At 70.0% G+C, this 97650-nt stretch carries 87 protein-coding genes and 1 pseudogene (1 of these 88 cut by a window edge); 49 read left to right on the top strand and 39 right to left on the bottom strand.

Annotated elements, in window-relative coordinates; genetic code table 11:
• The 3 genes and pseudogenes from J7U37_RS02660 to J7U37_RS02650 form a co-directional block, all read left to right on the top strand.
• Nucleotides 1-112: pseudogene (locus J7U37_RS02660) on the top strand (IS630 family transposase); the annotation flags it as partial.
• Nucleotides 113-513: 401 nt separating this feature from the next.
• Nucleotides 514-1374, top strand: coding sequence for an alpha/beta hydrolase (locus J7U37_RS02655; RefSeq protein ID WP_247634730.1), 861 nt, complete (start codon nucleotides 514-516; stop codon nucleotides 1372-1374).
• A 99-nt stretch (nucleotides 1375-1473) separates the two neighbouring features.
• Nucleotides 1474-2184, top strand: coding sequence for a hypothetical protein (locus J7U37_RS02650; RefSeq protein ID WP_244476799.1), 711 nt, complete (start codon nucleotides 1474-1476; stop codon nucleotides 2182-2184).
• A gap of 45 nt (nucleotides 2185-2229) precedes the next feature.
• On the opposite strand, the gene J7U37_RS02645 is transcribed toward J7U37_RS02650, so the two are convergent.
• Nucleotides 2230-2517: a hypothetical protein gene (locus J7U37_RS02645; protein WP_056182738.1), complete on the bottom strand. Its 288-nt coding sequence runs from the start codon at nucleotides 2515-2517 to the stop codon at nucleotides 2230-2232.
• 258 nt (nucleotides 2518-2775) lie between these two features.
• On the opposite strand from J7U37_RS02645, the gene J7U37_RS02640 reads away from it, so the two are divergent.
• Nucleotides 2776-3798: a hypothetical protein gene (locus tag J7U37_RS02640; RefSeq protein WP_247634729.1), complete on the top strand. Its 1023-nt coding sequence runs from the start codon at nucleotides 2776-2778 to the stop codon at nucleotides 3796-3798.
• 22 nt (nucleotides 3799-3820) lie between these two features.
• Here the strand turns inward: J7U37_RS02640 and J7U37_RS02635 are convergent, their stop codons facing one another.
• Both J7U37_RS02635 and J7U37_RS02630 read right to left on the bottom strand, forming a co-directional pair.
• Nucleotides 3821-4636: an oxidoreductase gene (locus J7U37_RS02635; RefSeq protein ID WP_247634728.1), complete on the bottom strand. Its 816-nt coding sequence runs from the start codon at nucleotides 4634-4636 to the stop codon at nucleotides 3821-3823.
• A 153-nt stretch (nucleotides 4637-4789) separates the two neighbouring features.
• The gene (locus tag J7U37_RS02630; protein WP_247634727.1) at nucleotides 4790-7798 is read right to left on the bottom strand and encodes an FAD-binding and (Fe-S)-binding domain-containing protein; all 3009 of its coding nucleotides are present in this window, start codon (nucleotides 7796-7798) and stop codon (nucleotides 4790-4792) included.
• A gap of 227 nt (nucleotides 7799-8025) precedes the next feature.
• Here J7U37_RS02630 and J7U37_RS02625 point away from each other — a divergent pair, with 227 nt between their 5' ends.
• Entirely contained in the window at nucleotides 8026-9072 is a 1047-nt protein-coding gene (locus J7U37_RS02625) for a threonine aldolase family protein (RefSeq protein ID WP_247634726.1), read from the top strand.
• Between the two features lie 306 nt (nucleotides 9073-9378).
• On the opposite strand, the gene J7U37_RS02620 is transcribed toward J7U37_RS02625, so the two are convergent.
• Nucleotides 9379-10122 (bottom strand): GntR family transcriptional regulator, encoded by a 744-nt coding sequence (locus J7U37_RS02620; protein ID WP_056480296.1) that lies wholly within the window; start codon nucleotides 10120-10122, stop codon nucleotides 9379-9381.
• Nucleotides 10123-10393: 271 nt separating this feature from the next.
• Between J7U37_RS02620 and J7U37_RS02615 the strand changes: the two genes are divergently transcribed.
• The 5 genes from J7U37_RS02615 (at nucleotide 10394) to J7U37_RS02595 (ending at nucleotide 16008) form a co-directional block, all read left to right on the top strand.
• Nucleotides 10394-11569 carry an aminotransferase class V-fold PLP-dependent enzyme gene (locus tag J7U37_RS02615; protein ID WP_247634725.1) on the top strand — a complete coding sequence of 392 codons (1176 nt, stop codon included), beginning with the start codon at nucleotides 10394-10396 and terminating at the stop codon, nucleotides 11567-11569.
• A gap of 275 nt (nucleotides 11570-11844) precedes the next feature.
• Entirely contained in the window at nucleotides 11845-13167 is a 1323-nt protein-coding gene (locus tag J7U37_RS02610) for an MFS transporter (RefSeq protein WP_056480287.1), read from the top strand.
• A gap of 281 nt (nucleotides 13168-13448) precedes the next feature.
• The gene (locus tag J7U37_RS02605) at nucleotides 13449-14678 is read left to right on the top strand and encodes a CoA transferase (protein WP_056182717.1); all 1230 of its coding nucleotides are present in this window, start codon (nucleotides 13449-13451) and stop codon (nucleotides 14676-14678) included.
• Nucleotides 14675-15460 (top strand): enoyl-CoA hydratase, encoded by a 786-nt coding sequence (locus J7U37_RS02600; RefSeq protein ID WP_056182714.1) that lies wholly within the window; start codon nucleotides 14675-14677, stop codon nucleotides 15458-15460. Before J7U37_RS02605 ends, J7U37_RS02600 begins: the two co-directional genes overlap by 4 nt.
• Before the next feature lie 17 nt (nucleotides 15461-15477).
• Nucleotides 15478-16008, top strand: a complete 531-nt coding sequence (locus tag J7U37_RS02595; protein ID WP_247634724.1) for a gamma carbonic anhydrase family protein — start codon at nucleotides 15478-15480, stop codon at nucleotides 16006-16008.
• Between the two features lie 44 nt (nucleotides 16009-16052).
• Here the strand turns inward: J7U37_RS02595 and J7U37_RS02590 are convergent, their stop codons facing one another.
• The 8 genes from J7U37_RS02590 to J7U37_RS02555 form a co-directional block, all read right to left on the bottom strand.
• Nucleotides 16053-17447, bottom strand: coding sequence for a hypothetical protein (locus J7U37_RS02590; RefSeq protein ID WP_247634723.1), 1395 nt, complete (start codon nucleotides 17445-17447; stop codon nucleotides 16053-16055).
• 213 nt (nucleotides 17448-17660) lie between these two features.
• On the bottom strand, nucleotides 17661-18002 hold the full coding sequence (mnhG, locus tag J7U37_RS02585; RefSeq protein WP_056182705.1) for a monovalent cation/H(+) antiporter subunit G: 342 nt from the start codon (nucleotides 18000-18002) through the stop codon (nucleotides 17661-17663).
• A complete protein-coding gene (locus J7U37_RS02580) occupies nucleotides 17999-18283 on the bottom strand; it encodes a K+/H+ antiporter subunit F (RefSeq protein ID WP_056182702.1) in 285 nt (94 codons plus the stop codon). The genes mnhG and J7U37_RS02580 overlap by 4 nt, the downstream gene beginning before the upstream one ends.
• A gap of 13 nt (nucleotides 18284-18296) precedes the next feature.
• Nucleotides 18297-18785, bottom strand: coding sequence for a Na+/H+ antiporter subunit E (locus tag J7U37_RS02575; protein ID WP_056480272.1), 489 nt, complete (start codon nucleotides 18783-18785; stop codon nucleotides 18297-18299).
• Nucleotides 18782-20383: a monovalent cation/H+ antiporter subunit D gene (locus J7U37_RS02570; protein ID WP_247634722.1), complete on the bottom strand. Its 1602-nt coding sequence runs from the start codon at nucleotides 20381-20383 to the stop codon at nucleotides 18782-18784. Before J7U37_RS02570 ends, J7U37_RS02575 begins: the two co-directional genes overlap by 4 nt.
• The gene (locus J7U37_RS02565; protein ID WP_247634721.1) at nucleotides 20380-20778 is read right to left on the bottom strand and encodes a Na+/H+ antiporter subunit C; all 399 of its coding nucleotides are present in this window, start codon (nucleotides 20776-20778) and stop codon (nucleotides 20380-20382) included. Before J7U37_RS02565 ends, J7U37_RS02570 begins: the two co-directional genes overlap by 4 nt.
• The gene (locus J7U37_RS02560; protein WP_247634720.1) at nucleotides 20778-23708 is read right to left on the bottom strand and encodes a monovalent cation/H+ antiporter subunit A; all 2931 of its coding nucleotides are present in this window, start codon (nucleotides 23706-23708) and stop codon (nucleotides 20778-20780) included. Before J7U37_RS02560 ends, J7U37_RS02565 begins: the two co-directional genes overlap by 1 nt.
• Before the next feature lie 649 nt (nucleotides 23709-24357).
• Nucleotides 24358-24624, bottom strand: coding sequence for a hypothetical protein (locus tag J7U37_RS02555; protein WP_056182971.1), 267 nt, complete (start codon nucleotides 24622-24624; stop codon nucleotides 24358-24360).
• Nucleotides 24625-25166: 542 nt separating this feature from the next.
• On the opposite strand from J7U37_RS02555, the gene J7U37_RS02550 reads away from it, so the two are divergent.
• Nucleotides 25167-26030 (top strand): transporter, encoded by an 864-nt coding sequence (locus J7U37_RS02550; RefSeq protein ID WP_056180119.1) that lies wholly within the window; start codon nucleotides 25167-25169, stop codon nucleotides 26028-26030.
• Between the two features lie 31 nt (nucleotides 26031-26061).
• Here the strand turns inward: J7U37_RS02550 and J7U37_RS02545 are convergent, their stop codons facing one another.
• Entirely contained in the window at nucleotides 26062-27372 is a 1311-nt protein-coding gene (locus J7U37_RS02545; protein WP_056180120.1) for an EAL domain-containing protein, read from the bottom strand.
• 161 nt (nucleotides 27373-27533) lie between these two features.
• On the opposite strand from J7U37_RS02545, the gene J7U37_RS02540 reads away from it, so the two are divergent.
• Complete coding sequence (locus J7U37_RS02540) at nucleotides 27534-29708, top strand: adenylate/guanylate cyclase domain-containing protein (protein WP_247634719.1); 2175 nt, start codon at nucleotides 27534-27536, stop codon at nucleotides 29706-29708.
• Between the two features lie 21 nt (nucleotides 29709-29729).
• On the opposite strand, the gene J7U37_RS02535 is transcribed toward J7U37_RS02540, so the two are convergent.
• The 3 genes from J7U37_RS02535 to pyk all read right to left on the bottom strand — a co-directional run bounded on the left by J7U37_RS02535 (nucleotide 29730) and on the right by pyk (nucleotide 32671).
• Nucleotides 29730-30128, bottom strand: coding sequence for a DUF3307 domain-containing protein (locus J7U37_RS02535; RefSeq protein ID WP_247634718.1), 399 nt, complete (start codon nucleotides 30126-30128; stop codon nucleotides 29730-29732).
• A gap of 113 nt (nucleotides 30129-30241) precedes the next feature.
• On the bottom strand, nucleotides 30242-30931 hold the full coding sequence (locus tag J7U37_RS02530) for a FecR family protein (protein ID WP_156376102.1): 690 nt from the start codon (nucleotides 30929-30931) through the stop codon (nucleotides 30242-30244).
• Nucleotides 30932-31249: 318 nt separating this feature from the next.
• Complete coding sequence (gene pyk / locus J7U37_RS02525) at nucleotides 31250-32671, bottom strand: pyruvate kinase (RefSeq protein WP_247634717.1); 1422 nt, start codon at nucleotides 32669-32671, stop codon at nucleotides 31250-31252.
• A gap of 479 nt (nucleotides 32672-33150) precedes the next feature.
• Here pyk and J7U37_RS02520 point away from each other — a divergent pair, with 479 nt between their 5' ends.
• Nucleotides 33151-34170, top strand: coding sequence for a PAS domain-containing protein (locus J7U37_RS02520; protein WP_056180134.1), 1020 nt, complete (start codon nucleotides 33151-33153; stop codon nucleotides 34168-34170).
• 45 nt (nucleotides 34171-34215) lie between these two features.
• On the opposite strand, the gene J7U37_RS02515 is transcribed toward J7U37_RS02520, so the two are convergent.
• A complete protein-coding gene (locus tag J7U37_RS02515; protein WP_247634716.1) occupies nucleotides 34216-35634 on the bottom strand; it encodes a phosphatase PAP2 family protein in 1419 nt (472 codons plus the stop codon).
• Nucleotides 35635-36098: 464 nt separating this feature from the next.
• On the opposite strand from J7U37_RS02515, the gene J7U37_RS02510 reads away from it, so the two are divergent.
• A complete protein-coding gene (locus J7U37_RS02510; protein WP_056182971.1) occupies nucleotides 36099-36365 on the top strand; it encodes a hypothetical protein in 267 nt (88 codons plus the stop codon).
• A gap of 215 nt (nucleotides 36366-36580) precedes the next feature.
• Here the strand turns inward: J7U37_RS02510 and J7U37_RS02505 are convergent, their stop codons facing one another.
• A complete protein-coding gene (locus J7U37_RS02505) occupies nucleotides 36581-37198 on the bottom strand; it encodes a DUF938 domain-containing protein (protein WP_247634715.1) in 618 nt (205 codons plus the stop codon).
• Between the two features lie 212 nt (nucleotides 37199-37410).
• On the opposite strand from J7U37_RS02505, the gene J7U37_RS02500 reads away from it, so the two are divergent.
• The 3 genes from J7U37_RS02500 to J7U37_RS02490 all read left to right on the top strand — a co-directional run bounded on the left by J7U37_RS02500 (nucleotide 37411) and on the right by J7U37_RS02490 (nucleotide 40586).
• Nucleotides 37411-38547 carry an S-(hydroxymethyl)glutathione dehydrogenase/class III alcohol dehydrogenase gene (locus tag J7U37_RS02500; RefSeq protein ID WP_056180501.1) on the top strand — a complete coding sequence of 379 codons (1137 nt, stop codon included), beginning with the start codon at nucleotides 37411-37413 and terminating at the stop codon, nucleotides 38545-38547.
• Between the two features lie 119 nt (nucleotides 38548-38666).
• Nucleotides 38667-39500: an S-formylglutathione hydrolase gene (fghA, locus tag J7U37_RS02495; RefSeq protein WP_247634714.1), complete on the top strand. Its 834-nt coding sequence runs from the start codon at nucleotides 38667-38669 to the stop codon at nucleotides 39498-39500.
• A 156-nt stretch (nucleotides 39501-39656) separates the two neighbouring features.
• On the top strand, nucleotides 39657-40586 hold the full coding sequence (locus J7U37_RS02490; RefSeq protein ID WP_156375933.1) for an AEC family transporter: 930 nt from the start codon (nucleotides 39657-39659) through the stop codon (nucleotides 40584-40586).
• Between the two features lie 7 nt (nucleotides 40587-40593).
• Here the strand turns inward: J7U37_RS02490 and J7U37_RS02485 are convergent, their stop codons facing one another.
• On the bottom strand, nucleotides 40594-41850 hold the full coding sequence (locus J7U37_RS02485) for a D-amino acid dehydrogenase (RefSeq protein ID WP_247634713.1): 1257 nt from the start codon (nucleotides 41848-41850) through the stop codon (nucleotides 40594-40596).
• 225 nt (nucleotides 41851-42075) lie between these two features.
• Between J7U37_RS02485 and J7U37_RS02480 the strand changes: the two genes are divergently transcribed.
• The 4 genes from J7U37_RS02480 to J7U37_RS02465 all read left to right on the top strand — a co-directional run bounded on the left by J7U37_RS02480 (nucleotide 42076) and on the right by J7U37_RS02465 (nucleotide 44641).
• Nucleotides 42076-42516: an Lrp/AsnC family transcriptional regulator gene (locus tag J7U37_RS02480; protein WP_247634712.1), complete on the top strand. Its 441-nt coding sequence runs from the start codon at nucleotides 42076-42078 to the stop codon at nucleotides 42514-42516.
• 98 nt (nucleotides 42517-42614) lie between these two features.
• Nucleotides 42615-43271 carry a DUF47 domain-containing protein gene (locus tag J7U37_RS02475; protein WP_247634711.1) on the top strand — a complete coding sequence of 219 codons (657 nt, stop codon included), beginning with the start codon at nucleotides 42615-42617 and terminating at the stop codon, nucleotides 43269-43271.
• A gap of 8 nt (nucleotides 43272-43279) precedes the next feature.
• Entirely contained in the window at nucleotides 43280-44290 is a 1011-nt protein-coding gene (locus J7U37_RS02470; protein ID WP_056180155.1) for an inorganic phosphate transporter, read from the top strand.
• A gap of 54 nt (nucleotides 44291-44344) precedes the next feature.
• Nucleotides 44345-44641, top strand: coding sequence for a hypothetical protein (locus J7U37_RS02465; protein ID WP_056180158.1), 297 nt, complete (start codon nucleotides 44345-44347; stop codon nucleotides 44639-44641).
• A gap of 15 nt (nucleotides 44642-44656) precedes the next feature.
• On the opposite strand, the gene J7U37_RS02460 is transcribed toward J7U37_RS02465, so the two are convergent.
• A complete protein-coding gene (locus J7U37_RS02460) occupies nucleotides 44657-45121 on the bottom strand; it encodes a hypothetical protein (protein ID WP_247634710.1) in 465 nt (154 codons plus the stop codon).
• 547 nt (nucleotides 45122-45668) lie between these two features.
• Between J7U37_RS02460 and paoA the strand changes: the two genes are divergently transcribed.
• The 4 genes from paoA to J7U37_RS02440 all read left to right on the top strand — a co-directional run bounded on the left by paoA (nucleotide 45669) and on the right by J7U37_RS02440 (nucleotide 49911).
• Nucleotides 45669-46295, top strand: a complete 627-nt coding sequence (gene paoA / locus J7U37_RS02455; RefSeq protein WP_247634739.1) for an aldehyde dehydrogenase iron-sulfur subunit PaoA — start codon at nucleotides 45669-45671, stop codon at nucleotides 46293-46295.
• Nucleotides 46292-47242: a xanthine dehydrogenase family protein subunit M gene (locus J7U37_RS02450; RefSeq protein WP_056480011.1), complete on the top strand. Its 951-nt coding sequence runs from the start codon at nucleotides 46292-46294 to the stop codon at nucleotides 47240-47242. The genes paoA and J7U37_RS02450 overlap by 4 nt, the downstream gene beginning before the upstream one ends.
• A gap of 4 nt (nucleotides 47243-47246) precedes the next feature.
• A complete protein-coding gene (paoC, locus tag J7U37_RS02445; protein ID WP_247634709.1) occupies nucleotides 47247-49466 on the top strand; it encodes an aldehyde oxidoreductase molybdenum-binding subunit PaoC in 2220 nt (739 codons plus the stop codon).
• A gap of 211 nt (nucleotides 49467-49677) precedes the next feature.
• Nucleotides 49678-49911 carry a hypothetical protein gene (locus J7U37_RS02440; RefSeq protein ID WP_247634708.1) on the top strand — a complete coding sequence of 78 codons (234 nt, stop codon included), beginning with the start codon at nucleotides 49678-49680 and terminating at the stop codon, nucleotides 49909-49911.
• A gap of 89 nt (nucleotides 49912-50000) precedes the next feature.
• On the opposite strand, the gene lpdA is transcribed toward J7U37_RS02440, so the two are convergent.
• The 6 genes from lpdA to J7U37_RS02410 form a co-directional block, all read right to left on the bottom strand.
• A complete protein-coding gene (gene lpdA / locus J7U37_RS02435) occupies nucleotides 50001-51440 on the bottom strand; it encodes a dihydrolipoyl dehydrogenase (protein ID WP_247634707.1) in 1440 nt (479 codons plus the stop codon).
• Nucleotides 51441-51526: 86 nt separating this feature from the next.
• Nucleotides 51527-52963: a pyruvate dehydrogenase complex dihydrolipoamide acetyltransferase gene (locus tag J7U37_RS02430; RefSeq protein WP_247634706.1), complete on the bottom strand. Its 1437-nt coding sequence runs from the start codon at nucleotides 52961-52963 to the stop codon at nucleotides 51527-51529.
• Nucleotides 52964-53019: 56 nt separating this feature from the next.
• Nucleotides 53020-53301, bottom strand: coding sequence for a DUF5076 domain-containing protein (locus J7U37_RS02425; protein ID WP_056180508.1), 282 nt, complete (start codon nucleotides 53299-53301; stop codon nucleotides 53020-53022).
• Between the two features lie 59 nt (nucleotides 53302-53360).
• The gene (locus J7U37_RS02420) at nucleotides 53361-54803 is read right to left on the bottom strand and encodes a pyruvate dehydrogenase complex E1 component subunit beta (protein WP_056180512.1); all 1443 of its coding nucleotides are present in this window, start codon (nucleotides 54801-54803) and stop codon (nucleotides 53361-53363) included.
• A gap of 100 nt (nucleotides 54804-54903) precedes the next feature.
• On the bottom strand, nucleotides 54904-56010 hold the full coding sequence (pdhA, locus tag J7U37_RS02415; RefSeq protein ID WP_056180180.1) for a pyruvate dehydrogenase (acetyl-transferring) E1 component subunit alpha: 1107 nt from the start codon (nucleotides 56008-56010) through the stop codon (nucleotides 54904-54906).
• Nucleotides 56011-56156: 146 nt separating this feature from the next.
• Nucleotides 56157-56468, bottom strand: coding sequence for a septum formation initiator family protein (locus J7U37_RS02410; RefSeq protein ID WP_055953008.1), 312 nt, complete (start codon nucleotides 56466-56468; stop codon nucleotides 56157-56159).
• Nucleotides 56469-56663: 195 nt separating this feature from the next.
• Here J7U37_RS02410 and J7U37_RS02405 point away from each other — a divergent pair, with 195 nt between their 5' ends.
• The gene (locus J7U37_RS02405) at nucleotides 56664-57551 is read left to right on the top strand and encodes a LysR family transcriptional regulator (RefSeq protein ID WP_244476787.1); all 888 of its coding nucleotides are present in this window, start codon (nucleotides 56664-56666) and stop codon (nucleotides 57549-57551) included.
• 106 nt (nucleotides 57552-57657) lie between these two features.
• Nucleotides 57658-58110, top strand: a complete 453-nt coding sequence (mntR, locus tag J7U37_RS02400; protein WP_056180515.1) for a manganese-binding transcriptional regulator MntR — start codon at nucleotides 57658-57660, stop codon at nucleotides 58108-58110.
• A 40-nt stretch (nucleotides 58111-58150) separates the two neighbouring features.
• Here mntR and J7U37_RS02395 read toward each other — a convergent pair whose 3' ends face one another.
• From J7U37_RS02395 to J7U37_RS02385, 3 genes are read right to left on the bottom strand one after another with little or no spacing between them, the layout of a single operon-like run.
• Nucleotides 58151-59068 (bottom strand): transglutaminase family protein, encoded by a 918-nt coding sequence (locus J7U37_RS02395; protein WP_247634705.1) that lies wholly within the window; start codon nucleotides 59066-59068, stop codon nucleotides 58151-58153.
• Complete coding sequence (locus J7U37_RS02390) at nucleotides 59065-61584, bottom strand: circularly permuted type 2 ATP-grasp protein (RefSeq protein ID WP_056479992.1); 2520 nt, start codon at nucleotides 61582-61584, stop codon at nucleotides 59065-59067. Before J7U37_RS02390 ends, J7U37_RS02395 begins: the two co-directional genes overlap by 4 nt.
• Entirely contained in the window at nucleotides 61581-64865 is a 3285-nt protein-coding gene (locus tag J7U37_RS02385; RefSeq protein ID WP_247634704.1) for a transglutaminase family protein, read from the bottom strand. Before J7U37_RS02385 ends, J7U37_RS02390 begins: the two co-directional genes overlap by 4 nt.
• A gap of 472 nt (nucleotides 64866-65337) precedes the next feature.
• Between J7U37_RS02385 and J7U37_RS02380 the strand changes: the two genes are divergently transcribed.
• Nucleotides 65338-66486 (top strand): putative zinc-binding peptidase, encoded by a 1149-nt coding sequence (locus J7U37_RS02380; protein WP_056180195.1) that lies wholly within the window; start codon nucleotides 65338-65340, stop codon nucleotides 66484-66486.
• Nucleotides 66487-66514: 28 nt separating this feature from the next.
• On the opposite strand, the gene J7U37_RS02375 is transcribed toward J7U37_RS02380, so the two are convergent.
• The 5 genes from J7U37_RS02375 to J7U37_RS02360 form a co-directional block, all read right to left on the bottom strand.
• Nucleotides 66515-66910 (bottom strand): acyl-CoA thioesterase, encoded by a 396-nt coding sequence (locus tag J7U37_RS02375; protein WP_056180198.1) that lies wholly within the window; start codon nucleotides 66908-66910, stop codon nucleotides 66515-66517.
• Between the two features lie 169 nt (nucleotides 66911-67079).
• Complete coding sequence (locus tag J7U37_RS25060; protein WP_282103519.1) at nucleotides 67080-67211, bottom strand: hypothetical protein; 132 nt, start codon at nucleotides 67209-67211, stop codon at nucleotides 67080-67082.
• Between the two features lie 185 nt (nucleotides 67212-67396).
• Complete coding sequence (locus J7U37_RS02370; RefSeq protein WP_056180201.1) at nucleotides 67397-67693, bottom strand: hypothetical protein; 297 nt, start codon at nucleotides 67691-67693, stop codon at nucleotides 67397-67399.
• 163 nt (nucleotides 67694-67856) lie between these two features.
• Nucleotides 67857-68042, bottom strand: a complete 186-nt coding sequence (locus tag J7U37_RS02365) for a DUF1508 domain-containing protein (RefSeq protein WP_056180205.1) — start codon at nucleotides 68040-68042, stop codon at nucleotides 67857-67859.
• A 255-nt stretch (nucleotides 68043-68297) separates the two neighbouring features.
• Entirely contained in the window at nucleotides 68298-69797 is a 1500-nt protein-coding gene (locus J7U37_RS02360) for a DEAD/DEAH box helicase (protein WP_056180208.1), read from the bottom strand.
• A 444-nt stretch (nucleotides 69798-70241) separates the two neighbouring features.
• On the opposite strand from J7U37_RS02360, the gene J7U37_RS02355 reads away from it, so the two are divergent.
• Together J7U37_RS02355 and J7U37_RS02350 are read left to right on the top strand one after the other, a co-directional pair.
• Nucleotides 70242-71672: an oligosaccharide flippase family protein gene (locus J7U37_RS02355; protein WP_247634703.1), complete on the top strand. Its 1431-nt coding sequence runs from the start codon at nucleotides 70242-70244 to the stop codon at nucleotides 71670-71672.
• Nucleotides 71669-72859, top strand: a complete 1191-nt coding sequence (locus J7U37_RS02350; RefSeq protein ID WP_247634702.1) for a GNAT family N-acetyltransferase — start codon at nucleotides 71669-71671, stop codon at nucleotides 72857-72859. Before J7U37_RS02355 ends, J7U37_RS02350 begins: the two co-directional genes overlap by 4 nt.
• 8 nt (nucleotides 72860-72867) lie before the next feature.
• Here the strand turns inward: J7U37_RS02350 and J7U37_RS02345 are convergent, their stop codons facing one another.
• The 4 genes from J7U37_RS02345 to J7U37_RS02330 form a co-directional block, all read right to left on the bottom strand.
• Nucleotides 72868-73719, bottom strand: a complete 852-nt coding sequence (locus J7U37_RS02345) for a prephenate dehydrogenase/arogenate dehydrogenase family protein (protein ID WP_247634701.1) — start codon at nucleotides 73717-73719, stop codon at nucleotides 72868-72870.
• Nucleotides 73720-73920: 201 nt separating this feature from the next.
• Nucleotides 73921-74304, bottom strand: a complete 384-nt coding sequence (locus J7U37_RS02340) for a hypothetical protein (protein WP_247634700.1) — start codon at nucleotides 74302-74304, stop codon at nucleotides 73921-73923.
• A 16-nt stretch (nucleotides 74305-74320) separates the two neighbouring features.
• Entirely contained in the window at nucleotides 74321-74575 is a 255-nt protein-coding gene (locus J7U37_RS02335; protein WP_056180219.1) for a hypothetical protein, read from the bottom strand.
• Nucleotides 74576-74710: 135 nt separating this feature from the next.
• Nucleotides 74711-75016: a hypothetical protein gene (locus J7U37_RS02330; protein ID WP_247634699.1), complete on the bottom strand. Its 306-nt coding sequence runs from the start codon at nucleotides 75014-75016 to the stop codon at nucleotides 74711-74713.
• A 205-nt stretch (nucleotides 75017-75221) separates the two neighbouring features.
• On the opposite strand from J7U37_RS02330, the gene sseA reads away from it, so the two are divergent.
• Together sseA and J7U37_RS02320 are read left to right on the top strand one after the other, a co-directional pair.
• Nucleotides 75222-76070, top strand: coding sequence for a 3-mercaptopyruvate sulfurtransferase (gene sseA, locus J7U37_RS02325; protein WP_247634698.1), 849 nt, complete (start codon nucleotides 75222-75224; stop codon nucleotides 76068-76070).
• Between the two features lie 10 nt (nucleotides 76071-76080).
• Entirely contained in the window at nucleotides 76081-76935 is an 855-nt protein-coding gene (locus J7U37_RS02320) for an urease accessory protein UreD (RefSeq protein ID WP_247634697.1), read from the top strand.
• 7 nt (nucleotides 76936-76942) lie between these two features.
• Here the strand turns inward: J7U37_RS02320 and nikR are convergent, their stop codons facing one another.
• Nucleotides 76943-77440, bottom strand: a complete 498-nt coding sequence (gene nikR, locus J7U37_RS02315) for a nickel-responsive transcriptional regulator NikR (protein ID WP_056180230.1) — start codon at nucleotides 77438-77440, stop codon at nucleotides 76943-76945.
• Between the two features lie 105 nt (nucleotides 77441-77545).
• Between nikR and J7U37_RS02310 the strand changes: the two genes are divergently transcribed.
• The 17 genes from J7U37_RS02310 to J7U37_RS02230 form a co-directional block, all read left to right on the top strand.
• Nucleotides 77546-78559, top strand: a complete 1014-nt coding sequence (locus J7U37_RS02310) for an ABC transporter substrate-binding protein (RefSeq protein WP_056180233.1) — start codon at nucleotides 77546-77548, stop codon at nucleotides 78557-78559.
• A gap of 89 nt (nucleotides 78560-78648) precedes the next feature.
• On the top strand, nucleotides 78649-79632 hold the full coding sequence (locus J7U37_RS02305) for an ABC transporter permease (protein WP_156375952.1): 984 nt from the start codon (nucleotides 78649-78651) through the stop codon (nucleotides 79630-79632).
• Nucleotides 79632-80567, top strand: a complete 936-nt coding sequence (locus J7U37_RS02300) for an ABC transporter ATP-binding protein (protein WP_247634738.1) — start codon at nucleotides 79632-79634, stop codon at nucleotides 80565-80567. Before J7U37_RS02305 ends, J7U37_RS02300 begins: the two co-directional genes overlap by 1 nt.
• Nucleotides 80567-81370 (top strand): creatininase family protein, encoded by an 804-nt coding sequence (locus J7U37_RS02295; RefSeq protein ID WP_247634695.1) that lies wholly within the window; start codon nucleotides 80567-80569, stop codon nucleotides 81368-81370. The genes J7U37_RS02300 and J7U37_RS02295 overlap by 1 nt, the downstream gene beginning before the upstream one ends.
• Nucleotides 81354-82727, top strand: a complete 1374-nt coding sequence (glnT, locus tag J7U37_RS02290) for a type III glutamate--ammonia ligase (RefSeq protein ID WP_247634694.1) — start codon at nucleotides 81354-81356, stop codon at nucleotides 82725-82727. Before J7U37_RS02295 ends, glnT begins: the two co-directional genes overlap by 17 nt.
• 103 nt (nucleotides 82728-82830) lie before the next feature.
• Nucleotides 82831-83637 carry an urea amidolyase associated protein UAAP1 gene (locus J7U37_RS02285; protein ID WP_247634693.1) on the top strand — a complete coding sequence of 269 codons (807 nt, stop codon included), beginning with the start codon at nucleotides 82831-82833 and terminating at the stop codon, nucleotides 83635-83637.
• Nucleotides 83638-83649: 12 nt separating this feature from the next.
• Nucleotides 83650-84285 (top strand): urea amidolyase associated protein UAAP2, encoded by a 636-nt coding sequence (locus J7U37_RS02280; protein WP_247634692.1) that lies wholly within the window; start codon nucleotides 83650-83652, stop codon nucleotides 84283-84285.
• The gene (uca, locus tag J7U37_RS02275) at nucleotides 84285-87827 is read left to right on the top strand and encodes an urea carboxylase (protein ID WP_247634691.1); all 3543 of its coding nucleotides are present in this window, start codon (nucleotides 84285-84287) and stop codon (nucleotides 87825-87827) included. Before J7U37_RS02280 ends, uca begins: the two co-directional genes overlap by 1 nt.
• A gap of 4 nt (nucleotides 87828-87831) precedes the next feature.
• Nucleotides 87832-89649: an allophanate hydrolase gene (gene atzF, locus J7U37_RS02270; RefSeq protein ID WP_247634690.1), complete on the top strand. Its 1818-nt coding sequence runs from the start codon at nucleotides 87832-87834 to the stop codon at nucleotides 89647-89649.
• A 119-nt stretch (nucleotides 89650-89768) separates the two neighbouring features.
• The gene (locus J7U37_RS02265; protein WP_247634689.1) at nucleotides 89769-91994 is read left to right on the top strand and encodes a glycosyltransferase family 2 protein; all 2226 of its coding nucleotides are present in this window, start codon (nucleotides 89769-89771) and stop codon (nucleotides 91992-91994) included.
• 118 nt (nucleotides 91995-92112) lie between these two features.
• Entirely contained in the window at nucleotides 92113-93432 is a 1320-nt protein-coding gene (locus J7U37_RS02260; protein ID WP_247634737.1) for an SLC13 family permease, read from the top strand.
• 167 nt (nucleotides 93433-93599) lie between these two features.
• A complete protein-coding gene (gene sdhC, locus J7U37_RS02255; RefSeq protein WP_247634688.1) occupies nucleotides 93600-94001 on the top strand; it encodes a succinate dehydrogenase, cytochrome b556 subunit in 402 nt (133 codons plus the stop codon).
• 12 nt (nucleotides 94002-94013) lie between these two features.
• Nucleotides 94014-94427, top strand: a complete 414-nt coding sequence (sdhD, locus tag J7U37_RS02250; RefSeq protein ID WP_247634687.1) for a succinate dehydrogenase, hydrophobic membrane anchor protein — start codon at nucleotides 94014-94016, stop codon at nucleotides 94425-94427.
• 47 nt (nucleotides 94428-94474) lie between these two features.
• Nucleotides 94475-96301 (top strand): succinate dehydrogenase flavoprotein subunit, encoded by a 1827-nt coding sequence (sdhA, locus tag J7U37_RS02245; RefSeq protein WP_056479928.1) that lies wholly within the window; start codon nucleotides 94475-94477, stop codon nucleotides 96299-96301.
• A gap of 25 nt (nucleotides 96302-96326) precedes the next feature.
• The gene (locus J7U37_RS02240) at nucleotides 96327-96572 is read left to right on the top strand and encodes a hypothetical protein (protein ID WP_247634686.1); all 246 of its coding nucleotides are present in this window, start codon (nucleotides 96327-96329) and stop codon (nucleotides 96570-96572) included.
• Nucleotides 96569-97411, top strand: coding sequence for a type II toxin-antitoxin system VapC family toxin (locus J7U37_RS25255; RefSeq protein ID WP_247634685.1), 843 nt, complete (start codon nucleotides 96569-96571; stop codon nucleotides 97409-97411). Before J7U37_RS02240 ends, J7U37_RS25255 begins: the two co-directional genes overlap by 4 nt.
• A protein-coding gene (locus J7U37_RS02230) for a succinate dehydrogenase iron-sulfur subunit (protein ID WP_056180281.1) crosses the window boundary here: on the top strand, nucleotides 97411-97650 show its beginning. It continues 564 nt past the right edge of the window; only the first 240 of its 804 coding nucleotides appear in the window; it begins with the start codon at nucleotides 97411-97413; its stop codon lies beyond the right edge, outside the window. The genes J7U37_RS25255 and J7U37_RS02230 overlap by 1 nt, the downstream gene beginning before the upstream one ends.

Below are 97650 nucleotides of genomic sequence, written 5' to 3'. Positions count from 1 at the left end.
GGCCGAGCGCACGGTCGATCGGCTCTGGACTGTCGTCGGCAATCTGCTCGACGCCTTCACCCCAACCGAGTGCGCAAACTACTTCGCTGCCGCCGGTTACGATCCGGAGTAGGTGGAAACCGCTCTAAGACCGGGGACAGGCCCGACGGTTGGGGCGGCCGGTAGGTCGGCCGCGCGGATTCCTCGAGGTCCTGCTGGCTGGATGGAAGCTTCGGACGTCCAAAGGGTATCGGCATCGGGCGGGGCAGGAGGCTGGTGTTTCACGGCTGACCCGAGTTTCAACCGCATCAGCCGGCAGCATGATCCCCTGACGGGAATTCGGCCTCGGCCGGGCCGGCTTTGCGACGAGCCCCCGGTTCATGGGCGAGCCCCATTTCGCCAGGAGCGAGGGGAGTTCGACAGGCGCGAGGGGAGAAAAAGCCGTCCGGGCGGCGTTGGCGTCTCGTAGGCGAGGGATGCGCCGAGTGGCCGGCGTTCCCCTCGCTTCTCCCTGACCCGAGGAGAGACGGCACCATGGCGCCGCGTGATCCGGATCTAAGCTTCTTGACCCTGCCCGACGTCACGCTGCAGGTCGCCACGGCCGGCCCTCGGGATGGAACGCCGACGATCCTTCTCCATGGGTTTCCCGAGGCTTGGTTCGGCTGGCGCAATCAGATCAACGCCTTGGCAGCGTCAGGATTGCGCATCATCGTCCCCGATCAACGCGGATACAATCGGAGCAGCAAGCCTCGGCTTCTCTCGGCCTATCACCTCGACCGGCTCGCCGACGATGTCCTGGCGCTGGCGGACCATTTCGGCGCCGAGCAGGTTCAGGTGGTCGGGCACGATTGGGGCGGGATCGTCGCCTGGTGGCTCGCCGCCCGTAACCCCGAGCGCATCCGTCGCCTCGTCATCCTGAACGCGCCCCATCCCGACGTGATCGGGGCCTATACGCGTCGACACCCAATCCAGGCACTCCGATCCTCGTACGTCGCCGCTTTCCAGATCCCTCGATTGCCGGAGGCAGCTCTTCGTGCGGGAAACTTCCGTGCCCTACGCCAGACCTTGCGCCTGACGAGCCGGCCCGGAACCTTCACCGAAGCGGATCTCGAACGCTATGCCGAGGCCTGGACACAGCGCGGTGCGCCGACGGGCATGCTGAACTGGTATCGGGCATTGCGCCTGAAGCGCCGGACGCAGGACGGGCCGATCGGCGTGCCGACACACATCCTCTGGGGCCGGAAGGATTTCGCCCTCTCGCCCGGCCTTGCCACGGAGAGTTTGGCCCGTTGCACGCAGGGCCAGCTCACCTGGTTTCCCGAGGCGACGCACTGGCTGCACCATGAGGCGATCGACGCCGTCAACGTGGCGCTCCGCGAATTCCTGACGCGCTGATCCGCCCGGTGTAGGCCCGCAATCCGGTTGACCTTCGGGTGGGATTCGGATGAGGCCCGTGCGAGCGCGGCCCGATGCCTGCGCGGACGGAGTTCAGCGTTGATCCCCTCGCCTCCCTGGGTCTCCATCGACACCAGCGCCATTCCGGGCACCAAGGCCCGGCTGACCCTTCTGCAACAGGGCGATGCCTACTCGATCCAGGTCGGGGATGCGGAGCTGATGACCAATCTGGATCGTCGCTCGGAACAGGCGCTCGCCACGATCGCCTGCGAGCGGCTCCGGGATCGCCCTGCCCCGCGCGTCCTCATCGGTGGACTCGGCATGGGCTTCACCCTTCGGGCGGCGCTCGCCGCGCTTGGACCGGAGGCGTGCATCGTCGTCGCCGAACTCATTCCCGCGGTGGTGACCTGGGCACGTGGCCCCCTCGCCCACCTCTTCGCGGGCAGCCTCGACGATCCCCGCGTCACGATCGTGGAGGAGGATGTGAACCGATTGATCCAGTCAGGACCGGAGCAGTTCGACGCCATCCTGCTGGATGTCGACAATGGCCCCTCGGGGATGACCCGGCGGGAGAATGACCGCCTGTATGATGCCTGGGGTCTCAAGCGAGCCCATTACGCCCTGCGGAAGGGCGGCATCCTGGGAGTCTGGTCGGGCAAGCCGGATCGTCGCTTCAAGGCGCGCCTGCGCCTGCATGGATACGGGGTCGACGAGGTCCGGGTTCATGCCAAAGAGGGCAACGACGGGCCTCGTCACGTTCTCTGGATGGCGACGCGGCCCGAGGCGCCTCTGACCTTCGCGGCACCCTGACCCTGGGTCGGCCCGGCCTTCGATGAGGGCCGAGCCGACGTCGCATCAGTAGCTGTAGTTGCGACGCGGACCGGAGGCGGGCTGGCCGTAGCCCGTGCCGCGTGGCTCGACCCGCGAACCGTAATCGATCTCCCGCTGACGCCGCGCCTGACGGTTCGCCAGATAGCGACCGCCGAGGCAACCCGCGACCGCACCGACGACGCCGCGCTCGGCGAGGTAGTGCCCGGCGATCCCGCCGATGATGGCGCCCTTGATGCACCCCTTGGCTTCCGCCGCCCCGACGCTGCCGAAGGTGAGAAGGGCGAGGGCCGACGCTGTCGCAATGATCCGCATGGTGAAACTCCTGGCTGCTGTGTCGAAGAAACAGCCTTGCCCCTGCGCCGTTCCCCGGGTCGATACGGCAGCGCGCGCGGGAATCCGGGCCTCTCTCCGCGGGGAGCGACGGCTGTGATGCTGCGGGGTTAATCCCGGAAAATTCACATTTCCTGCATCTGTGTCCAGGCGGCCGCATGCAAGATAAGCCGAAGCGTATCTAAGGTGCCGGCAGTTGCCGGACCGTCATCGGGTTGAGCGACGCCATGGGGTTTCTCAATGATGACATCGCGTTACACGCGTCCGGTCGGGGTTTTGCTCGGGCTGATTGCGGCGGTCTTGGCCAACGTCTCCGCGCATGCCGTCCAGGCTTCCGGGACTGCGGAGCGAGCGGGGTCGAAGCCTTCGGGCGCGTCTCCGAAAACCGATGGCACGGCCAAGACCGGAGCGGATTCCGGTGCTGGCGACGACAAAGCCGCGAAGGAGGTCGATACCGAACATCTGTTCGGCTTCACCGAGGGCGCCGATACGGGCGAGAAGGGCGAGCAGGAGGTTGTGGTCGATACGGTGTCCCGGCTGGGCAAGCGGCCGGCCGGTCCCGGCCGAGGCCGCTACCGCGTTCTCGACACCAAGCTCGGCTATCAGTTCGATCCGATGGACAAGTTGAGCATCGAGATCGGAGCCTTCGGCAACCTTCGAAACGTCCGCAACATTACCGACCTCGACGACAAGTCCTACGGCACCTTCGATGGCATATCCGTCGAAGTGAAATATCAGTTTCTCAAGAGCAGCAAGGAGCAGCCCCTCGGCCTCGCCCTCGAAGTGAGGCCCCGGTTTGCCCGCGTGCTACCGATCGAGGGCAACGGAGCCGACATCTTCGACCTCGAGAGCGTGCTGCAACTCGATGTTCAGGTGGTGCCGGACAAACTCTGGTACGGCAGCAACATCAGCTTCGAGCCGGCGGCCGGGCGCCAGCGCGGCGTCGGGGCATCCGGCTATCGCTCGTCCACCTTCCTCTGGTCGAACGCCCTCGTGGCGCGGGTCGGGGACAGCACCTATCTGGGGCCGGAAGTCCGTTACCTGCGGGGCTATAACGGCACGTTTCTCAACGACTTGGAGAGCCAGGCGGTCTTCGTCGGCCCGGCCCTCCATCACCGCTTCACCGAGAAGACCTGGTTCACCTTGGCCTATGCCGGACAGGTCTGGGGCCGGGACAGGGATTCGACCCTGGCCGGTCGCGGCCTGGGCCTGAACCAGTTCGAGCGGCACAACCTTCGGGTTAAATTCGGCATGGAATTCTAGATCCCGCGGCGGCGTCCGGCGCTCAGTTCGGCAGACCCATCTGCTTGCGCAGGCTCTTGTCGAAGAGGTGGGCCGGCGCGAAGCGGCGGAGCAGGCTCACCTGGCGGGCGACCTTTCCGGCGGTGTAGCGGCGGCGGGGCACGGCTGCGGCGGCGGCCTCCACCACTCTTCGGGCGACGACCTCCGGGGCGTCGGCGGTCGCCATCACGGTCCGCAGCATCGTGTCCGCACCGGCGCGGGCCTCTGCGTAGATGCTCAGTTGTGCATCGGGCACGACCAGGTTCTGGTCGAAGGACGTCCGGGTATAGGCGGGTTCCACCAGGACGACGCGGATGCCCTGGCCACGGATCTCATGGTCGATGGATTCCGAATAGCCTTCCAACGCATGCTTACTCGCGGCGTAGAGCGCCATGTAGGGCGCCGGTACCAAGCCGAGGACGGAACTGATGTTGACGATGCGGCCGCTCTTCTTGGCGCGCATGGTCGGCAGGACCGCCCGAATGGTGCGGATGACGCCGAACAGATTGACGTCGAAGAGCGTCTGCGCCTGCGCGACCGAGGATTCCTCGGCGCCACCGCTGATGCCGTAGCCGGCATTGTTGACGAGGAGATCGATCCGGCCGGTCTCGTCCAGGACGGTGCGGACCATGGCGGCCACGGAGGCTTCGTCGGTGATGTCGCAGGTGAGCAGGGTGCCGGCATCTCCCAGGGCGCCGCCGGGCCGCCGGCTCGTCCCGAACACCCGATAGCCGGCGGCCTGCAGGGCCCGAACGGTGGCGAGGCCGATGCCCGAGGAGGCTCCGGTGACGATGGCGGTCTTCTGGATGGCTTGGCCCATGGCGCTCTCCTGGCAGGGCCGACCTGCCGGCCCGTCCCCTTATAGATGACGTATGTAATGTAAAACGGCAAGCGGAGCCGCGTGCTGCGCCGCACGTCTGCGCCCGTTCAGGCCCTCGTCGGCTGAGTCTCCGTCGCGTCTCCGTCGCGCGCTTCAGGGTGAAATCGCGGGATTGCAGACCCGTGTATTCCCCGAGGGTCGCGTCGAGGTCGCGCGGGCTTCGTCGAGGACGCGGGCCACATGACGCGCGTCTCGGCCGAGACCGTCGTGGATCTGGTGCCGGCAGCTGGTTCCGTCCGCGACGACGAGATCGTCGGGACCGGCGGCCCGGAGGGCCGGGAACAGCGACAGCTCGGCCATGGCCAGGGACACGTCGATGGTGTCGGCTCCGTACCCGAAGGCACCCGCCATGCCGCAGCAGCTCGACTCGATCACCCGGACGTCGAGGCCCGGCACCGCTCGCAGCACGGACTCGACGGCGCCCATCGCGCCGAAGGCCTTCTGGTGGCAATGGCCGTGGAGATGGGCGACCCGGCCGCCCTGATCGGCGAGGGGCAGGTCGATCCGGCCGGCCTGGAGGTCGGCGGCCAGCAGCTCCTCGAACAGCAGGCTGGCCCGTCCGAGTTCGGCCGCCTCGGGTCCGGGCAGGAGCGAGGCGAACTCGTCCCGGAAGGTGAGCAGGCAGGACGGTTCGAGGCCGACGATCCGGGCGCCGGCCCGGACATAGGGCAGCAGCGCCGTGAGCGTCCGCCGCGCCTCGGCCCGGGCCCGGTCGGTCTGGCCGGAGGCGAGGTAGGTCCGGCCGCAGCAGAGCGGGCGGCGTCCGCGATGCGGGAAGACCCGATGCAGGCGATAGCCGGCGGCGAGCAGCACCCGCTCGGCGGCCTCCAGGTTCTCGCGCTCGAAGGCCCGGTTGAAGGTGTCGCCGAACAGGACGATGTCGCGAAAATCGCCGGTGACGTCGGAGGGATGGGCGGGCTCGCCCGATTCGCGCCAGGGCCGGCGCCATTGCGGCAGCGTCCGGCGCGCCGAGAGGCCGACCAGCCGCTCGGACAGGCGGGCCAGGGCCGGCAGGCGGTCCCGCAGGTTGAGAAGCGGGGCCAGCCGGGCGGCCGTGCTGGCGTAGAGCGGCAGCGCCGCCACCAGGCGCTCCTTGAGGGGCAGGCCGTGCCGGGCATGGTAATGGTGCAGGAACTCGATCTTCATCTTGGCCATGTCGACGCCGGTCGGGCACTCGCGCCGGCAGGCCTTGCAGGAGACGCAGAGGTCCAGGGTCCGCTTCATCTCCGGACCGGTGAAGGCGTCCGGTCCGAGCTGGCCCGAGATGGCGAGCCGCAGGGAATTGGCCCGGCCCCGGGTCAGGTGCTGCTCCTCCTTGGTGACGCGGTAGGACGGGCACATGGCGCCGCCGGCGAGCTTCCGGCAGGTGCCGTTGCTGTTGCACATCTCGACGGCGGGGCCGAAGCCGCCCCAGTCGGACCAGTCGAGGGCCGGCACGGTCGGCTCGGTCACGGCGTAGCCCGGCTGGAAGCGCATCAGCGACCGGTCGTCCATGCGCAGCGGCCGGACGATCTTGCCGGGGTTGAGGCGGTTGTCCGGGTCGAATCCGTCCTTCACCGCCTCGAAGGCGCGGGTCAGGCGTGCCCCGAACATCGGCTCGATGTACTCCGAGCGCGAGATGCCGTCGCCGTGCTCGCCGGAATAGGAGCCCTTGAAGCGCCGGACCGCGGCGCTGGCCTCCTCGGCGATGGAGCGCATCTTGGCGACGTCGCCGCCCTGCTTCATGTCGAGGATCGGGCGGACATGCAGGCAGCCCACCGAGGCGTGGGCGTACCAGGTGCCGCGGGTGCTGTGCCGGGTGAACACCTCGGTGACGGCGTCGGTATAGTCGGCCAGGTGCTCCAGGGGCACCGCGCAATCCTCGATGAAGGAGACCGGCTTGGCGTCGCCCTTCATCGACATCATGATGTTGAGGCAGGCCTCGCGCACCTCCCAGACGGATCTCTGCCGGACCGGTTCGGGCACCTCCACCACGGCGCCGGTGAAGCCATGGTCGCTCATGCAGGCGTCGAGGCGCTTCAGGTCGGCCAGGAGCGTCGCCCGGTCGTCGCCGGCGAATTCCACCAGCAGCAGGCAGTTCGGGGTGCCGCGGGTGATGTCGGCGAGCGTGGTGCGGAACAGCGGAATGTCGGCGCCCAGCACCAGGACGTTGTTGTCGACCAGTTCGACCGCCACGGGATCGAGGTCCACCAGCGCCTTCGTGGTCTCCATGGCGGCGCGGAAGGACGGAAAATGGCAGACGCCCATGACCCGGTGGGCGGGCAGCCGCGACAGCTTCAGGGTGACGCTGGTGGTGGCCGCCAGCGTGCCCTCCGAGCCGACGAGCAGGTGGGCGAGGTTCGGCCGCGGCTCGATCAGGGCGTCGAGGTTGTAGCCGCCGACCCGGCGCTGGACCTGCGGGAAGCGGGCCAGGATTTCCGCGCGCTCCGACTCGGCCAGCGCCCGCATGGCGGCGGCCAGGGACTCGGCGCGGCCCGAGCCTGTCACGCCTGAACCGGTCACGCCCGTGCTGTCGTTGCCGGTCGGCCCGAAGCCGAACGGAACCCCGTCGTGGAACAGGGCCTCCATGGCGAGGACGTTGTCGCTCATCTTGCCGAAGCGCAGCGAGCGCGCACCGCAGGAATTGTTGCCCGTCATGCCGCCGATGGTGCAGCGGGTCGCCGTGGAGGGCTCGACGGGGAAGAACCAGCCGTCGGCCTTCACCCGGCTGTTGAGCTGTTCCAGCACGATGCCGGGCTCCACCGTGACGGTGCCGGCCTGCGGATCGTAGGCGCGGATGCGGTTGAAGTGGCGCGAGCAGTCGACCACCAGCCCGCGCCCGATCGGCTGGCCGTTCTGCGAGGTGCCGCCGCCGCGCAGGATGACGGGCACGTCGTGCTCGGCCGCGATCTTCAGGGTGGCGGCGATGTCGGCGGCGGAGCGGGGCAGGACCACGCCGGCCGGGACGATCTGGTAGATCGAGGCATCGGTGGCGTAGCGTCCGCGGGTGAAGGCGTCGAAGCGCGCCTCTCCTTCCAGCGCCTCGGCCAGCCGCCGGGGCAGCCCGGCATTCCGGCGGGTGGCGGCACGCGGCGCGACGAAGGGCTCAGCCGTGGCGGTCATGCATCGGGTCCTCGCGCGGGGCCGATGGGGCCGCCGCGCCGCGAGACGGGAAGAGAGCGGGAAGAATGAGAGCGGGAAGAAAAAGAGCGGAAAGGATGCCGGATAGAACGAAAGCGAGGCGGGGAACGGGTCCAAGACCCGATGCGTCCGAGGCCTGACAGGGTGGCGGCCCGCCGCGATGCGGATAAGATAACCCGCAAAATCTGCATGCAAAATAGGGGGGTACCATGATCGACCTGTACAGCGACACCCAGACGCGGCCGACGCCGGGGATGCGGGCCGCGATGGCGGCGGCCGAGGTCGGCGACGAGCAATCGGATTCCGATCCGACCACCCTGGCCCTGTGCGCGCGGGTGGCGGACCTGCTCGGGCAGGAGGCCGGCGTGTTCATGCCCTCCGGCACGATGTGCAACCTCGTGGCGATCCTGGTGCAGACCCGGCCCGGCGACGAGATCATCGTCGATGACCAGTCTCACATCTACAACACCGAGGCCGCCGGCTCGGCGGCGATCGGCGGCGTGTCCGTGGCGGCGCTGAAGACCCCGGCGGGGGTCTACACGCCGGAGGCGTTCGAGGCCGCGATCCGGGTTCCGGCTCGCACCGCGCCGCGCTCGGCCCTGGTCTCGATCGAGCAGACCACCAGCTTCTCGGGCGGCTCGGTCTGGGATCTGGCCGATATGCGGCGCATCCGCGACATCGCCAAAACCCGCGGGCTCAAGGCCCATATCGACGGGGCCCGCCTGCTGAACGCCGTGGCGGCCACGGGCGTCGCCGCGAAAGCCTATGCGGAGGGTTTCGACAGCGCCTGGATCGACCTGAGCAAGGGGCTCGGCTGCCCGGTCGGTGCCGTCCTGTGCGGCGACCGGGACTTCATCACCCAGGCCTGGCGCTGGAAGTACCGCCTCGGCGGCGCCATGCGCCAGTCCGGCATCCTGGCGGCGGCGGGGCTCTACGCGCTCGATCACCATGTCGACCAACTGGCCCGCGACAACGCCCACGCGGCCCTGCTGCGCGACCGGATCGCGGGTGCGCCGGGCCTCGCCATCGCGGCCGGGGCGGCCCAGTCCAACATCCTGTGCTTCTCCGTGGCGCCCCTCGGGGTCACGGCCGCCCGTTTCGCCGAGGCCTGCCTGGCGCAGGACATCCGGGTCCGGGCGATCGGCGCCCACGAGATCCGCGCTACCACCCATCTGGAGGTCGACGAACCCGGAATCCTCCGGGCGGCGGACGTGATCCGCGCCGAGGCCGAACGGCTGTCGGCCCTGCGGGACTGACACGGGGCTCGCTCGCGCGATTCGGAGACGGGTCTGGCCGCAGCGCGGGGCCCGCGCATCCCCTCTCTCGGCCGCTGCGCGACCACCCTCCCCCGCAGAGGGGGAAGGGTCGACCCGTGCCGGGACGAGACCCTCGCGGGGTCTGCGAGATCGAGGCGTGGACGCCATGACTCCCGGGGAGGAGCGTCGTTCGGGGCCGGATTTCGCCAACCCGGTCGTGTTCTGCCCATCCGGTTCCATCGACCGGACGCGGTCCGAACCCTCACCGAGCAGGATGACCGCCAGGGCAACCGCCATCGCCCCGGGTCACCCCTCGGTCGCGTCGGGGGCGGGGGCGGCTTCGCGGACGGCAGCGGCCTTGCGCTTGTTGCGCAGGTGCCGGAACAGGATGTCGCTCAGCTCATGGCCGGCCCGCCGGTGCAGGGCGTCGAGGATCTCCTCGTGCTCGCGCATCGCCTCGCCCCACCGGTCCCGGTTCTGGTCGAGATTGGCCGAGTAGCGCACCCGGCGCAGGCGGCCGGCGAAGTTGGCGTAGGTGGTGGCCAGGGGCTCGTTGTCGGCGGCGCGCACGATGCGGTCATGGATCGCCTGGTTGCAGGCGAAGTAGCCGTGCAGGTCCCGGCGCAGGTACGACGCGTACATCTCGTGGTGCAGGCGCTCGATCTCCGCATAGGCCGCGTCGCTGATCTTCTCGCAGGCGAGCCGGCCGGCCAGGGCCTCGAGGCCGCCCATCACGTCGAAGAGCGCCACCATCTCGTCGGCGCCGAGCTGGCGCACCCGGGCGCCCCGGTTCGGCAACAGATCGATCAGCCCCTCGGAGGCCAGCACCTTCAGGGCTTCGCGCAACGGGGTGCGGGAGATGCCGAAGCGCTCGCACAGCAGGCGCTCCGGCACCCGGGCGCCGGGCGCCAGGTTCCCCTCCACGATGTAGTCGCGCAGGTTGGCCAAGAGCGTGCCGTGCAGGGAGGCGACGGCGAGGATTGGCAGTCCCGTGGGCGCGGCGGCGGCGCCCGCGTCGGTCGCGGGATCCGGGGCGGACTCAAGCATCATCGTTCCAGATTTATCAGCCCGAAGCGGCGGGGTCGAGCGGAACCGTTCGCAAAATAGTGCTTGTGCGTTCGAAAAATGAATGCAAATTTCGGGGCAACGCAATTGAAACCGGGGCTCGTCGCCGACAATCGCGCGCTGCGTTCCGGCACCGCGCAGGATTTCCGGCACCGTTCTGGTCCTCGGGACGGTCCGGCACCGCCGGTCGGACCGGTTCCGCCTCGGACCCGGACTTCCCCGTCGCCTGCTCCCCAATCGCCCTGCGAGGCCCGCGATGACGACACGCACCGGACGCCACTTCCTGCACATCCCGGGGCCGAGCCCCGTGCCCGAGCGCGTCCTGCGCGCCATGGACATGCCGGTGATCGACCATCGCGGGCCGGATTTCGCCAAGCTCGGCCGGGCGGTTCTGGAAGGGGCCCAGGCGGTGTTCCAGACCCGCGCCCCGGTGATCCTGTATCCGGGCTCGGGCACGGGGGCCTGGGAGGCCGCCATCGTCAACACGCTCTCGGCCGGCGACCGGGTGCTGATGTTCGAGACCGGCCACTTCGCCACCCTGTGGCGCCAGATGGCGGCCCGCTGGGGCATCGAGGTCGAGTTCGTGCCCGGCGACTGGCGCCGCGGCGTCGACCCGGCCCGGGTCGAGGCCATCCTGGCCGAGGACCGCGCGAAGTCGATCAAGGCCGTGATGGTGGTTCACAACGAGACCTCCACGGGCGTGACCAGCCGGATCGCCGAGATCCGCAAGGCCATCGACCGGGCCAACCACCCGGCCCTGTTCCTGGTCGACACGATCTCGGGTCTCGGCTCGGCCGAGTACGCTCACGACGCCTGGGGCGTCGACGTCTCGGTGAGCTGCTCGCAGAAGGGCCTGATGCTGCCGCCCGGCCTCGGGCTCGTCGCCCTGTCGGACCGGGCGCTCGCCGCCACGAAGACCGCGACGTTGCCGCGCTCCTATTGGGACTGGCAGGAGATGCTCAAGCCGAATGCGGCCGGATACTTCCCCTATACGCCGGCCACCAACCTGCTCTACGGCCTGCGCGAGGCCATCGCCATCCTGATGGAGGAGGGCCTGCCCCAGGTCTTCGCCCGCCACCAGCGCCTTGCGGCCGCCACCCGTGCCGCCGTCGAGGCCTGGGGCCTCGAGGTCCTGTGCCAGGAGCCGTCGGAATACTCGCCGGTGCTCACCGCCGTGGTGATGCCGCAGGGCCACGACGCCGACGCCCTGCGCAACCTGATCCTCGACAAGTACGACCTGTCCCTCGGGACCGGGCTCGCCAAGGTCGCCGGCAAGGTCTTCCGCATCGGCCATCTCGGCGAGACCAACGACCTCATGCTGATGGCGGCCCTGTCCGGCGTCGAGATGGGCCTGAAGGCGGGCGGCGTGCCGCACACGCGCGGCGGCGTGCTGGCGGCGATGGATGCGCTCCGTTCCGGCCTCGACGACTGAGCGACACCTCCGGCGGACCCGACAGACCGTCATTCCGGGGCGCCGAAGGCGAGCCCGGAATCCAGGTCCGCCGACGGTGCCGGACGCGATCGAACCTACGGTTCTGGATCTCGGGCTCCGCTGCGCGGCCCCGGAATGACGAAGGGCCTGGGACGAAGACTTCGTAAAACTGAAAGCCCCTAACGCCAGCCGATTACACCGATCCTGCGTGCCCCCGCAAAAAAGCCCGGCGATCAGACCGGGCGGGGTGTCGCGTTCAACTGGAGGAAACCCCGATGACGCCAGCAACTGGACGCGTCTCCGCGTCAGTCCCTGCCAAACGACGCGTCTCCGCGTCGAATATGGTCCTGTTCCTGCTGTGCCTGATGTACTTCGTCACCTATCTCGACCGGGTGAACATCGCGACGGCGGGCGGCGAGATCATGAAGGATCTCGGGATGTCGAACACTCAGTTCGGCCTGATCCTGTCCGCCTTCGCCTACCCCTACGCCATTTTCCAGGTCATCGGCGGATCGGTCGGCGACAAGTTCGGCGCCCGCCGGACCCTGCTGGTCTGCGGCCTGATCTGGGCCTCGGCGACGATCCTCACGGGTCTCGTCGGCGGCCTGATCAGTCTGTTCCTCGCCCGCGTGCTGCTCGGCTTCGGCGAGGGCGCGACCTTCCCGACCGCCACCCGCGCCATGCAGAACTGGACCGCGCCGGGCAAGCGCGGCTTCGCCCAAGGCATCACCCACGCCTTCGCGCGGCTCGGCAACGCGGTGGCGCCTCCCATCGTCGCCTTCCTGATCTACCAGTTCGGCTGGCGCATCGGCTTCGTCATCCTGGGCGTCGCGAGCTTCGCCTGGGTCGTCGTCTGGTACGCGTATTTCCGCGATGACCCCAAGGACCATCCGGCGATCACGCCGGAGGAACTCGCGGTGCTGCCGCCGCCGAGCAAGGTCGGCGCCAAGCAGACCGTGCCCTGGGGCCGCCTGACCCGGCGCATGCTGCCGGTGACGGTGACCTATTTCTGCTACGGCTGGACCCTGTGGCTGTTCCTCGGCTGGCTGCCGAGCTTCTTCAAGCTGAATTACGGCCTCGACCTGAAGAACTCGGCCCTGTTCGCCTCGGGGGTGTTCTTCGCCGGCGTCGTCGGCGACACCCTCGGCGGTGTCTTCAGCGACCGCATTCTCAAGAAGACCGGCAACCTCAAGCTGGCCCGGCTCAGCGTCATCGTGGTCGGCTTCCTCGGCGCGGCCGCGAGCCTCACCGGCGTGTTCTTCACCCGCGACCTGACCCTGGTGGCGCTGCTGCTCAGCTCGGGCTTCTTCTTCGCCGAGCTGGTGATCGGCCCGATCTGGTCGGTGCCGATGGACATTGCACCGAAATATTCGGGCACGGCCGCCGGCCTGATGAACACCGGCTCGGCGGTGGCGGCGATCATCTCGCCGATCGTCTTCGGGATGATCGTCGACATGACGGGAAGCTGGACCCTGCCCTTCGCCGGCTCCATCGGCCTGTGCCTGCTCGGCGCCGGCCTCGCCTTCACCATGCACCCCGAGCAGCCCTTCGTGGAGGCGCCGGAGGTGCCTCTGGGGCGGGTCGTGCCGGCGGAGTAGCGGGCTCCCGTCTCCCCACGGCTGGCGCTGTGCTCGTCGGAAACCCAGGCGCAGCACCACGTCATCCCGGGGCCGCGCAGCGGAGCCCGAGATCCAGAGCCGCCGACGGCGTCAGATCCTGCACCTCCCGAGTGTCTGGATTGCACGCCTCCGGCGCGCCGGAATGACGGCGTGGTGCCCTGCGAGCGAGGCGAGGAGATGCGGGCGGACTTTGCCGCCGTCAGCGACATTCCAGCCGGCGGGCTGCGCCCGATTCCGGCACAACACAGGAGCCCGGCACGATGGACCAAGCCGTGCACGACACCCTCACCCCGCGCCCCCTGCCCCTCGCGGGCCTGCGCGTCCTCGACGTGACGCAGGTGATGGCCGGTCCGGTCTGCAGCATGCTGCTGGCCGATCTCGGGGCCGACGTGATCAAGGTCGAGCCGCCCGGCACCGGCGACCAGACCCGGGGCGCCATGGGGTTCAAGATGAAGGGGCCCGACAGCATGGGCTTCCTCAACATGAACCGGAACAAGCGCAGCCTCGCCCTCAACCTGAAGAGCCCGGCCGGGCGCGACCTCCTGCTCGACATGGCCGAGACCGCCGACATCGTGGTCGAGAACTACCGCCCCGGCGTCATGGCCCGGCTCGGCCTCGGTTACGAGGCGATGCGGGCGCGCAATCCGGGCCTGATCTATGCCAGCATCTCGGGCTTCGGACAGTCGGGTCCCTGGGCCAAGCGCCCGGGCTACGACCTGATGGCCCAGGCCATGTCCGGCGTGATGAGCGTCACAGGCCATCCCGGCGGGCCGCCGGTGAAGGCCGGCGTGCCGGTGGCGGATATCGGCTGCGCGCTGTTCGCGGTCTATGGCATCCTCAGTGCGTATATCGGCCGGCAGGTCAGCGGCGCGGGCCAGTACATCGACGCGTCGCTGTTCGACTCGGCCCTGGCCTTCTCGATCTGGGATACGAGCGAATACTGGGGCACCGGCCGGATTCCGGAGCCGCTCGGCACCGCTAACCGCATGAGCGCGCCCTATCAGGCGGTGCGGGCGGCGGACGGCTACTTCGTCATGGGGGCGACCAACCAGAAGCTCTGGCGCCTGCTCTGCGACGTGCTCGGGCGCGAGGACCTTCTAACCGACGAACGTTTTCGCGATATCGCCGGGCGGCTTGCCCACCGAGAGGCCCTGATCGCCGCGCTGGAGACGAGCTTCGCGGCCAGGAACGCCGAGGATTGGGTGAGCGATCTGCTCGCCGCCGGCATCCCGGCCGGGCGCATGAACACCTACCCGGAGGCCTTCGAGAGCGAACACGGCCGCCATCGGCAGATGCGGATCGAGGTGCCGCACCCGATCGAGGGCAGCGTTCCGAATATCGGCTTTCCGGTGAAGCTCTCGGGCACGCCCGCCGAGGTGCGCCGGCACGCGCCGCTGCTCGGCGAGCACACCGACGAGGTCCTGCGCGAGTTCGGGCTGACCAGCGAGGCGATCGCGCGCCTGCGCGACGACGGGGCCTTCGCCGCATGACCCGCCCCGCCGATGACGGCGCGGTCCGCTACCGGGTCGAGGGCGGCGTCGCCCATCTCACCTTCGACCGCCCGTCCGCCCGCAACGCGATGACGTTTGCGATGTACGAGGCCCTCGCCGAGGCCCTGGGGCGGATCGAGGCCGACCCGGCGGTGCGGGTCGCCGTGCTGCGCGGCGCCGGCGGCAAGGCCTTCGTGGCCGGCACCGACATCGAGCAGTTCGTCGGGTTCACGGGACAGGACGGCGTCGCCTACGAGGCCCGCATCGACGGCTACATCGCCGGTCTGGAAGCCGTCCGGGTGCCGACCGTGGCGGTGATCGAGGGCTTCGCGGTGGGGGGCGGCCTCGCCATCGCCAATGCGTGCGACATCCGGATCGCCGAGGCCGGGGCGCGCTTCGGCGTGCCGATCGCCCGGACCCTGGGCAATTGCCTGTCGCCCGCCAACCTGCGCCGCCTGACCGCGACCCTCGGCCCGAGCCTCGTCGCCCGCATGTTGCTGCTGGCCGAGATGCCCAGCGCCGAGACCCTGGCGCCGCTGGGCTACCTCGCCGCCGTGGTGGCGCCGGACGCCCTCGAGGCGGAGGTCGCCGGCATCTGCGACCGGCTTCTCGGCCATGCCCCCGTGACCCTGCGGGTGACCCGTGCGATGCTGCGCCGCCTCGCCCGGGACGCGGAAGCGGACGCGACCGACCTGATCGCCGAGTGCTACGGCAGCCGGGATTTCGCCGAGGGCGTCGAGGCCTTCCTGGCCCGGCGGCCCGCCGCCTGGACGGGCACCTGAACCCGGATCGGATCGCCATGACCCTCTACGCCCTCGGCCCCCATCACCCGCAGCTCGCCGAGGCGGGCCGCGTCTGGATCGCGCCCGGGGCGCACGTGATCGGGCAGGTCCATCTCGGCCGCGACGTCTCGATCTGGTTCGGCGCCACCCTGCGGGGCGACAACGACACCATCCGGATCGGCGACCGCTGCAACATCCAGGACGGGGCGGTGCTGCATGTCGATCCCGGCTTTCCCCTCGATCTCGGCGACGACGTCACCGTGGGGCACCGCGCCATCGTGCATGGCTGCACCATCGGGGCCGGCACCCTGATTGGCATGGGCGCCACGATCCTCAACGGCGCCCGCATCGGCCGCAACTGCCTCGTCGGCGCCAACGCGCTGGTGACCGAGGGCAAGGAATTTCCCGACAACAGCCTGATCGTCGGCGCCCCCGCCCGGGTCGCCCGGACCCTCGATGAGGCCGCCGCCGCCCGGCTCGCCCGCACGGCCGAGAGCTACGTCGCCAACGGGCGCCGCTACCGCGAAGAGCTTCTGGCGCTCGGCTGACACGCCCGCTCGACGAACGGGCGCGCCCGCGCGGAACGCCGGCGTCAATGCCGGGCGAGCGCCGCCTTCAGGCGCACGGGATCGACCCGCGTCAGCACCACCTCGCTCGATCCGTCGCCCGCGAAGCTCGCGAAGGCGAAGCGGCCCTGGTCGTCCCAGGCATCCGAGCCCGTGTGGACGTTGAGCCGCTCCAGGCGGGGATCGAGGTCGGCGAGGCTGCACAGGCGGGTCGCGGCGCCTGTCGCGAGGTCGACTTCGTAGAGCGAGGACGGCCCTGTGCCCGGGACGTAGCTGGTCACCGCCGCATAGGCCGTCCGGCCGTCGGGGGCGACCTGGAACATCCAGAAGAAGCTGGCGGTCCAGTCGAGCGTCACCCGGCCGAGGGCGGTCCAGGTTTCGGGCGTCCCCGCCGCGGCCTCGGTGAAGCGGTAGAGGTAGCCCTTGTCGTCGGCGGCGTAGCAGAGCCCGCGCGCGGGCAGGCAGCGGCCGACCTCCAGGGCGCGCGGCGCCTGCAGGGCGAAGTCCGGCCGCGCCACCATGCCCTGATGGGGATCGTAGCTGTAGAGGTGGCCGTAGATGGCGGGGTCGTGCGCCGGCCCGGTGAGCGGGTTGCCGGCCGAGAAGTAGAGGCGCCCGCGCGCATCGGTGAACATGAAGCGGCCGGTATAGACGAAGGGGCGATCGTAGGCGGCGGGCCGCCCGAGGGACGCGGTGGTGCCGGCGGCGACGTCGTAGCGGACGATCTCGGCGGTCGGCACCACCGCGCCGTAGATCACGTTGCGCGCGGGATCGCCGGCCAGCGTCACCAGGCTGCCATGCGGCAGGCCGGTGCCGCCCGGCTCGGCGGCGCTGAGGTCGGTGAAGCGGGCCGTGGCCGGGTCGTAGGCGTAGAGGTGGAAGCCGCGCCGGTCGCGGTAGCCGTCGTCCAGGTTCGAGCGGTCCATGGTGCCGACATAGACCTTGCCGCCGAACCACAGCGGCCGGGTGTGGAACTTCTCGGCGGTCTCGCCGGGCTTCCAGTTGCCGGCGGCTTCCGAGGCGGACCGGGCATCGCCGGCGAGCCGCAGCGTGTCGCTGCCGGCGGGCAGGCGGTACAGGGCTGCGTTGGTGCGGTGGTCCATTCCGGCGACGTAGAGGTCGCCGTTCGGGGCCGAGCCCGTTGCGTGCCAGCTCTGGGTCGGGTGCAGCCCGTTCGGCGTGTCCGGCAGGGTCCAGAGATGGACCCCGTCGAGGCGCCCGGCGACCCCGGATGTCGCGACTTCGGTCGGGGCGACTTCGGCTGGGGCGATCTGGGCAGGCGCGCGGTTGGCCGGTGTGGAGGTCGGCTGGTCGGGAGCCGACGCCGCCGGCGCGGCCAGGGCGGGGGCGGGACGCGTGTTCGCGGCGAGGAGTCCCGCGAAAGCGAGCCCCAGGGCGGCGGTGACGGCATCGAGGCGCATGCGGGGGGCTCTCCGGGACGGGACGAACGCGCTGTCCGAACGGGGTGTCGGGGCCTTTGTCGAAATCCGGCTGTCGGTATCTGGGTGTCGAGATCTGGGTGTCGAGATCTGGGTATCGCGGCGTTGGGCGCCGGGTTTGCCGACGGACCCTGATCCACCCGGAAGGTGGCGGCATCCGGGCGCCGTCCGGGCGGGTGCCGGAGCCCTGCCGGATCAGAGTTCGGGCGGCGCGCCGGGATTGCCCTCGTGGCGGTCGCGCTGGGCGGCGGCCCGGGCGAGGACCAGGAGGGTGACCGGGGTCGTGATGGTGAGAAAGATGCCGATCAGGGCATCGCGCAGGACGAGGCGCCCCTCGATCAGCGACAGCAGCACCATCGAACTCGTCAGGATCAGGGCCATGCCCAGGGTGGCACCGAGCGTCGGCGCGTGGACGCGCTCGTAGAACGTCCGCAGGCGAATGAGGCCGAGGGCACCGGTCAGCGAGAAACCGGCGCCGGTGATCGCCAGCGCGACCACCAGCCAGGCCGCCCAGACGGGCAATGCCGCGCCGGTCACTGGATCACCTCGCCCTGCATCAGGAACTTGGCCAGCGCCACCGTGGCGGTGAAGCCGACCATGCCGAGGATCAGCGCCGCTTCGAAGTAGAGGCCGCTGCCGGTCCGCATGCCGTGGACCACGATCGCCAGCATCCCGTTGAGGTAGAGGGTGTCGAGGCCGAGGATCCGGTCCTGCGCGCGCGGGCCGCGCAGCATCCGCCAGACGGCGATGGCCATCGCCAGCACCAGCATTCCCTGCGCGAGGCCAAGCCCCCCATCGAGCACCGCGATGGCCGTCATGCCGGAAACTCCATCAGGAAAAGATCGTCATGAGAGGGCGCTCGTAGCGGTCCTTGACCCGCCGCACCCATTCGTCCCCGCCGGTCTCGTCGAGTACGTGCAGGAGCAGGCTCCCGCTCTGGGAATCGTACTGGACCCAGAGCGTTCCGGGCGTGCCCGTCAGGATGATCGACAGCGCCGCGAGTCCGAAGGGATCGCGCAGGTCGAGGGGGATCGTGACGAAGCCGGTCCGTCGCTCGCCGCGGCGGAGCCCGAGGATGATCCGGGCGACGTCGATGTTCGAGCGCACCATGTCGTAGACCACGAGTCCGGCGAGCCGCACGAGGGTGCCGGGCGCGCGCACCCGGACCGCCGGGGGACGTAAGGCCCGCATCACGGCGGGAACCGCCAGTCCGACGAGGAGCGCCAGCACGGCGCTTCCCGGGGTCAGCGGCGCGTTCAGCAGGAGCCAGGTCAGGGCGAGGCCGAGCGACAGCCAGGGATAGGGCAGCAGCCGCGTCACGATCCGGCGCCCTCCTGGTTGCCGAGCACGGCCTGGATGTAGGCCTGCGGCTGCGCGAGCCAGCGCACGGTCTCGTCCGCGTAGGCGAGGGCCGGACCGCCCCAGAGGGCGAGCGCCATGCAGGCCGCGAGCAGCCCGGCCAGGGCCGCGAACTCGGTGGGATGCAGCACCGGCGGCGGGTCGTCGCTCGGAACCCAGAGGGTGAGGATGCCGAGGCGCACCAGCGGCATCAGGGTGCCGAAGCTCGACAGCGTCAGGGCGGCGATCAGGGCCCAGGCCGAGGCCGTGATCGGGCCGCTGGCCAGCCCCGTGAACAGCGCGAGCTTACCTACGAACCCGGCGAGCGGCGGAAGGCCGGCCAGCATCAGCGTGCAGACCACGAAGCCGCAGCCCAGGATCGCCACCGCCGCCGGAAACGCCCGGCCGATCTCGGTCGCGTCGGCGTCGTCGAAGGGATCGCGGTACTCGTCCGCGAATACCGCCTGCCGGGCCTCGCCCGGGTCGCGGCCGCGTTGCAGGATCTCGGCCAGCAGGAACAGGGCGGCGGCCGCCAGCGTCGACCCGAGGAGGTAGTACAGCGCTCCGGCCAGCGCCCGGTCGCCTCCGGTGCCGAGGGCGGCCAGCACCGTGCCGGACGAGATCATCACCGCGTAGCCCGCCGCTCGGGTGAGGTCGCGGGCGGCCAGCAGGCCGATGGTGCCGTACGCCATGGTCGCCAGCCCGGCGGCCAGCAGCCAGGTCTGTCCGAATCCCTGCGAGGTCCCGGCGCCGAACAGCAGCAGGCTGAGGCGGACCACGACGTAGATGCCGACCTTGCTGAGGATCGCCAGGATCGCGGCCGCCGGCGCGCTCGCCGCCGCATAGGTCGTCGGCAGCCAGAACCCGAGCGGCCAGGCGCTGCACTTGATCAGGAAGGCGATGCCCAGCACGGCGCAGCCGATCTCGAACAGGGCCGGTTCGGTCGCCGGGCCGGCGAGCCGACGGGCGAGGTCGGCCATGTTGAGCGTCCCCATGGTGCCGTAGATCAGGCTGACGCCGACGAGGAAGAACAGCGAGGCGACGAGGTTCACCGCGATGTAGCCGAGCCCGGCCCGGATGCGGACCTCGCCCGAGCCGTGCAGGACGAGGCCGTAGGAGGCGGCCAGCATCACCTCGAAGAACACGAACAGGTTGAACAGATCGCCGGTGAGGAAGGCGCCGTTGACGCCCATCAGCAGCAGCAGGAACAGGCCGTGAAAGCGCGGTCCGGCCCGGCCCCAGCGGGCGAAGGAGAACACCAGGGCGCACAGGCCGAGCACGCTGGCCAGCGCCAGCATCAGGGCCGAGAGCCGGTCCGCCACCAGCACGATGCCGTAGGGCGCGGCCCAGTTGCCGAGGCGGTAGACCTGCGCGCCGGCCTCGACGCGCCCGACCAGCACGAGGGCGATGCCGAGCAGGACCAGCACCGTGCCGAGGCTCAGGGCCGCCTTCAGGCGGCGCCGACGCTCGTCGAGCAGGAACATCAGGCCCGCCACCGCGATCGGCAGCACGACCGGCAGCACCACGAGATGATCCGACCAGGCGGTGTCGGCGGAGGCAGTCAGGATTGCGGGACTCATGATTGCGGAAATTTCGGGAGCGGGAAGTCCGGCTGCGGGAAGTCCGGCTGCGAATCGGCCTGATGCGGCTCGCGACCGTCCACGTGGTCGCTGCCGGTGATGCCGCGGGCGGCGAGCAGGACGACGAGGAACAGGGCTGTCAGCGCGAAGCTGATCACCACGGCGGTGAGGACCAGGGCCTGCGGCACAGGATCGTCGACGGAGACGACCTCCGCGCCTGCCCCGAGCACCGGCGGCGCCCCGACGGTGAGCCGGCCCATGGCGAAGATGAACAGGTTGACGGCGTAGCTCAGGAGCGAGATCCCGAGCACGACCTGGAACGTCCGCGGCCGCAGCATCAGCCAGATGCCGGAGGCGGCGAAGACGCCGATTCCCAGCGAGAGCACGATTTCCATCAGGCAATCTCCCTCTCGGCGGCCCGTTCGGCCTCGGCCTCGACGGTGCGGGTGCGGCGCAGGGACTGGTGCGCCAGGGCGACCAGCATCAGGGCGCTCGCCCCCACCACCAGGACCATGATGCCGAGATCGAACAGCAGCGCGCTCGCCACCGGCACCTTGCCGAGCAGCGGCGGCTCCCAATAGGCGAAGAAGGCGGTGAGGAAGGGGCGCCCGAACAGCCAGGAGCCCGCTCCGGCCAGGACGGCGACCAGCAGGCCGATGCCGATCCAGGAAATCGGCTGGATGCGCAGGCGCGCCTCCACCCACTCGGCCCCTTGCGCCATGTATTGCAGCATGAACGCGATGGTGAGCGTGATGCCGCCGGCGAATCCCCCGCCCGGCAGGTCGTGCCCGCGCAGGAACAGGTGCAGGGCGAGCAGGACGATGAAGGGGAACAGCCACGTCATCACCACCCGGGGGACGAGGAGCGCGTCGGCGGTGGTGTCGCCGGGGCTGCGTCCGGCGCGGGCAGCGTCGTAGGCGTCGTGGCTGACCTGCTGCCGCGGCCGCTCCAGGCTGTCGGCGGCGGGGCGGAAGCGGCGCAGCAGGGCGAACACCGTGAGGCCGACGATGCCGAGGACGCAGATCTCGCCCAGGGTGTCGAAGGCCCGGAAATCGACCAGCAGCACGTTGACCACGTTGCGCCCGCCCGCCTTCGGGTAGGCCTCCTCCACGAACCAGCGGGCGATGCCGTCGACCGCCGGCCGCGTCATCACCGCGTAGGCGAGGCCGGCGAGGCCGAGCCCCGCGACGGCGGCGATGCCGAAATCGACGATGCGCCGGCGCCGGGCCCGCGCCGTTTCGGAGGCCGGGACCGGGATCGCCGCGTCGCGCTTCGGCAGCCAGCGCAGGCCGAGCAGCAGCATGACGGTGGTGACGATCTCGACCAGGATCTGGGTCACGGCGAGGTCGGGGGCGGACAGCCACAGGAAGGTCAGGCAGCTCACCAGCCCGGCGCCGCCGACGAAGATCGTGGCCGACAGGCGATGGTACTTCGCCCGCTCCGCCGCCCCGATCGCGCAGGCCGCGCCGACGAGCCACGTCAGCGCGAAGGCGGGATCGAAGGCCGTGCTGCGGCCGGGCGCGAACAGGTCGAGGCCCCGGATGGCCCCCGCCGTCGCGGCGGCCAGCAGCACGGTGAGGAAGAGGATGCGCAGCTGCACCTGGAGGCGCTCGCTGCCGAGGTGGCGCTCCCAGTGGCGGGCGCCGAGGACGAGGCCGGTCATCGTCCGCTCGAACAGGCGGCCGCCGTCGAGGCGGTCCATCAGCCAGGGACCGCCCCGGGGATTGGCGTTGATCCGCCGCCCGAACGCGCGGTAGAGCGCCACCCCGCCCACCAGGGCGACGACGCTGAGGGCCAGCGGCGCAGTGAAGCCGTGCCAGATCGCGAGGTCGTAATCGGGCGTGCGCTCGCCGAGCACTGACCGGACCGCGCCGGCCAGCAGCGGACCGATGGTGAGGTTGGGCACGAGGCCGATGGCGATGCAGACCAGCACGAGCAGTTCGATCGGGATGCGCATCCACCGCACCGGCTCGTGGGGGGCGTGCGGCAGGTCGTGCGGCGCCGGGCCGAAGAACGTCTGGCGGATGAAGCGCACCGAGTAGAGCATGGTGAAGGCGCTCGCCAGGGTCGCCAGCACCGGCAGGGCGAGGTTCAGCAGGTGCTCGCCGGCATTGTCGACCGCCTCCGCCAGGAACATCTCCTTCGACAGGAAGCCGTTGAGGAGCGGCACGCCCGCCATCGCGGCGGCGGCCACCATGGCCAGCGTCGCCGTGTAGGGCATCGCCCGCCACAGGCCGCTGAGGCGGCGCATGTCCCGCGTCCCGGTCTCGTGGTCGATGATCCCGGCCGCCATGAACAGCGACGCCTTGAAGGTGGCGTGGTTCACCGTGTGGAAGATCGCCGCCACCACCGCCAGCGGGGAGTCGAGCCCGAGCAGCAGGGTGATCAGCCCGAGATGGCTGATCGTGGAATAGGCCAGCAGGCCCTTGAGGTCGTGCTGGAAGATCGCGCTCCAGGCGCCCACCAGCATGGTCACCATGCCGGCGGTGCCGACGATCCAGTACCAGCTCTCGGTGCCGGCCAGCACCGGCCAGAGCCGGATCATGAGGAAGATGCCGGCCTTCACCATGGTGGCCGAGTGCAGGTAGGCGCTGATCGGCGTCGGCGCCGCCATCGCGCGCGGCAGCCAGATGTGGAACGGGAACTGGGCCGATTTGGTGAGCGCGCCGGCCAGCACCAGCACCAGGGCGGGCAGGTATAGCGGGCTCCGGCGGATCGTGTCGCCCGAGGCGAGCACCACGGCGAGGTCATAGCTGCCGACGATCTGGCCGATCAGCACCATGCCGACGAACAGGCAGAGCCCGCCGGCCGCCGTGATGGTGAGCGCCATCCGCGCCCCGTCGCGCGCCGACGCGTTGTCGGTCCAGTAGCCGATCAGCAGGAACGACACGATGCTGGTCAGCTCCCAGAACACCACCAGCTGGATCAGGTTGCCGGCGAGCACGATGCCCAGCATCGCGCCCACGAAGGCGAGCAGGTAGCTGAACAGGCGCGGCACCGGGTCTTCGGCGGCCATGTAGTAGCGCGCATAAAGCACCACGAGCGCGCCGATCCCCAGCACCAGAACGGCGAAGAGCCAGGACAATCCGTCGAGCCGCAGGACGAAGCGGACGCCGAGCGTCGGCAGCCAGTCCACCGTCCAGGCGACGGTGCCGGAGCCGGCGATCTCCGGATACAGGAGCCCGATGCAGACGAGGGACACCACCATGACGAAGCCGGCCAGGATCGCGGCGGCGTTGCGCGCCTGTCCGGGCAGACAGATCGCGACCACGCTGCCGAGGAAGGGCAGGATCGCGGCGGTGGCGAGAAGGAGGTGTGGCGGCATCAGCTCGGGCAATGGCAGGCGCGGTCGGACACGGGCAATCCCTTCGGCGGCACGCTCCTGAGGGGTGCCCGCCTGCCTGAGGGGGACCCGCCTGGATTGGAGGGGAGCGCCATCCTCGATACGGAGGTCGGCAGGGTGAAGCGGCGGCAGCGCGGACACACGCCACGGTCGGTATAGCCAGGGACGGGCGCAGTGGCGAGCGCTGACCGCACGAGGCTTCATGAGCGCTCGCACTGGCCTTCCAGCGGCTTGGCCGCGGGTGCGGCAGGGCTCACGCCCTCTTCGACCGGTCTTGGCCGAGATTGAGCAATCTTGCTGCAGGATCTCCGCGCTTCACGCGCTGCTGATTGCCTGGAGACCCGCCTCGACCTGCCGGCCAACAACCTCGCCCTGGTGTTTTCGCCGGAGCTGGTGTTGGCCCGGAGCTGATGGGTCGCCGGGGCCGACGCGAACAAGAACCCCGCCGCGGCGCGAGCCGGGCGGGGTGTCGAGGTGCGGGTCGGGTCGGATTTGGTCGGGTCGGGTCGGCTACAGGTTCAGGAGGGCCTGGGTCGAGCCGATCACCGTGACGGCGAGGCCGCCAGCGAAGGCGGCGATCATGGCGTAGGAGAAGCCTCTCAGCAGCATCGGGTGATCCCGCTCCTCCCGATCAGCAGCGGTTTCCGCCCGAGGTCTGGCCGTATTGCTGGGTCGGGAAGTTCTGCTGGTTGGCGTTGCCTTCAGCGGCCGAGCTCATCGGGCAATGGGAGGGGTGACGCAGGGGCGAGAGGCCGCGTCCGTCGAGGGACCCGGTGGTCTCGACGTCATAGGGCGAGAAGGCGGTGTAACGCGACGGGGCATCATAGGCCATGGCCGACGAGATCGGAGCAACGCCAAGGACAAGGGCGGTGGCGAGGGCGGCGATACGGGTCTTGATCATGGGTTCTGGTTTCCTTCTGCAGTACGAACCGTCCTGGCGGCCCGTTTCTCTGCGTCTGAAACCAATATAGGGATCGTCTTTCCGCCATGACGTGCGACCAGGCACGTGGAGAGCCGGATTAAATCGCAGCTCAAGCCCAGCAAGATCTCAAGCCAAGCAAGATCTCGGCTGCTCCTTCCCGGCATCTGGTATACATTATCCAGAGTGTCGCCGGCGCCGGGGCGTGTCGATGCCCGGTCGTTCTGCCGGAGAGCTCACTTGTGTCGGAAAACCGACCTGGGCTCGGCGTGAGGGCAAGCGCGGCCGTTTCGACGGATGAAATCCGGACGGCCGTTCGTCTGAACAGCGAACGCCTGGCCGCCACGGCACCATCCCCGGGTGTCGTCCCGCGTTGCGGCCAGCAACGGGAGACAGGCGTGAATCGCAGCCCATCCAAGGTTAATCCCGCACCCGAGACCCGCGAACATCTCAGAGCTCCCCAGACATCGAAGGCCGGCGCTGTTCCGAAAGTCCGGGCGGCCGCAGCGTTCCTGTCGCTGATGGGCCGCCTGCCGGGCGGCATCGCCCTGCTGATCCTCGGTGACGCGCCCGCGATGGCGGGCTCCGCCGCCCAGCCGGGCCAGACCGTCGGCCTGCCGGCCGGGGCGCAGCTCCCGGTCGGGCTCTACTTCGTCAACACCTCGAGCTTCGGCGTCCGCAACACCCGACCGTTGGATTCGGAATCCAACATCAACCTGCCGGCCTTCGTCTGGGCGACGCCCTGGAGCCTGTTCGGCGCCCGCCTCAACCTCATCGCGATCCAGCCCGTCGTCGCCGCGAGCCCACGCGGCACCCCCTACCAGAGCGGGATCAGCCAGCCGCTGCTGGCGGGCCAGCTCGCCTGGAGCCTCGGCAACCATGTCGGGGTGAGCTATCTGTTCGGCGGATACCTGCCCGTCGAGACCCGCTTCGTCACGCAGAACGCGTCCTTCACCCACCGCTTCGCGGCGAGCTACACCGGCGACGGGCTGAACCTGACGGCCAACCTGCTCTACGGCATCTTCATCGACCCGATCTCGCCGCAGAAATCCGTGTATCCCGACTATCTCAACCTCGACCTCACCGCGACGAAGAAGTTCGGCAAATGGGAGATCGGGCCGGTGGCCTTCGCGTCGACCGATCTGCCGACCCGGTTTCCCGGCTATCGCCGCCAGGGGCAGATCGCGGTGGGCGGGCTCGTCGGATACAATTTCGGGCCGGTGAACCTGCAGGCCTACGTCACGCGGGACGTGGCGGAGCGCAATTACGGTGGGCGCGAGACGCGCGGATGGCTCCGGGTCATCGTGCCGATCTACAAGGAGAGCACCAACGCGGCGGCCCCGTCCATTCCGGTGACGGGCCCGGCTCGGATCGCCCGCCAGTAGTCCTCTCCCGCCCTGGGGGCGCCCCCTCCGGTCAGGCGGTCAGCCGCAGCCCGGAGGGAGTGGCGGCCGGTGCGGGCCAGGTTGCGATGGCGGTCAGGGCGCCCGCCAGGGCGGTGGGCCGGCCGAAATGGTAGCCCTGGCCGAAGGCACAGCCCATCTGGCCGAGGAGGTCGGCCTCGGCCGCCTGCTCGATCCCCTCCGCCACCACCGAGACCGCGAGGTCGTCGGCCAGCCGCAGGATGGTCTGGACGATGCCCCGGCTGGTCTGGTCGGCCAGGAGCGTGCGCACGAAGGCGCGGTCGATCTTCAGGGTCGTGACCGGCAGGGTGCTCAGATAGCTCAGGGACGAGTAGCCGGTGCCGAAATCGTCGATCGCGATGCCGACGCCGGCCCGGCGGCACTCGGCGAGGGTGGCGGCGGCGCGTTCGGGGTTGTCCATCAGCATGCTCTCGGTCACCTCGATCTTGAGGTTGCCGGGGGCGATCCGCGAACTTTCGAGGAACTGGGCGATCATCTCCGGGAACGAGGCGCCGGCGAGGTCCCGGCCCGAGACGTTGACGGTCATGAACAGCGGCCCGTCGAGCGCCTGCGGGTTGCGGAGTGCGGCGTCCATCAGTTCGGGGAAGACACGCCCGACCTCCGCGAAGGCGTGTGCCGTCAGGTCGCCGATCAGGCCGGACGCCTCGGCCGCCGGAATGAACTCGACGGGCGGAACCAGTCCCCGGGTCGGATGGTGCCAGCGCATCAGCGCCTCGAAGCCGGCGAGCCGGCGCGAGGGCAGGCGGACGATCGGCTGGAAGAACAGTTCGAACTCGCCGTTGCGCAGGCCGGCGCGGATCTCGCTCTCCAGCGACAGGGTGCCGAGGGCCGCCGCGAAGGTCTCGGCCGCCACCGGCTCGCCGCTCTGCAGCGTCGGCGGCCCCGCCCCTCGCATCTGCTCGAGCATGCCCACGGTCTCGCGGTAGCGCGCCAGCACGACGCCGAGGCACATGCGCAGGATCGGGTCGGTCTGGGCGATGCGATGGGCGAGCTGTTCCTCGGTGATGACGACGAGCCGGCTGTCCTCCAGGGCCCGCACCGTGGCCGAGCGCGGCTGGTGGTCGAGAATCGCCATCTCGCCGACGATCTCGCCGGGGCCGCGATGGGATAGGACGAGGTCGCCGTCCGGGCGTTCCAGGACGACCTCCAGGCGGCCGCTGACGATCAGATAGGCGGCATCGCCGACGTCGCCGGCCGAGAACAGGCGCGCGCCTGCGGGCAGGACGTACTGATCCAGGGACGAGGAGAGCGAACTCGGCACGGATGAGATCCAGTTCGGGCGCAGTTCCGGCCCGAGCGCCACGCTGCCGAGTCGAGGTTAAGAGCAGGCGAACGGCGACGCCTTTCCGGGCGCACCCTCACCCTATCCTTAACGGGATCTCAGGACCGCCGCGCGATACTGGTTCCGCGATGCCGCTGCGCCCGGCGCCCCCGCACACCGTCTTGCGCCGAGACCGCCTTCCGATGCTCCTGTCACGACGCCTGATTCCGGTGGTCGCGGGCCTCGCCCTCGTGCTGGCGCTCGTCGCCCTGCGGCTGGCCGCGCCGGCGGCGTTCGAGCGCCCGCGCCAGGCCGCCTTCGACAGCGTCCAGCGGCTCAGCCCCCGGACCAGCGCGGGCGCCGCGATCCGGGTCGTGGATATCGACGAGGAGAGCCTGAAGCGGCATGGCCAATGGCCCTGGCCCCGTTACCAGGTGGCGGAACTCGTCGCCGCCCTTCAGGACCTGGAGGCCGGGGCGATCGCCCTCGACATGGTCTTTGCCGAAGCGGACCGGACCTCGCCGGCACGGCTGGTGCCTGACTGGACCCGGCGCTTCGGCTTCCGCGCCGCCGATCCCGAAGCCGCCCTGCCCGACCACGATGCCGCCCTGGCGGCGGTGTTCGCACGCGGCCGCGTCGTCGCCGGCTTCGCGCTGACCCGGGAGCCGGAGGCGGCGGGCGAGGCTCCACCGCTGCTGCGCGGGTCCGGAGAGGCGGAGGAGGCCGCTGCGCTTCGCGGCCCCGGCTTCGCCGTCATCGGCGGCGACCCGAGGCTGACGGTGCCGCGCTTCACCGGGCTGATCCCCAACCTTCCGGACCTCGATGCGGCCGCGGCCGGGCATGGCAGCTTCAGCATCGCGGCGGGCAGCGACGAGATCATCCGGCGCCTGCCGCTGCTGGCGGTGATCGGCGACCGCCTCGTGCCGGCCCTGGCCCTCGAAGCCCTGCGGGTGATGCAGGACGAAGCCACGATCAAGGTGCGGGCCGAGCGCGACGGCGCGACCCTGACCGGCTACACCCTCCGGGTCGGCGAGGTCGATCTGGCGGTCGATGCCACCGGCGCCCTGGCCCTGCACTTCCCCGAGGCGCGGACGACGCCGACGATCCCGGCCTGGCGCCTGCTCGATCCCGATGGGCGCGCCGCCTTGAAGTCCGAGATCCAGGGTCGGGCGGTGTTCGTGGGCACCAGTGCGGTCGGCCTGTCCGACCTGCGGCCGACGCCGATGACCCCGTTCGAGCCGGGCGTGAACCTGCACGCCATGGCGCTGGATCAGGTGCTGTCGGGCCAGGCCCTGAGCCGCCCGGCCTGGGCGCCGGGTGCCGAGATCGTGGCCGCCACCCTGCTCGGCCTCGGGGCGGCGCTGGCCTGCGGCTTCGGCAGCCTGCGCGGCGCGGGGCTGGGAACCGCCCTGCTGGCACCGGTTCCGGCCTTCGCCGCCGTGGCTTTGTTCGCACGGGCGGGCCTGCTGATCGATCCGATCCTGCCCACCCTCGGCCTGCTGGCCGGCCATGCGGGCGGAAGCCTCGCCCGCTATGCCGACTCGGAGCGCGCCGCGATGCGCCTGCGCTCGGCCTTCACCCACTACCTCTCGCCCGATCTGGTGGCGGTGCTGGCGAGCGACCCCGGACGGCTCAAGCTCGGCGGCGAAAGCCGGGAGATGACGTTCCTGTTCACCGACCTGGAGGGCTTCACGGCGATGACCGAGGCGGCCGGCGCCGAGGCTTTGGTCAACCTGCTCAATGCCTATCTCGACGGGATGTGCTCGATCGCGATGGCGCATGGCGGCACCGTGGACAAGATCGTGGGCGACGCGGTCCACGTCATGTTCAACGCGCCCCTCGACCAGCCCGACCATGCCGCGCGGGCGGTCGCTTGTGCGCTGGCCCTCGACGCCTTCGCGGAAGCCTTCCGGGCGGATCGCCGCGTCGAGGGCGTGCCGTTCGGCGCCACCCGCATCGGCGTCAACACCGGCCGCGCCGTGGTCGGCAATTTCGGCGGCACGCGGCGCTTCGACTACACGGCGCACGGCGACGCCATCAACGTTGCGGCCCGGCTGGAAGCGGCCAACAAGGCGCTGGGCACCCGGATCTGCATCGCCCGCACCACCTGCGACGGGGTTACCGGCACCGCCTTCCGTCCGGTCGGCATCCTGATGCTGAAGGGCAAGTCCGTGGGGGTGGAGGTGTTCGAGCCGATGCCGCGCATCGACGCCGCGCTGACCGCCTATCGCGAGGCCTTCGGGCGCCTGGTGACAGGGGACGAGGGCGGCGCCGAAACGCTGCTGCGCCTGCACGCGGACAACCCGAAAGACCCGATCCTGGCGCTGCATGCCCGCCGCATCCGTGCCGGGGAGCGCTCGGTCCGCATGGCGGCCTGAGGGGCCTGGCAGCGAGAGCCGTCAGCCGAGAACCAGCAGCACCACCACGGCGATGTTGGTGACCTGGTGCAGGAACTGGTCGAAGCCCATCAGCCACCAGAAGCGCGGATCGGTCATGGCGAAGCGGGTGCGGTGGGCCACCAGGGTCTTGCCCCGGTCGATCAGGCCGTGGACGACGAAATCCAGGAGCGCCAGCCACCACAGGGACGGCCGATAGAGCACGGCGATCGCCAGGGTGCCGAGGCCGTGCATCCCCGCATGGGCGGCCAGCGGCAGCGCCCAGCCGGCCACCCGCTCCTTGCCGCGGGCCATCCAATCGGTCTGTCCGACGAAGTCGATCAGGTAATGCTTGGCCGCCATCGCGATCAGCAGTGCGGCGAGCGTCGACAGGGGGACGGGCGTGTCGAGGGCCTGCAGCACGGCGATCTCCAGGGGGCGAGCGGACCGGGACCGCGACCGGGGCTCGCGCGCCCCGATCGGCCGGACCGTAGCGGAATCGGCAGGGATTCCCAACGGTCCGGCGGGGGATGGCCTCAGCGGTTCAGCGAGGGCCGGAACCGTGCCTGTTCGTCGATCGTGATGGTGGCGACGGCCCGCTTGGTCCGGTCTTCGGGCCAGGGCGCCGCCGCCTCGGGCGCCCGGCCGCCATACACCATGGTGCCCTGGCCCTTGCGCATCAGGACGCTGCCCTTGCGGGTCTTGAGCACCACCTCGCCGTCGAGGACCAGCACGCCGTAGCCGCCGTCGATGGCGCCGCCCCAGACCGTGGTTCCCCGCACCCCGAGGGTGCCGACGGCGGTCTTGATCGCGACGTTGCCGCCGGTCGGCCCTTCGATCTTGCCGCCCACGAACAGGAAGGCGCCCCGCGCCACCGAGAGGGCGAGCTGCCCGCCCTGGGAGCCGGGCTTGTAGACGAAGTCGTCCACCGTGATCTTGCCGTGCTCGCCGAGGGTGAGGACGGTGTCGTCCGCCAGCTTGGCTTCGAGGCGGGAGCGGGCTCCGGTGCGGATCACGTCCTTGAAGTAGACCGGCCCCTGCGGAGCCATGTCGCGCGCCTGGCCGCCCTGCTGGGCCACCGCCTGCTGGTCCACCTTGGTGACCATGCCGATCGGCTGCGGCCCGGCGCCCTGGGGGGCCGCATCCGCGGGCCCGGCGCCGGCGGCCGCAAGCGCGGCGCCCGCCCAGATCAGGGACGAAAGCGCCCCGGTTCGTCTCAGTGTCACGATCTCGGTCCCCACGGGCGTTGCGGTGCCGGTCCTGCAAGCCGACAGGCAACGCTAGCGGCCCGCGCTTAAGGTCTGGCTAAAAGCGGTGGGCCGTACAGTCTTGCGACAAAATTAATCCGCGCCGTACACGCGGAATTGATCCCGTACGCTTTCGGACAAACGATCTAGCCATACCCTCTACGGTTGCGCCCTGCCGGACGACCTTGCCATCATTATCGCCGAACCTGGGCTGATCCGCTTCCTTCTGGGCACCAGGACCGCTCAAGAGGACGGTACCTCTCAGGAGGACGAGACCTCTCAGTTGGACGCGACCTCTCAGTTGGACGCGACTTGGGCGACGCGGATGTTGTTGGTCGTCCCCGCCACCGCGAAGGGGATGCCCGCCGTGATGACGACCAGCGCGTTCGGCCGGGCGAAACCTTCCTCCACCGCGTGAGCCAGCGCGTTCGCCACCATGTCCTCGTACGACTCGACCTCGTTCGAGCGCAGGCTGTGCGCGCCCCACAGCAGGCAGAGCCGGCGCGAGGTGCCGAGATCCGGCGTGAGGGCCAGGATCGGCACTTCCGGCCGCTTGCGGGCGATGCGGGCGGCGGTGGTGCCGCTCAAGGTGTAGGCCACGATGGCGGCCGCCCCAACCGCGTCGGCGAGGGTCGCGGTGGCGGTGGCGACCGCGTGGGGCGGGGTCTCCTCCTCACCCAGATCGGAGGCGGTGATCAGCGAGCGGTAGAGCTTGTGCGTCTCGGTGCGGTGGATGATGCGGGCCATCATGGCCACGGTCTCCACCGGAAACTGCCCGGTGGCGGATTCGGCCGAGAGCATCACCGCGTCGGCCCCGTCGTAGATCGCGGTCGCGACGTCGGAGGCCTCGGCCCGGGTCGGCGTCGGAGCCGACACCATCGAGTCGAGCATCTGCGTCGCCACGATGACGGGCTTCACCGCGAGGCGGCACGCCCTGATCAGTTCCTTCTGGCGCCCCGGCACGTCCTCGTGCGGGATCTCCACGCCAAGGTCGCCGCGCGCCACCATCACGGCGTCCGACAGGCGGATGATGTCGTCGATCCGCTCCAGCGCCTGGGGCTTCTCGACTTTAGTCATCACGCCGGCGCGGTCGCCGATCAGGCCCCGCGCCTCGATCAGGTCGGCGGGCTTCTGCACGAAGGAGAGCGCGACCCAGTCCATCCCGAGGTCGAGCCCGAAGGCGAGGTCGGCCCGGTCCTTGGCGGTCAGGGGCGAAAGGTCGAGCAGGGTGCCGGGCAGGTTGACGCCCTTGCGGTTCGAGATCGTGCCGCCGATCACAACCTCGGCGTCGATGCTGTTGGCGGTGAGGCCGGTGACGCGGACCCGGACGCGCCCGTCATCGATGAGGAGGTCCTGGCCCGGCGCCACCGCGGCGAAGATCTCGGGGTGCGGCAGGGGGATCGCGGTCCGGTCGCCCTCGGCGCCGTCGCGGACGAAGCGGATCGTCTCTCCCGGCGCCACATCAAGGCGCCCGCCTGCCAGGGTGCCGACGCGGATCTTCGGGCCCTGGAGGTCCTGCAGGATGCCGATGGGCCGCGCGACCGCCCGCTCCAGGTCGCGGATCGCCGCGTGGACCCGGGCGTGATCGTCCTGCGTCCCATGGCTGAAGTTCAGCCGGAAGGTGTCGACGCCGGCCAGGAACAGCCGGTGCAGCATCTCCGGCGACGACGAGGCGGGGCCGACGGTGGCGACGATCTTGGCATGGCGGTTGCGGCGCATGGTTGCCACGGCCGGGGACGGCCGCCTCCCTGGGATCGAGATCGCGGATGCAGCACCGCAGGCTTGCGGCCGGCTGCCTCTCCGTCCGGACCCGCGCGGGCGCGGAGCGGGCCGGGCGTCGATGGGCCGGACCCTATCGCACGCATCCGGCCCGGTAAACGCCGACCGCCCTCAGCGGGTCGAACCTGCATAAAATATAAAATGATCGAAAATGGCTGGCTTGGCGCCTGCGATGCCGATTTCCCCAGACATTGACCGACGTTTTATTGGCGTCCGCGCGCATGATTTCTTGGCGCATGATCGACGAAAAAACAGGTTTGTTTCAGTATACTCGCGTACAGAAAAACCGCCTAAAATTCGAATTTACTGTGAAGCTTTGGCATAATCACAGGTTGTATCTCGCTAGACTTGTTTGATATTATCGGTATCGCTACCGGTTATTGAGATCAACGTAATGGTTGCCCAAGGTTATTTTTGGCATGGACGTCGACGATCTCAGTTTCTCGTCCGCTCAGTTTCTGAATCTGATCGAGAGCCAGGGGGTCAACGGCACCTGGGGCTGGCGCTTCGCCGACAACCAGCACGTCTGGTCTCCGGGCCTGTTCCGCGTCCTCGGCCTCGACCCGCAGACCACCCGGCCGAGCTACGATCGTCTGGTCAGCCTGATCCATCCGCAGGACCGGGATACGGTGGAGACCGGCGTCGACCTGCTTCATGGCGTGACGCTCGGCCATCAGACCTTCCGGATTCGTCGTCCGGACAATGCGATCCGCGTGCTGTCGTCCCGGATCGAGATCTATCTCACCCCGGACGGGCGCCCACGCGGGGCGGCCGGGGTCGTGCTGGACGTGACGCATCAGGAGATCCTGCGGGAGGCGCGCATGGCCGAGCAGCGCCGGCGCCGCGCCTGGTACGACGACCAGCAGATCCTGACGTTCTTCAGCGATCCAACCCACATGTTTTCCGTACAGGACGAATTTACCGACCTGACCGGACTTCCGCCGGACGAAATCACGGCCGATCCCTACGTGACCATCGCGGCCGAGGAACGCGAGCGCACGCGGACCGAGACTTTCGAGGCGCTGCGGATCGGGCGGGCTCACCGGGTGACGCCCCTGATCCGCGTCGCTCGCCACAATCACGTGCGATTCGAGAGCTTCATCGTGCCGATCCGCGATCCCGGCGGGGATGTTCGGGAATGGGCCGGCATCACCCGGCCGATGGGCTCGAAGGCCTCTCCGGCCACCGAACTCCTTCTGGAGGGGCTCGAACAGGCCATCGACGGGCGCCATCTGCGCGCCGCCCGCGCCCTGCTGGACTGGTCGATGACCGACTTCGCCCAGGCCGCCGGCCTCTCGCTCTCGACCGTCAAGCGCATGGAGGAGAACGTCGACGGTACCGCCCTGCAATCCCGGTACAAGGCGGTGGCGACCCTGCGCCGCTTCGGCATCCGCTTCTCCCTGATGGAGGGCGGAGTCATCGGCATCGCACTCGCTTGAGCGCGGTGCCCCGCCCCCGGCCGGTACGCCGTCCGATGCCCGGATTCAGGGCGACGCGGGAGCCTGCCCCTGCCGGGTCGCCGCCAGGGCCGCGGCCTTGCCGGCGGCGGCATAGAGGTTGAGGCGCGCATAGGCGCCGAATTCCGAGCCGTCGTCGAGGAAGCCGCCGCCCGGCCCCTGCGTGTCGGTCAGGATGGCGTTGGCCTCCGTGAGATTGAGCGACGGGAACGCCGCCGTGAGGAGATACCCGGCTTCCGGCGCGCGCCGACCCACATCCTCGACCGTCTTGGCGCGTTGCGGATACACGACCGGCAGGCCGTAGGTCTGGGTCGCCTCGTAGAACGCCGCGTTGGCGGCGGGATCGCGGAAGCGGCCGGTATCGGCGGCCGCGCAGGCGGCGACGGTGCCGCCGCACCGATCGCGGAGGAACGCTGTCAGGTCGGCGCGGGCGGCCCGGAGGGCGGCCCGATAATCGGCGACGGCGGCACCCTCCTGGGTGGCCGTGCTCATCGCGTTGATCACCGCCGGGTTCCGCCGGATCTGGCCGGTATAGGCCGGATCGTTGGCGAGCAGGTGTGCGACCGCGTGCAGGGCGGTGGCGCGGCCGCCCAGCACGTCCATGGCATAATGCGCGCCGATGACGATGCGGTGGGTGCCGTACTCGGCGGCGCGCGTGATCATCTGCTGATAGCGCTCGGGCACCAGGATCGCGAGGACCAGGGATTCGGTGTAGCCGTAGGTGGTGTGGCCGCTCGGGTATGACGGGCTGTCGATCAGGTTCATGCCCGGTCCCCTGAGCCAGTCCAGGCTGTGGGAGGCCCGGCCGAAATAGTCGGTGCCCCGATAGGCGAAGAGCTGCGGCAGGGTCTGGAAGGGGCGGGCGTTGCCATGCGTGTTGGAGCCCGGCGTCCCGGCCGGGCGGCCATAGGCCTTGCCGAACACGTCGGTGGTGCCGCCGATCTCGGTCAGGATGGACGAAGCGGCGGCCGAGACGGAGTCCTTGCCGTTGGTGGTCGCATTGGCGAAGAAGTACTTGCCGGCGTTCGAATCCGACTTGGCGACGCTGTTGGTGTAGCCGAGGAGGTCGGCGACGGACGGCGCCACATTGGTGAACGTGGCCGGGTCGGTGTAGCGGGCCTTGTCCTGATACAGGGCGCCCAGTGTGCTGCCGAGGCCGTCGGCCAGCTCCGTCGCGTTCCCGTCGGTGATGAAGGAATCCCGCAGGGCGAACTGGCGTTGCTCGGCCAGGGGCAGGAGTCGCAGAGCCGGGACGCCGCCCTCCTGAATGTCGCCCGTGACCCGGAGATTCGCCGCGAGGGCGGCTTGTCCCTCGGCGCTGCCCCCCAGGGCGCTGACGGGCCCGAGGCCGCGCAACGCGGCGAGGTTCGGTGCCGATTGCGCGACGGCCGGAACCGGTGCCGCGAGACAGAGGGCCATCGTCCAACAGCTCAGTCGTTTCGACATGGTGGTCTCTCCAGTGAGGCGCGGTCGCCGGCGCCGGCGCCAAGAAGCTCAGGTTGCACCCGATGTCCAGATGCACGCTGCGGCAAGCCTGTGCGTCCACGGAAATCGGTCGCTCGCTCGATCCTGGATGATCTGCACGCGAAGAGTCTGCACGCGAAGCGCCAGTATCACGGGGGGCGTCCCGACACCGGTGAGACCGACCGGCAGATCGATCGGCGGACCAACGGGAAAGGGCCGCCCCCCGGCGCCGGCGATACTTTGGATAATGTATACCAGATGCCGGGAAGGAGCAGCCGAGATCTTGCTGGGCTCGAGATCTTGCTGGGCTTGGGCTGCGATTTAATCCGGCTCTCCACGTGCCTGGTCGCACGTCATGGCGGAAAGACGATCCCTATATTGGTTTCAGACGCAGAGAAACGGGCCGCCAGGACGGTTCGTACTGCACAAGGAAACCAGAATCCATGATCAAGACCCGTATCGCCGCCCTCGCCACCGCCCTTGTCCTTGGCGTTGCTCCGATCTCGTCGGCCATGGCCTATGATGCCCCGTCGCGTTACACCGCCTTCTCGCCCTATGACGTCGAGACCACGGGATCCCTCGACGGACGCGGCCTCTCGCCCCTGCGTCACCCCTCCCATTGCCCGATGAGCTCGGCCGCCGAAGGCAACGCCAACCAGCAGAACTTCCCGACCCAGCAATACGGCCAGACCTCGGGCGGAAACCGCTGCTGATCGGGAGGAGCAGGATCACCCGATGCTGCTGAGAGGCTTCTCCTACGCCATGATCGCCGCCTTCGCCGGCGGCCTCGCCTTCACGGTGATCGGCTCGACCCAGGCCCTCCTGAACCTGTAGCCGACCCGACCAAATCCGACCCGACCCGCACCTCGACACCCCGCCCAGCTCGCGCCGCGGCGGGGCTCTTGTTCGCGTCAGCTCCGGCGACGCATCAGCTCCGGGCCAACACCAGGGCGAGGTTGTTAGCCGGCAGATCGAGACGGGTCTCCAGGCGCAGGCCGTGCCGTGCGGCGAGGTCCGCCACCGTCTCGAGATCGCGGACGCCCCAGCGGGCGTCCCGCCTCCTCAGGTCTGCGTCGAAGGCGGCGTTGCTCTCCGTCGTGTGCCGGCCGTTCTCCCGGAAGGCGCCGTAGAGGAACAGCACGCCGCCCGGCGCCAGGAGCCGGGCGCTGCCCGCCATCAGACCCTCGGTGGCGGGCCAGGGCGCGATGTGGATCATGTTGATGCACAGGATCGCGTCGGCGCGGGCGATCGGCCAGGTCGCGGCGGACGCGTCGAGATCGACGGACGGCCGCAGGTTGGTCAGGCCGGCGGCCCTCGCATGCGCGTCGATGCTGCGGCGATGGGTGGGGTCCGGGTCGCTCGGCTGCCAGGCGAGGCCGGGCAGCGCGGCGGCGAAATGCACCACGTGCTCGCCCGATCCGCTGGCGATCTCCAGCACCGTGCCGGCGCCGGGCAGGACGCCGCGCAGCACGTCGAGGATCGCCGCCCGGTTGCGAGCGACCGCCGGCGCGACCAACGCGTCCCCGTTTCGATCCCAATCCGTCATCGTACCCGCTCCTGTCCGCGTGTCGCGCGTCATTCCAAATTCGCAACCCTCGCGCAAACGATCCCGTACGGCTGTTGCATCTCGGCGCGGGAGGCATCACACACGACCCAGATTTTCGGGCCGTTCGCCTTGTCACCGTCCAGGTGTCGCGAGGTGAAGCGCCGGCATTCATCGCCGCCGTCCGTGATCATCACAGCAACAAGGACAACGCTATGAAGACGCGCGCCGCGGTCGCGTGGGAGGCCAAGAAGCCTCTTACCATCGAGACGATCGACATCGAAGGACCCAAGGCCGGCGAGGTTCTCGTCGAGCTGATGGCCACCGGCATCTGCCACACCGATGCCTACACCCTGTCGGGCCTCGATTCCGAGGGCAAGTTCCCGGCGATTCTCGGTCACGAGGGCGCGGGCATCGTCCGCGAGGTCGGCGCCGGCGTCACGGCGCTGAAGCCGGGCGACCACGTCATCCCGCTCTACACCCCGGAATGCCGCAACTGTAAGTCCTGCCTGTCGCAGCGCACCAACCTGTGCACCGCGATCCGCGCGACGCAGGGCCAGGGCGTGATGCCCGACGGCACCAGCCGCTTCTCCTGCGTCTCCACCGGCGGCAGCCCGGGCGGGTCGAACACCGTGTATCACTACATGGGCTGCTCGACCTTCTCGAACTTCACGGTCCTGCCGGCGATCGCCCTGGCGAAGATCCGCGAAGACGCTCCCTTCGACAAGATCTGCTACATCGGCTGCGGCGTCACCACCGGCATCGGCGCGGTGATCTACACCGCCAAGGTCTGGCCCGGCGCCAACGTGGTGGTGTTCGGTCTCGGCGGCATCGGCCTCAACGTGCTGCAGGCCGCCCGGATGGTGGGCGCCGACAAGATCATCGGCGTCGACATCAATCCGGACAAGCAGGAGATGGCGCGTAAGTTCGGCATGACCCACTTCATCAACCCGAAGGAGGTCGGCAACGATCACGTCGTCGCGGCGATCCTCGATGCGACGGGCGGCGGCGCCGATTTCTCGTTCGACTGCACCGGCAACGTCAACGTGATGCGCCAGGCCCTCGAGTGCTGCCATCGCGGTTGGGGCGAGTCGATCGTCATCGGCGTGGCCGAGGCCGGCAAGGAGATCTCGACCCGTCCGTTCCAGCTCGTCACCGGCCGCGTCTGGAAGGGCTCGGCCTTCGGCGGCGCCCGCGGCCGCACCGACGTGCCGAAGATCGTCGACTGGTACATGGACGGCAAGATCAACATCGACGACCTGATCACCCACACCATGCCGCTCGAGGACATCAACCACGGCTTCGACCTCATGCACGAGGGCAAGTCGATCCGGTCGGTGGTGGTTTACTAGGATCGGGCTCGGTCCATCCCCTCCCCTCCGCGGGGGAGGGGCACGCACCTGCACTTTCTCTCGGTGACCCACCCCATGCCCCGGAGCGGGGCCAGCCCTCGGACAGGAGATCACGGTCCATGGAAACCATCTCGAAGGCCCGCGCCCACGGCGGCACGCAGGGCGTCTACAAGCACGATGCGCAGACGACGGGCTGCCCGATGACCTTCGCGGTGTTCGTGCCGCCGCAGGCCGAGGCCGGTCCGGTTCCGGTGCTGTGGTACCTGTCGGGCCTCACCTGCACCCACGCCAACGTCATGGACAAGGGCGAGTACCGCAAGGCGGCGGCCGAGCACGGCGTCATCATCGTGGCGCCCGATACCAGCCCGCGCGGCCCCGGCATTCCCGACGAGGAGGGCAACTGGCAGTTCGGCTCCGGCGCCGGCTTCTACCTCGACGCCATCCAGGCGCCCTACGCCACCAACTACCGGATGTGGAGCTACGTGACGGAGGAGCTGCCCGCCCTCATCGCCAAGGAATTCCCGGCCGACATGACGCGCCAGGGCATCTTCGGCCATTCCATGGGTGGCCACGGCGCGCTGACCATCGCCCTCACCTACCCCGAGCGCTTCAAGTCGTGCTCGGCCTTCGCGCCGATCGCCCAGCCCTCCACGGCCGGATGGTCGAAGCCCGCTTTCGAGAAGTACCTCGGCACCGACACCGCGGCGTGGCGTGCCCACGATGCCACGGCGCTGATCGAGGACGGCAGGCGCTTCCCGGAGTTCCTGGTCGACCAGGGCACCGCCGACAGCTTCCTCGACGACGGTCTGCGTCCGTGGCTGCTGGAAGAGGCCTGCAAGAAGGCCGGCATCGCCCTGACCCTCAACATGCGCGAGGGCTACGACCACTCGTACTACTTCATCTCGACCTTCATGGCCGACCACATCGCCTGGGCGGCGGCGCGCCTCAAATAGGCCGCCGGCCGATGCGCGGGCTCCGGTCCGCGCATCGGCGCCCTCCCCCCGAGGCCTCGATGGCTCCCTGAGTTCCCGTCCTAAAACTTCTGCCCTGAGTCCCCGTCCCATGGGTTTCCTACCCGCCGCCGCGTCGATGCCCGACCGGGGCGACGCGTGACCGTCACCGTCATTCTCGCCCTGGTGCCGATCGCCCTGCTGATCGCCCTCGGGATGGTGCTGCGCCGGAGCGGGCTGGTGGCGGAGACCTTCTGGGGTCAGGCCGAACGCCTCGGCTACTACGTGCTGCTGCCGTCGCTGTTCGTCCACGGCCTCGCCACCGCCCGCCTCGACGGGGTCCCGGTCTTCGCACTGGCCGGCGTCCTCGTGGCCTCGACCCTGATGGTGGCCGGCCTCCTGCTGGCCTTGCGGCCGAGGCTCGGCCTCGACGGGGCCGCCTTCACCTCGGTGTTCCAGGGCGGCGTGCGCTTCAACAACTACGTCGGCGTCTCGGCGGCGGCGGGGGTCTTCGGCGCGCAGGGCATCGCCCTCGCGGCGGTGGCCAACGCCGCCATCGTGCCGACGGTCAACATCCTGTGCGTCCTGGTCTTCGCCCGGTACGGCTCGGCCGGCCGGCTCGCCCCGGGGTCGGTGGCCCGGCAGCTCGCGCTGAATCCGCTGGTCGTCGCCTGCCTGATCGGCATCCTCCTGCAGGCCGGCGGCCTCGGCCTGCCGCCCGGCCTGGAGCCGATGCTGAAGGCCCTCGGCCAGGCCTCCCTCCCCCTCGGGCTGCTCTGCGTCGGCGCGGCCCTCGATCCCGCCACGGTGCGGACCTGGCTGCGGCCGGTCCTGATCGCCTCGGCGGCCAAGTTCATCCTGATGCCGGCCGTGACCATCCTGGCCTGCCGCGTCGCCGGCCTGCACGGGCCGGCCGCCGCGACCGCGCTGCTGTTCCAGTCGCTGCCGACCGCCTCCTCGTCCTACATCATGGCGCGACAGCTCGGCGGTGATGCGCCCCTGATGGCCGGCATCCTCGCCCTGCAGACGGTACTGGCCGGCCTCGCCATTCCGCTGGTGCTGCTGATTCTGGAGCGGTTCACCGCCTGATCGGGCATCAGGCAGCGTAGCGGGCCAAAGCGAGGTCGGCATGGTCGATCTCGGGCGCGCGTTCGGACAGGAGATCGGCGAGAACCCGGCCCGAGCCGCAGGCCATGGTCCAGCCGAGGGTGCCGTGCCCGGTGTTGGTGTAGAGGTTGGCGTAGCGCGTCGCGCCGACGATCGGTGTCCCGTCCGGCGTCATCGGGCGCAGGCCGGTCCAGAACCGCGCGGCGCCGAGGTCGCCGCCGTTCGGGAACAGGTCGCGCACGCAATGCTCGAGGGTGGCCCGCCGCGGCGGCCGCAGGGCATCGCTGAAGCCCGCCAGTTCGGCGGTGCCGCCCACCCGGATGCGGTCGCCCAGGCGGGTCACCGCCACCTTGAAGGTCTCGTCCATCACGGTGGAGACCGGTGCGCCCTCCGGGTTCGTCACCGGCAAGGTCAGCGAGTAGCCCTTTACCGGGTAGATCGGCAGGCGCAGGCCGAGGGGATGCAGCAGCGCCGCGGTGAAGGAGCCCATGGCGGCCACGTAGGCGTCGGCCTGGAGGGCGTCGGCGCCGCAGACGACACCCGTGACCCGATCGCCCTCGGTCCGAAGCCCGTCGATGCGGGTCCCGTAGCGGAAGCGCACGCCGAGACCTTCGCACAGGGCCGCGAGGCGCTGCGTGAACAGGTGCGCATCGCCGGTCTCGTCGCCCGCAAGACGGAGGCCGCCGACGAACTTGGCCTGAACCGCGGCGAGCGCCGGCTCGGCGGCGATGCAGCCGGCCGGGTCCAGCACCGTGTAGGCGACGCCGTAGGTGTCGAGCACGCGGGTGTCGTCGCCGATATGGTCGAGCTGCTTCCGGGTGCGGAAGAGCTGCAGCGTGCCGCCGGTGCGATGGTCGTAGGCGATGCCGGTCTCGGTGCGCAGGTCGCGCAGGACGTCGCGGCTATACTCCGCGAGGCGGACCATGCGGCCCTTGTTGCGGGTGTAGGCCTCCTCGGTGCAGTTCGCGAGCATGCGCGCCAGCCAACCGTAGAATCGCGGCTCGACGGAGGGCCACAGCACCAGGGGCCGGTGGCGCATCATCAGCCATTTCATCGCCTTGATGGGGATGCCGGGCGCCGCCCAGGGCGCCGAGTAGCCCGGCGAGACCTGGCCCGCATTGGCGAAGCTGGTCTCCATCCCGGCGGCGGGCTGACGGTCCACCACCGTGACGGCGTGGCCCGCCTTGGCGAGGTAATAGGCCGTGGTGACGCCGACGACGCCGCTTCCGAGAACCAGGACCCGCATCCGACCGTCTCCCCTCCGGAAATCCCGCCCCGGGGATCGCGTGGGCGATCCACGCGCAGGGCCAGGGTGAACCGGGCCGCCCGAGCCGACGGGATCACACGCCACAGAAACACCAAATCGTGCGAGCGTTGCTGCCAAACTTTCGCAGATCATGCGATCATGTGCTCTGTCAGCGCACGATTCTGCACTTCTTCGGCCGATCGTTGTGGGAGCTTGGAAACGGACATGCCGGCGGACGAGATCAATGCCGCGATCCTGCGAATCCTGCGTGAGGAGGCGCGCATTCCGAACGCGGCTCTCGCCAAACGCGTCGGGCTCTCGGCCTCCGCCTGCCTGCGGCGCCTGCGCCTGTTGGAGCGCGACGGGACGATCCGGGGCTACACCGTGCTCCTCGACGGTCCCGGCTCGGCGGGCCTGGTGGTCATGACCCGAATCGCGCTGGAGCGGCAGACGGAGGAGTGCCTCAACCGCTTCGAGGCCGCCGTTCGCCGATGCCCCGACATCCAGGACTGCCACCTGATGACCGGCGATTCGGATTACCTGCTGAAGATCCGGGTCGCCGACATGGCGGAGTACGAGCAGCTGCACCGTGCGGTGCTCTCGAAGCTGCCCGGGGTCGCCCGCATCCAATCGAGCTTCACCATCCGCACCGTGGTCGGCCGGTAGAGGCCCGCGGACGAGCGCGAAATCGTCCCAGCCGCCCTGGTCCGGCGATCCGCAGAACACTAGTTGGCTAACCAACTCGTTCGGTGGCGGAGTCCGGGATGCTGGGGTGGTTCAAGGCGTTGATGCCGCGCGAGGATCGGTTCTTCGATCTGTTCGAGCGGCACTCGCGGACATTGGTGGCCGGGGCCGAGGCGCTCGAGAATGTCCTTCGGGGCGGCGAGGCGGTTCCGGGTTACTGCCAGCAGGTCGTTGCCCACGAGGACGAGGCGGACGCGATCACCGCCGAGGTCCTGCTCGCGGTCCGCCGCAGCTTCATCACGCCGTTCGACCGGGGGGACATCAAGGACCTGATCCAGTCGATGGACGATGCCATCGACCAGATGAACAAGACCGTGAAGACGATCGCGCTCTACGAAGTGCGGACCTTCGATCCGCTGATGCGCGAGATGGGCGGGACCGTGATCGAGGCGGCCCGTCTGACCGCCGAGGCGATCCCGCTTCTCAGCGCCATCGGCACCCATGCGGCGCGGATCAACACGCTGACCGAGGCGATCACCCGGGTCGAAGGCCGTTCGGACGAGATGCAGGAGCGCGGGTTGAAGGCCCTCTACCAGGCGCATCGCAAGGATGGCGGTGACGGCGACACCATGGCCTACCTCATCGGCGCCGAGATCTACGGCCACCTCGAGGACGTGGTCGACCGGTTCGAGGACGTCGCCAATGAAATCAGCGGCATCGTGATCGAGAACGTTTAGGGCATCCGATGACCGAGGCCACCGCGCTCGCCCTGCCCGCTCTCGTCGGCCTGATCGCCGTGGCGCTGGTCTTCGATTTCCTCAACGGCCTGCACGACGCGGCCAATTCCATCGCCACCATCGTGTCGACCCGCGTGCTGCGCCCGCAATATGCGGTGCTGTGGGCGGCGTTCTTCAACTTCATCGCGTTCCTGTTCTTCGGTCTGCACGTGGCCCAGACCCTCGGGACCGGCATTGTCGATGCCGGCATCATCGATCCGCAGGTGATCTTCAGTGCGCTGGTGGGCGCCATCGCGTGGAACGTCGTCACCTGGATCTTCGGCATCCCGTCCAGTTCCTCGCATGCCCTGGTCGGTGGCCTCATCGGGGCGGGCATGGCCAAGGCGGGGTTCGACGCGGTGGTCTGGAGCGGTCTCACCAAGACGGCCGCCGCCATCGTGCTGTCGCCCCTTATCGGTTTCCTGCTGGCCCTCGTGCTGGTGCTCGCGGTGTCGTGGCTGTGCGTGCGGTCGACGCCGTTCGTGGTCGACCGGCGCTTCCGCGCCCTGCAGTTCGTCTCGGCCTCGCTCTACTCCCTCGGGCACGGCGGCAACGACGCGCAGAAGACCATGGGGATCATCGCGGTGCTGCTCTACTCGCAGGGGCATCTCGGCGGCGCGTTCCACGTGCCGCTCTGGGTGGTGATCGCGTGCCAGTCCGCCATGGCGCTCGGCACGCTGTTCGGCGGCTGGCGCATCGTCCACACGATGGGCTCGAAGATCACCCGGCTGAACCCGATGCAGGGCTTCTGCGCCGAGACCGGCGGGGCGATCACGCTGTTCACCGCGACCTGGCTCGGAGTGCCGGTCTCGACCACCCACACCATCACGGGCGCGATCATCGGCGTCGGCGCCGCGCGCCGGACCTCTGCGGTGCGCTGGGGCGTTGCCAGCAATATCGTCGTCGCCTGGGTCCTGACCCTGCCGGCCGCCGCCGGAATCGGGGCCGCCTGCTACGGCCTGACCGCCCTGGTGCGATGACGAGGGACGAAGCCCCCTTGCGGGGGCCGGATGCGACATGAGCCAGGATGCACGATGCCCCAGACGGTCGTTTCCGACCTGCCGCGCCAGCAACCGCCCGGGACCGAACCGCCCGGGACCGACAAGTCCCGCTCCCGCCGGAGCGGAAAGAGCCAGGTCTTCCTCGTGGCGGTGAAGCAGCGGCGCGAGCCTCTGCGCGTCTATGCGGTTCGGGCCGCCTCCCAGGACGAGGCCCTGGGCATCGTGGCGGCGGCCAACCCGGAAGGCGCTGCGATCGAGGCCGCCGGACGCCTCTCGAAGAAGCTGGCGCGGCCGCTCAAGCTCAAGCCCGAGGTGCCGCACCCGATCTGAAAGGCCGAGGCCCCGTCAGCGCGGGCTGCACACAGCCGTGTCGGTGTAGAGCACCACGTCGCCCTGCTTCGGGTTGTTGACGGTGAACGGAGCTGTATCCCGGCGGGGCAGGAAGCCGCGGCCGAGTTCGCGATCGAAGAAATCGTGCCCGATCTCCATGTAGCAGCGGTCGAGAACGGCGGTGTAGCGTAGGGCCGTCTGGACCGCCGGAGGGCCGAAAGCCGCCGGATCGCCGTCGCCGCGTCCGTAGGGGGCGCAGTAACCGGCGAGGTCCAGACCCCCGGGGCCGGACAGCCGGATCGCCCGGGACGTTCCCGGACGGATCGTGAAGGACGGGCCGCCCGCCTGGCTGCCGACCAACACCAGGGGCGAGCGGTTGTAGACGTGCCGGATGCAGTCGGCGCTGGCCGTGCCGGCCCCGACGATCAGGGCCGCCATCGGCACCGCCACCCGGCCGATCCACCGAAATCCCTTTTGCATCGCGCACCTTCGCTGTGAGGTCCCTGGCGGAGAGCTAGGGCACGTGTCCGTCCGCGACGAGATGGCTCAAGGGAGCCCCGGCTCGCGCTCTTCGGAAGGCCGAAGCGCTGCGGGGCCTCGATGGTTCCCGGAGACCCCTCGGTCGCGGTGGCGGATGGTTAGCGCGAGAATCGGCCGCATCCGGGTGAGGCACAGGCGTGTGCGAGCGAGCACATCGTTCCGCCGGGGCGGGCAGTCTGGAGAAATTCCAGGGACCAAGACGACGAGTTCTGCGTTCACGTCCGACACGCCATTTCGGGATGCGGCTCCGCCCCGGGATGGGATCGTCCGAGGCCGGCGTCCGGTCCCACTGTCAGGCTGCGTTGTTCTTGCGACATCCTCGTTTCGGGCGCCCCGCCGTCAGCTCCATTCTCTAACAGATGCAGAGATCGCCATGTCGAGTCGTGGAGAAAAGTCTAGTCTCCAAGCGAAGGCCAGTCCCGGAGAGAAGGCCAGTTTCCGGGAGAAGGCCAGCGCTGGAGAGAATGACGTGAGTCGACGCGACGTGATGGCCGGTGCGACGGCCTGTGCAGCCCTGGCGGCGGTGCCGTCCCGGGCCGGTGCCGAATCCCGCCCCGAGGCTGGTCCCAAGGCTGGTCCCTTGTCCGGCCCGGACCAGCCGGTGATGGCGAAGGTCTCGCTGACGGTGAACGGCCAGCGCCGGGATCTGGACCTCGACACCCGCACCAGCCTGCTCGACGCCGCGCGCGAGCACCTGCACCTGACCGGTTCGAAGAAAGGCTGCGACCACGGCCAGTGCGGCGCCTGCACGATGATCGTCGATGGCCGACGCATCAATTCCTGCCTGACCCTCGCGGTCATGCATCAGGGATCGGAGATCACCACCATCGAGGGTCTGGGCCAGCCAGACGCCCTGCACCCGATGCAGGCCGCCTTCATCAAACATGACGGCTACCAGTGCGGCTACTGCACGCCGGGCCAGATCTGCTCCGGCGTCGCGGTGCTCGCCGAGATCAAGGCCGGTATCCCGAGCCACGTCACCGCCGATCTGAACGCACCGATGCAGGTCACCGACGCCGAGATCCGCGAGCGCATGAGCGGCAATATCTGCCGCTGCGGCGCCTATTCCAACATCGTCGAAGCGATGACCGAAGTCGCGGGGAAGCAGGCATGAAGTCCTTCACGTACGAGCGCCCGGCCTCCGCCGCCGAGGCGGCCGCCGCCGTTGCCCGCAACCCGAACGCCAAGTTCATTGCCGGCGGCACCAACCTCCTCGATCTGATGAAGCTGCAGATCGAGACCCCGACCCATCTCGTGGACGTCAACGGCCTCGGCATGGATCAGATCGAGCCCACTCCCGAGGGCGGTCTTCGCGTCGGCGCCCTGGTGCGCAACACCGATCTCGCCTCCGATGCCCGGGTGCGCAAGGACTACGCCGTGCTGAGCCGGGCGCTGCTGGCTGGCGCGTCGGGCCAGCTCCGCAACAAGGCGACCACGGCCGGCAACCTCCTGCAGCGCACCCGCTGTCCGTATTTTTACGACACGGCCCAGGCCTGCAACAAGCGCCAGCCGGGCTCGGGCTGCTCGGCCCTGGACGGTGTCTCGCGCCAGCTCGCCGTGATCGGCGCGAGCGAGGCCTGCATCGCCACCCATCCGGGCGACATGGCGGTGGCCATGCGGGTGCTCGACGCCACCGTCGAGACCGTGAACGCCAAGGGCGCGACGCGCACCATACCGATGGCCGAGTTCCACCGCCTGCCGGGCGACCGGCCGGAGGTCGACACCACGCTGGCACCGGGCGAGCTGATCACCGCGGTGACGCTGCCCAAGCCCCTCGGCGGCGCCCATATCTACCGCAAGGTCCGCGACCGGGCCTCCTATGCCTACGCGCTGGTGTCGGTGGCGGCGGTGGTGCAGCCGGACGGCTCCGGCCGGGCGGCCTTCGGCGGCGTGGCGCACAAGCCGTGGCGGGTGGAAGCCGCCGAGGGCGAGATGGCGCGCGGCGCCAAGGCGGTGACCGCCCGGGCCTTCGACGGGGCCAAACCCACTCACGACAATGCCTACAAGCTGACCTTGGCCGAGCGCACCCTCTCGGCGGCGCTGACCGAAGCGAGGGCCTAGAGCCATGAAGTTCGACACCCCCGCGGGGCAGAACCCGATCGACCAGCTCAAGCTCGTCGGCAAGGCCACCGACCGCATCGACGGCAAGTACAAGACCACCGGTACGGCAGCCTATGCCTATGAGCGCCACGACGTCGCGGCGAACCAGGCCTATGGCTACGTGCTCGGCGCCGGCATCGCCAAGGGGCGGGTACGCGCCATCGACACCGCGGCCGCCAAGCGCGCGCCCGGCGTCGTCGCCATCGTGACCACCCTCGACATGCCGAAGCTCGGCCTCGGCAAGATGAACGCCGCGAACCTCTTCGGCGGCGCGGAGATTCAGCACTACCATCAGGCGATCGCCGTGGTGGTGGCCGAGACCTTCGAGCAGGCACGGGCCGCCGCCTTCCTGGTCAAGGTCGATTATGCCCGAGAGGCCGGCCAGTTCGACCTCGCTGCGGTGGCGCCCTCGGCCAAGCCGGTCCCGGGCGACAGCGGTGAGGGCAGCAGCAGCGGCGGCGAGGACCGGGCGGGTGATTTCGAGGGCGCTTTCGCGAAGGCCCCCGTCACGTTCGACGAGACCTACACGACGCCCGACGAGAGCCACGCCATGATGGAGCCGCACGCCACCATCGCGGCCTGGGAGGGCGACAAGCTCACCCTGTGGACCTCCAACCAGATGATCGCCTGGACCAAGGGCAGCATCGCCAAGATCCTGAACATCCCGGCCGAATCCGTGCGGATCGACTCGCCCTATATCGGCGGCGGATTCGGCGGGAAGCTGTTCGTACGCTCCGACGCGGTCGTGGCGGCCCTGGCCGCCAAGGCCGCCGGCCGCCCGGTCAAGGTCGCGCTGACGCGCCCGCTGGTGGCCAACAACACCACGCACCGTCCGGCGACCATCCAGCGCATCCGTATCGGCGCGACTCCGGACGGCACGATCACCGCCATCGCGCACGAGAGCACCTCGGGCAACCTCCCGCAGGGCAAGCCCGAGACGGCGGTCGATCAGACCAAGCTCCTGTATGCGGGGGCCAACCGCCTGACGGGTATGAAGCTCGCGCATCTCGATCTGCCGGAAGGCAATTCGATGCGGGCGCCCGGTGAGGGGCCTGGCTTGATGGCCCTGGAGGTCGCCATGGACGAGATGGCGGAGAAGCTGGGCATGGACCCGGTGGCCTTCCGCATCCGCAACGACACCCAGGTTGATCCGGGTCACCCGGAGCGTCCGTTCTCGCACCGGAATCTCGTCGGCTGCCTCGAACGCGGGGCCGAGGCTTTCGGCTGGTTGAAGCGGAACCCGAATCCGGGACAGGTTCGGGACGGGCGCTGGCTCGTGGGCATCGGCATGGCCGCCGGCTTCCGCAACAACCTGCTGATGAAATCGGGCGCGCGCGTCCGGCTCGGCCGCGACGGCGTGGTCACGGTCGAGACGGACATGACCGATATCGGCACCGGCAGCTACACCATCATCGCCCAGACGGCGGCGGAGATGATGGGCGTTGCCCTCGACAAGGTGGTGGTGCGCCTCGGCGACTCGGATTTCCCGGTCTCGGCCGGCTCCGGCGGTCAGTTCGGCGCCAACAATTCGACGGCGGGCGTCTACGCGGCCTGCGTGAAGCTGCGCGAGGCGGTGGCCCAGCGCCTCGGCTTCAACTCGGCCGATGCCGCCTTCGCCGACGGCGAGGTCCGCTCGGGCAACCGGACCGAAGCGCTGGCGAAGGCAGCCAGCGACGGCGAACTCGTGGCCGAGGATTCGATCGAGTACGGCGATCTCGCCAAGAAGCAGCAGCAATCGACTTTCGCGGGCCACTTCGTCGAGGTCGGCGTCGACGTCGACACGGCGGAGATCAGGGTCCGGCGCATGCTGGCGGTGTGCGCGGCCGGCCGCATCCTCAATCCGAAATCGGCGCGCAGCCAGGTCATCGGCGGCATGACCATGGGGGTTGGCGCCGCCCTGATGGAGGAACTCGCGGTCGACACCAAGCGGGGCTTCTTCGTCAATCACGATCTGGCCGGATACGAAGTGCCGGTGCATGCCGACATCCCGCATCAGGAGGTGATCTTCCTCGACGAGGTCGATCCGCAATCCTCGCCGATGAAGGCCAAGGGTGTCGGCGAACTTGGCATCTGCGGCGTCGGTGCCGCAGTGGCCAACGCGGTCTACAACGCCACCGGCGTACGGGTGCGGAGCTACCCGATCACCCTCGACAAGCTGCTCGGGCAGATGCCGGACGCCGCCTGACCCGAGCCCTGGCGCGCGGGCGGTCGCGGCATTCGCGGCGGCGGCCGCCATGGATTTTCAATCGCGGCAGGTCGCGGGCGGGTGCGCTGCCCAAGCCGGGCGCCGAGGCCGGCCCGGATCTGCGTCGTCAGGTCCGCCGAAAACGCAACGCCCACGTGCAACAAGCTCCGTGTCCGGGCGTTGGCCCGATACGAACCACGGAGGCAAGATCATGATCGTTGGATTCATTCCTGTCGCGCTTCTGGGTGCTCTGGGCGGCTCTGCGCTGATGTGGTCGCACGGCCTTCTCGAAGCCGTCGTCGCGGCTCCGCTCGGCGGAAGCCTCGCCGTTCTTGGCGCCGCAGCCGTCACCCTGGCGCGCGGAGCGTTAGACGCGGGACCACGCCGCCCCGCACGAGTGAATGCCCACTTCCTCTCGACGTGGCGGGCGTCGGCCCACGTCTGATCGCTGATCGCACCACAACCAGAGGGTGATTCCCCCGTCGGAACAGAGCGTTCCGGCGGGGTTCTGTTTGGGTGATCCGGTCCGTCGCCCTAGCTGTGGATCACCTTCCCGTACGCATCGAGCACGCTCTCGTGCATCATCTCGCTGAGCGTCGGGTGCGGGAAGACCGTGTGCATCAGGTCTTCCTCGGTGGTCTCCAGGTTCATGGCGACGACGTAGCCCTGGATCAGCTCGGTGACTTCGGCGCCGACCATGTGGGCACCGAGGAGCTGGCCGGTCTTGGCGTCGAAGATGGTCTTCACCAGCCCGTCCGGTTCGCCGAGCGCGATGGCCTTGCCGTTGCCCGCGAACGGGAAGCGGCCGATTTTGACGGCGAAACCCTGCTCCTTCGCTTTGGCCTCGGTCAGGCCCACGGAGGCGATCTGAGGCTGGCAATAGGTGCAGCCGGGGATCTTCGCCTTGTCCATGGCGTGGGTATGCAGGCCCTTGATCGTTTCGACGCACAGCACGCCCTCGTGCTCGGCCTTGTGGGCGAGCATCGGTGGGCCGGCGACGTCGCCGATGGCGTAAAGGCCCGGCACGTTGGTGCGGCCGAGCCCGTCGGTCACCACGATGCCGCGCTCGATGGTAACGCCGAGCGCTTCGAGGCCGATGCCGTCGATGTTTCCGACGACGCCAACCGCCGAAATCAGCTTCTCCGCCGTCAGTTGCTGGGACTTGCCGTCCCCCGTCTCGATCGTCGCCGTGACGGCGTCGGCGGATTTCTCCACCTTCGTCACCTTGGCGCCGGTGAGGATCTTGATGCCCTGCTTCTCGAAGCGCTTGCGGGCGAGGCCTGCAATCTCCGCATCCTCGACGGGGAGGATCTGCGGCAGCAGCTCGATCACCGTCACCTCGGCGCCCATGGTGCGGTAGAACGAGGCGAATTCGATGCCGATGGCGCCGGAGCCCATCACCAGCAGGCTCTTCGGCATGGTCTCAGGAACCATCGCCTCGTAGTAGGTCCAGATCTGCTTCTTGTCCGGCTCGATCCCGGGGATCGCGCGGGGCCGCGCGCCGGTGGCGACGATGATGTGCTTGGCGGAATACGAGCCGGCCGCTAGCGCGCCCTTCGGTGCCGGGGCGCGGGTGGTCTCCTTGACGGTGACTTGGCCTGGCTGGTTGCCCTTGGCGGCGGCCGTCACGGTGGCCTCGCCCCAGATCACGTCGACCTTGTTCTTCTTCAGCAGCATGCCGACGCCGCCGTTGAGCCGCGTCGAGACTCCGCGCGAGCGCTTGACGATCGCGGCCGTGTCGAACCCGACCTTCTCGGCCGACAGCCCGTAATCGGCGGCGTGCTGCATGTAGTGGTAGATCTCGGCCGAGCGCAGCAGGGCCTTCGTCGGGATGCAGCCCCAGTTCAGGCAGATGCCGCCGAGATGCTCGCGGTCGATTACCGCCGTCTTGAACCCGAGCTGCGCCGCCCGGATCGCCGCCACGTAGCCGCCGGGGCCGGCGCCGATGATGAGGATGTCATAGGTGTCGGCCATCGGGCGCTCCTACGTCCTCCACGCTCTGGGAGGGACCGGGGTGAGGGTGGTTCAGCCGTATTCGCCTAGCGGTCTCTGCGTTCCGCCTAGACCAGCATCCCCATCGGGTTCTCGATCAGGGCCTTGAACGCCGAGATCAGCTCAGCACCCAGCGCACCGTCGAGGACGCGGTGGTCGCAGGAGAGGGTCGCGGTCATCACCTGCGCCACGGCCGGGGCGCCGTCGCGCACCACGATGCGCTTCTCGCCGGCCCCCACCGCGAGGATCGAGGATTGCGGCGGATTGATCACCGCGGTGAAGTGCTTGATGCCGAACATGCCGAGGTTGGACACGGAGGTGACGCCGCCCTGGTATTCTTCGGGCTTCAGCTTCTTGGCCCGCGCCCGGGCGGCGAAATCCTTCATCTCGTTGGAGATGGTGGAGAGCGTCTTCTGGTCGGCCCGGCGGATCACCGGCGTGAACAACCCGCCGTCGATCGCCACCGCGACGCCGACCTCGGCATTGTCGAAGCGCAGGATGCGGTCCTCGGCCCAGACCGCGTTGGCGGCCGGAACCCGCATGAGGGCGAGGCCCATCGCCTTGATGACGAAGTCGTTGACCGAGAGCTTGAACAGCGGCTTGCCGTCCTTGGTCTTGCCCGCGCTGCTGTTCAGGTGCTCGCGCAGGGCCATCAGGGCATCGAGTTCGCAATCCACCGTCAGGTAGAAGTGCGGCGCCACCTGCATCGCCTCGGTCAGGCGCTTGGCGATGGTCTTGCGCATGCCGTCCAGCGGCACTTCCTCGAAGGTGCCCTTCGGGTAGAAGCCGCGGACCTGATCGACGGTGAGGCCGACCGGTGCCGCCGCCTTGGCAGGCGCCGGGGCGGCGGCCTTCGGCGTGTCGACCGCCTTCGGGGCAGGCTCGGCTGGTTTGCCGATGCCTGCGGCGAGCGCCGCGCGGACGTCGCGCTCGATCACCCGCCCGCGCGGGCCGGAGCCCGTCACCGCGCCGAGATCGACGCCCTCCTGCTTGGCGATCCGGCGGGCCAGCGGCGAGGCGATGACGCGCCCGGTCTCGGACGTCGCGCCCCCCGTGTTGCCCCCCGTCTGACCACCCGTGTTGCCACCCTCGGGCTTGGCGTCGCGAGGCTGGGCGCCGTCCGGCGCCTCGTTGACGCGGGCATACGCCATCGTGCCGCCGCCGGGCGTCGCGTTCGCGGCGGCATCCGTTTTCGCGGATTCGGCCTTCGGAGCTTCAGCGGCCCCGCCGCCGCCGGAGGCCTGCACGCTGGCGGGGTCCTCGCCATCCGTCGCGATGATGGCGATCAGGTCGTTCACCGGCACGTCGGCGGTGCCCTCCGCCACCAGGATCTTGGCCAGGATGCCCTCGTCGATGGCCTCGACCTCCATCGTCGCCTTGTCGGTCTCGATCTCGGCGAGCACGTCGCCGGACTTGATCGCGTCGCCCTCCTTCTTGAGCCACTTGGCGAGGGTGCCCTTCTCCATCGTGGGCGACAGGGCGGGCATCAGGACGTTGATGGGCATGGAGTGAAGATCCTGAGCGTCAGCGGTCGGTGGCGGGCGGCGTCGAATGGCGGCGGTCAGTTCAGAATCGGTGCGTCGGGGTCGAGGCTTTCGGCTTCGAAGCCGGCGCCGATGCGGGCGAAAGCCTCGTCCTCGGACATCTCGGTCTCCAGCGCGTAGACCCGCGCCGCCTGCCGGGCGAGGTCGGCCAGCAGGCGGCCCCAGGTCGCCGGATCGTCGAACGAGCGCCGCAGCGCGATGCTCACCGCGCCGTCGACGACGCTGGCCCGCAACACTTCGATGCCACCGTTCTCGATGGCATCCGGCGGGGCGGAGAGTTCTTCGAATTTCTGGGTCATCATCTCGTCTCCGGTCTCTCCCCGGACCGGGAAGAGTTGGAGGGGAACGCGCAACGTTCTCAGCGGTAGCAGACGGCCTTCACCGCCTCGATCACCTCGGCGACGTTGGGCAGCGCAAGCTTCTCGAGGTTGGCGGCGTAGGGCATCGGCACGTCCTTGCCGGTGACGCGCAGGACCGGGGCGTCGAGGTAGTCGAAGGCATCGACCATCAGGCGGGCCGAGATCTCGGCGCCGATGCCCGATTGCGGGAAACCCTCCTCCACGGTGACGCAGCGGCCGGTCTTCTTGACCGATGCCACCACCGTCTCGGTGTCCATCGGGCGAAGCGTCCGAAGGTCGATCACCTCCGCCTCGATGCCCTCCTCGGCCAGCGCCTGCGCCGCCTTCAGGGCGTAGGTCATGCCGATCGAGAACGACACGATGGTCACGTCCTTGCCGGTGCGGTGGACCCGGGCCTTGCCGATCGGCAGGACGAAATCGTCGAGCTTCGGCACCGGGAAGCTCTGGCCGTACAGGATCTCGTTTTCCAGGAAGATGATCGGGTTCGGGTCGCGGATCGCGGCCTTGAGCAGCCCCTTGGCGTCGGACGCGGTGTAGGGCGCGATCACCTTGAGGCCGGGGACGTTGGAGTACCAGGCCGAGTAGTCGTGGCTGTGCTGGGCGCCGACGCGGGCCGCCGCGCCGTTCGGGCCGCGGAACACGATGGGGCAGCCGAGCTGGCCGCCGGACATGTAGAGGGTCTTGGCCGCCGAGTTGATGATGTGGTCGATCGCCTGCATGGCGAAATTGAAGGTCATGAACTCGACGATCGGCCGCAGGCCCGTGAAGGCGGCGCCGACGCCGATGCCGGCGAAGCCGTGCTCGGTGATCGGGGTGTCGACCACGCGGCGGGCGCCGAACTCCTGCAGCAGCCCCTGCGTGATCTTGTAGGCGCCCTGGTACTCGGCGACCTCCTCGCCCATCACGAAGACGGCGTCGTCGCGGCGCATCTCCTCCGCCATGGCGTCGCGCAGGGCCTCGCGGACGGTCGTGGTCACCATCTCGGTGCCCTCGGGGAATTCCGCCATCACGGGCGCGGGCGCCTTGTTGGTGATGGTGGCGGGGGCGGCCGGGGCCTTGGGCGCATCGTCCGCGGTCTTGGCGCTCGGCGCCGGCCTCTCGGCCTGGCCCTCCGCCTGCATGTCGGGTGCAGGCGCCGCCTGTGCCGGGGCATCGGCCTTCGGGGCGCCGCCACCCGCCGCGGCGGCCGAGACGTCCTCGCCCTCGGCGGCAATGACGGCGATCGGCGTGTTGACCTTCACGCCCTCGGTGCCTTCCGCGATCAGGATCTTGGCCAGGATGCCCTCGTCGATGGCCTCGACCTCCATCGTCGCCTTGTCGGTCTCGATCTCGGCGAGCACGTCGCCGGATTTGACCGCGTCGCCCTCGTTCTTGAGCCACTTGGACAGCTTGCCCTCCTCCATCGTGGGAGACAGGGCGGGCATCAGGATGTCGGTCGCCATGGAATGCTCGTCGATCGAGGATGAGGCGGTCAGCCCTTCGGAGGCAGGGGCGCGGCCGCGCATGCGGGACGCGGCCCCCGTCTCCGACACATGATGGGTCTCAGGCGCGGGCTTCCAGCAGAATGTCGGTCCACAGCTCGGAGGGGTCCGGCTCGGGATCGTGCGTGGCGAACTCGGCGGATTCGTTGACGGTCTCGCGCACCTTGGCGTCCGTGGCCTTGAGGTCGGCTTCCGGCACCCCGTGCATCTCGATCAGGCGCTTGCGCACCATCTCGATGGGGTCGTGCTCCTCGCGCATCTTCGAGACCTCGTCCTTGGTCCGGTACTTGGCCGGATCGGACATCGAGTGGCCGCGATAGCGGTAGGTCTGCATCTCGAGAATGTAGGGACCCTCGCCCGAACGGGCGTGCTCGATCGCCCGGGCGGCGGCCTCGCGCACGGTGCGGACGTCCATGCCGTCGACCTGCTCGCCGGGGATGCCGAAGGAAATGCCGCGCCGCGAGAAGTCGGTCTGGGCCGAGGCCCGGGCCACCGAGGTGCCCATGGCGTAGCGGTTGTTCTCGATCACGTAGACCACGGGCAGCTTCCACAGCTGCGCCATGTTGAAGCTCTCGTAGACCTGGCCCTGGTTGGCCGCGCCGTCGCCCATGTAGGTCAGGCTGACATTGCCGTTCTTCTTGTAGGCGTCGGCGAAGGCGAGACCGGTCCCGAGGGAGACCTGGGCGCCGACGATGCCGTGGCCGCCGAAGAACTGCTTCTCGCGGGAGAACATGTGCATCGAGCCGCCCTTGCCGCGGCTGTAGCCGCCGCGCCGGCCGGTCAGCTCGGCCATGACCCCCTTCGGGTCCATGCCGCAGGCCAGCATGTGGCCGTGGTCGCGATAGCCGGTGATGACCTGGTCGCCGTCGACCGAGGCCATCTGCATGCCGATCACGACCGCTTCCTGGCCGATATAGAGGTGGCAGAACCCGCCGATCAGGCCCATGCCGTAGAGCTGGCCGGCCTTCTCCTCGAAGCGCCGGATCAGCAGCATCTCGTGATAGGCGTGGAGGTCTTCCTCGCGGGTGAACTGGGGGGAATTCGCAGCCGGGGCATGGATCTCGGCCGGGCTCGCGGCCCCGCCGGACTGGCCCGCCTTCGCAGGTTCGCTGCTCTCCGGCGGACGTGTGTCGGAGGCGGCTCGGCCTGCATCCTTCGCGGCAACCATCGGCGGACTCCCCGGGGAACATCTGTTCTCATCGGGGTTCTAGGACACGCCCTTCGGGAAAGCGAGGCCGGCATCCCGACAGAACCGGGAAGTTGTCAGGCGGGGCCGGGATGGTTTCGCCGCGCTGTCCCGTGTCGCCGCGGGGGTCAGGGATCGATGATGACCACGTCGTTGGCATGGACACGGCCGAGCATGACCCGGGCGCGCTCCTCCAGGAGGTCGCGGTCGATCTGATCGCTGCGCAGCAGGGCCACCCGATGCTCCCAGATCGCCCGGTCGGCCTTCGCGGCGTTCAGTTCCTGGTTCAGGGCCCGGGCCTGGACCTTGAGGGCGCGCTTGGCCTCGAGGCCGCGATTCCCGCTCTCGGCCTGATGCACGAAGAAGCCCACGACGAGGCCCGACACGGCGTAGAGGCCGAGGGGCATCAGAACAGCACGGACACGACGACGGACCACCATGCGGGCACGATGCGCGCGTACGGTTAAGGAAGTCCTGACGCGACGATGAGGCTGGGCCATAATGTTCGAGGCCATGGAGATCAGAACCAGCATGGAGATCAGAACCGGCATGGAGATCAGGACCAGCATGGGGACCAGGACCAGGGCGAACGAGACCATGCGGCACAGGGCTCTGCGCACGGGTATGCGGATGCGATGATGCGGTTCGACCTCGTCGATCTCGGCCTGTTCCGCCACGTGGTCGAGGCGGGATCGATCACCCACGGCGCGGCCCGGGCCAATCTCGCGCTGGCCGCCGCCTCGGTGCGGATTCGCGCCATGGAGGAAACCCTGGGGGCGGCCCTCCTGACGCGCGGGCGCCAGGGCGTCGTCCCGACCCCGGCGGGGCGCAGCCTGCTCGCCCATGCGCGCGGGCTCCTGGAGCGGATCGACCGGATGCAGGAGGACCTGGCGGCGTTCTCCGGCGGCACGGTGGGGCAGATCCGGCTGGTCTCGAACACCAATGCGCTGACCGAATTCCTGCCCGAGGTTCTGAGCGCGTTCCTGGCCCGCCGGACGGGGGTCAGCGTCGATATCGAGGAGCGGACCTCGGACGAGATCGTCGGGCTGGTGGCCGAGGGCTCGGCCGATCTCGGCATCGTCGCCGGCACGGTGGATACTGGCGCGCTGGAGACCTACCCGTTCCGCCAGGACCGCTTCGTCATGGTGGCGGCTGCCGACCATTCCCTGGCGGCGCGGGACGCGGTCGCCTTCGCGGAGGTGATGGAGCATCCCCTGGTGGGGCTCGACCGCACCAGCGCGCTGACCCGGTTCCTCGCCGACAAGGCGGCGCGCACGGGGCGCCCGCCCATGCGGCTGCGGGTGCAGTTGCGCAGCTTCGACGCGATCTGCCGGCTCGTCGCCTGCGGCGTCGGGCTCGGCATCGTGCCGGAGACCACGGCGGCGCGGGCCGCCCGCACGATGCCGCTGGCCATCGTTCCGCTCGAGGATGCCTGGGCCCTGCGCGACCTCACCATCTGCGTGCGCTCGCTGGCCGACCTGCCGCGGTTCACGCGGGATTTTGTGGCCGACCTGCGCGGTTGAGGCGGCTTTCGGACGCCTGGGGGCTCCCATCCGGGACATCGCTTCGGTACAACCCGGCTCGGGCGCCTATCCCGGGCGCCTGAATTCGGGGGAGTTCGCCGGCCAGATGCAGGATTCGACCGCCCCCGCCCCCGATACGGCCCTCGTCGATCCCGACGTCCACGTGGAGAGCTTCCGGCAGGCCCGCGAGGCGCGCCGGCTCGAACTGGTGGAGGATTACGTCGAGCTGATCGCCGACCTGATCGGCGATGGCGGCGAGGCGCGTCAGGTCGACATCGCCGCCCGCCTCGGAGTGGCCCAGCCCACCGTGGCCAAGATGCTCAAGCGTTTGGCCGAGGACGGCCTGGTGCAGCAGCGCCCCTATCGCGGTGTGTTCCTGACGGAGGCGGGTCAGGCCCTGGCCGTGCAGAGCCGCGAGCGCCACCGCATCGTCGAGCAGTTCCTGTGCGCTCTCGGGGTCAGCCCCGAGATCGCGCGCCGCGACGCCGAGGGCATCGAGCACCATGTCAGCGCCGAGACCCTGGAGGCGTTTCGGCTGTTCACGGCGAAGTCGGCCTGACCGGTGCGAAATTCTTGCGGGGCGTGCGCCGGGGACCGGCTCAGGCCGGGACGGTCTGGGGGGCGGCGGCGGCCTCGGGCATCGGCTCGCCGTCCGGCACCACGTCGACCTCGACCTTGAGCTTCTGCGGACCGGACGAGGAGACGATGCCGTCGATGGGTGAGACATCGGTGTAGTCGCGCCCGCGCGCCACCACGATGTGATCGTCGCACATGCCGATGCCGTTGGTGGGATCGAGGCCGATCCAGCTGTCGCCGCACCAGACCGAGACCCAGGCGTGGCTCGCATCGGCGCCGCGCAGGCGCGGGCGCCCGACCGGCGGGATCGTCCGCAGGTAGCCGCTGACATAGGCGGCCGGCAGGCCGAGCCCGCGCAGGCCCGCGATCATGATGTGGGTGAAGTCCTGGCAGACGCCGGCCCTGAGGGCGAAGGCCTCGGCGAGGGGCGTGTGGACCGTGGTCGCCTTCGCGTCGAACCGGAAATCCGCCCGGATGCGCTGCATGAGATCGACGGCGCCCCCGTAGGCGCTGCGGCCGGGCGGGAAGCTGACGCGGGCATAGTCCGTCACAGCCGGCACCAGGGGCACGCGGACGCTCGGGAACTGGAAATGCACCGGCTCGTCGGGACCGAGGCGGCGTCCGGTGACGGACTCGTCGCGCACCTGCTCCCAGGCGCGGCCGGATTCGGGGGCGGGCAGCGGCGCGCGCTCGACGCGCACCCGCGACAGCGCCTCGACCCGCAGTTCGGTATGGGGCGCGTCGATCGTCACCACGGTCACGTCAAGTCCGAAATAGTCGCGCCGCACCACCCGCGTGTGCGGGTCGGGCGCGATCGTCAGGCTGCTCTCCAGCACCGTCTGGCCCTCGCCGTCGCGCGGGCGCAGGCGCAGGGCGCAGCGGGCGAAGCGGACCGGGCGGGCATAGCGGTAGGTGGTGAGGTGGCGCAGCGTATAGATCACGCGAGCCCCACCAGCTTCTCGGGGCGCAGGGCGTGCGGCCCGTTGGGGAAGTAGCGGGTGGCGATGGCGTCGGCGAGGCCCTCGACCGCGTTCTCGAGTCGGGTCAAGGCCGCGCCGTCGAACTCCGCCGCCTCGCCGGTGGCGAACTCGGCCGCGAGCCTGGCGGCGAGGCGCTGCTGCGGCTCGGGCAGCCCGTCGACCCGCAGGACCGGCAACTCCCCGAGATGCCGGACGATCGCCTCGACCTGGAAGGCCACCGAGCGCGGATTGAACGGATCGAGCAGCACCATGTCGCGCACCGGGTCCAGGGCCACGCCCTGAAGGTACCGGGCGCCGAACGAGACGTGTGAATCGCACAGGGACAGCATCACGCCGAGATCCTCCGCCGTGGCCTCGTCGCCGGCAAAGCGCGTCGCGAAGGCGCAGGTGTTGATCGCCCGCTCGATGCGGCGGCCGAGATCGACGAAGTGCCAGCCGGCGGTGCGGTTCATATTCTCCTGCGCCAGACCCGACAGGGCCGCGATGTGGCTGAGCGCCCGCTCGGCGAGGCTGAGCAGTTCCGCTTCCGACAGGACGTGGCCCGCGTCGATCTCCAGCAGGTCCTTGAGATCGGCGAGGGCCCGCCAGGCCTCGCCCGACAGGCGTTCGCGCAAGGTTGCGGCGTTGGCCCGGGCCGACAGGCTGTGGCGCAGGGCCGAGCCGTAGGCGTCCGCGCCGCTCAGCGCCTGCTGGGCCAGGGCGGCGGTGGGCAGGTTCGGGGCCTCGATGGCGCCCCACTCGTCGAGCAGCGCCCGGATGCGCAGGGCCGTCGGGGCCTTGGCGTCGCCCGCCATGTCGGCGATGACGGCGGAGCCGACGCTGCCCAGATGGGCGACGACGAGGCGGATCACCGCCTCGGCCCGCTCGACGTAGCGCCCGAACCAGAACAGGTTGTCGGCGGCCCGCGACGGCAGGTGGCCGGCGATGCGGCGCACCCGGGCGGAGCCCGGCTGGATCAGCGTCGCCGTATCGACCGGATCGCGCGACAGCACCCAGACATCGGCCGACTTGATGCCGGCGCGCATCTCCAGGGGCTCGACCTCCGGCCGCTCCGAGATGCGGCAGAAGCCGCCTGGCATCACGCGCCAGCCGTCCGGAGTCGCCGCCGCGAAGACGCGCAGCACGAAGGGGCGCGGCACCAGCCTGAGACCGCCGCCGCTCCGGTCCCAGCCCGGCATGGTGGCGAGCGGCATGGTCTCCTGGGCCACGTAGTCGAAGGGCCGGTCGCGCAGGGCCGCGAGCAGCCGGTCGCGCTCGGCATCGAGGGCGTGCGGGGCCAGGATCGCGTCGCGCACCGCGCCCTTCGGCGGGGTGGCCACCGGGCGCAGGCTCAGCCCGTCGAGGTTGTCGCGCACCTGCGCCAGGGCATCCGGGTCGCCGCACCACCAGGTTCGCGGCCCGGCGATCTGCAGGTCGCGGCCGAGGAAGTGTCGGGCGATGCCGGGCAGGTAGGCGGCCAGCGCGCCGGATTCGAGGATGCCGGAGCCCGGCATGTTGCCGACCACGAGGCTGCCGTTGCGCAGGGCCTCCACGAGGCCGGGCACGCCGAGGCGGGAGCCCGGGTTCAGTTCGAGGGGGTCGATGTAGTCCGAATCGATCCGGCGCCACAGCACGTCGGCGCGTTTGAGGCCCGAGACGGTGCGGACATGCAGGGCGCCGTCCTGCATCACGAGGTCGTCGCCCTCCACCAGCAGCAGGCCGAGATAGCGCGCGAGCGCGGCCTGCTCGACATAGGTCGAGCTGAACACCCCGGAGGTGAGGAGGCAGATGCGCGGGTCGCTGCGCTCGGCCCCCACCGCGAGGCCATCGCGAAACGCCTGGAAGAAGGCCGCGAGGCGCTCGACCCGGAGATCGGCGTGGAGGTCCGGGAAGGCCCGCGTCAGGACGAGGCGGTTCTCCAGCGCGTAGCCGGGGCCGGAGGGCGATTGCGTCCGGTCGGCCAGGATGCGCCAGCGCCCGTCCGGCCCGCGGGTGACGTCGGCGGCGTAGAGCTTGAGGTAGCGCCCGCCCGGCGGCGTGACGCCGACGAGCGGCCGCATGAATTCGGGGCTGCCCGCCACCACGGCGGCCGGCAGCAGGCCGCCGGCGACGAGCCGGCCCGCGCCGTAGAGGTCCGAAAGGATCGATTCCATCAGACCGGCGCGCTCGACGATGCCGGCGCTCAGGGCCTCCCAGTCCCCCTGCTCGATGACCAGCGGCAGCGATCCGAGCGGCCAGGCGTGCTCGCGCTTGTCGCCGTAGATCCGGTACGAGATGCCGGTGTCGCGGATACGGCGCACCGCCGAGACGAAGCGCGCGCCGATCTCCAGTTCGTCGAGGTCGCCGAGCCGGTCGAGGAAGCGTAGCCAAGCCCCCTTCGGCCGGCCATCGCGGTCCATGAACTCGTCCGGCACGCCCGGCTGCGGCCGATAGGCGGAGGTCCAGCGCGCGAGGCGCTCGGCCCGTCCCTGTCTCTCCGCCGTAGCCGCCTCGCTCATCGGGGCGTGACGCCCGGCGGGGCCGGCATGCGCAGGTCGAGCGTCATCGGGAACTCGCGGTTGCTCTCCTCCGGCGGCATCGCGATCTTGCCCGGGGTGTGGCCGTGGGCCTGGAAGCGGGCGAGGCGACGCCCCTCCGCCTCGTAGGTGTTGACCGGGAAGGTCTCGTAGTTGCGCCCGCCCGGATGGCTGACATGGTAACGGCAGCCCCCGAGCGACCGGCCGCTCCAGGCATCGAGGATGTCGATGGTGAGCGGCGAGTGCGCGGGGATCGTCGGATGCAGCGAGGAGGCCGGCTGCCACGCCTTGAAGCGCAGGCCCGCCACCGCCTCGCCCGAGGTCCCGGTGCCGGTCATCGGCAGGCGCCGGCCGTTGCAGGCGATGATGTGCCGGCCGGGGACATAGCCCTCGACCTTCACCTGCAGCCGCTCCACCGACGAATCCACGTACCGCACGGTGCCCCCGATCGCGCCCTCCTCGCCCAGCACGTGCCAGGGTTCGAGTGCCTGGCGCAGCTCCAGCTTGACGCCGCCCTGCTCCACCGTCCCGAACACCGGGAAGCGGAACTCGCGCTGCGCAACAAAAGCCGCCGGGTCGAAATCGTAGCCGGCTGCCCGCAAGTCTTCCAGCACGCCGAGGAAGTCGGCCCACAAGAAGTGGGGCAGCATGAAGCGATCATGCAGGCCCGTGCCCCAGCGGACACAGCCGCCGGCCTGCGGCTCGCGCCAGAGCCAGGCCACGATGGCGCGCAGGAGGAGCTGCTGCGCTAGGCTCATGCGCGGGTCCGGCGGCATCTCGAAGGAGCGGAACTCGAGCAGGCCCAGGCGGCCGGTGGGGCCGTCCGGCGAGTAGAGCTTGTCGATGCAGATCTCGGACCGGTGGGTGTTGCCGGTCACGTCCACCAGGATGTTGCGGAAGATGCGGTCGACGAGCCAGCGCGGGATGTTGGGCTCGTCGGGCTTGGGCACCTGCGCCATCGCGATCTCGAGCTCGTAGAGCCCGTCATGGCGCGCCTCGTCCATGCGCGGCGCCTGGCTCGTCGGACCGATGTAGAGGCCGGAGAACAGGTAGGACATGGCCGGGTGGCGCTGCCAGTACAGCACCAGGCTCTTCAGCAGGTCGGGCCGGCGCAGGAACGGCGAATCGTTGGGGGTCGCGCCGCCCAGCACCACGTGGTTGCCGCCGCCGGTGCCGGTGTGGCGCCCGTCGGTCATGAACTTCTGGGCGCCGAGACGGATCTGGCGGGCATCCTCGTAGAGGTCAGTGGTGATCCGCACCGCGTCGCGCCAGGTCGGGGCGGGATGCACGTTGACCTCGATCACGCCGGGGTCGGGCGTGACCTTGATGACGTTCAGGCGCGGGTCGAAGGGTGGCTCGTAGCCCTCGATGTGCAGGGTCTGCTTCAACTCGGCGGCGGCACCCTCCAGGTGGCCGAGCAGTTCCAGGTACTCGTCGACCCGCTGCAGCGGCGGCATGAAGACGTGCAGGATGCCGTCGCGCGGCTCCACCGCGAAGGCGGTCCGCACGGCCACGCCGGTGACGCCGGAGCCGTTGACGGTCTCGGGGCCGGGATGGCTTTCGGGCAGCGCATCGCGCTCCTCGAGCGTGTCCTGCGGCTGGTAGTAGGGATAGTGCTCCTGCGGTACGTGGGGCAGAGCGGAGAGCGGCAGGCGATAGCCCACGGGCGAGTCCCCCGGCGTCAGGAAGGCGTGGCCGCGGCGGAACTCCCAGGGCTCGGAGATCCACAGCCGGTCGGAATCCCCATCCTTGCCGGTGGGCAGGCTGGCCAGCGGCAGGGCGTAGCCGGCGGCCTCGCCCAGTCCCCGCTCGAACACCCGGGCCATGCGGGCATTGGTCTCGGGGTTGGGGTAATGCGGCTCGGCGGTGGTGACGTTGACGGGCAGCTCGTCGCGCTTCTCGGTCCAGTAGACCGGGTCCTCGAAGGCCGGGAACACGTAGGCGCCGAGACCGAGGCGCTTGGCGACTCCGTCGATCAGGTCCTTGGCCTTGTGGATGGTCGCGTCGCGCGGGCCGTCCTCGGCGGCGATCAGGTCGGCATCGGTCCAGACCGGCACGCCGTCCCGGCGCCAGTACAGGGCGAAGGCCCAGCGCGGCAGGCTCTCGCCCGGATACCACTTGCCCTGGCCGTAATGCAGCATGCCGCCGGGGGCGAAGCGGGTGCGCAGGCGCCGGATCAGCTTGTCGGCGAGGCCGCGCTTGGTCGGGCCGACCGCGGCCGCGTTCCATTCGGCCGATTCGAAGTCGTCGATGGAGACGAAGGTCGGCTCGCCGCCCATGGTCAGGCGGACGTCCTGCGCGGCGAGATCGGCGTCGATGCGCTCGCCGAGCGCGTCCATGGCTGACCAGACCTCCTCGGAGAACGGCTTGGTGATGCGCGGCGCCTCGGCCACGCGGGTCACCGACATCTCGAAGCCGAACTCGACCTTCGCCGGCTCGGCGAGGCCCGAAATCGGGGCCGCCGAGGCGTAGTGCGGGGTGGCCGCCAGGGGGATGTGCCCCTCGCCGCAGAGGAGGCCCGAAGTGGCGTCGAGCCCGATCCAGCCGGCGCCGGGCAGGTAGACCTCGGCCCAGGCGTGCAGGTCGGTGAAGTCGGTGGTGGTGCCGGCCGGGCCGTCGACCGCCGTGGTGTCGGGCACGAGCTGGATCAGATAGCCCGAGACGAAGCGGGCGGCCAGGCCGATGCGGCGCAGGATCTGCACCATCAGCCAGGCCGAGTCGCGGCAGGAGCCGCTCTTGAGCGTCAGGGTCTCGGCGGCACTCTGCACGCCGGGTTCCATGCGGACGCCGTAGGTGATCTCGCCCGCCACCTGGGCGTTGAGCGCCACCAGGAACAGTACCGTGTTGGGCTCGGCCGGCAGGCGCTCCAGGAACGCGTCGACTTCCGGCGCCATGGCGTCGTCGAGGACGAGGTAGGGTTTCAGCTCGGCGGTGAGGTCGTCCGCATAGGTGAAGCCGCGGGCCTGGGCGTAATCCTCGACGAAGAAGTCGAACGGGTTGATCACCGACATGTCGGCGGTGAGGTCGACCTCGATCTTCAGCTCGGTCGTCTTCTCCGGGAAGATCAGCCGGGCGAGCCAGTTGCCGTTCGGGTCCTGCTGCCAGTTGATGAAGTGGTTCTCGGGCAGGACCTTGAGCGAATAGGCCGGCACGGCGGTGCGCGTGTGCGGCGCCGGGCGCAGGCGGATCACCTGCGGTCCGAGCGCGATCGGCCGATCGTAGGTGTAGTGGGTGACGTGGTGCAGGGCGGCTTTGATCGACACGGGGGCTCCCGCTGTATCTGGACAGGGCGCCGGACATGTGCGGGGCACGCACCGGCGGCGGAGAAACGGGGCACCACCCTGCGGTGACCCGGAAGAAGCTTCACCAGAGACATACGCGAACGGCGACCCGCACGCGATGGCCTTCGGAGCGATGGCCCGCCGGGCTGCAAGCCTTCGGGGCGACCCGCCCGCCGCGCCCGCCGCCGGCGGGCCGGAAGCAGCCAGGACGTGTACGGGCGCCATCGACTAGCAAGTTTCGTGCACCGCAGGCGCTTCGTGTGTGTTCCCGTATGCTGCCGGCATCCTGCCCCGGCGGGTCGGCCGGCAGTCCCGATGCGGTGCGGGGAACAGGAACTTCGCCCTCGGCCCATGCTTTGCCCCCCTGCCGCACGCGAATAGGCTATGAGGGTTCCTTCACGGGCGGCATGCGACGCGTGATCGACAGACAGGAAAGGCGTTTCGCGACGAATCCATGAAAATCTTCCAGTGCCAGGCCTGTGACCAGCCGATCAGCTTCGAGAGCACCCATTGCGAGAGCTGCGAGCGCCGGCTGGGCTATGCCTGCGAGATCCACGAGATGTCGGCCCTGGAGCCTGTGGGCGGCCTGTGGCACGCCTATGCCAATCCCGGACGCCGCTACCGCTTCTGCGCCAACGCCGATCACGACGCCTGCAACTGGCTGGTGCCGGAGGATTCGCCGAACCGCTACTGCATCACCTGCCGGCACAACCATGTCGTGCCGGATCTCTCGATCGCCTGGAACCTGACCCGCTGGCGCCAGATCGAGGCGGCCAAGCACCGGCTGTTCTACTCGCTCCTGCGGCTCGATCTGCCGCTGATGACCCGCGACGAGAACCCCACCACCGGCCTCGCCTTCGACTTCCTGGTCGATCCCTCCGAGAGCTACCAGATCGGACCGCCCGTCCTCACCGGGCATCGCAGCGGCCTCATCACCCTCAACATCGCGGAGGCCGACGATGTCGAGCGGGAGCGCCGGCGGATGCTGTTCGGTGAGTATTACCGCACGCTCCTCGGGCATTTCCGCCATGAGATCGGGCATTATTTCTGGAATGTGCTGGTTCGCTTCGACCAGAGCCTGTGGACCTTCCGGTCGCTGTTCGGCGACGAGCGGCTGAACTACTCGGGGGCGCTGCAGCGTCATTATGCGCACGGAGCGCCGGCGGACTGGGAGGAAGGCTACGTCAGCGCCTACGCCACGGCCCATCCGTGGGAGGATTTCGCCGAGACCTGGGCGCAGTACCTCCACATCGTCGACACCCTGGAGACCGCCAGCACCTTCGAGATGCGCGTGCGCCCACGCCTGCGCCACGGCCCGGCCGAGCCGGTGGTGATCGATTTCGACCCGTACCGGACCACGGATTTCAGCCGCATCGTCGAGGCCTGGCTGCCCCTGACCTACGCGGTGAATTCCCTCAGCCGCAGCATGGGCCAGCCGGCCCTGTTCCCGTTCAAGCTGACGCCGGCGGTGATCGCCAAGCTGTCCTTCGTGCATGAGCGCATCGAATCCGTCCGCTGCATGGGCAGCAACGATTCCGATGCCGACATCCTTAAAGCGGTGATTTCCGGCCTGCGCCAGAAGGTGGCGGCCCCGAACGCGTGAGGCGCGGTCCGACCGTCGCCGCGCTCGGTCAGGCGGTTTCGAGCGGACGCGGCCGGCCCTCGTCGTCGATCGCCACGAAGGTGAAGGTCGCCTCGGTGACCTGTTCGCGCAACTGCGTGCGAAAGCGCCGGGCCCAGGCCTGAACCTCGATCTTCATCGAGCTGCGGCCGACGCGCGCGATCCGGGTGTAGACGCAGAGCACGTCGCCCACCCGCACCGGGCGGATGAAGGTCATGGCATCGACCGCGACGGTGACCGCCCGCCCCTGCGAGCGCTCGACGGCCGCGATGCCCCCGGCCTGATCCATCTGCGACATCACCCAGCCGCCGAAGATGTCTCCGTTGGCGTTGGTGTCCGCCGGCATCGCGATGGTGCGCACCGTCAGGTCGCCGCTCGGGAGCCGCACCGCCTCGGTTTCCGCCATGATCCCACTCATTCCTACGTCCACGCCTACGTCCACGCCTACGTCCACGCCTACGTCCACGCCCAATCGCGCGCCGTTTCGCCTGCATTCCGGGGGCCAGCCCGCGTGGCGGCCGATCCCGCCCCGCACAGCGTTCCTCGGGAGAGACGCCGGACCGCGCTTCACCGCCTCAGGGTATCAGGTCGGCCAGTTTGAGCGCGCCCGCAAGGATCACGGCGGTGATCGAGACGAGGAGTTCGAGGGGGATCGACTCCCAGATCGGGCGCGCGGAGGCGCGCCGGGCGGCGATGGCGTTCATCATGTTCCCTCGGGAGCGATGCCGTCTGATGCGGATCGTCTCCAGCTCGGCAGTATAGCGCAGGATGGCGTCGCTTCCCACCCGGAGATGCGAAATTTAGTGCTCTAAACGACGAGACCCGACCTTCGATTCACGAAGGCCGGGCCGCAAAAGATCAGACGTCCCCGGAGGGGACCGGTTCGGGACGCTTAGTAGTAGAAGCGGCGCGGGCCGTAGAAGCGACGCGGACCATAGAAACGACGCGGGCCGTAGAAGCGGCGCGGGCCATAGTAGCGGCGGCCGTAGAAGGGGCGCGGGCCGTAGAAGCGACGCGGGCCATAGAAGCGGCGGCGGTAACCGTAATACTGCACGGTCTGTACGGCGGCCGGGGCAGCCTCGCTCTGGAGGGCGAGGGCGGGGCCGATGGGGGCGGCCGAAGCGCCCTGCGGCGCCGTGGCAGCGAAGCCTAGGGCCAGCAGCGCGGCCAGCACGAGTTTCCTCAGCACGTTTTCAACTCCCTGGATCTGTCGAGACTCGACATTCCGTGCCCGCGTGTCCGCGAGGCCCGGACGCAGAAAACGCACAAACGCCGAAAGCGTTTCCCTCGGCTCACCCAAGCGTGACCGTAATGGTCAACGAAGGCTTGCGAAGCATTGGGCGCCGACGCCCTCAGGCAATCTTGAGCGTCATGTCGACGACAGCGGCCTCGGCACTGCCTTTGACCAGCGCGATCCCGTGTTCGCAATCCTCCCGGCGGACGTAAGCTTCCGCCGAATCCGCGATGACGTTTCCGTTCTGAGACCGAAGGCGCCAGCGCCAGCCCCCGGCAGAATCCCTGTAGAGTTCAAACCGCATCGTCCCGCCTCCACGCGGCCGGACGCACCGTCCGGCTCACCCTGAAATGGCGAGACGCACCGCATTGGCAATGTCTCCGCTTGGCAATGTCTCCGCTTGGCAATGTCGCCTCTTGGCAATGTCGCCTCTTGGCAATGTCGCCTCTTGGCAATGCCTCCGCTGAGCGATGTCTTCGCTGCAACGCGGGTCCCGGACATGACAGCGCCGCCCCGGCGGACCGGGGCGGCGCTGCATCACGATGTCAGGAGACTGGGTTCAGGAACGCGGGCCGCGGTCGAGCCAGCCGATGGCGCGGCCTTCGCCGCCGCCCTGCGGACGCGGGGTGCGGGGACGCTCGCCACGGGGCTCGGTGCGGGCCTCGCCGGCGCTGGCCGGGCGACGATCGCCGCGCGGCTCCTGGGGACGGGCGGCACCCTCGGGACGGCTCGGGCGTCCGCCGCCGCGGTTCTCGCCGCCGCGACCCTCGCCGCCACGCCCGTCGAAGCCACGACCCTGGCCGGGACGGCCACCCGGGCGGCTGCTCGGACGCTGGCCCTGGCGCTGGCCGGGACGCTGGCCGTTCGGCGCCGGACGGCGCTCCTCGGCCTGGGCGTTGTCGGCCGCTTCCTGGCGGGACGGCGGGGTGAAGCCCTCGGGGAAGGCGCCAACGGGGATCTTCTGGCGCGTGGTGCGCTCGATGTCCCGCAGGTAGGCCTTCTCCTCGTCGTTGCAGAACGAGATGGCGAGCCCGTTCGCCCCGGCGCGCGCGGTGCGGCCGATGCGGTGGACGTAGCTCTCCGGCACGTTCGGCAGGTCGTAGTTGATGACGTGGCTCACCGCTTCGACGTCGATGCCGCGGGCGGCGATGTCGGTGGCGACCAGCACCCGGCAGGACCCGTCCTTGAAGGCGGCGAGCGCCCGTTCACGCTGCGGCTGGGACTTGTTGCCGTGGATGGCCGAGGCGTTGATCCCGACCTTCTCCAGGCCGCGGACGACGCGGTCGGCGCCGTGCTTCGTCCGGGTGAAGACGAGCACGCGCTCGATCACCGGATCGCGCAGAATGTGATTGAGCAGGGCCTGCTTCGCGCCGGTATGGGCGAAGATGACCTCCTGGGTGACGCGCTCGGCGGTGGTGGCGACCGGGGTCACCGCGACCTGGACCGGATCACGCAGATACTGGTCGGCGAGGCTGGCGATGTTCTTCGGCATGGTGGCCGAGAAGAACAGGCTCTGACGCTCCTTCGGCAGCATCTTCACGATACGCTTGAGAGCGTGGATGAAGCCGAGGTCGAGCATCTGGTCGGCCTCGTCGAGGACGAGGATCTCGACGGCCTCGAGGGTCAGCGAGCGGCGCTCGATGAGATCCATCAGGCGGCCGGGGGTCGCGACCAGGATGTCGACGCCGTTGGCCAGCGCCTTCTCCTGGCGGGAGATGGTGACGCCGCCGAACACCACGGTGTTGGTGAACGACAGGTATTTTCCGTAATCGGAGAAGTTCTCGGCGATCTGGTTGGCCAGCTCGCGGGTGGGCGAGAGCACCAGCACGCGGCAGCCGCGACGGATCGCCTTGCGCGGGGTCTCGGCGAGGCGGTGCAGGATCGGCAGCGCGAAGGCCGCCGTCTTGCCGGTGCCCGTCTGGGCGATGCCGCAGAGGTCGCGGCCCTGCATGGCGGGGGCGATGGCCTGGGCCTGGATCGGGGTCGGGCTCTTGTAGCCGGCCTCTTCCAGGGCGCGCAGCACGGGCTGGGCGAGGCCGAAATCGGTGAATTGGGTCAAGGAGGTACTTTCAGGCAGCGGGACCGTGCCGGACGCCCTCGTGGCGAGGGGAAACGTCGAAGAGTGTGGTCGGTCCGTTGAGCTGGAGCCGCCCGCGTGCTGGGGCAGTCCGGGTGCATGCACGTTGAAGAGAGGGGCTCAGGTCGCTCGGGGGCCGCAGATGCGATCCGGCAATCCGTCACGCAGCCCTCTCAAGCGGAACCATGACGGCCGCTGACGCTGCACCTGCGATATGAGCCTTCGCGCCTGCGAAGTCAATCCGTGTGGCCGACCTTGGCCGGCGGCCCACGCAGGGCGGGTCCTCCGCCCACGCATGCGGCGGCGCTGGCGCCAATGGAGGAAGCCGATACGGAGTAGCCGGATGCGGAATGATTTGACGCCGCCGCACCCGTGGGGTGTTACCTCTGATCCCGAGCCGGGCCGCCCGGCAGGTCACGGGTCCGGATGATCGCGCGCCACACCCTCACCTATGTCGGCTCGCGGGGCGTCGCCGCAGCCCTGAACATGGGCGCTCTCGCGGTGTTCACCCGGCTCGCGCCCACCGACGTGTTCGGGCTCTACCTGCTGGTGCTGTCCTGGGCGCTGGTGCTCTACAGCGCCACCTGCCAATGGCCGAAATTCTCGTTCTTCGCCCTCTATGCCGAGGACCGGGCCGCCGTTCAGGTCGGCACCGTGGTGCGCCTGCTCGGCGGCATGGTCACCCTCGCGGCCCTGGTGGCGGCCGGTGCGGCCGGGCTCGGGCTGCTGGAGCCGCGGTCGGCGCTCGCGATCTTTACGGCGGTGTTCGGCATGATGGCCTTCGAGGGCGCCGCCGAGATTGCGCGCACCCGCCTGGAGGTCGGCGCCGTCGCCCTTTCGGTGGTGATGCGCGCGGTCCTGGTCCTGGCACTGGGCAGCACCGCCCTCCTCCTCGGCGGCGGCGCCATCGCCCTCCTGCTCGCCACCGCCGGCGCCAACATGCTGGCGGCCCTGCCCACGCTCTACGTCATTCGCGCCCTGCTGCGCGGCGGCGGCAGCTGGGCCGAGGCGCGCCGCCTTCTCGCCTATGGCTGGCCGCTGGTGCTCTCGTTCGGCGCCGCCGCCCTGGCCCAGACGGCCGACCGCCTCGTCATCGGCGCCAGCATCGGCGTCTCGGAACTCGGCGCCTACGGCGCCTTCGCCGACTTCCTGCGCCAGAGCTTCGTCGTGTTCGGCGACAGCGTCGCCCTGGCGCTGATCTCGATCGCCAAGCGCGATGCCCGCGACGGCGGTATCGCCACCGCCCGCCCGGTGCTGGAGGATGCCATCCGGCTGCTGACGGTGATCGCCGCCTTCGGTGCCGTGTTCTTTCTGGCCTTCGACGACATCCTCGTGACCCTGCTGCTCGGGCCGGATTACCGCGACACCGCCCTGCGGGTGGCGCCCCTGCTGGTCGCCGCCAGCATCCTGCAGATGTTCCGGTCGTATTATTTCGGGCAGGTGATCTATTTCACCCAGAAGAGCCACCTCGACGCGATCGCGTCGGTGACCCTGCTGATCGCCATCGGCGGCCTGTCGGCGGTGCTGATTCCGCGCCTCGGCGTCGAGGGAGCGGCCATCGCCATGGCGATTGGCCAGGGCCTCGCCTGCCTCGTCTTCATCCTCGGCTCCCGCGAACGCTTCCGCATGCCGGTGCCCCTGCGCGACCTCGCCGTCATCGGCGGGCTGGCGCTCGCCTGTGCGGGGGTGATCGCCGGGCTCGAGCGGCTCCCCCTCGATCCGGGTCTCGCCCTCGGCCTCCGCCTCGGCTGCCTCGCCCTGGTCTCGGCCGGGACGGCCTGGGGGTTCAACATCCTCGGCGTCGCCGATCTGCTGACGCGTCTCCGGAGGGGTCGCTCCCGCAGGGCCACCCCGTGAGCCGACCCGCGCCGAGCGTGGTCACGCCGGACGGGCTCGTGGTCTGCCTGCGCCCGATCACCGACGACGCGCCCTGGATCGCGGCCTGGCGCGACCTCGGCCACCGGGCGCTGGTCGACAATCTGTTCTACGATCCCGATTACGCGCGTCCCGCCTCCGCGGTCTTCGGGCAGGGCGTGCAGCTGGCGCTGGTGGGAGACCGTGCGCCCGAAGAGCCGGGTCTGCGCCTCGTGGCCGTCTGGCCCGTGCGGATACGGCGCTGGCGCTGGGGTCTGCCGGTGAGCCTGGTCATGGGCTGGATGCATGATTTCGGCGTCTTCGGTGCACCGCTCCTCGACGGCGCCGAGCCGGGTCGCGCCCTGGATGCGCTGTTCCTCGGCCTGAGCCGGCTCCTCGGGCCGCGCCTGATGCTGACGCACGTGCCGACCGCCGGTCCCTTCGCGGATCTCCTCTGGGGGCGCCTCGCCGCAGGGCGGCTGCGCCATGCCCGGTTCTGGCCGCAGGAGCGCGCCTTCCTCGACCTGGCGGGCCGCGACGCGGCAGCCCGCGCCGCTTATCTCGCGCATCTCTCATCCCGCAAGCAGCGCAAGTTGCGCCAGGCCTGGGATCGCCTGAGCACGGACGGACCGATCGCCTTCGAGACGATCCGCGATCCCGCCGCGCTGCCTGCCGCCCTCGACGATTACATCGCGCTCGAGGGCGCGGGCTGGAAGGGCGCGCGCGGCACCGCCATCGCGGGCGATGCGGCCCAGACCCGGATGATGCGCGACCTCGTCCTGCGCTTCGGCGCGCGCGGCGGTGCTCGCATCGATCGCCTTCGCCAGAACGGCCGGACCCTCGCGGCGTTGGTTAGCTTCGTCACGCGCGAGCAGGTCTGGACCCTCAAGATCTCCTATGCGGCCGCGGCGGCCAAGCACTCGCCCGGCGCCCTCGCCTTCCAGCGCCTGACGCAGGCCATCGCCGCCGACCCGGCGCTCACCACGGCGGATTCCTGCGCGCCGCCGCATTATCCGCTGCCCGAGACCTTCTGGACCGGGCGGCTGCCCCTCGCTCACATCCTCGTGGAGAGCCGCAGCGGCGATCCGCTGTTCGCCCTCGCGGTCCGCCTCGAGCGCGGGCGCGCCGAGGCCAATCGATGCCTCAGGGCGTGGCGCGACCGCCTGCGCCGCTTCCTGCCGGGCGGCTGAGAGCGGGGTCAGGCGGCGCGCACCGCGCGATCCTGGACGTTTTGATCCTGGATGGTCTGATCCTGGATATCCGCATCCTGGACTTCCCGATTCTGCCCCTCCTGATCCTGCGCCTCCGACAGGTCGGTGGCGAGACGTGCCGCGTGGGCGACGAAGCGGCGGCGGACCGCGCCCGCATAGGGATTGGCGCGCTCGATCGCCTCGAAGACTTCGGGCGCGTCGTGGCGCACCATCGCCACCGCCTGCATCAGCAGGTCGAAGCTGCGCGTGGTCATCCGGGTCGGCAGCGGCTCCATCTGCACCATCACCTTCGCGATCAGGTGGGTCAGGCCCTGGGCGGCGGCGGCGTCGCGGTCATGTGCCTCGGGCGTCGTCACGATGACGTCGAGCCCGAGCCGGCGGCGCAGGAAGGCGGCGACCCGCCGGGGCCGTCCACCGCGCACCGGGCAGAGCGCGATCTTCAGCCCGCGGATGCCGCCCCGCGCGCTCTGCGGACCGAAGAGCGGGTGGGTGGCGACGATCGCGACGTGACCCGGCAGGCCGGCACGCATCGCGTTCGCGGCGGCCACTTTCACCGAGCCGACGTCGAGCACGAGGGCGCCCGGAGGCAGGTGCGGGCCGATCTCGGCCACGACCGCCGCGATCGCCGCGACCGGAACCGCCAGGATGACGACGGGACAGCCGGCGGCCTCGCGCAAGGTCGCCCGCGTGACGTCGTCGACCGATGCCGCGGACATGGCCGGATCGTAGGCCTGGATCGCGAAATGCGGCGCCAGATGGAGGGCGATGAGGCGGCCGAAGGCCCCAAAGCCGATCAGGCCGAGGGGAGGACGGAGGTGTGCGGGGAATGCGGACGACACGGACGGAACCTCGGTTGGAGCCGGGCCGTCGACGATGGTCCTGAGGAAGAGATCAACCGCCGACGATGCAGCGGTTGAGACATGACAAGCCCCGCGCCGCTAAGGGTGCGGCGCCGAATAGGAGGCGGGGCGGAACGACGGTGTCATGGTGCGAGCTTCTAGGGCGGGATCGCCGGCGCGGTCAATCCGATCCGGCGCGCCTCACCAGCCGAAGCGGGCGATCGCGTCGAGGCGCGCCCGGATAGCGGCCTCGTCGCGTCCGAGGCCGGCGATTCGCTGCGAGAGGGCGTAGCAGGTCCCGCAGAACCCGAACTGCATCAGAGGGAGGCCATCGGCCCGCGCCCGTGCCACCGAGCCGATCAGGCAGGCGATGACGGGCTCGTCCGCCGGGAGGCCGAGGCAGTCCGCCCGGGGGCTTCCGAAGAACGGCCGGTTCGGCCAGGCCAGCGAGACCGCGGTGCCGCCGCGCCGGTCGGGTGCCGGCGGCACCGTGTAGCTGCGCAGGAACAGGGCGGCGAACAGCAGGACGAGGCCGGGCATCAGGAGGCCCGGATGGACGAGGGCGCGAAGGCGGGAGGTGGGCATGGCCGATCGCTCCCCGTCAGGCCGGTTCGTCGTACCGGCTCCAGCGGAACACCTCCGTGCCGGCCCCGTCGATAACCCGCACCGCCTCGGCCGGAGCGCCGGAGCGCTGCGGGGCACGGGCCCTGGCGAACAGCGTCAGCGCCCGTTCCTTGGCCGCCTCGACGGTGCCGGTGCGCACCGAGATGCGCTGGCGCACCGGGTCCTCGCCGCGCGCCCCGGCCTCGTCCTCGGAGGCGAGGACTTCGATGTGGTAGGTCTCGCGCGGGTTCACGACGGCTCCATCCGGCTGGCTTGGTCTCCACCATCCATACGCACAGGCGCCGGTCCTTGGCACCGGCGCCGGCTCGGCTGCGACGAAAAAGGCCGGGCCTGTCGGCCCGGCCCGCACGCGGTCCGGCGCGTCGGCTCAGCGCGCCGGGGTGCCGGTGGGCGCCGAACCCGGCCCGATGCCCCGGCCGGCGCTCGGGATGGGGGCGGCGCTCGGGTTGCGGACGGCCCCGGCACCGGGCGCCGTCCCGGTGGTCGCGGGCGATCCACCGATGCCGCCTGCGGCGGGACTGCCGATCGAGCTGCCGGCTGTGCCGGAGTTGCCGACGGTGCCAGAATTTCCGACGCTGCCCGAACCGGCACCCGGTGCGGTCGACTGAGCCTGGGCGGCGCCCCCGAGGGTGAGCGCGGCGGCGGTGGCGAGGGCGAGTGGGAGGTGACGCATTGGCGAGGTCTCCTGAACCGGATGGGATCGATCGTACCCCGTCAACGCGGTGCGGGATGGGCCGGTTCAGATCGCCGCCCGGTCCGCAAGGCGTGCAACACGCCGCCGGATGTGATTTGGTGGTGCCTCCCGCTTGACCCGAGGCGCAGTCCGGCGGGAAGCCGTTTCCCGGCGGAGCCCTCCGCCGCATCGAACAGAGAACCCCATGGCGACGACGCCCTTTGTCACGGCAGACTGGCTCCACACCCGGCTCGGCGCGCCCGACATCGTGATCCTCGACGGCTCGTGGTACCTGCCGGCCCAGGGCCGCGACGCCCGGGCCGAGTATCTCGCCGCGCACATCCCCGGCGCGATCCGCTTCGACATCGACACGATGAGCGACGAGACCTCTGCCCTGCCTCACATGCTGCCGCGCCCGGAGGTCTTCGCCTCGCGCATGCGGGCTCTGGGCATCGGCGACGGCGCCCACCTCGTGGTCTATGACGGGATGGGCCTGTTCTCGGCGCCGCGGGTGCGCTGGATGCTGAAGACCTACGGCGTCCGCGACGTCGAGATCCTGGACGGCGGATTCCCGGCCTGGGTCGCGGCGGGCTATCCGGTCGAGGAAGGCGAGGGCCGGCTGCGCACCCGCCGTCACTTCACCGCACGGTTCGACAACGGCGCCGTGGCGGAGGCCGGGGACATCGCCCGCGCCCTCGACACCGGCAATGCCCAGGTCGTCGATGCCCGCTCCGGCCCGCGCTTCCGCGGCGAGGAGGCGGAGCCGCGCCCCGGCGTCCGCCCCGGCCACATGCCGGGCGCCCGCAACGTCCATTATTCCGCGCTCCAGAGCGGGGGGCGCCTGAAGGACGAGGCGGCTCTGCGCGCGGTCTTCGCCGAGAACGGCGTCCACGTGGGCAAGCCCGTGGTCACCACCTGCGGCTCGGGCGTCACCGCCGCCATCGTCGGACTGGCCCTCGAGACCCTAGGGCGTCCCCCCCGTGCCCTCTACGACGGCTCCTGGTCGGAATGGGGCTCGGACCCCGAGCGTCCCGTCGCCACCGGCCCGGCCTGAAGCCTCCGCCTTGCTGAACCCGGACCCTCCGGCGTGCCCGGTCGCCGCGCCGGAGCGGCAACGCTCGCAGGGGCGGATCCACCTGCGCGTCGCCTGCGCGGACGGGCACGACACCCGCATCCTCGACATCGGCGAGGGCGGCCCCTTGCGCCTGCGCCTGCCGCGCCGGCCGAAGGGGCCGTGCGAGGCGGTGCTGCTCAACACCGCCGGCGGCATCGCCTGCGGTGACGTCTTTCGCGTCACCATCGAGGCCGAGGCGGGCGCCGACCTGACCCTGACCACCACCGCCGCCGAGAAGGTCTACCGCTCCGACGGCCCGGTGAGCCGGTTCGAGACGCGGGTCACGCTCGGCGCCGGCGCCCGTCTCGCGCACCTGCCACAGGAGACGATCCTGTTCGACCGGTCCGCCCTGGCGCGCCGCTTCGAGGCCGATCTGGCGCCGGATGCGCATCTCCTCGCCTTCGAGGCCGTCACCTTCGGGCGCACCGCCCGCAACGAGGCGATCACGCGCGGCCACCTCTCCGACACCTGGCGCATCCGCCGCGCCGGGCGCCTCGTCTATGCCGATTCCCTGCGCCTCGACGGCGCGGTGTCGGACCAGCTCGCCCGGGCGGCCATCGGCAACGGCGCCCGCGCCATGGCGACGATGCTCGACGTCTCGCCCGCGGCGGAGGGCCGGCTGGACGAGGCCCGCGCTCTTCTCGACGCGGCGGGGGCGGAGGGGGTCGCGGCAGCGGCCAGCGCCTGGAACGGCCACCTCGTCCTGCGCCTCCTCGGCCGCGATCCGGACGCCCTGCGGAGCGTCGCCCAGCGCGTCCTCATCGCCTATCGCGGACGGCCCCTGCCCCGGGTCTGGCAGAGTTAAGGGGCCGTCACGCCGGCGCACCGGGAAACGGGTGGATCGGCGGGATCAAAGCCGCCACGAGTTCGAGCCGGCCCGAAATGACGCCGCGCTCGGTGATCATCGCGTCCGCGATGGTCTGGAGCGTGTCGGCCGGACCCTGCACCAGCACGACCTCCAGGGTCTGGTTGTGCATCAGGTGCACGTGCAGCGAGGAGATCACCTCGGCGATGAAGCGGCGCTGCAATTCGGCCAGCCGCTGTTGCAGCCCATGGGCGAGGTTGTCGTAGCAGAGCGTGATGGTGCCTACCATGACGCGGTCGCCGACCTCGTGCCGGTGCTCCACCAGGGAGCGGTGCAGGATCGTCGCCACCGCCTGGGAGCGGCTGGCGAAGCCGCGCTCGCCCACCATGGTGTCGAGTTCGCAGAGCAGGTCCTCGGACAGCGACAGGCTGATCCGGCTCACCGGCCGCTTGCGCGTCCCCTCGGCCTCCTCCGGGCCGGTCGCCGCGGTTGCGTTGTCGGACATCTGATTTCCTCCCACTCCGCCCACTCTGGCACGGCTTTTGTATCCGTGAAATCCCGTCGGTATTACGATTTCCACTGATCGTATTACGCGCCCTGGAGATCACAGATGCGCCTGTCCTCGGTTCTCGCCGCCACCCGCAGGAACGTCGCCGGCGGCCTCATGGCCCTGGGCCTGCTCGCAGTGCTGCCCGGCCCGGTCACACCCGCCTACGCCGCCGAGCCCCTGCGCATCGGCTACAGCGACTGGCCCGGCTGGGTCGCCTGGCAGGTCGCCATCGAAAAGGGTTGGCTCAAGCAGGCCGGCCTCGACGTCACGTTCGAGTGGTTCGACTACTCCGCCTCCATGGATGCCTTCTCGGCGGGCAAGCTCGACGCCGTGACCTGCACCAACGGCGATGCCCTCGTGATGGGCGGCAATGGCGCCCGAAACGTCATGATCATGCTGACCGACTACTCGAACGGCAACGACATGATCGTCGGCAAGCCGGGCGTGAAGGGGCTGGCCGAGCTGAAGGGCAAGAAGGTCGGTCTCGAAGTCGGCCTCGTCGAGCAGCTGCTCCTCATCAACGGCCTGAACAAGATCGGCCTGAAGGAGACCGACGTCACCTTCGTCAACGTCAAGACCAACGAGACGCCCCAGGTCCTCGCCTCCGGGGACGTGTCGGCCATCGGCGCCTGGCAGCCCATCGCCGGACAGGCGATGAAGGGCGCCGCCGGGGCCCGGCCGCTCTACACCTCCGCCGACGAGCCCGGCCTGATCTACGACGTGGTCACGGTGACGCCCGCGAGCCTCGCCGCCCGCCGCGCCGACTGGATCAAGTTCGTGGCCGTCTGGGACAAGGTGGTCGCTTACATCCAGGACCCGAAGACCCAGGCCGACGCCGTCGCCATCATGGCGGGCAAGGTCGGCATCGAGCCCGCGACCTTCACCCGCTTCCTCAAGGGCACCCGGCTCCTGACCCTGGCCGATGGCCGCAAGGTGATGGCCGATGCCGAGGGCTTCGGCTCGCTCTACGGGTCGAGCCGCTACGCCGACGCCTTCAACGTCCGGTACGAGGTCTACAAGGCCGCACAGGACGTGAAGGGCTACATCGATCCGGCGCTGACGGACGGCAAATGAGCGCCGCGCCGCGCAGCGACGAGAGGCAGCGCCCCATTCCGGTGGCCGGCGCGCCAGCGGAGGCGACCCGTGCCCGACCGGAGCAGGCCATGGCCGCGCCGGTGCGGACCGGCGCCCGGCGCCGCTCCTGGATCGGGGTCGCCCGGCCGCTCTCGACCCGGCGCCGGACCGTGCTGGCGGTGCTCTCCTTCCTGCTGCCGGTCCTGGCCTGGGCGGCGGTCTCCTACGTGCCGTTCCTGTGGCATCCCCTGGTGGAGGTGACCGAGCCCGGCGACGTGGCCTGGATGGAGCCCGGCATGCGGGTGCCGAAGGCCGCCTTCGCGGAGGAGGTCGCGCGCGCGGGGGCCGCCAACGGCGCGGCGCCTGTCGGCATTCCCGCCAACCCGGTCTACCTGCCCACGCCCCACGCCGTCGCGGCGGCGCTCTGGACCTCCCTCACCGCGACGCCGACCCAGCGCGACGCGATCCGCCTGCCCCTGAGCCTGTGGCACTCGATCCAGATCATCGTGTGGGGCTTCCTGCTCTCGTCGGTGGTCGGCGTGCCGCTCGGCATCCTGTGCGGAGCGCAGCCGACGCTCGCCCGCCTCACCGAACCGGTGATCGAGTTCGTCCGCTACATGCCGGCCCCCGCCTTCGGGGCGCTGATGGTGGCGATCCTCGGCATCTATGACGGGCCGAAGATCGCCATCATCGTCATCGGGACCTTCTTCCAGCAGGTGCTGGTGATCGCCAATACAACGCGGCGGATCGAGCCGCTGCTGATCGAGGCCGCCCTGACCCTCGGGGCGCGCAACCTCCGCCTGATCCGCCGCGTGATCGTGCCGGCAATGCTGCCGCAGCTCTACCGCGACCAGCGCATCCTGCTGGGCTGGGCCTGGACCTACCTCATCGTCGCCGAACTGATCGGCACCTCGTCGGGCATCACCTTCTTCATCACGCAGCAGGCCCGCTACCAGCATTTCGACAACGTCTACGCGGCGATCCTCGTCATCGGCCTCGTCGGATCGGCCACCGACCTCGCCCTGGCGTGGATCGGGCGCCGGCTGTTCCCCTACGATCGGAGCGAGGCATGATGCGCGGGAGCACGATTCCCCTGCCGGTGGAGCCCTGCGACTACCGCACCCAATGCGAGCCGGTGCGGGCGCGCTTCGCCAAGCTGAAGAGCCGGGACGTGGCCCTGAGCGTCGAGGGGCTGGGCAAGGTGTTCCGCTCCGCCGGCGGCGAGACCACGGCCCTGCGGGGCATCGATCTCGTCACCCACCGGCGCGAATTCCTCTGCGTGGTCGGCCCGTCCGGCTGCGGCAAGTCCACCTTCGTGCGCATTCTCGCCGGGCTGGAGACGGCCAGTTCCGGCGTGGTCCGGGTCGGCGGCGTGCCGGTCTCCGGCCCCGGCGCCGATCGCGGCATGGTGTTCCAGGGCTACACGCTGTTCCCCTGGCTCAGCGTCCTGCGCAACGTCGCCTTCGGCCTGGAGGAGAACGGCACCCCCCGGCGCGAGGCCGAGCGCGAGGCCCGGCAATGGCTGGCGCTGATCGGCCTCGAGGCCTTCGCGGACGCCTACCCGCACCAGCTCTCGGGCGGGATGAAGCAGCGCGTCGCCATCGCCCGCGCCCTGGCCACCCGGCCGCGCATCCTCCTCATGGACGAGCCGTTCTCGGCCCTCGACACCCAGTCGCGGGCCCGAATGCAGGCCTACCTCATCGAGATCTGGCGCAAGATCGACATCACCATCGTGTTCATCACCCACGACCTCGACGAGGCCGTGCACCTCGCCGACCGCATCCTGGTGCTGAAGGCGCATCCGGGCGAGGTGGCCGAACTCATCGAGGTGCCGGTGCCGCGCCCGCGCAGCCCGGACCAGATGCTGGGGCCGGAATTCCGCGCCACTCGCGCCCGGCTCGACGCCTTGATCCACCCGGCGAAGGACGAGGCGGAGGCCGATGCCGACGAGCCCGCCGCCACCGCCCTCGTCACCCGCATGGCGCCGGCCGGCGACGAGGTCGAGTGATGGACGCCTCCGCGCTGCTCTGGGCCGACCGCACCTGGGAGGAGATCCCGGGCGACCTCGCGGCCGCGTCGCAGGCCGCGATCCTGCCGGTGGGCGCCACCGAGCAGCACGGACCGCATCTCGGCTGCGGCATGGATTTCGTGCTGGCCGAGCGCCTCGCCCACGCGGTCTCGGCGCAGACCCGCGTGCCGGTGCTGCCGACCCTGCCCTATGGCTGCTCGCTCGGCCACAGCCGGCGCTGGCCCGGCACCATCACCCTCGATCCCCTGGTGATAACCCAGGTGGTGACGCAGATCGGCACCTCCGCCTATCATTCGGGCGTCCGGCGCCTGTTCCTGGTCAACGCCCACGTCACCAACGCGGCCCCCTTGCGCTGTGCCCTGGAGATGCTGCGCGCCGCTCATGACGACCTGATGGTCGCCCTGGTGAACTCGGCGACGATCAGCGAGCGGGTGCGCGCGGCCCATTTTGCCGATGCCGCCGACTGGCACGCCAATGCCGCCGAGACCGCGCTGATGATGGCGACCGCCCCGGCCCTGGTCCGCCCGGACCGGATCACGGCCGCCGACGATCCCGACCGGACCGAGGGGCTGGTGTTCGCCCACCCGGTCAACCGCACCAGCCGCAACGGCGTCACCGGCCGTCCGTCGCAGGCGAGCCTCGCCGAGGGCGAGCGCCTGTTCGGCTGGATGGTCGCGGACCTCGCCGCTCTCGTCCGGCGCGGCCTCGCCGAGACACCGCCCCTGTCCCCACCCGACGACCCATCCGGTCCAGAGGAGCGAGCCCGTGGCTCACACGACTGACATCGATCCCCATATCCGCGCGCTGCAGGACGACCTGCGGGGAAAGGGCGTGAAATACGTCATCGGCGCCTATGTCGACATCCACGGGGCCCAGAAGGCCAAGGTCGTGCCCATCGACCACCTGCCCCAGATGGCCGCCGGCTCCGAGCGCTACACCGGCTACGCCCTCGACGGCCTCGGCCAGGCCCCCAACGAGGACGAACTGGCCTCGGTGCCGGACCTCGCCCACGTGATCCAGCTGCCCTGGGAGCCGAAGCTGGCCTGGACCCCGGCCGACCTCACCTTCCAGGGCAAGCCCTACCCCCTCTCCACCCGTGTCGCGCTGAAATCCGTGTTGGCCCAGGCGGAGGCGATGGGCTTCGGCTTCAACCTCGGCATCGAGTGCGAGATCTTCCTGCTGCGGCAGGCGGCGGACGGCTCGCTGCACACGCCGGTGCCGGACGATAAGCTGGTGAAGCCCTGCTACGACGTCCGCGGCTTCACCGACAACTTCTCCTGGCTCGACAAGGTCGCCACCGCGATCAACGACCTCGGCTGGGACCTGTATTCCTTCGACCACGAGGATGCCTGCGGCCAGTTCGAGTTCGATTTCAACTACGCCGATGCGCTGACCATGTGCGACCGGCTGACCTTCTTCCGCATGATGGCGAAGCACTACGCCAAGGAGGAGGGTCTGCTGGCCACCATGATGCCGAAGCCCTTCGCCGACCGCACCGGCAACGGCGCCCATTTCAACATGTCGCTGTTCGACCGCGAGACCGGCCGCAACGCCTTCGCGTGCGACCCCTCGACCGATCCGCGCGGCCTCGGTCTGACCGAGACCGGCTATCACTTCATCGGCGGCGTGCTGAAGCACGGCCGCGCCCTCTGCGCCGCCTTCGCTCCGACGGTGAACAGCTACAAGCGCCTCGTGCGCCAGGGCGCGATGGCGGGCTTCTCCTGGGCGCCGGTGTTCAACTCCTACGGCTCGAACAACCGCACCAACTCGGTGCGGGTGCCGGCCGGCGGCGGGCGCTGCGAGAGCCGCAACGCGGACGGTGCCGTGAACCCCTACCTCGCCGCCGCCCTGGTGCTCGCCGCCGGGCTGGAGGGCGTGCGCGAGCGGATCGATCCCGGCGCGCCGAACGAGGACAATCTCTACGATCTCTCCGACGCCGAGCGCGCCGCCCGCGGCATCGATTTCCTGCCGCAGACCCTGATGGAGGCGGTGGAGGCCTTCGCGGCCGATCCCCTGGTGGAACGGACCCTGGGCAAGGCCCTGCGCGACGAGTTCATCCGCTACAAGACCGCCGAGTGGCAGGATTATCATCTGACCGTCAGCGCCTGGGAGATCGAGCGCTACAGCCACCTGTTCTAGGCGCCCTCCGAAACCCCCTCACCTGCCCGGCCGGGACGACCCGGCCCCGCGAACAGGGCTCACCATCGGCCGGGACGACCCGGCGGACGTTTGAGGAACGGGCATGACCACCACAGACCAGACGATCGCCGCGTACCGGCAGCGCTACGAAGCGCTGAAGCGCGCCGGGCAGAATCAGGCGCCCCGCGCCCTGCCGCCGCCCTCCCCGCACGGGCTGCCGCTCCCCGGCGCGGCCCTCCATGTGGAGACCATCCCGGGAGGCTGGTACTGGACGACGCATCTGGCGCGCGGCGAAGCCCTGCGCATCGCCCTCGCGCACGGCCCGGCAAGCGTCGCCCTGGTGGCCTGGAGCGCGGCCGACCCGTCCGAGCGGTTGAACTACGCCGACACCGTCAAGGTGCAGTGGACCACCGCCCTGCAGAAGGGCCGGGTTCTGTTCTCCGACATGGGCCGGGTGATGCTCGCGCTGACGGAGGATTCCTGCGGCGCCCACGATTCGCTGGCCGGGGGGTCGAACGCCGCGTCCAACGCCGCGCGCTATCCCGGCGGCCCCCACCGCAACACCCGCGACAACCTCGTCCTCGCCGCCCTGAAGGCTGGGCTCGACCGGCGCGACATCCCGGCCCTGGTCAGCGTCTTCGCGCCCGTCGGCGTCGGGCCGGAAGGCCGCCTCGTGTGGAACGAGGCCGGACGCAGGGCCGGCGACTTCGTCGACCTGCGTGCCGAGATGGACCTGACCGTCACCCTGTCGAACTGCCCGCATCCCCTCGATCCGGCTCCGACCTATGCGCCGAACCCGGTGCAGGTCACGCGCTTCCGGGCGCCCATCCCGGGGGCCGACGACCTGTGCCGCACGGCCACGCCGGAGGCCGTGCGGGGTTTCGAGAACAACGCCCGGGCCGGGTTCTGAGGGGAGATGACGATGACCGACGCACCCACCATCCTCGACGTCACCGTGATCCTCGACGTCACCGTGCCGGCCCAGGTACCCTGGTCCGGCCTCGTGCGCCGGGGCCAGACGATCCGCATCACCGACAGCGAAGGCTGCCAGGCGGTCGACACCCTGTTCTACCGGGCCGACGACATGGGCGAGCGCTATTCCTCCCAGGACACCGTGCGGGTGCAGGGCGCGGCCTACGTCACCGTCGGCACGCCCCTGGTGTCCAGCGAGGGCCGGATCATGGCCCGGGTCACCGCCGATTCCTGCGGGCGGCACGACACCTCGGCCGGGGCCTGCTCGTGCGAGAGCAACACCGTCCGCTTTGGGCACGCCACGAAGTACCTCCATGCCTGCCGCGAGAACTTCGCTCTGGAGGTCGCCATGTACGGCCTGACCAAGCGCGACATCCCGCCGAACATCAACTTCTTCATGAACGTGCCGATCGAGCAGAACGGCGATCTCGCCATCGTCGACGGCGTCTCGGCGCCCGGCGACTATGTCGAGGTCACGGCCGAGATGGACGTGATCTGCGTGATCTCGAACTGCCCGCAGATCAACAACCCCTGCAACGGCTTCAACCCGACGCCGATCCGGGTCACGATCCGGGACGCGGCCTGATGTTCGACACCCTCCTGATCGCCAACCGGGGCGAGATCGCCCGCCGCATCGTGCGAACCTGCCGCCGCATGGGGATCGCCTCGGTGGCGGTCTATTCCGATGCCGACCGCTTCACCCGCGGCGTGCTGGAGGCCGACCGGGCGGTCCGTCTCGGTCCGGCGCCCGCCGCCGAAAGCTACCTCGACGTCGAGGCCGTCATCGCCGCCTGCCGGGCCACCGGCGCGCAGGCGGTGCATCCGGGCTATGGCTTCCTGTCCGAGAACGTCGCCTTCGCCGAGCGGCTGGCGGACGAGGGCATCGTCTTCATCGGCCCCAAGCCCGAGCACCTCTCCGCCTTCGGACTCAAGCACACGGCGCGCGACCTCGCCCGGGCCAGCGGAGTGCCGCTCCTGGCCGGCACCGGCCTGCTGCCCGACCTCGCGACGGCTCTGCGCGAGGCCGAGGCCATCGGCTATCCGGTGATGCTCAAGAGCACGGCCGGCGGCGGCGGCATCGGCATGCGCCTCTGCGCTTCCGCCGCGGAGTTGTCCGAGCACTACGCCACCGTCGAGCGGACGGCGCGGGCCAGCTTCGGCGACGCCCGGGTCTATCTCGAGCGCTTCGTCGGCGAGGCCCGGCACGTGGAGGTGCAGATCTTCGGCGACGGCCGCGGCCGCGTTGTGGCGCTCGGCGAACGCGACTGCTCGCTCCAGCGCCGAAACCAGAAGGTGATCGAGGAGACCCCGGCGCCGAACCTGTCCGATGCGGTGCGCGCCCGCCTGCACGCGGCGGCCGTCGCCCTGGGGGTGAGCGTGGCCTACGCCTCGGCCGGGACGGTGGAGTTCATCTACGATCCGGTGCGCGAGGACTTCGCCTTCCTGGAAGTCAACACCCGCCTCCAGGTCGAGCATCCGGTGACCGAGGCGGTGTTCGGCATCGACCTCGTCGAGTGGATGATCCGCCAGGCCGCCGGCGAGGACGTCCTGGCGGATGCCGGTCCGCTGGTGCCGCGGGGCGCCGCCATGGAGGCGCGGCTCTATGCCGAGATCCCGCACGCCAACTTCGCCCCGAGCGCCGGCCTGCTCACCGAGGTGCGCTTTCCCGAAGGCCCCCGGATCGACGGTTGGATCGAGACCGGCACCGAGGTGACGCCGTTCTACGATCCGATGCTCGCCAAGATCATCGTCACCGGGGCCGACCGTCCGGCCGCGCTCGCGGCCCTCCGCGCGGCCCTCGACGGGACGGCGGTGTCCGGCATCGAGACCAACCGCGACTACCTGCGCGCCATCGCGGGCTCGGATTTCTTCGCCGAGGGCCGGGTCGCCACCACCGCGCTGCGCGACTTCGCCTTTCATCCGCGCAGCGTCGAGGTGCTGCTGCCCGGTGCCCAGTCGAGCCTGCAGGAGCTGCCCGGGCGCATCGGGCTCTGGCACGTCGGCGTGCCCCCGAGCGGGCCGATGGATGCGCGCTCGTTCCGCGCGGCCAATGCTCGGGTGGGCAACCCGCCCGACACCTGTGCTCTCGAGCTCACCGTCTCCGGCCCGACCCTGCGCTTCCACGCCGACACGATCGTGGCTTTGTGCGGGGCGCGGATGCCGGCGACCCTCGACGGCATCGCGCAGCCCCACGACGCCGCCTTCCCCGTGCGGGCCGGCCAGACCCTCCTCCTCGGGGCGATCGCCGGCCCCGGACAGCGCAGCTACCTCGCCCTGCACGGCGGGCTCACGGCGCCGATCGTACTCGGATCGCGCGCCACCTTCGCCCTCGGGGCCTTCGGCGGTCACGCCACCGGCGTGCTGAAGGCCGGCGACGTGCTGCATCTCGGGGCAGTCCCGGAAGTCCCGGCCGAGACCCCGGCGCCGGCGCCGCTGACCCACGACTGGACGCTCGGGGTGGTCTACGGCCCGCACGGGGCGCCGGACTTCTTCCAGGACGCCGACATCGCCGACCTGTTTTCGGCGACCTACGAGGTGCATTTCAACTCCGCCCGCACCGGCATCCGCCTGATGGGGCCGACCCCGCGCTGGGCCCGGGCCGATGGCGGCGAGGCCGGCCTGCACCCGTCCAACCTGCACGACAACGCCTACGCCATCGGGGCCATCGACTTCACCGGCGACATGCCGATCCTGCTCGGGCCGGACGGCCCTAGCCTCGGCGGCTTCGTCTGCCCGGCGGTGATCGCCCGCGACGATTTGTGGAAGATGGGCCAGCTCCGCCCCGGCGACCGGGTGCGGTTCGAGGCCGTGGCACGGCCGGAGGACGACGCGGCGGTGGAGCCAACCGCCGCCCTCCCGACGCCTGCGCTCCGGCGCGGCTCGCCCATCCTGGCCCGGGACGAATCCGGTCCCGTCCCGGTGGTCTACCGCCGCCAGGGCGACGACAACCTGCTCGTCGAGTACGGGCCGATGGCCCTCGACATCGGCATCCGGATGCGCGTCCACCTGCTGGCCCAGGCGGTCGCCGAGGCGCGGCTGGCGGGGCTGATCGATCTGACTCCCGGCATCCGCTCGCTGCAGATCCACTACGACGGCGCGGCCCTGCCCCGGCAGCGCCTCCTCGGCGCCCTGCGGGAGATCGAGGCCGGCTTGCCGCGGGTGGAGGACGTCACGGTCGAGAGCCGGATCGTCCACCTGCCGCTGTCCTGGAACGACCCGCAGGCGGCGCTGGCCATGCGCAAGTACCAGGAGCTGGTGCGCCCCAATGCGCCGTGGTGCCCCTCGAACATCGAGTTCATCCGCCGGATCAACGGGCTCGCCGACGAGCAGGCGGTCAAGGACATCATCTTCGACGCCCAGTACCTCGTCATGGGGCTCGGCGACGTCTATCTCGGGGCACCGGTGGCGACGCCGGTCGACCCGCGCCATCGCCTCGTGACCACGAAGTACAATCCCGCCCGCACCTGGACGCCGGAAAACGCCGTCGGCATCGGCGGCGCCTACATGTGCATCTACGGCATGGAGGGGCCGGGCGGGTACCAGCTCTTCGGCCGCACCATCCAGATGTGGAACACCTGGCGCACCACCCGGGAGTTCGTGCCGGGCCATCCCTGGCTGCTGCGTCCCTTCGATCGCATCCGGTTCTTCCCGGTAGAGCCGGCCGAACTGACCGAGGCGCGCGCCGCCTTCCCGCACGGGGCCTATCCCGTGACGATCGAGGACGGGACGTTCTCCTACGCGGCGCACCGCGCCGAACTGGCGGCGAACGCGCCCGAGATCACGGCCGCCAAGGCGCGCCAGCAGGCGGCCTACGAAGCCGAGCGCCAGCGCTGGAAGGCGGAGGGGCTCGACAGCTTCGTGGCCGAGGAGGCGATCTCGGACGGCACGGAGGATGCGATCCCGGCCGGCTGCGTCGGCGTGCCGACGACGGTGCCGGGCAATCTTTGGAAGCTTCTGGTAGCCCCGGGCGACGGGATCGCGGCGGGTGACACCGTGGCGATCCTGGAATCGATGAAGATGGAAATCGCCGTGGTCGCGCCCGTGGCCGGGACCGTGCGGGAGATCCGGGCCCAGCCCGGCCGGACCCTGCGCGGCGGCGACCTGGTCGCGGTGATCGAGGAGATCTGAACCCATGCTGCCCACGATCCTGGACATCGCGAGTCTGCGCGCGGCCTTCGCCGACGGGAGCCTCGACCCGGTCGGTCTCGCCGAGCTCGTCGCCGAGCGGATGGCGGCCGCGTCCGACCCGGCCATCTTCATCACGCCGGTGCCGCGCGCCGACCTGATCGCGGCGGCCCGCGCCCTGATGCAGGCGCACCCGGAGCCGAATTCCCTGCCGCTCTGGGGCCTGCCCTTCGCCGTCAAGGACAATATCGACGTGGCGGGCCTGCCCACCACCGCCGCCTGCCCGGCCTTCGCCTCCGTGCCGGAGCGCGATGCCGCTGTTGTGGCGCGCCTGAAGGCCGCTGGCGCCCTGGTGACGGGCAAGACCAACCTCGACCAGTTCGCCACCGGCCTGAACGGCACCCGCTCGCCCTACGGTGCCCCGCGCAGCGTGTTCAACCCCGACTTCGTCTCCGGCGGATCGAGTTCCGGTTCGGCCGTGGCCGTGGCGGCGGGGCTTGCCTGTTTCAGCCTCGGCACCGACACCGCCGGCTCCGGCCGCGTGCCGGCGGCCTTCAACAATCTCGTGGGCATCAAGCCGACGCCGGGGGCGCTCAGCACCACTGGCCTCGTCCCGGCCTGCCGCAGCCTCGACTGCATCACGATCTTCTCCGCCACCGTCGGCGACGGCATCGCCGTGCGCCGGATCGCCGAGGGCTTCGATCCGGCCGATCCCTATTCGCGGACCGCGCGGCCGCATCCGCTCCCGGGCACGGGCCTGCGCTTCGGCGTGCTCGGCCCCGCCGAGCGGGAGTTCTACGGTGACGCCGAGACGGCGGCGCTCTACGACGGCGCCATCGCCCGGCTCGAGCGCCTCGGCGGCGTCGCGGTGCCGTTCGACTACGCGCCGTTCCGCGCTATCGCCGCGCTGCTCTATGACGGCCCCTGGGTCGCCGAGCGGCTGGCGGCCATCGCCGAATTCTACGCCGACCACCCCGACGCCCTCGACCCGAGCGTGCGCGCCATCGTCGAATCCGCGAAGCGCTACAGCGCGGTCGACGCCTTCCGCGGCCGCTACGCCTTCGAGGCCCTGAAACGCCGCACCGACACCATCCTGGCCGATCTCGACGTGCTGCTGCTGCCGACCTCCCCGACCATCTACACGGTAGTCGAGATGCAGGCCGAGCCGATCGCGCGGAACAGTCATTTCGGCCGCTACACCAATTTCGCCAACCTGCTCGGCATGGCCGCCATCGCGGTCCCGGCCGGGTTCCGCCGCGACGGGCTGCCGGCCGGCGTGATGCTGGTCGGCCCGGGCTTCAGCGACGAGGCCCTGGCACCCTGGGCCGATGCGCTCCACCGCGCGCTGGGTGAGGGCATGGGCGCGGGCATGGGCATCGAGCGCGGGCGCGCCCTGCCCGAGGCGAGCCGGGTTCCGCCCGTCGCCTCCGGGCAGATCCCCCTGGTGGTGGTCGGCGCCCATCTCACCGGGCTCGCGCTGAACCACCAACTTCAGGATCTCGGCGCCACTTTCCTGCGCGCCACCCGGACGGCGTCCGATTACCGGCTCTACGCCCTGCCCGGCACGGTGCCGCCGAAGCCCGGCCTCGTGCGCGCACCCGGCTTCGATGGCCCGGGCCTGGAGGTCGAGGTCTGGGGCCTCGATCCGGCGGCTTTCGGGCATTTCACCGCCGCGATCCCGGCGCCGCTCGGCATCGGCAAGATCACCCTGGCCGACGGCGAATCCGTCTCGGGCTTCCTATGCGAGGCGCATGCGGTGGCGGGGGGCCCCGAGATCACCCGGCACGGGGGCTGGCGTGCCTACCTCGCGGCCGGGTCGGCCTGAGGCGGCCCCGGCCGCCCTTGCGAGGGTCGGCGGGCATGCCCTAAACCCCGGGCGCGGCGGGCTCAGGGCCTGCCGGCCGGCTCGGCCAGCGCTGAGCCCGCATCGAAGAGGATCCGTGTTTGCCGCGCATTCTACGCTGTCGCCTCGACCCGTTCAGCCAGATCGAGGCGGACGGTTCCCCCGACACGTGGCGCGCGACCGGGTCGGACCCGCATTTCCGGATCTGGCCGGCGGCAGGACGCAGGCGTCATCGCGGCGGCTGGGTCCGCATCCGCGCCGACCTCACCGCCCTCGACCGGACCAAGCTCGTCCCGATCCTCTACGTCGATGACGGCAAGGGGTTTCGCGAGACGCTGACCATTCCACTCGAGGCCGATGCCGCCGGCATCGACAACCTGGTGCACCTGCCCCGTCGCGTCCGCGGCCTGCGCCTCGATCCGATGAGCGGTGCCGGCCGCTTCCACCTCGGCCATGTCAGCCTGACGCATCTCGGCGTCGTCGGCGCCACACTGGAGACCGCCCGTCGACTCCTGGACCGGCTGCCGGCGGAGGCGCGCACGGCCGCCGGCATCGTGTCCGCGATCCGGGCCGCCGCGCGCGAACGACCGGTGCGCGACCTCTGGCGCGACTTCCGCGCCAGCGCCCGGCCGCGCCCCGTGCCGGCCTCCTACACCGCCTGGATCGAGAAGGTCGAAACCCCGTCCCGTCTCAGCGTGGCGGCGATGCGCGCCGAGATCGCGGGCTTTCGCCTGCGTCCGCGCATCTCGATCGTCATGCCGGTCTACGACACGCCGAAGCGCTGGCTGGAGGCCGCCATCGCGTCGGTGCAGGCGCAGGCGTACGAGGATTGGGAACTCTGCCTCTGCGACGATAACTCCCCGGCGCCGCATATCTGGCCGATGCTCCAGGCCTACGCCGCCGCCGATCCGCGCATCAAGATCCATCGCCGCGCCACCAACGGCCGCATCTCGGGCGCCTCGAACGACGCCATGGCGCTGGCGACCGGCGCCTACATGACGCTGATGGATCACGACGACCTGATCCCCGACAACGCGCTCTACGCGTTCGCCCGCGTCCTGAACGCCGACGACACGGTCGATTTCATCTACTCGGACGAGGACAAGATCTCGATCGACGGCGTGCGCTATGAGCCGTTCTTCAAGCCGGACTGGTCGCCCGAAGCCCTCGAAGCCTGCATGTACACCGCGCATCTGGCGCTCTACCGCATGGACATCGTCCGGCGGATCGGCGGTTTTCACGATGCCTGCAACGGCGCGCAGGATTACGACTTCGCCCTGCGCTACACCGAGCACGTCCGCAACGTCGTGCACGTGCCGAAGGTGCTCTATCACTGGCGCGCGATTCCGGGCTCCACCGCCCAGACCATGGACAACAAGGACTACGTCATCGCCGCGGCGATCCGAGGTCTGGAGGACCGTGCCCGGCGCACGGGCGAGCTCGACTTCGCCCGCCCGAGCGCGTTCAAGGGCTGTTTCGAGATGCGGCGCAGGCTGACCGCGCGCCCCCGCGTCTCGATCGTGATTCCCACCGCCGGGCGCGACAGCCTCGTCGGCGGCAAGGCGGTCGATCTCCTCGCCGCCTGCCTCGACAGCGTGGCGGCCCTCAGCACCTACCCCGACATCGAGTTCGTGGTGGTCGACAACGGCGACCTGCGCCCGGCAACCGAGGCGGCCCTCGCCCGCCACGGCGCCCGGCGCGTCACCTGGGCGGAGCCGGTCTTCAACGTGGCCGCCAAGATGAATCTCGGCGCCGCCGCGGCGAGCGGCGAAGTCCTGGTCTTCCTCAACGACGACATCGCCGTCATCACCCCCGACTGGATCGAGGCCCTGCTGGCGCAGCTGCAGATCCCCGGCGTCGGCGCGGTCGGCCCCAAGCTCCTGTTCGAGACCGGCGAGATCCAGCACGCGGGCGTCTCGATCGTCGATGCGACGCCCGACCATGTCCGGCGCGGCTATCCGGGCGACGATCCCGGGCACTTCTTCTCAACGGTGGGAACGCGCAACTATCTCGCGGTCACGGGCGCCTGCGTGATGGTGCGCCGCGCCGACTTCGAGAGCATCGGCGGGTTCGATGCAGGCTTCGCGGTCAATTACAACGACGTCGATCTGTGTCTTCGGCTGCGCGAGCGTAACCTGCGCAGCGTCTACTGTCCGCAGGCCAGCCTCTACCATTACGAGAGTCGCAACCGGGCACGCATCGTCGACCCGGCCGAGCACCGGCGCTTCCGGGATCGCTGGGCGGCGAAGCTCCCGCGCGATCCCTATTATGGCGAATGGTTCGAAGCCCTGCCGCCGACCTTCGAACTCGATCCCGCGCGCTTCTGAGCCTTCGCCGTTCGCGAAGGCTGAATCGGAAAATCTCGAATTGCGAACCGCTCCAAGGTAGGAGCAGTGTCCCGGCTCACCATCGGGATGGCAGCGGTCGATGCCGGCAGGGACGTTCATGGGCGGGGAGGCGACCGTCGCGGTGACCGCGCTCCTGCTCGTGCTCTGCATGGGCCTGTGGGCGAGCGGCCTCGTCGCCGAGATCGTCACCGCGATGCTGTTCTTCGCCGGCGCGATGCTGTTCCGGCTGGCGCCCCCCGCGACCGTGTTCTCGGGGTTCGCCTCCTCGGCGTTCTGGCTGGTCCTGAGCGGCATGGTGGTGGGGCTCGCCATGACGCGGTCCGGCCTCGGCGACCGTCTGGCGCGAGGCCTCTCGGGCCGTCTTTCGGCCTCCTACCCGGCTTTCATCGCGGGCATCGTCGCCCTGTCCTTCGCCGTCGCCTTCGTGATGCCGTCCAATCTCGGGCGCATCGCCCTGCTGGTCCCCGTCGTCCTCGCCCTCTGCGATGCCTTCGGCCTCGGTGCCGGCCGGGCCGGCCGCCACGGCGCCGTGCTGGCGGTGGGCCTCGCAACCCCCCTCCTCTCGGCCGCGATCCTGCCCGCCAACGTGCCGAATCTCGTGATGGCCGGCACCGCGGAGACGCAGTACGGGCTGCACATCGCCTACCTGCCCTATCTGCTGCTGCACGCACCGGTCCTGGCGCTGGCGAAGGGCGCCCTTCTCGTCCTGGCCATTCTCTGGCTGTTTCCGGATCGGCTCGACCCGGACTCGACCGGCACCGCCTCGGCGACGGAGCCCTTACCGCCTGAACCCCTGCGCCCCGAGGCCCGGCGCCTCGCCGTGATCCTGGCCGCCACCCTGGCCTTCTGGGTCACCGACAGCCTGCACCACATCGCCCCCGCCTGGGTCGGCCTCGTCGCGGCGATCCTGTGCCTGATGCCGCGCATCGGCGTTTTGCCGGCCGAGGCCTTCGGCGCGGTCAATCTGCGGACCTGCTTCTACGTCGCCGCGCTCCTCGGCCTCGTCGCCACCGTCAACGAGACCGGGCTCGGCGCCCGCCTCGGCCATGCCCTGCTCCACGTCGCGCCGCTGACGCCCGACGCCCCGGCCGCGAATTTCGCGATCCTGACCGGGCTGGCCTCAATCCTGGCCATCGCGGTCACGGCCAACGGCGCGCCCGCGCTCTACACCGCGCTCGCCGGCGAGATGGCCCGGGCCGGCGGCCTCGACCTGATGGCCGTGGTGATGATCCAGGTCGTGGGCTACTCGACCCTGTTCCTGCCGTATCAGGCGCCGCCCATCGTCCTCGCGATCGATCTCGGAACGGTGCCGCTGCGGGCCGCGACGAAGCTGACCCTGGCCATGGGCTTCGCCTCGCTCGTCGTCGTCGCACCCCTGGATTATCTCTGGTGGCGTGCGCTCGGGTGGCTGCCATGAGGGTCCGATGGACGAATGACGAATCGGCGGCTGTGTCGCATGTGCACTGCAGCAAGCCGGGGTTGCGCATTGGCGGGTGCCCGCTAGCACTTTAGAGACAGTCCAAATTTTTCTTGTGGCCCATCTGAAAAAAGGATGGCGTCGCCCAGTCGAGGACCTTCCGCACGATGGCTCCCACCGTCCGTCCCACGGTCGCCCAACCGCTCTCGCCCCATCTCCAGATCTACCGCTGGACCTGGACCATGGCGATGTCGGTGTTCCATCGCATCACCGGCACCGCCCTCTATGGCGGCTCGGCCCTGGTGGCGATCTGGCTGGTGGCCCTCGCCTCGGGTCCGGGCGCCTACGGCACCGTGGCCTGGTTCTTCGGCTCGATCGTCGGGCGCCTCGTGCTGTTCGTCTACACCTGGATCCTGATACACCACATGCTCGGGGGCCTGCGCCACTTCATCTGGGATTTCGGCCACGGCCTCGACCGGGAGCGCCGCATGTGGCTCGCTCGCGGCACGCTCATCGGCTCCGTGATCCTGACTGTCTTGATCTGGGCGCTCGCCCTCGTGCTGCGCTGAGGAGCCGTCCCGATGGTCGATAACCGCCAGAACACCAACGTCACCATGCGTACGCCGCGCGCCCGCGTGAAGGGCCTCGGCGCCTCCGGCCACGGCGCCGGCCATTGGTGGCTGCAGCGGCTCACCGCCGCCTCCAACGCTCCCCTGATGATCGCGTTCGTGGTCATCGTCGCGCTGATGGCCAATCGCTCCTACCCCGAGGCGATCGCCCTGATGTCGCACCCGGCGGTTGCGCTCATCCTGATCCTCGCCGTGATCTCGGTCACGCTCCACATGAGGATCGGCATGCAGGTCGTCATCGAGGATTACGTCCAACACAAGGGACTGAAGCTCGCGGCCTTCTTCGCCAACAATTTCTACGCGGTCATCGTCGCCGTGGCCTGCCTGTACGCGATCCTCCGCGTCAGCCTCGGCAAGCTCGTCTAGCCCGGCACGCTCGTCTGACCCGCATCCCGAACCCGAAGGATCTGCCCATGGCCACCAACGGAACCGCCAGCGACGGCAACGGCGCCCCCGCCTACACCATCAACGACCACACCTTCGACGTGGTGGTGGTCGGCGCCGGCGGCGCGGGCCTGCGCGCCACCGTGGGCTGCTCCCAGGCCGGCCTGCGCACCGCCTGCATCTCCAAGGTGTTTCCGACCCGGTCGCACACCGTTGCGGCCCAGGGCGGCATCTCGGCCTCCCTCGGCAACATGGGACCGGACGACTGGCGCTGGCACATGTACGACACCGTGAAGGGGTCGGACTGGCTCGGTGACCAGGACGCGATCGAGTACCTCGTGCGCAACGCCCCGGCGGCGGTCTACGAACTGGAGCATTGGGGCGTGCCCTTCTCCAGAACCGAAGAGGGCAAGATCTATCAGCGCCCGTTCGGCGGCATGACCACCGATTACGGCAAGGGCACCGCCCAGCGCACCTGCGCGGCGGCCGACCGCACCGGCCACGCCATGCTGCACACCCTCTACGGGCAGGCGGTGAAGAACCACACCAACTTCTTCATCGAGTACTTCGCCCTCGACCTGATCATGGACGAGGAGGGCCGCTGCCTCGGCGTCATCGCCATCGACCAGGCCAGCGGCGAGATCCACCGTTTCCGCGCCCAGCAGACCATCCTGGCCACCGGCGGCTACGGCCGCTCGTACTTCTCGGCCACCTCCGCCCATACCTGCACCGGCGACGGCAACGCCATGGTGCTGCGCGCCGGCCTGCCGCTGCAGGACATGGAATTCGTGCAGTTCCACCCCACCGGCATCTACGGCGCCGGCTGCCTGATCACCGAGGGCGCCCGCGGCGAGGGCGGCTACCTGACCAATTCCGAGGGCGAGCGCTTCATGGAGCGCTACGCTCCCTCGGCCAAGGACCTCGCCTCCCGCGATGTGGTCTCGCGCTCGATGACCATGGAGATCCGGGCCGGGCGCGGCGTCGGCAAGTCCAACGACCACATCTACCTGCACCTCGACCATCTCGACCCGGCCATCCTGCACCAGCGCCTGCCGGGCATCTCCGAATCGGCCAAGATCTTCGCGGGCGTCGACGTCACCAAGGAGCCGATCCCGGTGCTGCCGACGGTCCACTACAACATGGGCGGCATCCCGACGAACTATCATGGCGAGGTGCTGACCCTGAAGAACGGCAACCCCGATACGGTGGTGCCGGGCCTGATGGCGCTGGGCGAGGCGGCCTGCGTCTCGGTGCACGGCGCCAACCGGCTCGGCTCGAACTCGCTGATAGACCTCGTGGTGTTCGGCCGGGCCGCCGGGCTGCGCTGCGCCGAGATCGTCGAGCCGGGCGCCCGCCAGATGGACCTGCCGAAGGACTCCGCCGACAAGGCGCTCGCCCGCCTCGACCGCTTCCGCTACGCCAACGGTGGCACCCCGACCGCGCAGCTGCGTGCCGAGATGCAGAAGACCATGCAGAACAACTGCGCGGTGTTCCGCACCGGCGAGGTTCTGGAGGAGGGCAAGACCCTCATCCACAAGGTCGCCGCCGGCATTCCGGACATCCACGTCAACGACCGCTCGCTGATCTGGAACACCGACCTCCTTGAGACCCTGGAATTCGACAACCTGATCGGTCAGGCCGTCGTCACCATGGAATCGGCGGCCAACCGCAAGGAGAGCCGCGGCGCCCATGCCCGCGAGGACTTCCCGGACCGCGACGACAAGGAATGGATGAAGCACACGCTCGCCTGGATGGACGACACGTCGAAGCAGGTCAGCATCGATTACCGCCCGGTCCACACCTACACGATGTCGAACGAGATCCAGTACATCGAGCCGAAGGCACGGGTGTATTGAGGACCACGGACTGGAGGGCCTCGCCATGGGCGAACTGATGATCAGGAACGTCGACGACGAGACTGTCCAGCAGATCTCGTCTCGGGCGAGGCGACATGGTCGTTCGATCGAGCATGAGGTTCTCACCCTGCTGCGCGACGGCCTCGCTGCGGAGCGTGCGGTGGGACTGCAAGACCGGGTGGCGCGCGTCGCGCGGATTGCCGCGATGGTTCCGAAATCGATCATGCAGACCGACAGTGTGGACCTGATCCGGGAGGATCGCGACAGGTGAAGTTCGTGATCGACACGTCGGTGGCGGTGAAGTGGTTCCTTCCGGAATCAGGGCACGACACCGCCGTGGCGCTGCTTGCGACGGAGGCCACGCTTCAGGCCCCCGACCTGATCTTCACGGAATTCGCCAGGGCGCTGCAAAAGAAGATTCGCGTCGGAGAGGCGGATTGGGAGGTGGCCAAAGAAAGCTGTGCGGCCCTTCCGCACCTGTTCGTATCCATTTCCCCGACCCTCGTTCTGTTCCAAAGGGCACTGGAGATCGCCGTGGCCATGAGCCACCCCGTTCAGGACTGCATCTTCATCGCCTGTGCTGAACAGGCGGGATCATGCGTCGTCACCGCCGATCTGAAGCTGATCGAGAAAGCAACCGAACGCAATTTCGGCCATCTGCTGCTTGGCCTTGAGAACGCCGTGTCGGCGGCATCACGGAGTCAGGCATGGGTTGCGATTCCACAGGATCGCATCGACGGCATCGTCAGCTTGAGCGCTCAGGTCGTTGCAACCTTCGAACCTCTACGCGGGTCGTCCGCGGCATTGACCGAGCGCTACGTTTTCGTTCCGGCAAACGTTTCCGGTCCTGCCGTCGAGGCGCCGGACTTCCTACGACTCAAAAGCCTGATTGCAGATCTGCCGATTTCGGATCTGCGAGATCTCGTCACTGTCTGCTGGCTCGGACGCGGCTTCGACGGTGGTGATTGGATCGACATCCGGGAGCAGGCGGAACGCCTGATCGGCCCCGAGGACCGGAATTACGTGCTCTCGCTCGTCAGCTACCTGCCCGCAGGTCTCGAACGCGCCCGGGCCTCTCCATTCTCTCCAGATATGCACAGGGGTTCCTGATGGCTGAATTCACCCTTCCCAAGAACTCCAGGGTCACCGAGGGCAAGACCTGGCCTCGGCCCGCGGGGGCCAACAACCTCCAGGAATTCCGGATCTATCGCTGGAATCCCGACGACGGGAAGAACCCCCGCGTCGACGTCTACCAGGTCGACCGGGACGATTGCGGGCCGATGGTGCTCGACGCCCTGTTGTGGATCAAGAGCAAGGTCGACTCGACCCTGGTGTTCCGCCGCTCCTGT

This window comes from Methylobacterium sp. 37f (genome assembly GCF_023093475.1).
Lineage (GTDB): Bacteria > Pseudomonadota > Alphaproteobacteria > Rhizobiales > Beijerinckiaceae > Methylobacterium.
Note: the sequence above shows the minus strand (reverse complement) of the source record. Positions and strands in the feature narration are given on the sequence as shown.

What these genes read in the sequence shown, in the direction of transcription:
- J7U37_RS02410 (WP_055953008.1), bottom strand. Translation starts at nt 56,468, where the DNA reads ATGGTGGTCCGTCGTCGTGTCCGTGCTGTTCTGATGCCCCTCGGCCTC.
- J7U37_RS02620 (WP_056480296.1), bottom strand. Translation starts at nt 10,122, where the DNA reads ATGATGCTTGAGTCCGCCCCGGATCCCGCGACCGACGCGGGCGCCGCC.
- J7U37_RS25060 (WP_282103519.1), bottom strand. Translation starts at nt 67,211, where the DNA reads ATGATGAACGCCATCGCCGCCCGGCGCGCCTCCGCGCGCCCGATCTGG.
- J7U37_RS02635 (WP_247634728.1), bottom strand. Translation starts at nt 4,636, where the DNA reads ATGGGCCAAGCCATCCAGAAGACCGCCATCGTCACCGGAGCCTCCTCG.
- J7U37_RS02240 (WP_247634686.1), top strand. Translation starts at nt 96,327, where the DNA reads ATGGGCGAACTGATGATCAGGAACGTCGACGACGAGACTGTCCAGCAG.
- sdhD (WP_247634687.1), top strand. Translation starts at nt 94,014, where the DNA reads ATGGTCGATAACCGCCAGAACACCAACGTCACCATGCGTACGCCGCGC.
- nikR (WP_056180230.1), bottom strand. Translation starts at nt 77,440, where the DNA reads ATGTCCGACAACGCAACCGCGGCGACCGGCCCGGAGGAGGCCGAGGGG.
- J7U37_RS02565 (WP_247634721.1), bottom strand. Translation starts at nt 20,778, where the DNA reads ATGGAAATCGTGCTCTCGCTGGGAATCGGCGTCTTCGCCGCCTCCGGC.
- J7U37_RS02630 (WP_247634727.1), bottom strand. Translation starts at nt 7,798, where the DNA reads ATGACCGCCACGGCTGAGCCCTTCGTCGCGCCGCGTGCCGCCACCCGC.
- atzF (WP_247634690.1), top strand. Translation starts at nt 87,832, where the DNA reads ATGCTGCCCACGATCCTGGACATCGCGAGTCTGCGCGCGGCCTTCGCC.
- J7U37_RS02560 (WP_247634720.1), bottom strand. Translation starts at nt 23,708, where the DNA reads ATGCCGCCACACCTCCTTCTCGCCACCGCCGCGATCCTGCCCTTCCTC.
- sseA (WP_247634698.1), top strand. Translation starts at nt 75,222, where the DNA reads ATGGCGACGACGCCCTTTGTCACGGCAGACTGGCTCCACACCCGGCTC.
- lpdA (WP_247634707.1), bottom strand. Translation starts at nt 51,440, where the DNA reads ATGGCCGACACCTATGACATCCTCATCATCGGCGCCGGCCCCGGCGGC.
- J7U37_RS02590 (WP_247634723.1), bottom strand. Translation starts at nt 17,447, where the DNA reads ATGCGCCTCGATGCCGTCACCGCCGCCCTGGGGCTCGCTTTCGCGGGA.
- paoC (WP_247634709.1), top strand. Translation starts at nt 47,247, where the DNA reads ATGAAGTTCGACACCCCCGCGGGGCAGAACCCGATCGACCAGCTCAAG.
- J7U37_RS02340 (WP_247634700.1), bottom strand. Translation starts at nt 74,304, where the DNA reads ATGCCCACCTCCCGCCTTCGCGCCCTCGTCCATCCGGGCCTCCTGATG.
- J7U37_RS02505 (WP_247634715.1), bottom strand. Translation starts at nt 37,198, where the DNA reads ATGACGGATTGGGATCGAAACGGGGACGCGTTGGTCGCGCCGGCGGTC.
- J7U37_RS02440 (WP_247634708.1), top strand. Translation starts at nt 49,678, where the DNA reads ATGATCGTTGGATTCATTCCTGTCGCGCTTCTGGGTGCTCTGGGCGGC.
- J7U37_RS02480 (WP_247634712.1), top strand. Translation starts at nt 42,076, where the DNA reads ATGCCGGCGGACGAGATCAATGCCGCGATCCTGCGAATCCTGCGTGAG.
- J7U37_RS02655 (WP_247634730.1), top strand. Translation starts at nt 514, where the DNA reads ATGGCGCCGCGTGATCCGGATCTAAGCTTCTTGACCCTGCCCGACGTC.
- fghA (WP_247634714.1), top strand. Translation starts at nt 38,667, where the DNA reads ATGGAAACCATCTCGAAGGCCCGCGCCCACGGCGGCACGCAGGGCGTC.
- J7U37_RS02485 (WP_247634713.1), bottom strand. Translation starts at nt 41,850, where the DNA reads ATGCGGGTCCTGGTTCTCGGAAGCGGCGTCGTCGGCGTCACCACGGCC.
- J7U37_RS02285 (WP_247634693.1), top strand. Translation starts at nt 82,831, where the DNA reads ATGACCACCACAGACCAGACGATCGCCGCGTACCGGCAGCGCTACGAA.
- pdhA (WP_056180180.1), bottom strand. Translation starts at nt 56,010, where the DNA reads ATGGTTGCCGCGAAGGATGCAGGCCGAGCCGCCTCCGACACACGTCCG.
- J7U37_RS02260 (WP_247634737.1), top strand. Translation starts at nt 92,113, where the DNA reads ATGGGCGGGGAGGCGACCGTCGCGGTGACCGCGCTCCTGCTCGTGCTC.
- J7U37_RS02605 (WP_056182717.1), top strand. Translation starts at nt 13,449, where the DNA reads ATGGACCAAGCCGTGCACGACACCCTCACCCCGCGCCCCCTGCCCCTC.
- J7U37_RS02640 (WP_247634729.1), top strand. Translation starts at nt 2,776, where the DNA reads ATGATGACATCGCGTTACACGCGTCCGGTCGGGGTTTTGCTCGGGCTG.
- J7U37_RS02405 (WP_244476787.1), top strand. Translation starts at nt 56,664, where the DNA reads ATGATGCGGTTCGACCTCGTCGATCTCGGCCTGTTCCGCCACGTGGTC.
- J7U37_RS02295 (WP_247634695.1), top strand. Translation starts at nt 80,567, where the DNA reads ATGGACGCCTCCGCGCTGCTCTGGGCCGACCGCACCTGGGAGGAGATC.
- J7U37_RS02310 (WP_056180233.1), top strand. Translation starts at nt 77,546, where the DNA reads ATGCGCCTGTCCTCGGTTCTCGCCGCCACCCGCAGGAACGTCGCCGGC.
- paoA (WP_247634739.1), top strand. Translation starts at nt 45,669, where the DNA reads ATGGCCGGTGCGACGGCCTGTGCAGCCCTGGCGGCGGTGCCGTCCCGG.
- J7U37_RS02425 (WP_056180508.1), bottom strand. Translation starts at nt 53,301, where the DNA reads ATGACCCAGAAATTCGAAGAACTCTCCGCCCCGCCGGATGCCATCGAG.
- J7U37_RS02615 (WP_247634725.1), top strand. Translation starts at nt 10,394, where the DNA reads ATGACGACACGCACCGGACGCCACTTCCTGCACATCCCGGGGCCGAGC.
- J7U37_RS02330 (WP_247634699.1), bottom strand. Translation starts at nt 75,016, where the DNA reads ATGCGTCACCTCCCACTCGCCCTCGCCACCGCCGCCGCGCTCACCCTC.
- J7U37_RS02610 (WP_056480287.1), top strand. Translation starts at nt 11,845, where the DNA reads ATGACGCCAGCAACTGGACGCGTCTCCGCGTCAGTCCCTGCCAAACGA.
- J7U37_RS02430 (WP_247634706.1), bottom strand. Translation starts at nt 52,963, where the DNA reads ATGCCCATCAACGTCCTGATGCCCGCCCTGTCGCCCACGATGGAGAAG.
- J7U37_RS02515 (WP_247634716.1), bottom strand. Translation starts at nt 35,634, where the DNA reads ATGTCGAAACGACTGAGCTGTTGGACGATGGCCCTCTGTCTCGCGGCA.
- J7U37_RS02355 (WP_247634703.1), top strand. Translation starts at nt 70,242, where the DNA reads ATGATCGCGCGCCACACCCTCACCTATGTCGGCTCGCGGGGCGTCGCC.
- J7U37_RS02580 (WP_056182702.1), bottom strand. Translation starts at nt 18,283, where the DNA reads ATGACGGCCATCGCGGTGCTCGATGGGGGGCTTGGCCTCGCGCAGGGA.
- J7U37_RS02470 (WP_056180155.1), top strand. Translation starts at nt 43,280, where the DNA reads ATGACCGAGGCCACCGCGCTCGCCCTGCCCGCTCTCGTCGGCCTGATC.
- pyk (WP_247634717.1), bottom strand. Translation starts at nt 32,671, where the DNA reads ATGCGCCGCAACCGCCATGCCAAGATCGTCGCCACCGTCGGCCCCGCC.
- J7U37_RS02420 (WP_056180512.1), bottom strand. Translation starts at nt 54,803, where the DNA reads ATGGCGACCGACATCCTGATGCCCGCCCTGTCTCCCACGATGGAGGAG.
- J7U37_RS02540 (WP_247634719.1), top strand. Translation starts at nt 27,534, where the DNA reads ATGCTCCTGTCACGACGCCTGATTCCGGTGGTCGCGGGCCTCGCCCTC.
- J7U37_RS02390 (WP_056479992.1), bottom strand. Translation starts at nt 61,584, where the DNA reads ATGAGCGAGGCGGCTACGGCGGAGAGACAGGGACGGGCCGAGCGCCTC.
- J7U37_RS02550 (WP_056180119.1), top strand. Translation starts at nt 25,167, where the DNA reads ATGGGCCGCCTGCCGGGCGGCATCGCCCTGCTGATCCTCGGTGACGCG.
- J7U37_RS02375 (WP_056180198.1), bottom strand. Translation starts at nt 66,910, where the DNA reads ATGGCGGAAACCGAGGCGGTGCGGCTCCCGAGCGGCGACCTGACGGTG.
- sdhA (WP_056479928.1), top strand. Translation starts at nt 94,475, where the DNA reads ATGGCCACCAACGGAACCGCCAGCGACGGCAACGGCGCCCCCGCCTAC.
- J7U37_RS02600 (WP_056182714.1), top strand. Translation starts at nt 14,675, where the DNA reads ATGACCCGCCCCGCCGATGACGGCGCGGTCCGCTACCGGGTCGAGGGC.
- sdhC (WP_247634688.1), top strand. Translation starts at nt 93,600, where the DNA reads ATGGCTCCCACCGTCCGTCCCACGGTCGCCCAACCGCTCTCGCCCCAT.
- uca (WP_247634691.1), top strand. Translation starts at nt 84,285, where the DNA reads ATGTTCGACACCCTCCTGATCGCCAACCGGGGCGAGATCGCCCGCCGC.
- J7U37_RS02520 (WP_056180134.1), top strand. Translation starts at nt 33,151, where the DNA reads ATGGACGTCGACGATCTCAGTTTCTCGTCCGCTCAGTTTCTGAATCTG.
- J7U37_RS02475 (WP_247634711.1), top strand. Translation starts at nt 42,615, where the DNA reads ATGCTGGGGTGGTTCAAGGCGTTGATGCCGCGCGAGGATCGGTTCTTC.
- J7U37_RS02500 (WP_056180501.1), top strand. Translation starts at nt 37,411, where the DNA reads ATGAAGACGCGCGCCGCGGTCGCGTGGGAGGCCAAGAAGCCTCTTACC.
- J7U37_RS02305 (WP_156375952.1), top strand. Translation starts at nt 78,649, where the DNA reads ATGGCCGCGCCGGTGCGGACCGGCGCCCGGCGCCGCTCCTGGATCGGG.
- J7U37_RS02450 (WP_056480011.1), top strand. Translation starts at nt 46,292, where the DNA reads ATGAAGTCCTTCACGTACGAGCGCCCGGCCTCCGCCGCCGAGGCGGCC.
- J7U37_RS02365 (WP_056180205.1), bottom strand. Translation starts at nt 68,042, where the DNA reads ATGCGGTTTGAACTCTACAGGGATTCTGCCGGGGGCTGGCGCTGGCGC.
- J7U37_RS02625 (WP_247634726.1), top strand. Translation starts at nt 8,026, where the DNA reads ATGATCGACCTGTACAGCGACACCCAGACGCGGCCGACGCCGGGGATG.
- mntR (WP_056180515.1), top strand. Translation starts at nt 57,658, where the DNA reads ATGCAGGATTCGACCGCCCCCGCCCCCGATACGGCCCTCGTCGATCCC.
- J7U37_RS02300 (WP_247634738.1), top strand. Translation starts at nt 79,632, where the DNA reads ATGCGCGGGAGCACGATTCCCCTGCCGGTGGAGCCCTGCGACTACCGC.
- J7U37_RS02645 (WP_056182738.1), bottom strand. Translation starts at nt 2,517, where the DNA reads ATGCGGATCATTGCGACAGCGTCGGCCCTCGCCCTTCTCACCTTCGGC.
- J7U37_RS02595 (WP_247634724.1), top strand. Translation starts at nt 15,478, where the DNA reads ATGACCCTCTACGCCCTCGGCCCCCATCACCCGCAGCTCGCCGAGGCG.
- J7U37_RS02465 (WP_056180158.1), top strand. Translation starts at nt 44,345, where the DNA reads ATGCCCCAGACGGTCGTTTCCGACCTGCCGCGCCAGCAACCGCCCGGG.
- J7U37_RS02280 (WP_247634692.1), top strand. Translation starts at nt 83,650, where the DNA reads ATGACCGACGCACCCACCATCCTCGACGTCACCGTGATCCTCGACGTC.
- J7U37_RS02570 (WP_247634722.1), bottom strand. Translation starts at nt 20,383, where the DNA reads ATGAGTCCCGCAATCCTGACTGCCTCCGCCGACACCGCCTGGTCGGAT.
- J7U37_RS02460 (WP_247634710.1), bottom strand. Translation starts at nt 45,121, where the DNA reads ATGCAAAAGGGATTTCGGTGGATCGGCCGGGTGGCGGTGCCGATGGCG.
- J7U37_RS02380 (WP_056180195.1), top strand. Translation starts at nt 65,338, where the DNA reads ATGAAAATCTTCCAGTGCCAGGCCTGTGACCAGCCGATCAGCTTCGAG.